Origin of the sequence: Glaciihabitans sp. dw_435 (assembly GCF_018449675.1) — a bacterium.
In the GTDB taxonomy this organism is placed as follows: domain Bacteria; phylum Actinomycetota; class Actinomycetes; order Actinomycetales; family Microbacteriaceae; genus Glaciihabitans.
The window spans coordinates 226823-332292 of sequence record NZ_JAAVUZ010000004.1 but is presented as its reverse complement, the minus strand read 5'-3'; the positions used below and the strand labels follow the sequence as shown (position 1 = coordinate 332292).

Annotated in this window: 103 protein-coding genes, 2 tRNA genes and 1 pseudogene (1 of these 106 cut by a window edge); 31 read left to right on the top strand and 75 right to left on the bottom strand. The window is 65.7% G+C overall.

Going from position 1 to position 105470, the window contains the following annotated elements; genetic code table 11:
* The 3 genes from HB677_RS08485 to HB677_RS08475 all read right to left on the bottom strand — a co-directional run.
* Positions 1-745, bottom strand: a 745-nt coding sequence (locus tag HB677_RS08485; RefSeq protein WP_213815234.1) for a hypothetical protein, incomplete at its 3' end; no start/stop codon positions are given.
* Entirely contained in the window at positions 742-1206 is a 465-nt protein-coding gene (locus HB677_RS08480) for an ImmA/IrrE family metallo-endopeptidase (protein ID WP_213815233.1), read from the bottom strand. The genes HB677_RS08485 and HB677_RS08480, both read right to left, overlap by 4 nt.
* A 65-nt stretch (positions 1207-1271) precedes the next feature.
* Entirely contained in the window at positions 1272-1694 is a 423-nt protein-coding gene (locus tag HB677_RS08475; RefSeq protein ID WP_213815232.1) for a hypothetical protein, read from the bottom strand.
* 162 nt (positions 1695-1856) lie between these two features.
* On the opposite strand from HB677_RS08475, the pseudogene HB677_RS18410 reads away from it, so the two are divergent.
* The 4 genes and pseudogenes from HB677_RS18410 to HB677_RS08460 form a co-directional block, all read left to right on the top strand.
* Positions 1857-2270: pseudogene (locus tag HB677_RS18410) on the top strand (ArdC family protein); the annotation flags it as partial.
* Between the two features lie 136 nt (positions 2271-2406).
* Positions 2407-2610 carry a hypothetical protein gene (locus tag HB677_RS08470; protein ID WP_213815231.1) on the top strand — a complete coding sequence of 68 codons (204 nt, stop codon included), beginning with the start codon at positions 2407-2409 and terminating at the stop codon, positions 2608-2610.
* A 76-nt stretch (positions 2611-2686) separates the two neighbouring features.
* On the top strand, positions 2687-3145 hold the full coding sequence (locus HB677_RS08465; RefSeq protein ID WP_213815230.1) for a single-stranded DNA-binding protein: 459 nt from the start codon (positions 2687-2689) through the stop codon (positions 3143-3145).
* A gap of 8 nt (positions 3146-3153) precedes the next feature.
* Positions 3154-3741, top strand: coding sequence for a hypothetical protein (locus HB677_RS08460; RefSeq protein WP_213815229.1), 588 nt, complete (start codon positions 3154-3156; stop codon positions 3739-3741).
* A 366-nt stretch (positions 3742-4107) separates the two neighbouring features.
* Here HB677_RS08460 and HB677_RS08455 read toward each other — a convergent pair whose 3' ends face one another.
* A complete protein-coding gene (locus HB677_RS08455; RefSeq protein ID WP_213815228.1) occupies positions 4108-4611 on the bottom strand; it encodes a toll/interleukin-1 receptor domain-containing protein in 504 nt (167 codons plus the stop codon).
* A 411-nt stretch (positions 4612-5022) separates the two neighbouring features.
* Between HB677_RS08455 and HB677_RS08450 the strand changes: the two genes are divergently transcribed.
* Both HB677_RS08450 and HB677_RS08445 read left to right on the top strand, forming a co-directional pair.
* The gene (locus HB677_RS08450; protein WP_213815227.1) at positions 5023-6417 is read left to right on the top strand and encodes a hypothetical protein; all 1395 of its coding nucleotides are present in this window, start codon (positions 5023-5025) and stop codon (positions 6415-6417) included.
* Positions 6418-6488: 71 nt separating this feature from the next.
* A complete protein-coding gene (locus HB677_RS08445) occupies positions 6489-7103 on the top strand; it encodes a GIY-YIG nuclease family protein (protein ID WP_213815226.1) in 615 nt (204 codons plus the stop codon).
* Positions 7104-7119: 16 nt separating this feature from the next.
* Here HB677_RS08445 and HB677_RS18825 read toward each other — a convergent pair whose 3' ends face one another.
* The 5 genes from HB677_RS18825 to HB677_RS08420 form a co-directional block, all read right to left on the bottom strand.
* Positions 7120-8286, bottom strand: coding sequence for a site-specific integrase (locus HB677_RS18825; protein ID WP_213815225.1), 1167 nt, complete (start codon positions 8284-8286; stop codon positions 7120-7122).
* Between the two features lie 23 nt (positions 8287-8309).
* The gene (locus tag HB677_RS08435) at positions 8310-8546 is read right to left on the bottom strand and encodes an AlpA family transcriptional regulator (RefSeq protein ID WP_213815224.1); all 237 of its coding nucleotides are present in this window, start codon (positions 8544-8546) and stop codon (positions 8310-8312) included.
* Between the two features lie 170 nt (positions 8547-8716).
* Positions 8717-8790 (bottom strand) — tRNA-Ile (locus HB677_RS08430).
* A gap of 152 nt (positions 8791-8942) precedes the next feature.
* Positions 8943-10238 (bottom strand): glycosyltransferase, encoded by a 1296-nt coding sequence (locus HB677_RS08425; protein ID WP_255546371.1) that lies wholly within the window; start codon positions 10236-10238, stop codon positions 8943-8945.
* Positions 10239-10317: 79 nt separating this feature from the next.
* Complete coding sequence (locus HB677_RS08420) at positions 10318-11262, bottom strand: multidrug DMT transporter permease (RefSeq protein WP_307852529.1); 945 nt, start codon at positions 11260-11262, stop codon at positions 10318-10320.
* A 40-nt stretch (positions 11263-11302) separates the two neighbouring features.
* Here HB677_RS08420 and def point away from each other — a divergent pair, with 40 nt between their 5' ends.
* Positions 11303-11869: a peptide deformylase gene (gene def, locus HB677_RS08415; RefSeq protein ID WP_213815223.1), complete on the top strand. Its 567-nt coding sequence runs from the start codon at positions 11303-11305 to the stop codon at positions 11867-11869.
* 60 nt (positions 11870-11929) lie between these two features.
* Here def and HB677_RS08410 read toward each other — a convergent pair whose 3' ends face one another.
* The 7 genes from HB677_RS08410 to HB677_RS08380 all read right to left on the bottom strand — a co-directional run bounded on the left by HB677_RS08410 (position 11930) and on the right by HB677_RS08380 (position 16663).
* The gene (locus tag HB677_RS08410; RefSeq protein WP_213815222.1) at positions 11930-12235 is read right to left on the bottom strand and encodes an AzlD domain-containing protein; all 306 of its coding nucleotides are present in this window, start codon (positions 12233-12235) and stop codon (positions 11930-11932) included.
* Entirely contained in the window at positions 12232-12972 is a 741-nt protein-coding gene (locus HB677_RS08405) for an AzlC family ABC transporter permease (RefSeq protein WP_213815221.1), read from the bottom strand. The genes HB677_RS08410 and HB677_RS08405 overlap by 4 nt, the downstream gene beginning before the upstream one ends.
* Positions 12969-13880: a sensor histidine kinase gene (locus HB677_RS08400; protein ID WP_213815220.1), complete on the bottom strand. Its 912-nt coding sequence runs from the start codon at positions 13878-13880 to the stop codon at positions 12969-12971. The genes HB677_RS08405 and HB677_RS08400 overlap by 4 nt, the downstream gene beginning before the upstream one ends.
* A gap of 62 nt (positions 13881-13942) precedes the next feature.
* Positions 13943-14257: a hypothetical protein gene (locus tag HB677_RS08395; RefSeq protein ID WP_307852528.1), complete on the bottom strand. Its 315-nt coding sequence runs from the start codon at positions 14255-14257 to the stop codon at positions 13943-13945.
* Positions 14258-14499: 242 nt separating this feature from the next.
* Positions 14500-15165: a response regulator transcription factor gene (locus tag HB677_RS08390; protein ID WP_213815218.1), complete on the bottom strand. Its 666-nt coding sequence runs from the start codon at positions 15163-15165 to the stop codon at positions 14500-14502.
* Positions 15162-16415, bottom strand: coding sequence for a sensor histidine kinase (locus HB677_RS08385; RefSeq protein ID WP_213815217.1), 1254 nt, complete (start codon positions 16413-16415; stop codon positions 15162-15164). Before HB677_RS08385 ends, HB677_RS08390 begins: the two co-directional genes overlap by 4 nt.
* A gap of 175 nt (positions 16416-16590) precedes the next feature.
* Positions 16591-16663: transfer RNA gene (locus tag HB677_RS08380), tRNA-Asn, on the bottom strand.
* A 70-nt stretch (positions 16664-16733) separates the two neighbouring features.
* Between HB677_RS08380 and HB677_RS08375 the strand changes: the two genes are divergently transcribed.
* Positions 16734-17039, top strand: coding sequence for a GNAT family N-acetyltransferase (locus HB677_RS08375; RefSeq protein ID WP_213815216.1), 306 nt, complete (start codon positions 16734-16736; stop codon positions 17037-17039).
* 27 nt (positions 17040-17066) lie between these two features.
* Here the strand turns inward: HB677_RS08375 and HB677_RS08370 are convergent, their stop codons facing one another.
* The 8 genes from HB677_RS08370 to dusB form a co-directional block, all read right to left on the bottom strand.
* Positions 17067-17900, bottom strand: a complete 834-nt coding sequence (locus HB677_RS08370; protein ID WP_218624556.1) for an ABC transporter ATP-binding protein — start codon at positions 17898-17900, stop codon at positions 17067-17069.
* Positions 17901-17903: 3 nt separating this feature from the next.
* Entirely contained in the window at positions 17904-19568 is a 1665-nt protein-coding gene (locus tag HB677_RS08365) for an ABC transporter ATP-binding protein (RefSeq protein WP_213815215.1), read from the bottom strand.
* Positions 19565-20596 (bottom strand): ABC transporter permease, encoded by a 1032-nt coding sequence (locus tag HB677_RS08360; RefSeq protein WP_307852527.1) that lies wholly within the window; start codon positions 20594-20596, stop codon positions 19565-19567. Before HB677_RS08360 ends, HB677_RS08365 begins: the two co-directional genes overlap by 4 nt.
* Before the next feature lie 2 nt (positions 20597-20598).
* Entirely contained in the window at positions 20599-21693 is a 1095-nt protein-coding gene (locus HB677_RS08355) for an ABC transporter permease (RefSeq protein WP_213815214.1), read from the bottom strand.
* Positions 21694-21817: 124 nt separating this feature from the next.
* Entirely contained in the window at positions 21818-23470 is a 1653-nt protein-coding gene (locus HB677_RS08350) for an ABC transporter substrate-binding protein (protein WP_213815213.1), read from the bottom strand.
* A 192-nt stretch (positions 23471-23662) separates the two neighbouring features.
* Positions 23663-25840 (bottom strand): DNA primase, encoded by a 2178-nt coding sequence (dnaG, locus tag HB677_RS08345; RefSeq protein WP_213815212.1) that lies wholly within the window; start codon positions 25838-25840, stop codon positions 23663-23665.
* A 98-nt stretch (positions 25841-25938) separates the two neighbouring features.
* The gene (locus tag HB677_RS08340) at positions 25939-27189 is read right to left on the bottom strand and encodes a deoxyguanosinetriphosphate triphosphohydrolase (RefSeq protein WP_307852525.1); all 1251 of its coding nucleotides are present in this window, start codon (positions 27187-27189) and stop codon (positions 25939-25941) included.
* Positions 27190-27196: 7 nt separating this feature from the next.
* Positions 27197-28384 (bottom strand): tRNA dihydrouridine synthase DusB, encoded by a 1188-nt coding sequence (dusB, locus tag HB677_RS08335; RefSeq protein ID WP_213815211.1) that lies wholly within the window; start codon positions 28382-28384, stop codon positions 27197-27199.
* Positions 28385-28418: 34 nt separating this feature from the next.
* Between dusB and HB677_RS08330 the strand changes: the two genes are divergently transcribed.
* Positions 28419-28706, top strand: a complete 288-nt coding sequence (locus HB677_RS08330) for a hypothetical protein (protein ID WP_213815210.1) — start codon at positions 28419-28421, stop codon at positions 28704-28706.
* Positions 28707-29147: 441 nt separating this feature from the next.
* Positions 29148-29609, top strand: coding sequence for an aminoacyl-tRNA deacylase (locus tag HB677_RS08325; RefSeq protein ID WP_255546369.1), 462 nt, complete (start codon positions 29148-29150; stop codon positions 29607-29609).
* 98 nt (positions 29610-29707) lie between these two features.
* Here HB677_RS08325 and HB677_RS08320 read toward each other — a convergent pair whose 3' ends face one another.
* The 7 genes from HB677_RS08320 to recO all read right to left on the bottom strand — a co-directional run bounded on the left by HB677_RS08320 (position 29708) and on the right by recO (position 35671).
* On the bottom strand, positions 29708-29881 hold the full coding sequence (locus tag HB677_RS08320) for a hypothetical protein (RefSeq protein WP_213815208.1): 174 nt from the start codon (positions 29879-29881) through the stop codon (positions 29708-29710).
* Complete coding sequence (locus HB677_RS08315) at positions 29878-30534, bottom strand: DsbA family protein (RefSeq protein ID WP_213815207.1); 657 nt, start codon at positions 30532-30534, stop codon at positions 29878-29880. The genes HB677_RS08320 and HB677_RS08315 overlap by 4 nt, the downstream gene beginning before the upstream one ends.
* 111 nt (positions 30535-30645) lie before the next feature.
* Complete coding sequence (locus HB677_RS08310; RefSeq protein ID WP_213815206.1) at positions 30646-32031, bottom strand: glycine--tRNA ligase; 1386 nt, start codon at positions 32029-32031, stop codon at positions 30646-30648.
* Between the two features lie 85 nt (positions 32032-32116).
* Positions 32117-33151: a Gfo/Idh/MocA family oxidoreductase gene (locus tag HB677_RS08305; protein WP_213815205.1), complete on the bottom strand. Its 1035-nt coding sequence runs from the start codon at positions 33149-33151 to the stop codon at positions 32117-32119.
* Positions 33152-33179: 28 nt separating this feature from the next.
* Positions 33180-34034 carry a hypothetical protein gene (locus HB677_RS08300; RefSeq protein ID WP_213815204.1) on the bottom strand — a complete coding sequence of 285 codons (855 nt, stop codon included), beginning with the start codon at positions 34032-34034 and terminating at the stop codon, positions 33180-33182.
* Positions 34035-34061: 27 nt separating this feature from the next.
* A complete protein-coding gene (locus tag HB677_RS08295; RefSeq protein WP_213815203.1) occupies positions 34062-34865 on the bottom strand; it encodes an isoprenyl transferase in 804 nt (267 codons plus the stop codon).
* Positions 34862-35671 (bottom strand): DNA repair protein RecO, encoded by an 810-nt coding sequence (gene recO, locus HB677_RS08290; RefSeq protein ID WP_213815202.1) that lies wholly within the window; start codon positions 35669-35671, stop codon positions 34862-34864. The genes HB677_RS08295 and recO overlap by 4 nt, the downstream gene beginning before the upstream one ends.
* Positions 35672-35793: 122 nt before the next feature.
* Here recO and HB677_RS08285 point away from each other — a divergent pair, with 122 nt between their 5' ends.
* Complete coding sequence (locus HB677_RS08285; RefSeq protein ID WP_213815201.1) at positions 35794-36558, top strand: trimeric intracellular cation channel family protein; 765 nt, start codon at positions 35794-35796, stop codon at positions 36556-36558.
* Between the two features lie 152 nt (positions 36559-36710).
* Here HB677_RS08285 and HB677_RS08280 read toward each other — a convergent pair whose 3' ends face one another.
* Together HB677_RS08280 and leuA are read right to left on the bottom strand one after the other, a co-directional pair.
* Positions 36711-37925 carry an IS30 family transposase gene (locus HB677_RS08280; RefSeq protein WP_213815200.1) on the bottom strand — a complete coding sequence of 405 codons (1215 nt, stop codon included), beginning with the start codon at positions 37923-37925 and terminating at the stop codon, positions 36711-36713.
* A 133-nt stretch (positions 37926-38058) separates the two neighbouring features.
* On the bottom strand, positions 38059-39825 hold the full coding sequence (gene leuA / locus HB677_RS08275) for a 2-isopropylmalate synthase (RefSeq protein WP_213815199.1): 1767 nt from the start codon (positions 39823-39825) through the stop codon (positions 38059-38061).
* Between the two features lie 263 nt (positions 39826-40088).
* Between leuA and HB677_RS08270 the strand changes: the two genes are divergently transcribed.
* Both HB677_RS08270 and HB677_RS08265 read left to right on the top strand, forming a co-directional pair.
* Positions 40089-41099: an ATP-binding cassette domain-containing protein gene (locus tag HB677_RS08270; protein ID WP_213815198.1), complete on the top strand. Its 1011-nt coding sequence runs from the start codon at positions 40089-40091 to the stop codon at positions 41097-41099.
* The gene (locus tag HB677_RS08265) at positions 41099-41869 is read left to right on the top strand and encodes an ABC transporter permease (protein WP_213815197.1); all 771 of its coding nucleotides are present in this window, start codon (positions 41099-41101) and stop codon (positions 41867-41869) included. The genes HB677_RS08270 and HB677_RS08265 overlap by 1 nt, the downstream gene beginning before the upstream one ends.
* A gap of 3 nt (positions 41870-41872) precedes the next feature.
* Here HB677_RS08265 and HB677_RS08260 read toward each other — a convergent pair whose 3' ends face one another.
* The 13 genes from HB677_RS08260 to hrcA all read right to left on the bottom strand — a co-directional run bounded on the left by HB677_RS08260 (position 41873) and on the right by hrcA (position 56255).
* Entirely contained in the window at positions 41873-44851 is a 2979-nt protein-coding gene (locus tag HB677_RS08260; protein WP_213815196.1) for an AAA family ATPase, read from the bottom strand.
* A 119-nt stretch (positions 44852-44970) separates the two neighbouring features.
* On the bottom strand, positions 44971-46389 hold the full coding sequence (locus HB677_RS08255) for an ABC transporter permease (protein ID WP_213815195.1): 1419 nt from the start codon (positions 46387-46389) through the stop codon (positions 44971-44973).
* Positions 46386-47147: an ABC transporter ATP-binding protein gene (locus HB677_RS08250; protein ID WP_213815194.1), complete on the bottom strand. Its 762-nt coding sequence runs from the start codon at positions 47145-47147 to the stop codon at positions 46386-46388. Before HB677_RS08250 ends, HB677_RS08255 begins: the two co-directional genes overlap by 4 nt.
* Before the next feature lie 82 nt (positions 47148-47229).
* The gene (locus HB677_RS08245; protein ID WP_307852524.1) at positions 47230-47904 is read right to left on the bottom strand and encodes a response regulator transcription factor; all 675 of its coding nucleotides are present in this window, start codon (positions 47902-47904) and stop codon (positions 47230-47232) included.
* A complete protein-coding gene (locus HB677_RS08240; RefSeq protein WP_213815192.1) occupies positions 47901-49097 on the bottom strand; it encodes a sensor histidine kinase in 1197 nt (398 codons plus the stop codon). Before HB677_RS08240 ends, HB677_RS08245 begins: the two co-directional genes overlap by 4 nt.
* A 78-nt stretch (positions 49098-49175) precedes the next feature.
* On the bottom strand, positions 49176-50084 hold the full coding sequence (gene era, locus HB677_RS08235) for a GTPase Era (RefSeq protein WP_213815191.1): 909 nt from the start codon (positions 50082-50084) through the stop codon (positions 49176-49178).
* A gap of 44 nt (positions 50085-50128) precedes the next feature.
* Positions 50129-51466: a hemolysin family protein gene (locus HB677_RS08230; protein ID WP_213815190.1), complete on the bottom strand. Its 1338-nt coding sequence runs from the start codon at positions 51464-51466 to the stop codon at positions 50129-50131.
* A 4-nt stretch (positions 51467-51470) separates the two neighbouring features.
* A complete protein-coding gene (gene ybeY / locus HB677_RS08225; protein WP_213815189.1) occupies positions 51471-51932 on the bottom strand; it encodes an rRNA maturation RNase YbeY in 462 nt (153 codons plus the stop codon).
* Positions 51933-52907, bottom strand: a complete 975-nt coding sequence (locus HB677_RS08220) for a PhoH family protein (RefSeq protein ID WP_213815262.1) — start codon at positions 52905-52907, stop codon at positions 51933-51935.
* Between the two features lie 67 nt (positions 52908-52974).
* Positions 52975-53328: a histidine triad nucleotide-binding protein gene (locus HB677_RS08215; protein ID WP_213815188.1), complete on the bottom strand. Its 354-nt coding sequence runs from the start codon at positions 53326-53328 to the stop codon at positions 52975-52977.
* A gap of 25 nt (positions 53329-53353) precedes the next feature.
* Positions 53354-54082 carry a 16S rRNA (uracil(1498)-N(3))-methyltransferase gene (locus HB677_RS08210; protein WP_213815187.1) on the bottom strand — a complete coding sequence of 243 codons (729 nt, stop codon included), beginning with the start codon at positions 54080-54082 and terminating at the stop codon, positions 53354-53356.
* Between the two features lie 46 nt (positions 54083-54128).
* Entirely contained in the window at positions 54129-55232 is a 1104-nt protein-coding gene (gene dnaJ / locus HB677_RS08205) for a molecular chaperone DnaJ (protein WP_213815186.1), read from the bottom strand.
* Entirely contained in the window at positions 55233-56255 is a 1023-nt protein-coding gene (gene hrcA, locus HB677_RS08200) for a heat-inducible transcriptional repressor HrcA (RefSeq protein ID WP_213815185.1), read from the bottom strand.
* Positions 56256-56468: 213 nt separating this feature from the next.
* Here hrcA and HB677_RS08195 point away from each other — a divergent pair, with 213 nt between their 5' ends.
* Positions 56469-56870, top strand: a complete 402-nt coding sequence (locus HB677_RS08195) for a DUF4870 domain-containing protein (protein ID WP_213815184.1) — start codon at positions 56469-56471, stop codon at positions 56868-56870.
* Between the two features lie 68 nt (positions 56871-56938).
* The gene (locus HB677_RS08190; protein ID WP_213815183.1) at positions 56939-57313 is read left to right on the top strand and encodes a DUF4870 domain-containing protein; all 375 of its coding nucleotides are present in this window, start codon (positions 56939-56941) and stop codon (positions 57311-57313) included.
* Positions 57314-57324: 11 nt separating this feature from the next.
* On the opposite strand, the gene hemW is transcribed toward HB677_RS08190, so the two are convergent.
* From hemW to HB677_RS08155, 7 genes are all read right to left on the bottom strand, one after another.
* A complete protein-coding gene (hemW, locus tag HB677_RS08185; RefSeq protein ID WP_213815182.1) occupies positions 57325-58602 on the bottom strand; it encodes a radical SAM family heme chaperone HemW in 1278 nt (425 codons plus the stop codon).
* A gap of 12 nt (positions 58603-58614) precedes the next feature.
* Positions 58615-59274, bottom strand: a complete 660-nt coding sequence (locus tag HB677_RS08180) for a DUF1990 domain-containing protein (protein ID WP_307852523.1) — start codon at positions 59272-59274, stop codon at positions 58615-58617.
* Entirely contained in the window at positions 59274-61127 is a 1854-nt protein-coding gene (gene lepA, locus HB677_RS08175) for a translation elongation factor 4 (protein WP_213815181.1), read from the bottom strand. Before lepA ends, HB677_RS08180 begins: the two co-directional genes overlap by 1 nt.
* Before the next feature lie 80 nt (positions 61128-61207).
* A complete protein-coding gene (locus HB677_RS08170) occupies positions 61208-61570 on the bottom strand; it encodes a DUF4190 domain-containing protein (protein WP_213815180.1) in 363 nt (120 codons plus the stop codon).
* A gap of 51 nt (positions 61571-61621) precedes the next feature.
* A complete protein-coding gene (locus tag HB677_RS08165; protein WP_213815179.1) occupies positions 61622-62596 on the bottom strand; it encodes a TIGR01777 family oxidoreductase in 975 nt (324 codons plus the stop codon).
* Entirely contained in the window at positions 62593-63744 is a 1152-nt protein-coding gene (locus HB677_RS08160; protein WP_213815178.1) for a pyridoxal phosphate-dependent aminotransferase, read from the bottom strand. The genes HB677_RS08165 and HB677_RS08160 overlap by 4 nt, the downstream gene beginning before the upstream one ends.
* 5 nt (positions 63745-63749) lie before the next feature.
* On the bottom strand, positions 63750-64073 hold the full coding sequence (locus tag HB677_RS08155; protein ID WP_213815177.1) for a helix-turn-helix domain-containing protein: 324 nt from the start codon (positions 64071-64073) through the stop codon (positions 63750-63752).
* A gap of 404 nt (positions 64074-64477) precedes the next feature.
* On the opposite strand from HB677_RS08155, the gene rpsT reads away from it, so the two are divergent.
* A complete protein-coding gene (gene rpsT, locus HB677_RS08150; protein WP_213815176.1) occupies positions 64478-64738 on the top strand; it encodes a 30S ribosomal protein S20 in 261 nt (86 codons plus the stop codon).
* A gap of 94 nt (positions 64739-64832) precedes the next feature.
* On the opposite strand, the gene holA is transcribed toward rpsT, so the two are convergent.
* From holA to leuS, 4 genes are all read right to left on the bottom strand, one after another.
* Positions 64833-65849, bottom strand: a complete 1017-nt coding sequence (gene holA / locus HB677_RS08145; RefSeq protein WP_213815175.1) for a DNA polymerase III subunit delta — start codon at positions 65847-65849, stop codon at positions 64833-64835.
* 27 nt (positions 65850-65876) lie between these two features.
* Positions 65877-68216, bottom strand: coding sequence for a ComEC/Rec2 family competence protein (locus HB677_RS08140; protein ID WP_213815174.1), 2340 nt, complete (start codon positions 68214-68216; stop codon positions 65877-65879).
* Entirely contained in the window at positions 68213-68869 is a 657-nt protein-coding gene (locus tag HB677_RS08135; RefSeq protein ID WP_307852522.1) for a ComEA family DNA-binding protein, read from the bottom strand. Before HB677_RS08135 ends, HB677_RS08140 begins: the two co-directional genes overlap by 4 nt.
* A 64-nt stretch (positions 68870-68933) precedes the next feature.
* Positions 68934-71516 (bottom strand): leucine--tRNA ligase, encoded by a 2583-nt coding sequence (gene leuS, locus HB677_RS08130; RefSeq protein WP_213815173.1) that lies wholly within the window; start codon positions 71514-71516, stop codon positions 68934-68936.
* A 157-nt stretch (positions 71517-71673) separates the two neighbouring features.
* Here leuS and HB677_RS08125 point away from each other — a divergent pair, with 157 nt between their 5' ends.
* Positions 71674-72117, top strand: a complete 444-nt coding sequence (locus HB677_RS08125) for an SRPBCC domain-containing protein (protein WP_213815172.1) — start codon at positions 71674-71676, stop codon at positions 72115-72117.
* A gap of 16 nt (positions 72118-72133) precedes the next feature.
* Here HB677_RS08125 and HB677_RS08120 read toward each other — a convergent pair whose 3' ends face one another.
* Complete coding sequence (locus tag HB677_RS08120) at positions 72134-73465, bottom strand: anthranilate synthase component I family protein (protein ID WP_213815171.1); 1332 nt, start codon at positions 73463-73465, stop codon at positions 72134-72136.
* An 11-nt stretch (positions 73466-73476) separates the two neighbouring features.
* Here HB677_RS08120 and HB677_RS08115 point away from each other — a divergent pair, with 11 nt between their 5' ends.
* On the top strand, positions 73477-74259 hold the full coding sequence (locus HB677_RS08115; RefSeq protein WP_213815170.1) for an aminotransferase class IV: 783 nt from the start codon (positions 73477-73479) through the stop codon (positions 74257-74259).
* Between the two features lie 64 nt (positions 74260-74323).
* Here the strand turns inward: HB677_RS08115 and HB677_RS08110 are convergent, their stop codons facing one another.
* The 5 genes from HB677_RS08110 to HB677_RS08090 all read right to left on the bottom strand — a co-directional run bounded on the left by HB677_RS08110 (position 74324) and on the right by HB677_RS08090 (position 78501).
* Positions 74324-75256: an ABC transporter substrate-binding protein gene (locus tag HB677_RS08110; protein ID WP_213815169.1), complete on the bottom strand. Its 933-nt coding sequence runs from the start codon at positions 75254-75256 to the stop codon at positions 74324-74326.
* Positions 75257-75281: 25 nt separating this feature from the next.
* Complete coding sequence (locus tag HB677_RS08105) at positions 75282-75998, bottom strand: ABC transporter permease (RefSeq protein ID WP_213815168.1); 717 nt, start codon at positions 75996-75998, stop codon at positions 75282-75284.
* Positions 75995-76684, bottom strand: a complete 690-nt coding sequence (locus HB677_RS08100) for an ABC transporter permease (RefSeq protein WP_213815167.1) — start codon at positions 76682-76684, stop codon at positions 75995-75997. The genes HB677_RS08105 and HB677_RS08100 overlap by 4 nt, the downstream gene beginning before the upstream one ends.
* 31 nt (positions 76685-76715) lie before the next feature.
* A complete protein-coding gene (locus HB677_RS08095) occupies positions 76716-77621 on the bottom strand; it encodes an ABC transporter ATP-binding protein (RefSeq protein ID WP_213815166.1) in 906 nt (301 codons plus the stop codon).
* A gap of 223 nt (positions 77622-77844) precedes the next feature.
* Positions 77845-78501: a TetR/AcrR family transcriptional regulator gene (locus tag HB677_RS08090; RefSeq protein ID WP_213815165.1), complete on the bottom strand. Its 657-nt coding sequence runs from the start codon at positions 78499-78501 to the stop codon at positions 77845-77847.
* Between the two features lie 74 nt (positions 78502-78575).
* Here HB677_RS08090 and HB677_RS08085 point away from each other — a divergent pair, with 74 nt between their 5' ends.
* From HB677_RS08085 to HB677_RS08070, 4 genes are read left to right on the top strand one after another with little or no spacing between them, the layout of a single operon-like run.
* Entirely contained in the window at positions 78576-79328 is a 753-nt protein-coding gene (locus tag HB677_RS08085) for an SOS response-associated peptidase (RefSeq protein WP_307852521.1), read from the top strand.
* Positions 79329-79375: 47 nt separating this feature from the next.
* Positions 79376-80440 carry an App1 family protein gene (locus tag HB677_RS08080; RefSeq protein ID WP_213815163.1) on the top strand — a complete coding sequence of 355 codons (1065 nt, stop codon included), beginning with the start codon at positions 79376-79378 and terminating at the stop codon, positions 80438-80440.
* Positions 80437-81207, top strand: coding sequence for a class I SAM-dependent methyltransferase (locus HB677_RS08075; RefSeq protein ID WP_213815162.1), 771 nt, complete (start codon positions 80437-80439; stop codon positions 81205-81207). Before HB677_RS08080 ends, HB677_RS08075 begins: the two co-directional genes overlap by 4 nt.
* A 37-nt stretch (positions 81208-81244) precedes the next feature.
* The gene (locus HB677_RS08070; RefSeq protein ID WP_213815161.1) at positions 81245-83059 is read left to right on the top strand and encodes a glycoside hydrolase family 15 protein; all 1815 of its coding nucleotides are present in this window, start codon (positions 81245-81247) and stop codon (positions 83057-83059) included.
* A gap of 62 nt (positions 83060-83121) precedes the next feature.
* Here HB677_RS08070 and HB677_RS08065 read toward each other — a convergent pair whose 3' ends face one another.
* Positions 83122-83985 carry an aldo/keto reductase gene (locus HB677_RS08065; RefSeq protein ID WP_213815160.1) on the bottom strand — a complete coding sequence of 288 codons (864 nt, stop codon included), beginning with the start codon at positions 83983-83985 and terminating at the stop codon, positions 83122-83124.
* Positions 83986-84186: 201 nt separating this feature from the next.
* Between HB677_RS08065 and HB677_RS08060 the strand changes: the two genes are divergently transcribed.
* From HB677_RS08060 to HB677_RS08050, 3 genes are all read left to right on the top strand, one after another.
* Positions 84187-84438, top strand: coding sequence for a hypothetical protein (locus tag HB677_RS08060; protein ID WP_213815159.1), 252 nt, complete (start codon positions 84187-84189; stop codon positions 84436-84438).
* Positions 84439-84506: 68 nt separating this feature from the next.
* On the top strand, positions 84507-85553 hold the full coding sequence (locus HB677_RS08055) for an aromatic acid exporter family protein (RefSeq protein ID WP_213815158.1): 1047 nt from the start codon (positions 84507-84509) through the stop codon (positions 85551-85553).
* A gap of 63 nt (positions 85554-85616) precedes the next feature.
* Positions 85617-86549, top strand: a complete 933-nt coding sequence (locus tag HB677_RS08050; RefSeq protein WP_213815157.1) for an alpha/beta fold hydrolase — start codon at positions 85617-85619, stop codon at positions 86547-86549.
* A gap of 15 nt (positions 86550-86564) precedes the next feature.
* Here the strand turns inward: HB677_RS08050 and HB677_RS08045 are convergent, their stop codons facing one another.
* Positions 86565-87050, bottom strand: a complete 486-nt coding sequence (locus HB677_RS08045) for a hypothetical protein (RefSeq protein ID WP_213815156.1) — start codon at positions 87048-87050, stop codon at positions 86565-86567.
* A gap of 79 nt (positions 87051-87129) precedes the next feature.
* Between HB677_RS08045 and HB677_RS08040 the strand changes: the two genes are divergently transcribed.
* Positions 87130-87963, top strand: coding sequence for a UbiA family prenyltransferase (locus HB677_RS08040; RefSeq protein ID WP_213815155.1), 834 nt, complete (start codon positions 87130-87132; stop codon positions 87961-87963).
* A gap of 15 nt (positions 87964-87978) precedes the next feature.
* Here HB677_RS08040 and HB677_RS08035 read toward each other — a convergent pair whose 3' ends face one another.
* From HB677_RS08035 to HB677_RS08025, 3 genes are read right to left on the bottom strand one after another with little or no spacing between them, the layout of a single operon-like run.
* The gene (locus HB677_RS08035; protein ID WP_213815154.1) at positions 87979-88338 is read right to left on the bottom strand and encodes a DUF952 domain-containing protein; all 360 of its coding nucleotides are present in this window, start codon (positions 88336-88338) and stop codon (positions 87979-87981) included.
* Positions 88335-89759 carry an MFS transporter gene (locus HB677_RS08030; RefSeq protein WP_213815153.1) on the bottom strand — a complete coding sequence of 475 codons (1425 nt, stop codon included), beginning with the start codon at positions 89757-89759 and terminating at the stop codon, positions 88335-88337. Before HB677_RS08030 ends, HB677_RS08035 begins: the two co-directional genes overlap by 4 nt.
* 46 nt (positions 89760-89805) lie before the next feature.
* Positions 89806-90588 carry a triacylglycerol lipase gene (locus tag HB677_RS08025; RefSeq protein WP_255546363.1) on the bottom strand — a complete coding sequence of 261 codons (783 nt, stop codon included), beginning with the start codon at positions 90586-90588 and terminating at the stop codon, positions 89806-89808.
* A 43-nt stretch (positions 90589-90631) separates the two neighbouring features.
* Between HB677_RS08025 and HB677_RS08020 the strand changes: the two genes are divergently transcribed.
* Together HB677_RS08020 and HB677_RS08015 are read left to right on the top strand one after the other, a co-directional pair.
* A complete protein-coding gene (locus tag HB677_RS08020) occupies positions 90632-91009 on the top strand; it encodes a hypothetical protein (RefSeq protein WP_213815152.1) in 378 nt (125 codons plus the stop codon).
* Positions 91009-92259: a D-arabinono-1,4-lactone oxidase gene (locus tag HB677_RS08015; RefSeq protein ID WP_213815151.1), complete on the top strand. Its 1251-nt coding sequence runs from the start codon at positions 91009-91011 to the stop codon at positions 92257-92259. The genes HB677_RS08020 and HB677_RS08015 overlap by 1 nt, the downstream gene beginning before the upstream one ends.
* A gap of 12 nt (positions 92260-92271) precedes the next feature.
* Here HB677_RS08015 and HB677_RS08010 read toward each other — a convergent pair whose 3' ends face one another.
* The 3 genes from HB677_RS08010 to HB677_RS08000 form a co-directional block, all read right to left on the bottom strand.
* Positions 92272-93108, bottom strand: a complete 837-nt coding sequence (locus HB677_RS08010; protein ID WP_213815150.1) for a DUF72 domain-containing protein — start codon at positions 93106-93108, stop codon at positions 92272-92274.
* A 62-nt stretch (positions 93109-93170) separates the two neighbouring features.
* On the bottom strand, positions 93171-95723 hold the full coding sequence (locus HB677_RS08005; RefSeq protein WP_213815149.1) for an RNA helicase: 2553 nt from the start codon (positions 95721-95723) through the stop codon (positions 93171-93173).
* Positions 95724-95783: 60 nt separating this feature from the next.
* Entirely contained in the window at positions 95784-96695 is a 912-nt protein-coding gene (locus tag HB677_RS08000; protein WP_213815148.1) for a nucleoside hydrolase, read from the bottom strand.
* A 96-nt stretch (positions 96696-96791) separates the two neighbouring features.
* Here HB677_RS08000 and HB677_RS07995 point away from each other — a divergent pair, with 96 nt between their 5' ends.
* The 3 genes from HB677_RS07995 to HB677_RS07985 all read left to right on the top strand — a co-directional run bounded on the left by HB677_RS07995 (position 96792) and on the right by HB677_RS07985 (position 99023).
* Complete coding sequence (locus tag HB677_RS07995; RefSeq protein WP_213815258.1) at positions 96792-98270, top strand: SDR family NAD(P)-dependent oxidoreductase; 1479 nt, start codon at positions 96792-96794, stop codon at positions 98268-98270.
* 98 nt (positions 98271-98368) lie between these two features.
* On the top strand, positions 98369-98668 hold the full coding sequence (locus HB677_RS07990; RefSeq protein WP_307852520.1) for a hypothetical protein: 300 nt from the start codon (positions 98369-98371) through the stop codon (positions 98666-98668).
* A gap of 151 nt (positions 98669-98819) precedes the next feature.
* On the top strand, positions 98820-99023 hold the full coding sequence (locus HB677_RS07985) for a cold-shock protein (RefSeq protein WP_106209096.1): 204 nt from the start codon (positions 98820-98822) through the stop codon (positions 99021-99023).
* Between the two features lie 220 nt (positions 99024-99243).
* Here HB677_RS07985 and HB677_RS07980 read toward each other — a convergent pair whose 3' ends face one another.
* From HB677_RS07980 to HB677_RS07965, 4 genes are all read right to left on the bottom strand, one after another.
* Positions 99244-100188 carry a phosphate ABC transporter ATP-binding protein gene (locus tag HB677_RS07980; RefSeq protein WP_213815147.1) on the bottom strand — a complete coding sequence of 315 codons (945 nt, stop codon included), beginning with the start codon at positions 100186-100188 and terminating at the stop codon, positions 99244-99246.
* 30 nt (positions 100189-100218) lie between these two features.
* Entirely contained in the window at positions 100219-101193 is a 975-nt protein-coding gene (locus HB677_RS07975; protein ID WP_213815146.1) for a sortase, read from the bottom strand.
* A 136-nt stretch (positions 101194-101329) separates the two neighbouring features.
* Entirely contained in the window at positions 101330-103435 is a 2106-nt protein-coding gene (locus HB677_RS07970) for an Ig-like domain repeat protein (RefSeq protein WP_213815145.1), read from the bottom strand.
* Between the two features lie 171 nt (positions 103436-103606).
* Positions 103607-105470, bottom strand: partial view of a hypothetical protein gene (locus HB677_RS07965; protein WP_213815144.1) — the 3' portion only. It continues 656 nt past the right edge of the window; only the last 1864 of its 2520 coding nucleotides appear in the window; the start codon falls outside the window, past its right edge; the stop codon is at positions 103607-103609.

Genomic DNA, 105470 nt, shown 5'->3' with positions numbered 1-105470 from the left:
CCTCGACCGAAAGCATGCGTGCCGTCCGTTCGCGTGAGTGCGCGCGCACGGTACGTGTCGCGGGACCGCTGGCGAACCCGAGACAAAGGAACAAGAACGTCATCAGATACAGCGGCGAATAGGCCAGATCGATCGCGGTCATCAGTGCCAGGTTTCCGCTGAGATGGGCCAGATCCATGGCAATGACCACGATGCTCAGAAAGATGCCGCAAACGCTCCCCGCGACAAGCACACCCGGAGAGAGCGCTTGCAATCCCGCGCTGATTTGGACTTGTCGCGCACCGAGCACCGCCATCGCCGCAAGCACAATCCCGTAGTAGGCGAACTGGATCGCCGAATATGCCGCTGCAGCCGACTGTGTGCCGAGATCGAGCATAAATGTTGTCGTAGTTACACCACGCTCAATGAGTGCAAAAGCCGTAATCGCCAAGCCGAGCGCAACCAAGAGCGCAACTGGGCTGAGCGCAAATCGGATGGGTAGCGGCTGATTCTCGGAAGCTCTTGCGACGCCGCGACCGAGGAAGAAAACTCCGGTCATTAGAGTCAAGTCCGCTAACAAAGTGACTAGATTGACCCCGCCGGCTAGCGCATCGAGCGTCCGGTACACCACGTCGATGTTGAGAGTCGTCGCAAGTGCGATGGTCAGCGCCGCATAGGTGATGTTTCGCTCGGCGCGTCCACGACGCAAGACCAGTAAGCATGCGGCTAGCAGCCACATGAACACAGAAACGACGATTGCGATCATCCGAATATTTCCAAGTAACGGGAGCTTTGCATCGTAGCTCCCCGAATCGCCGCAGCGAGGCGATCAGCAAGTGACTCCGCCAGAATCTCCTCGGCGGTATCGAGGTCTTGGCGCTTTAGCAGCCGGGCGCGTGTCTCGGACGAAATGTCAGGGAGAAGGATGTCGGGACCATCGCCGTTGTCCTCGACGTTGTGACCGAGGATCATGTGCGCTAGTTCATGAAGAACGAATTGTTGGCGATGAAGTGCCGAATCACTGTGCGCGTGAAGCACGAGATCCTCGGCGTCAGTCATGATCCAGACGGCACACAAACCGTCCTCAATCCCCAGGTCGCTGAGTTCTACGATTCTCAGCCGCCGGCGACGTTGGCGCTGGAGGGCATCGACCAGCTCATCGAAAGTGAAGGCCGCCCCGAGCACAAGCTCGTCGAGCGACGGGTCCAGGTCAATCTCGATGGTCATGCGAATTCACATCCTCTCCGATGTGCGCGGGCTCGTCCCGTCGAGGCGCGCTCGCACTCTGATAGCTACGTTGGCGCGATCTCCTCGTCTAGGAATTTGCTGATAGCGCGAAGCGCGTCAGGCGAGATGTCCCCGAGTGTCCGCGCCGCGTAGGACTTGACACGCGCGGATCGCATTGCTCGGACGAGGTCGAGTTGTGCGCTCACTTTCGCGGGTGTACCAACGCCGGCATCACCGGCGAGGAAGGCGGGGTCGACGTCGAAGAACGCCGCTAGCCCTTCAAAGAGAGCGGGATCCTGGACGTAGCGATGCCCATTCACCATGTAGGTCCAACGTGACCTCGATAGGTTGGCGCCGCGCTCCTCGAGGAACGCAGCGATCTGGCCAAAGGTTGGCTCAGTCCCCGTCTCAGCGATTGAGACATCGAGCAGTAGCCGAAGGCGCTTGGCGAGGTCCTCTGCTTTTGCTTTGTTGTCGAGTTCAGTCATCTCGGCCACCTTTCACCCTCGGGCGAGGCAAAGCTGTTCGATCTACGTGTGCCCGTGCAGTGGGCATTGACAGGCACCAATCTACGCTTTGATCATGCCCAAAACAAGGATTGCGCGTGCTCAAAACTGGTGATAGAACGAAGTCTCACTCGGTCGTTGAGCATGCTCAACTCGTACAAGTTGCGGCCAGAGTTGGAGGTACGGGTCGGCGCACCTCTGGGTCAGCCACGCACTCACGCGCGGCAGCCAAAGAGGAAGGTAATTGTTGTGCCAGGGAATCCGCCCTCGCGAGACACTCGGGATCTGCAGCTCGCCCAACTTCACGAACGCCTGACCGCCGCAGTCGAGACCTTGGTCACCGGGAACGAGTGGCGTCGAGCGCTCGAGTTCGCTGCCAGGTTCCGAGCTCGCTCTTTCAACAACACGCTCCTGATCTGGAGCCAGCATGCGGCGGCCTTCGAACGCGGGTCTGTGCTCACACCTCTGCCCAGCTTCGTGGCGGGTTTCGGGCAGTGGCTGACACTTGGTCGACATGTATCGCCGGGCCAGAAGGGCTACATGATCTTCGCTCCAGTCACGGCACGTTTCGCCTCTTCAGCTCCAGCTGACCAGGCTTCTTGGCGCAGACTGAGTCGAAACGAGAGGCCGCGTGACCACAGTCGGCGACCGCGGCTCCCGTTCATCGCAACGCTCCGTACGCAGAGTCGCCATCATGCCCCCCGACAAAATCCGCACCCTGCCGTTTGGAACGGGCTTGATTCTCCTGCGCGCCGCGCCACCCGTCGTGGCAAGACTTCGGATGTGGACTGCGCGATCCGATGCTGAGGAACTTCGAGCGAATCGCGCCGAAATCGAAATGCTCATGCAGAAGCCAGCCCAGGCCGGACCAGCGGAGGACGCTGCCAGCGAGGACTGAGGGCGAGTGTGGATCGGCGCACCTCATAGCGAGCGCGGATCGCACCGACCCGCCCGACTAGAGGAGGTTGAGTCCCATGACGCTTCACACCCAGCTATCTCTTTCCGGCTTCATCGCTTCGGAGCCGCAGCACTCGGTAACCGAGAACGGAGACAGTCGTTTCTATGTCCGGATCGGCCAGCAGCACTTCCGACGCGAGGATGACGGCGGTTTCACGGAGCTTGACCCAAGTTTCCATGACATGGTCGCGTATCGTGCTACTGCCGATCGAGCACTCGACCGTTTTGCCAAGGGCGACAGTTTCGTGGCCGAAGGCTACGTCCGCTCCTTTCAAGTCGAACGAGATGGCGAAGCCGTCGAGCGGGAAGAGTTCGTCGCCAAGAAGATCGGCCACGACCTCGCCCGTACCAACTACGAGGTCGACCGAACCCGGCGTGCGCCCGGTGCCACGGAGCGAGATGCGCCGGTGGTCGGCAACATGGTCTTGCAGGACGCGGGGCCCATTCGCGGGAACACAACCTCGCTCGCCCTTTGAAGTCGGCTATGCCCGAACAGCTTTTCGACTTGGACCCCGATGACAGCGGGGAACGCTTAGCCGACGACGACTTCGACGAACTCGAAGGGCCGCTCCTAGCGGAGCCGCCACATCCCATCAACTGGAACCTACTCACTGCCGAGGAAGCCGAAACCGAGTGGATCGAACTCAACCGCTGGGTCAACTGGCTCCGACGAACCTACGGCCTCCCAGCATCAGTTGTTCCCCCGTTCTGGCATCGACACCCCGAACTCGTCTGGGAACTCTCGGCGCTCCACCTGCACTGGCTGTGCGCCTACGACCCAGACCAACACGGTTCGGCACCCTTCGGCTGGCACCGCGACTTCGCCGACGCCCGCCAGCGCCTCCGCGATTGGATCGCGAGCTCAGGTACACGACTGGATCGCGACCGACCGACGCGCCAGACAGCTTGGCCCGGCGAGCCTAGCGCTGACTCGGTCGAAGACATTGTGATCAACGATCGCGACAACGACTTCGTGGACTTCGTCATCGAAGACACCGCGAGACGGCGTCAGGCCGAGGCTGATTTCTATGCCCGAGAAGAAACAAATAAGGCGAGCACGGAACCGGTCTGATACCTTTTTCTCGACGGCGGTCCAACGAAGAACCGCGAGATCTGGCCATTGCAGTGCAGGCCCAACCCACATTGGAAAGGGATGCACTGTTATGTCTGCTTGTACCAAAAAACCTTACGCAAGTCCGAGCGAGGCGCTCAAAGCGCTCTCGATTTTGCGCCGTCGTGGATATCCACATCTCGCCGGCATCCACTGGTGTTCATACTGTCGGTGCTGGCACACGACGTCGAAGAAGCAGAGTGGTCGCCGTATTGCTCGAATTCGTCAACACAGTCGGGCGAGCCGTTCAGTGTGAGAGCTGCCGCATGCCTGAACCGGCCTGAAGTGCCTATCGACGGTGAGGCATCGTGGACGCGCTTCTAGGCACTACTTCGTGACCGATCTCATGCTTAGTTCGTCCGCCTCCTCCTCGGTGACGATGCCGACGAGCTCGGCGATCTTCACGACAATGTCTTCCATCGATTCTTCCGCCGTGCTGAATCCACCTCGCGACGCGAGTGTTGGGGTGACCTGGTCAAGCTCCTCGAACGTCACGCCATGCATGACCGGCACCAAGAGGCTTCGACGCAGCAACGCGCTCAGCTCATTGCTCGCAATGCTTCGATCGGTACGCAGCTTGTCGAGCATGGCGGGAGTGACCAACACGATCCCCATGCGTGAACTCACCAACCCGCGGTCGATGGCAACTCGCATATCCGTACCCGGACGAAGACTCACTTCGCTAAACCACACCGACACGTCTTTTCCGATGAGCAGCTCGTAGACGTCATTCGCAGCCGCTTGGCGATCGGGCCAGGCATGACATAGGAATACATCGTTCGCCTGTGTACGAACGACCGTTGCCGCACGTACAGACTGAAGGTCGCGCACCTGCTGTTGCGTGTACGAGACAGTCGATCCGCTGGGCTGCCAAGCCGGACGGGCGGTACCGCCTCCCACGCCGCCGGTACTGCCCGACAAGCTCCCGCTCCTCCGCACAGGCGCGGCCGGTGTGGGGTATGACGGGTATGACCGAGGCTGCGAGTAGGAACGCCCATATCCGGACGAGCATGCAGGGCAGTTCGCGCGACCACTTGCAGTGCGGTGGCCTTCTCTTGGAGCTGTGCATTGAGCCATGTGCTGATCGTAGTGAAGACCTACGACACCGCGTCAACAAAGCCCGCCGCTGCCCAGAAGGTGATCGTTGACTAGACGAATTTTGCACAACGCACCAACGAGCGTTTCAGTCGCGCGTTCTCCGACTGGCGGATACCCTGAACAAACCTTCTGAGAGGACGAAACTTGGCGAGCGAGCAGATCGAACCTGTGGAAGTACATGCGATCACCGAGCGGCGATTCAACGCCCACGTGGTCTGGGCGCGGGGCGCAGGACTGCTTCCCCTGGTCAAGGAAGTGGAGTGGTTGGAGATCAAGCCGGGTCGAGTACTTGGGACTGTGTTTCTTGACCTCACCGATCAAGACCTCAACGGCGCAGTGTTAGCCCCCGATCTCGCGGGCAGATATCGAGGTGTAGACACGATAGGCAGTCACACCAACATCCCTGATGTGATCAACGACACTGCTGCGAGCATGGTTCGCGTTCATCGCGACTATGACCAATCGCGGACACAAGGCGATGAGAGGCCTTCAGAGGACTTCTTCGCGAAAGCGGCTAAGGAGAGCAAACTCCACCCCCGGTTTATGTATCTCCGGGATAGCCCGAGCGCTGTGGCCGCACGACGCCTCATTGAGATCGCTATGCGCTGGTTCGAGAATCAAGACGGCTCTTTCGTAGAGCAGTTTCAGACGACTGCCTTTGATGCTCGGATCTGGGAGCTATACCTCTGGGCCATGCTTCGGGAGGCAAATCTCAGAGTCGAGCAGCCAAAGCCCGCCCCGGACTTCCTGGCTCGTGGCCTCGAAGGCGACTTCTATGTGGAAGCCACGACAGCAAATCCGCCGCCGTCTGACAAGGTGGTTCCGGTTCCCGAAACCGGCGAGGCGACCTTCGACTACATCCACAACTACCTGCCCACCCGTTTCTCTGGGCCTCTGTGCGCCAAGCTAGACAAGCGCTATTGGGAACGCAAAGGCGTAGAGGACATTCCCTTCGTCATCGCCATCCAAGACTTTCATCGGGAACTCTCAATGACCTGGAGCCAGTCAGCGTTGTTCGAGTATTTGTACGGCGTGAGGATCGAAGAAGTCGAAATTGATGGCTCAATGCAGGACGTCGAGGTGCCGGTGACGAACATCAAGTGGGGCGACAAGGAGCTGCCGTCGGGATTCTTCAAGCTGGCGGACTCGGAGCACATCAGCGCGGTTGCGTTCAACGCGGCCGGGACCCTCACCAAGTTCAATCGCATGGGCATCGCAGCGGGTATGGGAGAGCCAACTGTCAGAGCGCAGCATGCTGGTCGACGATTCTCCAACTCGACCGACGGTGTGGAGGAAGCGTTTTCGCATTTGGTAACGGAGGACTACGAGGAAGGCTGGATCGACGGTCTCACCGTATTTCACAATCCATCCGCGCTTCGCCCACTCCCATTTGAGGCGCTGCCAGGGGCAGCGCATGTCTTCGAGGAAGGGGGTCTGCGCCGTCAGTTCACTCCGGCTGGACATCTTGTCACTAGCACTACGACGCTCATCTCAAGTTCCGGTCCTGAACCGGACGCGCGGACTGCAGGCCTTAGCTGAGAACTCCAGACAGAGATTCGCGAAAACCAATCAAGAGCCGTCAAGTCTCTCGAGCATGGGACCATGTCGACGTGACGATCATCGAGGAACACGCGATACAAGCTCGCATCACCTTGTCTGCCGTCGGCTGGGTCATTTCCGATGCCGCGACCATGGTGGGCTCGGTTCCGGGACTGTATTCGATTCACGCAGCACAAGATGGCTGGGCCGAGCTGGGTCTCGACTATCGAGCCGGCATTCCGCTGTATGTGGGCAAGTCCGAGTCAAACCTTGCCCACCGGGAGCTGGGTCAGCATTTCGCGATCAATCCAGCTGTGCCTTCTCGGACCGGCGGTTCGACCGTCCGCCGATCTTTCGCTGCGTTGTTACGCGAGCCTCTCGGACTTCGCGGTGTACCGCGCAACAAAGACAATCCAGAGCGCTTTGCGAACTTCGGACTGGAGCCAGACGGGGACCACCTTCTAACTCAATGGATGCATGAGCACCTCACTTTGGCCGTATGGCCCATGCCCAACAACGTGGACATCAAGCAGCTGGGAGCGGTCGAGATTGATGTGATCAAGTATTGGGTCCCGCCATTGAACATCAAGGACAACCCTGGACGCCTCCGACACCTTCGCGTGGCTCGAGCACAACTAGCCGCTGACGCTCGCGCCTGGGCGTCTAGAGGCCATCCCGTCCTATAGAGCACATGCCATCTGCTCATTGTGTTTCTGGTGGTGCAAGTTGTTGCATGATTGCCGCTGGCTCCGCTTTCACAGTGCGATCCGGCTCGGCATAGTGGTCTCTCGTCGTCGACGTTGAGGTGTGCCCGAGCACGTCGGCCGCAGCCTGCAGACCAAGTTCATTGGCGAGAAGAGTTGCCCCGGTTCGGCGGAAAGCGTGCGGCGTGATCTCCAGGCCCTCGAGTCCCGCGTTCTTGAGGATCGCGCGGAACGTGCGTCGAACGTTGTGCGGCGCTCTCAACGTCCCCTTGTAGGTGAAGAAGAGCGGATGCTCGTCGTCCTCCCCAGCAATCGACTCAAGGCGGCGGCGGATCACCTCAGCCGCAAACTGGGGCACTCCCACGACGCGGTTCGACTCGTGAGTCTTGGGATGCGACTGCCGAACCACACCCGCTCCCGTCTTCACCAGGACAGTCCCATTGATATAGACGAGCGGAGGCTCGGCATCCATGTCCACGTCGCATTTCCTCAGTGCCAGGGTCTCACCGATGCGGGTAGCGGTGCCGAGCATGACTTCGATGATGTCGCGGATCTGGCCGTCGGGCTGCGGGCCCATTCGGCCCTCTTCAGTCCGCCAACTCTGGGCGGCAGCACGGATGGCAGCGATCTGCTCGGTCGTGAGTGCCTTCGGGGTGTGCGGGGGCTTCTTCATCCGAGAAAGGTCCTTGACCGGGTTTCGAGGGATGATTCCCCGCCGCACGGCGAATCCCAGAATCATTCCTAGGATCGTTCGCGAGTGCTTCGCGCGAGGGTAGGAGATGGCACGCTGCTCCTTAAGAAACGGCTCGATGCGCCCGACTGTCACCTCGCGGATCGTGAAATTACTGAAGACCGGCAAAACCAGCGTGCGCAGTTCGCGCTGGTAGATCTCTTTCGTGCTGTCCGCGCGATCGACGTCCATGAGCAAATCCTCGACCCAGGCGGCGGCCAGTGCCTCGAACGAGGAGTCTGCGTTCAATGAGTCGCCAGCGCCGCCGACGTGCCGACCGACGAGTTCGACTTTGAGGGCAGCCGCAGCCTCGTTGGCGCTGGTTCCTGTGGCGCTGACCTGCCGGGTTTCCCCATCCCAATCACGGAAGCGCGTGTACGCGCGGTATCGCCCCGGACCGACCTTCGCCGTCTTGATCGTGCCGAAGGTACTCACTGGCAATCGCGGTCGACCCGCCATCAGAGCTGGCCTTCAGCGAGGGCAAGGCTGGGTTGCGGCTCGTGCAGGTCATCGAGCCAATGACGCACATCGGAGATCCGATAGCGGATCTCGCGTCCCACTCGAAAACCGGACGGGCCGCGTCCGTCGTTCCGCAGATCGTAGATGGCCTGCACGTGCACGCCGAGGTATTCAGCGAGCTCGCTTGTTGTCAGCACGGGCTCCAAACCGAGCCCAAGGTAGCGTTCAGTATCCATACCCCGTAGGTGTCCGAGGTCATCCCAGACGAACCTAGATGAATCGAACACCCCGCGAAACGGCGCGCTTAAGCATCCGAAATCTGGCAATACTTGCTGTATAAACGTTAAACGCATCAGGTCTTGTCCTTTTCTTGGAACAAGAAATCCTGATCAGACCGTCTATTTCGTAGGGCGGACGGGACTTGAACCCGTGACCGACGGATTATGAGTCCGCTGCTCTAACCAGCTGAGCTACCACCCCGCACCGCATTACGACAATTACCTGCCGTGTGCGGTCACTGCCGCTCGAAAGCAGCAGCGCTATTACGATACAGGCTCACCCGCTACGCGGTGATACACGGCTCCCGTCGGTTTCCCGAGGCAGTGCCGTCGCCGCCGAGCGCTCCTCTGACGCTATTCAGTCGGGCGGAGCTTTGCGGTCAACTTGGCCCGCCAGGCGGACTTGGGCTCGGCGGCCGCGCGGGGGTCGGCGGCTTCCTCAACGATGGTGTCGGTGACGAGCTCTCCGCGGTACAACGCTTCGAAGGTGGTGAGCGTCCGCTGGATGTCATGCGCTTCGACGATCTTGAGGCTCTCGCGCTTGAAGCGCTGCAGCTCCTCTTCCGGCATCGTCAGAACGTCGTTCAGACGGTCGCGGAACTGATCGATGTTGCCCGGCTCAAAGAGGAAGCCGTTTTCGCCATCGTGCACAAGGTGCGGAAGCGCCATGGCGTTGGCCGCGACGATGGGCAGGCCTGAGGCCATCGCCTCCATGGTCGCGATGCTCTGGAGCTCGGCGATGGAGGGCATCGCGAACACGGTCGCGCGGGTCAGTGCATTGCGGAGGTACTCCTCGGTCACGTAGCCCGTGAAGACGACCCGATCGCTGACGCCCAGCGACGCCGCGAGCGAGGTGAGCTGGTGGACGATCTCTCCCCCGCCGACGATCTCGAGCTTGGCGTTCAGCGACGCGTCAAGCTTGGCAAAAGCACGAATCAGCTTGTCGAGCTGCTTCTCCCCCGTCACTCGTCCCACGAAGACGATGAGGTTTTCCTTGCGCGGCGTGAAGTCAGGCGTGTAGTTGTCCGCGTCGATGCCACACGAGATCGCGAGAACTCCCCGGAGCTTGGTGTTTGCCTCGAGGAAGTCCGCGGCCTTGCGCGTGGGCGTTGTGATCGCTTCGGCACGCCCGAAGGATCGCGCCGCCGCATTCCAGGCGGCCTGGACTGCGGCCCGCTGGAAGCGCTTCGGGATGCGCGTGTGCTCGAGCATGTTCTCGGGCATGAAGTGATTGGTGCCGATCACGCGAATGCCGCGCTTGACCGCCTGGTTCGAGAGTCCGCGTCCCACGATGATGTGCGACTGGAAGTGCACGACGTCAGGCTTGACCTCGTCGAGGATCCGGGCGCTGTTCTGTTCGATGCGGAACGGCATGGCGAACCGCAGCCACGGGTGCGGGTACCAGCGCGCACTGAACAGGCGGTGCACGACGAACTGCTGTCCCTCGTGCGTCTCGAGGAACGTGCCGAACTTCCGGTACGAACCGGCCGGCGCAACCATGTGCACCTCGTGTCCGCGGGCGGTGAGTCCAGCCGCGAGACGGGCTGTGAACATCGCCGCGCCGTTAATCTCGGGCGCGAAGGTGTCGGCTCCGATAACAATGCGCAACGGCTTCACTGCGGAAGTCGCATCCTGCGGGGCGTCAGTCAAGATGAGGAATCCCTAAATGTTGTCGAGCTGCGGGACGAACCCGCAGTTTGGGCAATGCGGAGAGTACAACCAACGTACCCTAGCGGTTCGTTTGGGGGTGGTGTTTGGCAAGTTGAAACACCCCGTACACGGCAAGTGCGCCGGCAACGAGGAAGGCGGGTATGGCCCAGATGGGAGCGTTGGCGGCCTCCCCCAGGACGATGACCCCGATCGAGACACCGACAACGGGGTCGATGACGGTCAGCCCGGCGACGACCAGGTCCGGCGGACCGGACGAATAGGCGGTCTGCACGAAGTAGGAACCGAGGAGGGATGTCACGATGAGCGCGATCACGCACAACACCGTCAGCCATTCCACCGTGTTCAGCTGAAAACCGGTGAGGGCCAGCGTGTGGACCCGGTCAATGACAACCTTCGCGAGGGTTGCGACGAAACCAAAGAGAACACCGGCGCCGACGATATAGAAAATCGCGCCGAACCGGGCCCGGAGGGTCGCGAAGACAATACTGAAGGCGACCAGCACGACGGCGAGAATGATCAGCACCGTGACCAGTTCGCGTTCCGCGATCGGTTTGGATGTCGCGGTGAACGCCGCGACCGTCACGAACAGTCCAACTCCACCCACGCAGAAGATGATCGCGCGGATCGATTCCCGGTCCAGCTTCACCTTGCTCACCCGCGAGTTCACGACGGCGGTGATCACGAGCGCCACGGCGCCCAGGGGCTGCACGACGATCAGTGGCGCAAGCCAGAGGCTCGTGAGTTGCAGAACGATGGCGAGACCCAGCATCAGGGTACCGATGACCCATGAGGGTCTGGTCAGCAGCGCGCCCAGCTGACGCATGCTGAGACCCTTTTGCGCGCCGGATGCCGCGAACTGGGCGTCCACCTTGCCGACACCCCGGTGCTGAAACTGCGCACCGAGCGCGAGAAAGACCGATCCGACCAACGCGACCGGGATGCCGAGCGCTTGCGACGGCGTCAGCGAGATCGGGCTAACGGGGACAGCGAGGTCAAGGAGCACGCATCGAATCTACCCGCCACACGACCGATAACCTGTGTGAATGGCCGTTCTCCCCATTCTCATTACAGGCGATCCCGTGTTGCACGGCTCCGCGTCATCCGTCACCGTCTTCGACGACTCCCTGCGCGAACTTGTCGCCGACATGGTCGAAACGATGCATGCGGCTCCCGGCGTGGGTCTCGCCGCTCCGCAGGTCGGGTTCCCGCTGCGTCTCTTCGTCTTTCATTGGGTGGATGACTCGGATACCGAGTTCAGTGGAGTGGCCGTCAATCCCGAGCTGTGGGTCAGCCCTCCCCCGGTCGGCGAGCTCGACGAGGACGAGGAGTCCGAGGGGTGCCTGTCCGTTCCGGGCGAGCGGTACCCGCTGCACCGGTCGGAACTCGCGATTCTGCGGGCGGTCGATCTGGACCAGAACCCCTTCGAGATCAGGGCGGAAGGATGGCTCGCGCGAATCTTCCAGCACGAGTACGACCACCTCGACGGCGTCCTCTACGTCGATCGTCTCGAGCACGTTCATGCGAAGACCGCGGCGAAGGTCATCCGCAAGGCCGGCTGGGGAACACCGGGGCTGAGCTGGACCCCGGGCGTCGACGACCTCGAGGGCTAACCGCGGTCGCTGAGCGCTGACCGCATCACGGTCGAACCGCTGTCGCCCTGACGCCCTTTGTCAGGTCCACAGCCGGATGAGGGCCGCCGTCGCCGCCGAGGCAACGATCACGATGACAAACGGGACGCGCAGCGCGAAGAGTCCCGCGGCGAGGATCAGTGCCGGCACCCGGGCATCGAGCACAATCGCGGTTCCGCTGACCACCGTCTGCACGGCGATCAGCGCTGACAGCAGCGCGACGGTGAGCAGGGAGCTGATGCGGGCCGGTTTTGGGCGCTCCGCAAAGGCGGGAGGCACGAGATATCCCGCGAGCTTCAACGCCAGAATCACGATCGACGAGACGAGTACGATCTGCCAGAGGGTCATGACGCGTCCTCCCCGGTCGGGCGCGAACGCCGCCCCGTTCCGAACCAGTTGGTGAAGCCCACCACGACCGCGACGAGTGCCGCGGCAAGCACCGGCAGTCCGACCGGCAACGCGGGCGAGAGCACCGTTGCCACGATGGCAGCACCAATTGCGACAACGACGGGCTGCAGGGCACGCAGGCGCGGCCAGAGCAACCCGAGGAAGGCTGCCCCGGCTGCGGCGTCCAACCCGTACTGACGAACGTCGCCGAGGAGGTCTCCCACGAAGGCGCCGACGAGGGTGGTGAGGTTCCAGCCGATGTAGATGGCGATACCCGTCCACCAGAAGCCTGTGCGTTGGGCGTCACGGGTCGGCTGGGCCGTGGCGACCGCGGTGCTCTCATCGATCGTGATGTGCGCGGCCAACGCCCGACGCAGTGGAGATCCGCCGATGACCGGTGCCATGCGGATGCCGTACAGGGTGTTGCGCACACCGAGCAACGCGGCACTGGTGATGGCGGCTGCTCCCGCGGACGTGCCGCCACTGGCAATCACGCCGATCAGAGCAAACTGCGACCCGCCGGAAAACATCAACAGGCTGAGCACGCAGGTCTGCCAGATATCCAGGCCCGCCGCGACCGACAGTGCTCCGAACGAAACACCGTAGGCGGACACAGCAAAGGCGACGGACAGGCTTGCCCGCACTGCAGCGGTGCGGGGGCTCGGGACATCCCGTGCCGTGTTCTTGCGCTCTCTCACGCGTCCAGGTTGACGCCGTGGACGCCGTTGTGGAAGCGGAGCGCGGGGAACGCGGCGGCGACGGAGAAACCGACACCGGGCACCGAGTAGGCGGTGAAGACGCCACCGAAGAGTGCCGCACGCTCGCGCATCTCGGTGATGCCGGCGCCGCTGACCTCTTCGGTGAGGGCGCTGAGGTTCTCGTCCACGTCGTAGACACGTTCGCGGGAGATCTGGTTGGGGTTCAGTCCGGCGCGGCGCTGCCGTGCGCGTTCGCCGTCGTCATCGATGAGCAGGCGAAGGCCTTCCTCGGTCCACGCGAACGAGATCTTGACCTCCGTGCCCTCCCCGCCGTGTTTGAGGGAGTTGGAGAGGGACTCCTGAAGGATGCGGAAGACGGCGAGTTCGGCGCCGGGCACCAGATCGAAGCGTTCGCCGGTCTCCTCGTAGGTGAGAACAAGGCCCGCCTCGCGCATCATCTTGAACAGCTCGCGGGCAGACTTGAGACGGGGCTGCGGAGCGCCGTCGGCTTCGCCCTCGCGCACGACCGTCATCACCCGACGGAGATCGGCGAGGGTGCTGCGGGCACCGTCTGCGATACCGGCAACGGATCGGAGGGCGGCGGTGGGGTCCTGCTCGCCGGCATACCGGGCGCCCTCCGCCTGGCTGATGATCACAGACACGGAGTGGATGGCGACCTCGTGCAGTTCGCGAATGATGCGAAGCCTGGCCGTTTGCTCGGCGAGGGCGAGCTCGAGGTCGACACGATCACGTTCGGCGTCTTCGCGGTCGAACGCCTGCTCGCGGCGAAGATGGCGCGATCGCAGCCACAGTACGAGCAGCACGATCGTCAGCACGAGAAGCACTACGGAAGCGGCGGACAGCATCGGAAGAAGTACATCCGAGTTGTCGTCGAGCCACGTGATCATGCGTCCGGTCTCCCTCTGGGCCCAATTTGGCCCAGAGGCAGACTAGCGCGGTACCCGGTTGTCTACTTGGCTCCGGGGGCGTATCCGTTGTTGGCGCGAAGGACCTCGAGGCGTGCCCGGTACTCCTTCTCGTCGATGTCGCCCTGGGCGAACCGCTCGGCGAGCGTCGATTCCGCGCTGCGGGACGGGCTGCCCCACGGACCGTGGCCCTCGAAGCCCGCCATGCGAGCCCGGCGGAAACGGCGACCGAAGATGGCGAAGATTACGACGAACAGGGCGATCCAGAACAGCGGGATAAGGAAGAACAGGAAACCGAATCCGGCTCCCCAGGGTCCGCCGACGTGGGCGATGGTGGTGAGGGCTACTGCTGAAAACACGGTGGAATCCATTCTGTGAGGGGGAAAACCTGATGCCTCAAGCCTCACGAGATTCGATCGCCGGCGAATCTTCCGTGCGGAGTCGATCGCGTACTCCCCGGGGCGCACGCCGCAGCGGGTGGGTACTCTCGGCGGACGCCTTGAGCCACGTGTGGCTGCGCCAGGTGCTCACAGCGGGCCCGGGCGCCCGCGGTGATGCCTGGCCCCTGCGGCTGGGGAACGGCGGATGCCGGCGCTGAGGCTTAGTCGTGCCGACCGGCCCGGACGAGGCCGGTCTCGTAGGCGACGACAACGAGCTGAACGCGGTCGCGTGCGGCCAGCTTGGACATGATCCGGCTGACGTGCGTCTTGGCCGTCAGCGGGCTCATGAACAGGGTGCTGCCGATTTCGTCGTTGGTCAGGCCCTGGCCGACCAGTCCGAGGACCTCGTGTTCGCGTTCGGTGAGCACCCGCAGCTGCGAGGCATCCGGTGTGTCCCGCAACTGACCGGCAACGCGCTCGAGAAGCCGGCGAGTGACACTCGGGCTGAGCAACGCCTCTCCCCCGGCAACGACCCGTACGGCGCGGATGAGTTCGACCGGTTCCGTGTCCTTGACCAGGAAGCCGCTCGCGCCCGCGCGGATGGCCTGCCCGACGTACTCGTCCAGCTCGAACGTCGTGACGATCACGATGTGCGTCGATGCGAGGCGCGGGTCCGCTGCGATTTGCTCGGTTGCCCAGAGTCCGTCGCCGTCGGGCATGCGGATGTCCATCAGAACGACGTCGGGCGCCTGTGCCTTGACGAGGGCAACGGCCTCCGCGCCGGTCGCCGCTTCACCGACGATGTCGATGTCGGGCTCATTTTCAAGCAGGCTGCGAAAACCCGCCCGAATGAGCTGCTGGTCGTCGGCGATGGCTACACGAATCACGGGCGGGTCTCCTTGGCGGGTTTCGGAATGCGCGCGAGGACGCGGAAGCCTCCGGTGTCGAGCGGTCCGGCATCGAGGGTCCCGCCCAGCAGCTCGGCGCGCTCGTGCATACCGAGAAGCCCGCGGCCGCCCGAATCGGGGCTGGGTTGCGCCGGAACACCGACACCATCGTCAGTCACCTCGACGGTGAAGGCGTCTGCGGATTCGCCCAGGGTGACGGTCGCGTTTCTGGCTTTTGCATGGCGCGCGACGTTGGTAAGGGATTCCTGCACGATGCGATAGACGGCCAGCTGTGTTGCCTGCGGAACGTCGGCGGGTGCGCCGGTCACGGTGACCGTGATTCCCTGGGATGTCACGGACGCCGCGAGCCCGGGCAGACGACTGAGGTCGGGCTCGGGCACCAGCGGAGCATCCGCGGACACGCCGCCCTCCGCTCTTAGCACCCCGAGAACCGACCGGACCTCATCCAGGGCGGACTTGCTCGTTGACTTGATGCTCGTGAGGGCCTCGCGGGCCTTGTCCGGGTGGTTGTCCATGAGGTGCAGGCCGACGCCGGCCTGCACGTTGATCTGGCTGAGGGAATGCGCGAGCACATCGTGCAACTCCCGGGCAATGCGTACACGCTCGGCCTGCACCTCGCTCTGACGGCGTTGGGCGAGTACCCGGCGAATCTCGTCACCACGGTCCTTGCGGGTGCGAATGGCTTCGGCCAGGCCAAAGACGATGATGATCCCGACCGTCGTGCTGGCAATGCGGAAGGGCTGCCAGGACACCCCAAGCACACCGGCGAGCGTCAGGCTGGCCAGCCACGCGGTGGACACAGCCACCCACGCCCACACCCGGGCGCCGCGAACCACGGCGCTGACGAGGGCGAAGGCCAGGGCGATGTACGGCGGTCCATCTTCCTGGGATCCGACGAACAGGTCGATCGCCGCCACCAGCGAGACGAAGGCGATCACCGGTCCGGGGAACCGTCGGGCCGCAAGCAGCGCAAGGGGGCCGGCCACGGCCAACAGGAGTTCGAGGGCGATCTGCACGGGCGTCAGCGTCGATGGCGTCAGCGACCTGTTGTGGAACACGAAGAACACCGACGGCACCTGCACGAACAGCGAGATAATCACCGGGACGAACAGGCGGAGGTTCTTCGCCACCCGGGTGTCGCGGGGCCGAACTGACCACTCGCCATTCCAGGGCTCGTGCCAGGCGTCCTGGCGACCGGGGTCGAAGCGCGATGGACCCGGGAATGGCATGCCTCGATCGTACGCGGCGACTGCAGCACGGGACATCCGCCCCCGGGTGCCCGGGCACTACTCCCCGGGGAGTACGACGACACAACGATGTCGCACGGAGGCGCCGGCGCGGGGCGTTCGACGAACCGAATCCGGAAACGAAAAAACCCTCACCCGTGGAGGGGTGAGGGTTTCGCTCCTCGACTTGGACTCGAACCAAGAACCTACGCATTAACAGTGCGTTGCTCTGCCAATTGAGCTATCGAGGATTGCTGAAACAGCGTAGTTACTCTACCAAAGGATCGTCATCTACCAAATCGAGAGGCTACGGTGAGGCATATGAGCGAGTATTTCATCCGCTTGGCGACACCCGCGGACGTCGATCGCCTGTGGCCGCTCTTCGACGAAAGCGAGAACGAACGACTCTTTCATGCTGATGAGAAGGCACTTCTCCTCGCCGAGGAACGACGCGAGGAGCTGGTGAAACTTTTGCTCAATCCGACACGCCCGGTGTTAGTTGCCTATTCCGGCATACGAGCCGTTGGCTACCTTTCGGAAGCGGATGACACGCCCTATGTCTCGCCCAGCTGGCGAAGTCTCGGGGTCGACGAAGAGCTGCTCGACCACCGGGATCTACACCGCTGACGGCCCGGACTGCCCATGCTCGAGCCCTCAGGCGGTGAGTTCGTCGGCCCGCTTGATGTCCTCGAGCGCGCGCGTAAGGCCCTCGACGTATTCATGGGTGGGTGCATCGAGAACCTCGTCCACGTTTCCCAGCCCCACAAAGACACCTCGGTGCATCACTGCGACGCGATTGCTGAAGTGGCGCACCTCACTCATGGTGTGACTGACGATGAGGGCCGAGAACTGGCGATCATGGTGCAGGTCACGAATCGTGTCGAGAATCGCGCCGCGCACCGTGACATCGATGCCCGACGTCGGATCATCGGCGATAAGCAGCGTCGGTTCGAGGATGAGGGCGCGCGCTATCGCGACCCGCTGACGCTGGCCACGGCTGAGCTCGTGCGGGTAGCTGTTCATTACACTCATGGGCAGCCGCACCGCATCCAGGAGCGTCGCGACGGCGGCACCAGCCTCCAGCTGATCGAAACGACGGTCCCGCAGATAAATCGGCTCGGCCACGTTCTCGCCGATGGTCAGACGCGGTTGCAGCTTCGCACCGGCATCCTGCGGCACATACCCGATCTTGAGGGTCAACTTATCCCGGCGGCGTTCCGAAATTCCCCGGACCTTCTGGCCGAGAACCGTCAGTGCCCCGCCGGAGATCTGCGGTGAGCCGGGCTTGTGCGTTCCGGCCACCCCGGCGACTGCTGCCGCGAGGGTGCTCTTGCCGGAACCCGTCTCACCGATGAGTCCGAGGATCTCACCCTCGCGGATGTCGAACGTGACGCCCTTGACCGCCTCAAACTGCGATTCTCCCCGGTGCGCGTCGTATCGAACGGACAGGTCATCCACTGACACCGCCAGTGGAAATGTCTCGGTCATCGTCTAACTTTCGCCTCGCAGGCCGCGCAGCACTTCGCGGCGCGACGCCTGTTCGATCGGGTCGGGAACCGGCAGTGATGCCAGCAACCGCTGGGTGTATGGATCCTGGGGGTTACCGAGCACTTCCGCACCGGTTCCCTCCTCCACCAGTTTGCCCCGATAGAGCACCGCAATGCGATCGGCGAGCAGGTCTACCACCGCGAGGTCGTGACTGATAAAGAGGGCAGCAAAGCCCAGGTCCTTCTGCAGTTCTGAGAACAGCTCCAGCACCTTCGCCTGCACGGACACGTCGAGAGCACTCGTCGGTTCATCCGCGATCAGCAGCGTCGGATCCAGCGCGAGCGACCGAGCAAGGCTGGCCCGCTGTCGCTGGCCACCGCTCAGTTCGTGGGGGTACCGGTCGCCGAATGCCTTGGGGAGCTGCACGGCTTCGAGGAGCTCATCCACGCGCTTGCGAGCGGATGCCGCGTCGCGAGCCTTCCCGTGCACGATCAGCGGTTCCGCCACACACGCCGCGATCGTCAGCAGTGGGTTGAAGCTCGAGGCGGGGTCCTGGAACACGAATCCGATGTCCCGGCGTAGCGGCTTGAAGGACTTCTCCTTCACGCCCAGCATCTCCTGACCGATCACCTTCAGCGATCCGCCGGACACGCGGGTCAGCCCACCAATGGCGCGCCCGATCGTCGTCTTGCCCGATCCGCTCTCGCCCACGAGACCGAGAACCTCGCCCGCGTGAATGCGGAAACTCACGCCGTCGACGGCGCGGAAACCGCTGCGGCCGAACCTGCCCGGGTATTCGATGATCAGGTTGTCGGCCACAACGACTGGGGCTTCCTCGATCACGGGGCGGGCGGCAGCACGCTCCTGGGTGCGGGCAAGTCCCGATCCGAGCTTCGGTACCGACGCCAGCAGTCGCTTCGTGTAGTCGTCCTGCGGCGAGGAGAACAACGTGAGTGCGTCCGCCTCCTCGACGACCTTCCCGTTGAACATCACGGCGACGCGGTCGGCGAGATCGGCGACCACGCCCATGTTGTGCGTGATGAGCACGATGGCCGCACCGAATTCGTCACGGCAGCGGCGAAGCAGGTCGAGGATTTCGGCCTGAACCGTCACGTCGAGTGCCGTGGTGGGCTCGTCAGCGACGATCACGCCCGGTTCGAGCACGAGTGCCATCGCGATGATGACGCGCTGCTTCTGTCCACCGGAGAACTGGTGCGGGTAGTGATCGACGCGCTCTTCCGGCTGCGGGATTCCGACCTTGCCGAGAATCTCGATGGCCTTGGCCTTCGCCTGCTTGCGCGTGTACTTTCCGTGCGCGCGCAGTCCCTCGGCGATCTGCCATCCGACGGTGTAGACGGGGTTCAGTGCCGTGGACGGCTCCTGGAACACCATCGCGACGTCGGTACCGCGAATCTCCCGCAGGCGGGCTCCGCTGAGCTGCACGACGTCGTTCGCACCCAGCATCACGGCGCCGGACACAGTCGCCGTCTCGGGCAACAGGCCAAGAATTGACTTGGCCGTCACGGTCTTTCCGCTGCCGGACTCACCGACGATGGCGAGAACCTGCCCGGCTTCGACAGTGAGGCTCACCCCATCGACGGCGTTGACGGGATCGGCATCGGTTGCGAACGTGACCCGCAGATCGCGAATGTCTACTACGGCGCTCATGGTCGAGCCTCCAGCTGATCGATGTTGCCGACTTCGTCGAGCGTTCCGCCGGGAATGACGGTGACGTCCCCCGCGGGCGGGAGCGACCCGATTGCCCGACGACGTGTGCGCAGGCGCGGGTCCGCCAGGTCGTTAAGGCTCTCCCCCACGAGGGTGATGCCGAGAACCACCAGCACGATGGCGAGACCCGGGAACAGTGCCGTCCACCAAATTCCGCTGGTGACGTCGGAGATTGCCTTGTGCAGGTCGTAGCCCCACTCGGCGGCCGCGGTCGGTTCAATACCGAAGCCGAGGAAGCCGAGGCCCGCGAGCGTCAGGATTGCCTCCGACGCGTTGAGCGTGAAGATCAGTGGCAGCGTGCGCGTGGCGTTACGCAGCACGTGACGGAACATGATGCGCGAGCGGTTGGATCCGATGACCTTCGCCGATTCGACGTAGGCCTCGGCCTTGATGCGCAGCGTTTCCGCGCGGATCACCCGGAAGTACTGCGGGATGAAGACGACGGTGATCGACACCGCAGCGGAGGTGACTCCGGCCCAGAGCCCCGACTGTCCACCGGAGATCACGATCGAGATCACGATCGCCAGCAGCAAGCTCGGGAACGCGTACACGGCGTCGGCGACGACAACGAGGATGCGGTCGAGCCAGCCGCCGAGATACCCGGAGACGAGTCCGAGGAACACACCGATGAAGATCGACAGGATGATCGCAACGACGATCACCAGGAACGCTGTCTGCGTACCCCAGATCACGCGCGAGAGCACGTCGTACCCACCGACGGTCGTCCCGAGCAGGTGGGCGCTCGACGGTGCCTGCTGGGTCGGGAAGTCGCCGTCGTCACCCTTCAGCTGCGAGAAGCCGTAGGGGGCAAGCAGCGGGGCGAAGATCGCCGTGAGCAGGAAGATCGCGACGAGCACGAGGCCCGCGACGAGCATTCCACGCTGCAGGCCGACACTCTGTCGCAGCTGGTGGACGACGGGGATGCGCTGCCAGATGCTGCGCTTGGGAGCGAGAGAAGTGGATGCCACGATCAGTACCTCACTCGCGGGTCGATGGCTGCGGCAATGATGTCCACGATGAAGTTCGTGATTGCGACGATGACGGCGAGCAGGGCAACGATGCCCTGCACGGCGACAAAGTCCCGGGCCGAGAGGTACTGCGCGAGCATGAATCCGAGCCCCTTCCATTCGAATGTGGTTTCGGTCAGCACCGCGCCGCTGAGGAGCAGGGCGATCTGCAGGCCGATGACCGTGATGATCGGGATCAGTGCGGGCTTATAGGCGTGCTTCGTCACCAGTCGGAACTCTCCGACACCGCGCGAACGGGCCGCGTCCACGTAGTCGGTCGACAGTGTGCCGATGACGTTGGTGCGGACGAGACGGAGGAACACTCCTGCGGTGAGGAGACCGAGAGCAACACCCGGGAGCACCGCGTGGGCGAGCACGTCACCGATGATCTGTGGATCCCCGATGCGGAACGCGTCGATGAGGTAGATACCCGTGGGATTCGGAAGCAGTTGCATCTGCAACTCGGTGTTGGTTGTCCCCCTGCCGGCAATCGGCAGTACATCGAGCCAGACGCCGAAGATGAGCTGCAGGATGAGGCCCGCGAAGAACACCGGGGTCGCATAGAACAAGATCGCGAGAACACGGAGAACAGCGTCGGGCCAACGATCGCGCAGGTAGGCGGCCAGCATGCCGAGCGGGATGCCCACGATGAACGCCACGATGAGGGCGTAGAACGCCAGCTCGAGCGTCGCTCCGCCGTAGGTGAGGAGAACCTCGGTGATGGGACGGTTGTCGCTGATGGTGTTGCCGAAGTTCCCGGTGAAGATCTGACCGAGGTATTCGAAGTACTGCACCAGCACGGGGCGGTCGTAGCCTGCCGCGTGGATGCGCTCCTGGAGTTGCGCTGCGTTGAGCTTCCCGCCGAGCGCCGCACTGATCGGGTCACCGATCGTTCGCATGAGGAGGAAGACAAGGGTGACGAGTATGAACACCGTCGGGATGATCAGGAGGAAGCGGATAACGATGTAGCGACCGAGGCCACCACCGCGCTTCTTCTCTGTCTTGGTCTGTGTGGGTGGGGCCACGGGTGTGCCCACCTCTGTTGAGGTCGTTGTCATCGTGCCCGATCGATTGTGGAGCTGAAGTTCCTACGAAGAAAGCTGGTGAACACCGGGGGCGACCCGCACAGTGTGCGGGTCGCCCCCGGCAAAGCGATTAGACGATCCTAACCGGCTTGGTGTTCTAGCCCACCTTGCTCAGTGCCGCGTAGCGGAACTTGAACGACGCGTCGAGGGTGTCCTTGACTCCCTCTACGCCCTTCACTGCGACGGCGACCTGGTCGCCCTGCAGCATCGGGATCGTCGGCAGCTGTGCTGCGACCTTTGCCTGGATCTCCTCGATGATCTTGGCGCGAGCCTTGGCGTCGCTGGTGACACCCTGCTCCAGGATCAGCTTGTCGACGGCGGGGTCGTCGTAGTGGTTGATGATGAACGCTTCGGTGTCCGTCGGGTTGTAGAAGAACGGCGTCAGGTAGTTGTCCGCGTCGGAGTAGTCAGGGAACCATCCGAGCTGGAAGACCGAGTAGACGCCGGCCTTGCGGTCCTTGGAGTACTGCACGTACTCGGTGGACTGCAGGTTGACGGTGAAGAGACCGGTTGCTTCGAGCTGGCTCTTGATGGCCGCGTACTCGTCGCTGGAGGACTCGCCGTAGTGATCGGTGTTGTACTGCAGGTCGAGCTTCACCGGGGTGGTGATTCCTGCGGCCTCGAGGGTTGCCTTCGCCGCGTCAGCGTCTGGGCCACCCTTCTTGTCGCCGTACAGGCTCTTGAGCACGGTGGTCGCGCCCGTCAGTCCGTCCGGAACGTAGGAGTACAGCGGGGAGTAGGTGCCCTTGTAGACGTTCTTCGACAGTGCGTCACGGTCGATCAGGTCAGCGGCGGCCTGGCGAACGGCGAGAGCCTTCGCGGGGTCGGCGTCGGCCGTCTTGGTTCCGAACGGCTGCGTCTCGAAGTTGAAGACGAAGTAGCGGATTTCTCCACCGGGACCGTGGTACACGGTCACCTTCTTGTCCGACTCGAGGCTCGAGATGTCGGTGGGCGACAGGCTGCGGAACGCGACATCAATGTTGCCCTGCTGGATGTCCAGCTTGAGGTTGCTCTGCGACGTGTAGTACTTCACGTTGACAACGTCGGTCTTCGCCTTGCCAAGAACACCCTGGTAGTCGGGGTTGGCCTTGTAGCCGATGAGCGTGTTGAACGTGTAGCTGGTGATCGTGTACTGGCCGGCAAATGCGTTGCCCTTGACGATCTCGTCATCGGTGGCGAGCTTGTCCGCGGGGAACACGTCCTCGTCAACGATGGGGCCGGCGGGGCTGGACAGGATCTGCTTGAAGACCTGGTCGTTTGCGGTCTTGAGCGTGAAGACGACGGTCGTGTCATCCGGAGCCGCAACGCTGGCGAGGTTGTAGAGCAGCGACGAGGGGCCGTTGCCATCCGCGATCTTCAGGTCGCGGTCGAAGGTGAACTTCACGTCGGAGGAGGTGAGCGCGTTTCCGTTGGCGAACTTCAGGCCGGGCTTCAGCTTGACAGTGAACTCGGTCGGCGACGTGAAGTCTCCAGACTCCGCGATGTCGGGCTCGACGTCCGAGCTGCCGTACGGGGTGTTGTACAGGAACGGAAAGACCTGGTTCTGCACGGCGAAGGAGCCGTTGTCGTACGAGCCGGCCGGGTCAAGCGTGGTGACCTTGTCGGTTGTTCCGATGGTGAGCGTCTTGGCAACCGTGCCATCGCTCGAGCTGGAGCCGCCGGCGGCGCAACCAGCAAGCACCAGCGCGAACGCTGCGGTGCCTGCGACCACGGCGAGAGTTCGCCTGGTCTTTGTGTATGCGGACGTCATTGAGGGATACCTCTTCCTGGTAGGAATGCAGGGAACTACGTGGATCCGCGCCGAATGAGCCGGGCAGACCGACGATTGCTGTGAATCAGGTGTAACACACGCCGCGGCGCCAGTTACAACTGAGAGGCCCTCGGGGTACAAAGATTTACGGGAACGAAATGTTCGAGGATGTGTCACACCCGACGGATCCGTCTACTCGCTGCGCAGAACCCGACGTTCGATTTCGACATTCATCAGGTCGCGCTGGATGCGACTGTATCTCTCGGGGTCCGCGGCCGAGTCGGTGCGCTGGAGGGAGCCGAGCAGGTCTGCTTTCGCCCGCAATAGGTCGCGCTCGACGAGGTTGGTCGTGACGCCCTTGCAGTACGCGGCCAGCTTCTCCCCGCGCTCGGGGATGGGTGCGATCGCCAGCTGCTGCACGATGGTGGCGAACGGGGCCGGCACCTCGCTGACAACCATGGGAAGCCACCCGGGCGTGTCCATGGTGTCGAGGCTGGTGGCGATGGCGTCCCGAACGACCGCCAGGGTCGCGTTGGTGAAACTCACCCGAGCCGCGCGTGCCAGCATTTCGCGCCCGATATCGGTCGGGTACTGCAGCATCGCCATGATGGCGTCCCGTTCGAGACGGGTGGCCGGGTCCATGGGGAGGTCCATAATGGATGGCCCGGGCTCGGGCGATCCGGCGTAGTAGTCGTCCTGTCCGCCGCGGTCGTCGTACCCGGCGGTGGGCTCACCGCCCGCACGGGCACCCCCGGGGTGCTGCAGTGGTGCCGATCCCCCGGGACGCTGCGCGCCCTGCTGCGTCTGTGCCGATCCGGCCTGGCCGGGGCGCTGTGCGCCGTCCTGCGAGGGCACCGACGGTGCGTTGCCGGCGGCGATGGTGCCCGCCTGCGGCTGACCCGAGGGGAACCCCTGCCGGTAGCTGCCCGCCGACGAGGAGCCCGCCGCTGGCGTACGGCCCGCTTCCTGCTGGCGCGCAGCGCCGCGGTCGGTCGTGCGGTCGCCGGGGCGGTGGTCGCCGGACGCGCGGGTGGTGGCAGCGCGGGCGGATGACACGGCGCGCGTCACCTCGCTCGGGTCCATGCCGAGCCATCCGGCGAGGTTGCGGGTGTACCCGGAGTTCATCGCCTGATCGCGAATTCCCGCGACGACGGGAGCCGCAGCGCGCAGGGCGGCGACGCGACCCTCGACGGTCTCGAGATTGTGGTCGGCGAGCGTGCGACGGATCATGAACTCGAACATCGGCTTGCGGGTACGCACGAGCCGGCGAACAGCGTCATCGCCACGCTGGAGCCGGAGGTCGCAGGGGTCGAGCCCGTCGGGGGCGACGGCGACAAACGTCTGGGCGGCGAAGCGCTGTTCTTCGCTGAACGCGCGGCTCGCGGCCTTCTGACCGGCCTCGTCGGGGTCGAAGGTGAAGATGACCTCGCCGGTGCCGGTGGTGTCCGCGTTGTCGAAGTCACCCAGCACGCGGCGGACGATCTTGACGTGGTCGCCACCGAAGGCGGTGCCACAGGTCGCGACAGCGGTGGTGACGCCGGCGAGGTGGCACGCCATCACGTCGGTGTAGCCCTCGACGATCACGATCTGCTTGCCGCGCGCGACATCGCGCTTGGCAAGGTCGAGTCCGTAGAGCACCTGGCTCTTGTGGTACACCGGCGTCTCCGGTGTATTGAGGTACTTCGGCCCCTTGTCGTCGTCGAGGAGTTTGCGTGCACCGAAGCCGAGAGTCTGGCCCGTGACATCCCGAATCGGCCACACGAGCCGCCCCCGGAAGCGGTCGTACACCGAGCCGCGATCGTTCTGGCTGAGGAGCCCGGCGGTGACGAGTTCAAGCTCCGTGTAGCCGAGCGACTTGAGGTGTTTGCCCAGAGCGTCGAAGGACTTCGGGGCGAAGCCGACACCAAAGCGTTCCGCGGCGGCCTGGTCGAATCCGCGCTGACCGAGGAACATGCGGGCCGGCTCGGCGTCGGGGGTCGCCAGCTGGGCGATGAAGAAGTCTTCCGCCGACTTGTTGGCGGCGAGGATGCGGGCACGGTTGCCGTGATCGGTGGCCTGCCCGCCGTCTTCGTAGTGCACCTCGTACCCGATGCGGGCAGCCATGCGCTCGACCGCCTCGGCGAACGTGACGTGGTCCATCTTCTGCAGGAACGTGAAGACGTCACCGCCCTCACCGCAGCCGAAGCAGTGGTAGTACCCGACCTGGGGGCGGACGTGGAAGCTGGGGCTACGTTCCTCGTGGAACGGGCACAGTCCCTTCATGGAACCGACCCCGGCGCTCTTGAGGGTCACGTAGTCTCCGACGATGTCGGCCAGGTTTACGCGCGCCCGAACCTCATCGATATCGCTTCGTCGGATCAGGCCTGCCACAGTGTGATTCTACGGTTGCCGGCGGGGTCCCCGCTGGCTGTGTACCGGCCGCACGGAGTGTTGCCGCTGTGGAGGGGAAGACGCGCCGGGACCCCGCGTCAGCGAACGAGCCGCGTGTGCCACGCCATCGCCGACTGGTCGGTGAGCGAGGCAACCTGGTCGACAACGACACGCTTGCGCCCCGCGTCATCCCCCGCCGCATTCCAGTCGACAGCGAAACCCGCGTCCAGGTGGTTCGGACCGGTGACGAGGAGAACGTCCGCCAGTTCGGTGAGGATGTCCCGCTGCCGGGCGTATATCGGACGGCGCGCGTTCGTGGACATCACGTTAGCGGCCACGATGCCCTTGAGGACGGCGATCTCCGCCTGCGTCTGCCGGGGCACGATGACGTCCGCGTTGAAGCGGATGAGGGTTGACTGGGCGTGCGCGGCACGGGTGGCGTGCACGGCGGAATGCGCGAACCGGCCGATGAGCTGGCTCGTGAGGTTCTTCAGTCGCGCGAGGTCGACGCGGGACCCGGTCCACGCCGTGAGCCAGTAGTCGAGGCTGTCGAGCCGGTCGAAGGCGGCGATCAGCTCGTCGTGGGTGATCTCTCCGCCGATCCAGACGAACATCGAGTTGACGAGTTCTTCGTGGTCGGCGCGGGCGCTGAGCGCGGGCACGTCGAGGTACCCGCCGACGATGGCGTCCTCGAAGTCGTGCACCGAGTAGGCGATGTCGTCGCTGAGGTCCATGATCTGGGCCTCGACGCACCGCTTGCGGTCGGGAGCGCCCTGCCGCAGCCACGCGAACGCGGCGGTGTCGTCGTCATAGAAGCCGAACTTCATGCGACCGCTGGGGTCGGGGATGCCCTGCGCAGCCGGCCACGGGTACTTGGTGCTCGCGTCGAGGCTCGCGCGAGTGAGGTTGAGGCCGTAGCTGAAGCCGTCGTTGCCGAAGACCTTCGGCTCGAGGCGGGTGAGCAGGCGCAGCGTCTGCGCGTTGCCCTCGAACCCACCGATGTCGTCCGACCACTCGGAGAGGGCCTTCTCGCCGTTGTGGCCGAAGGGCGGGTGTCCGATGTCGTGCGCGAGACAGGCGGTGTCGACGACGTCGGGGTCAAGGCGCAGGCTCTCGGCGAGCTCGCGTCCGACCTGGGCCACCTCGAGCGAGTGTGTCAGGCGGTTGCGGGCGAAGTCCAGTCCCTGCGTCGGGCTGAGCACCTGGGTCTTGGCCGCGAGCCTCCGCAGCGCGCTGGAATGCAGCAGGCGTGCGCGGTCGCGGGCGAAGTCGCTGCGGCGGCTCGAGTGCAGTTCGGGGAACCAGCGCTCGGCGTCAGCTTCCGTATACGGGGCGGGAATGCTGCCCACGTGCGCGTTATCCGCCACTGGTGCTCAGTTCGGCTTCGGCCAGTTCCACGCGGTGGTCCTCCTGCAGGTCACGGCTGTCGAGCCATCCATAGGGCAACGACGGGTTCTTGGGAGTGCCGGCGCGTCCCCGCTGCCCCTCGGCGTCGGCGCCGGGGTACGGCGCGTCCCAGTCGAGGGTCGCGAGCAGGTCATCGAGCTGGTCGAGGGTCTGCACCATCGCGAGGGCTGCACGAAGCTCGCCGCCGACGGCGTATCCCTTGAAGTACCAGGCGACATGCTTGCGGATGTCCCGGCAGGCGCGATCCTCGTCGTCGAAGAACTCCACCAGCAGCTCCGCGTGACGCTTGAACGCCTGCGCGACCTGGCCAAGGTTCGGCTGGGCCTTGATCTTCTCGCCCTTGAACGCGGCGGCGAGGTCACCGAACAGCCACGGACGACCGAGGCAGCCGCGGCCGACAACGACCCCGTCGCATCCGGTCTCCCGCACCATGCGCAGCGCGTCCTCAGCGCTCCAGATGTCACCGTTGCCGAGCACCGGAACGCTGGTAATGGTGTTCTTGAGGGTCTCGATGGCGGACCAGTCGGCGGTGCCCGAGTAGAACTCCGCCGCAGTGCGGGCGTGCAGCGCGATGCTCGCGACCCCGGCGCCCTCGGCGATGCGGCCGGCCTCGAGGTACGTCAGGTGGTCGGAGTCGATGCCCTTGCGCATCTTGATGGTGAGCGGGATGTCCCCCGCCGCCGCGACTGCTCCCTCGACGATGTCCCGGAAGAGGTCAAGCTTCCAGGGGAGAGCCGCTCCTCCGCCCTTGCGGGTGACCTTCGGCACGGGGCATCCGAAATTCAGGTCGATGTGATCGGCACGATCCTCGGCGACCAGCATCGTGACGGCGTCAGAGACCGTCTTGGGATCGACGCCGTAGAGCTGGATGCTGCGGGTGGTCTCGGACTCGTGGTGACGGATGAGCCGCATGCTCTCGGGCGTGCGTTCGACCAGCGCACGGCTGGTGATCATCTCGGAGACGTACAGACCCGCGCCATACTCGCGGCACAGCCGACGGAACGCGGTGTTGGTGATACCCGCCATGGGGGCAAGCACCACGGGAACATCGAGCTCCAGGTTGCCGATGCGCAGAGGCGTGGACCCGGTGATGGGGGCATGGATACCCGTAGACACGGGCGCTGTGATGGTGGACATTTGTTCAATTGTCCCAGATGCGAGGAGCGAGGACATGACAGAGATCAAGTCCATCCCCGGACTGACGGTAACGCTGGCGCGGAACGCCCAGTCCGACGTGATCATTCACGGGTTTCACATCGGTGCCCGGGTGATCGCCGGTCGCGAGGATCACGAATATCACGTGACCATTCGGGCCGCCCATGTGGCCGACTTCGCGGCGGCCCTCGGGGGCGACACCGCCGAGGACGCGTGGGAAAAACACCATATCGAGATGGTCTATCAGGGCGAGACGGCGTGGCTGCGTGCCCACGGGATTCCGTTTGAGCTCTCGGTGATCTGACGAAACCGTACAAACGTCTGCCGAGACCGCGGCGCCCGATACGCACGCGGTCCCGACAGAACTCTGGGGGGATCTAACGTGCGCGGGTGTACCGCGGGATCAGGGGGCAGGCGGATGAGGCAACGCTCGGGGCGCAGTGGCGCATCGGATCGGGTTCCTTGCACTCGACATCGGGTGGGCGTGCCGAACCGTCCGCCGGGGCCGCTAGGACAACCCCGCCGGTCGGGAGATCAGGTGGTGCGCCGAATTCGGGTACGGCGCGACACAATCACTCTCTCGGCAGTGTCCCCCAAAATAGGGACATGACGGGGCGGTGTCAACGGGGATGCGGGGTGAGTTTTCGGGCGTTACAGTGCGCCGCAACCGATCGTGAGCCCGATCGTGCTTCGCGGCGGTCCGAGGATTTCCCGTATCGTTCAACCACCACGAATGGGAGATGTGATGACGGGACGCGAACGAGTCGAAGCCGATGCCGCGGAGCGGGGTATCGACATCGAGATCATCGAGCGGCCCGCCGCCGATTCGCTGGAGGGCGCCGCGGAACTGCTGGGCGTCTCCCCTGCGGAGATCGTGAAGACTCTGGTCGTCAAGCGGCACGACGGCACGTTCCTGTTCGCCCTCATTCCGGGTGACCGTCAGATCTCCTGGGGCAAGCTCCGTGGAATCGTCGGCGTCAACAAGTTGCGCCTGCCCGAGGCATCCGTCGCATTCGACGTCACCGGGTACGAACGCGGAACCATCACGCCGTTTGGCAGCACCACCGCCTGGCCGGTGTTCGCCGATGAGCGGATCCGCGGGCTTCGGGTGGGCATGGGAGCCGGAGAACCCGGCTTCAGTGCGTTCGTGGATGCCGACGCCATGATCGCCGGGTTCGACGCCACCGTCGCAGACATCAGCGACTAAGGGCGACCCGGCGCAGCAATCACCCGCGCGAGATCAGTTGCTGACTGCCCCCGGGTAGCTCTCACCAGCGGGCGACGGCGCCCCGGGGCATCCGTTCGTTAAATGTCGCCGGAGTCCAGGCGGTCGATGACGGCCGCGCGATCGGTTCGCACGGGAACGTCGCAGAAGTCTCCGACGCAGGCCGCGCCCGCGTCGCCCAGAAGTTGCAGCGGTGCGAGGACGGGCGGGACGACGGGCATTGTCGCCGTCTGCGGTCCGGTGAGGCCGCTCATGCGGTGACCTCTTCGCGTTCGCTGCGCACCTGCTGCAGCACGTTGGTGAAGGTCTGGGCATCCTGCGCACCGGAGACGCCGTACTTGCCGTCGATGACGAAGAACGGGACTCCCTGAATTCCGTATTCCTGCGCCTGGGCGACATCGGCCTTCACGTCGGAGAGGAACTCGTTCGACTCGAGGGCGGCGACGACCTCAGCACGGTCGAGACCGATTTCCGCGGCGAGGTCTGCGAGATCCTCGATGCGTCCGACGTGGGCACCGTCGACGAAGTACGCCTTCAGCAGGCGCTCCTTCATGTCGAGCTGGCGTCCCTTGGACTTCGCAAAGTGCAGGAGTTCGTGCGCCTTGACGGTGTTGGTCTGGTGGATGTCGTCGTAGTGGTAGTCGAGCCCGACGTCGGCGGCAATGCCGATGACACGGTCAAGCATCGGTCCAACCTGCTCGAGCGGGATGCCCTTGCGCTGGCTGAGGTAGTCGGCGGGGGTGCCATCGAAATCGACCGGGGTGTCGGGCGCCAGTTCGAAGGAGTGGTACTCGACCTCGACCTGTCCGTCGAAGAGGGCGGCGCCCGCCTCGAACTTGCGCTTTCCGATGTAGCACCAGGGGCACTGAACGTCGGACCAGATGTCTACTTTGATAGCTTCACTCACGTATGGTGCAACCCCGAGGGGTGAGGGCTGTATTCCCGATCGCGACAGAATGCGAACGGCGCCGCCTCCCGGGATGCGGGAGGCGACGCCGTAAGCGTGGTGAAACGGACGTTACGCGCCGATCAGCTGCTCGGCGAGGTAGCCGTGCAGGCGGTCGAGCGAGACGCGCTCCTGCGCCATGGTGTCGCGCTCGCGGATCGTGACCGCGTTGTCCTCAAGGGAATCGAAGTCGACGGTGACGCAGAACGGCGTGCCGATCTCGTCCTGACGACGGTACCGACGGCCGATGGCACCGGCATCGTCGAAGTCGATGTTCCAGTACTTACGGAGGTCGGCCGCGACGGACTTCGCGAGCGGCGTGAGCTGCTCGTTGCGCGACAGCGGCAGCACCGCAACCTTGATCGGCGAGAGGCGGCGGTCGAGTCGCAGGACAGTGCGCTTGTCGACACCACCCTTGGTGTTGGGAGCCTCGTCCTCCGAGTACGCGTCAATGAGGAAGGCCATCAGGGCGCGGGTGAGTCCGAACGCGGGCTCGATCACGTACGGGAACCAGCGCTCGTTCTTCGTCTGGTCAAAGTACGAAAGGTCGGTACCGGATGCCTCGGAGTGCGTCTTCAGGTCGAAGTCGGTGCGGTTCGCGATACCCATGAGCTCGCCCCACTCGCTTCCCGCGAAACGGAAACGGTACTCGACGTCGACGGTGCGCGTGGAGTAGTGCGACAGCTTCTCGACGGGGTGCTCGTACAGGCGGATGTTGTCGGGGTTGATGCCGAGGCCCAGGTACCAGTCGCGCGACGCATCGATCCAGTACTGGTGCCATTCCTTGTCCGTGCCCGGCTCGACGAAGAACTCCATCTCCATCTGCTCGAACTCGCGGGTGCGGAAGATGAAGTTTCCGGGGGTGATCTCGTTGCGGAAGCTCTTGCCGATCTGCGCGATACCGAAGGGAGGCTTCATCCGCGACGATCCGAGAACGTTAGCGAAGTTGACGAAGATTCCCTGCGCGGTCTCGGGGCGGAGGTAGGCCATGCCCTCCTCGTTGTCCACGGGACCGAGGAAGGTCTTGAGCAGTCCGGAGAAGTTCTGCGGTTCCGTCCAGGAGCCGGGCTGGCCGGTCTCGGGGTCGCGAATATCGGCGAGGCCGTTCACCGGCGGGTGGCCGTGCTTCTCCTCGTACTGCTCGAGGAGGTGATCGGCGCGGTAGCGCTTGTGGGTGTGGAGCGACTCCACCAGCGGGTCGGAGAACACCTCGACGTGGCCGGATGCTTCCCACACCTTGCGAGGCAGGATGACGGATGAGTCGATGCCGACGATGTCGTCGCGACCCTGCACCATGAACTGCCACCACTGGCGCTTGATGTTTTCTTTCAGCGCGGTACCGAGGGGACCGTAGTCCCAGGCGGAACGGGAGCCACCGTAGATCTCACCCGCCTGAAAAACAAACCCGCGCCTCTTGGCGAGGGCGATGACGGCGTCGAGAGGATTTGGCGTTGCCACGTGTTACTCCTGTATTTCCACACCGAGCTGGATACCCGGTCGTTTGCGAGTCCCCAGCCTACCGGCGGGAAAGGTGAGGTCAGGGTCAGTGCTTCCACTGCGCGTGCGCCTGCTCGAGGATGCGCATGGTCGCCAGCGCCGTGTAGGGATCGACCGGCACCGGTGCGCCCTCGAGGATTGCGGCGGCGACACCCGCGTAGAAGGCCGGGTAATCACCGCGTTCGGTCTCGACCGGGGTCGGCGGGAACTCGGGGCTCTGGCCTCCCACACGACCCCACTCGCTTTCCGGCGTGACCCCATACGCGGCGTCACCGGGACGCAGGCCCTCCTTGAGCGCGGGCTCCTGCCCGTCGAGGCCGTACACCGTGTAGGCGCTCTCCGTTCCCAGAACGCGGAAGCGCGGGCCCGACTGTGCGGCAAGGCGGCTCACCGTGAGGTGCGACACCACACCACTCTCGTGGGCGAGCGAGAAGAACGCGTCGTCGTCGCTCGCGCCGCCATCCCGAAGGATGCGCAGCTCTGCGCGCTCGAGGGTGGCGGGTCCGAACAGGTGCAGCGCCTGGTCGATCAGGTGGCTGCCGAGGTCGTAGGTGATGCCGGCGCCCTGCGCGGGTGTGGTGGTGTCCTGCCAGCGGGGACGAAGCCCTCCCGAGAAGCGCTCGAACGTCGACTCGAAACGGTGGACGCGACCGAGCTGGCCCGAAGCAACGAGCTTGCTCGCGGTGAGAAAGTCGCCGTCCCACCGGCGGTTTTGGAACACGATGAGTGGGCGGCCGACGCGCTCGGCGGTGGCGATCAGGGTTTCGGCGTCGGCAACGGACGCGGCGAACGGCTTGTCGATGACGACGGCCGCGCCGGACTCCAGGGCCGCGATGCCCTGCTCGAGGTGGGCGTGGGGCGGGGACGCCAGCACAACGAGGTCGAGATCCCGCGAGAGCAGCTCCTCGGGTGTGCTCACCACCGGATACAGCGCCCCGGCCTGCGCCTGACGCTCGGGGTTGCCCGTCGCGACGACATCAATGCTGAAGGCGGGATTAGCGGCGAGGAACGGTTCGTGGAAGATGCGTCCGGAGAGGCCAAAGCCGATGATGCCGGTGCGGATTACTGCGGTGGAAGCCATGGCCCAAGCCTAGGGTCATCCACTCGTCCTACCAGGCAGTCACGCTCCAGCGGAAGTCCTGCCACTGCACCGTCAGCGGCTTGAGGCCGTCCTTTGCCGCGTCCGTCTTGTAGAACACGAGCGTCTGGGTGCGGGAGTCGGCGGTCAGTTTGGTGGCGGCAACGGTCAGGGCCGTCTTGTAGCCCTTCTCTGCCTTCTTGACCGCGGCGGCGTCTTCGGCGGTTGCCGAGTCCCCCATCACCTGCTGAATCTGGGAGATGTTGCCGCTCTTCAGCGCCGAGCGCAGCAGAGCGATGTACCCGTCGAGCGATTCGCTGTCGGCCGCCGGGTCGTTCGCGACCAGTTCGTTCGGCAGGTTCTCGGGGCTTGCGGCGATTGCCACACCCGAGAAACTCTGGTCAAACGCGAAGCCGAGGGGTCCCGTGTATCCGATGGTGATCTGGTCGAAGGAGGCAATCTTGCCCGCCTCCGGCACCACGCTGAAACCGAAGTAGCGAAGCTCCCCGCCCTTGAGCGTGTACGGCAGCTTCACCGGAGTCGTTGCCCACGCCGGAAGCGCAGCCGCGGCGGTCGCGTCGGCGGCTGCAGTTCCGTCGGTCACCGGCAGTGCGGTCTTTGCCGGGCTCAAAAAGACCTGGGGAACGGAAGCGGTGGATGACGCGTTGACCTTGATGCTCGTGATGTCGACCGGCCACGGGGAGTTGTTACGCACCCACCCCGCCTGCGCGGTGAACGGAAGCGTCTTGGTTGCGGAGCCGGTGACGGTCGAACCGCCGCCCATGGCTACACCGGTCTTCGTACCGAGCGCGAGCACGGTGACGACGCCCCCGGCCACGATGAGCAGAAAGACGATGAAGGTAATGAGGCCGGTTGTTCTTCTCATGGTCTGGTTCCCTTGTGTCCGTGCGAATCAGGTGGTCGGAGTGTCGATGGCGCCACCGAAGCGGCGATTTCTCGAAGCGTATATCGAGACGGCGTCCCACAGCTGCGTGCGCGTGAAGTCGGGCCACAGCGTGTCGAGAAAGACCATCTCCGCGTAAGCGCTCTGCCAGAGCATGAAGTTGCTCGTGCGCTGCTCACCCGAACTGCGGACGAACAGGTCGACATCGGGAAGTTCCGGCGCGTACAGCGCTTTCTGGATGGTCTTCTCGCTGATTCCGGACGGCTTGAGGCGGCCGGCGGCAACCTCGGCGGCGATCGAGCGGACGGCGTCGGTGATCTCGGTTCGCCCTCCGTAGTTCACGCACATGGTGAGGGTGAGCACGGAGTTGGACGCCGTGAGCTGCTCGGCGTACTGCAGTTCGTTGATGACCGACGCCCACAGGCGGGGCTTACGTCCGGCCCATCGCACGCGCACACCCCAGTCGTTGAGCTGGTCGCGCCTGCGGTGCAGCACATCCCGGTTGAATCCCATGAGGAAACGCACCTCATCGGGCGAGCGACGCCAGTTCTCGGTGGAAAACGCGTAGACGCTGAGGTGCTTGACGCCCAGCTGGATTGCCCCGGCAACGACATCGAGGAGGGATGCCTCGCCCGCCTTGTGCCCCTCGATGCGGGTGAGCCCCTTGCCGTTGGCCCAGCGGCCGTTACCGTCCATCACGATCGCGACGTGATTGGGGACTGCACGGCGATCGATCGCCGGAGGATAGATCCCCGTCCAGTCGATCGGCTTGAAGTCGACCGCATCGCGGTGGGTCTTGGAAACGGGGGTCATGAGGCTCCGGCCACGGTTGAGGATGCGGCGTGCTGGGCCGCGACGCGCGCGGCGGCGCGCTCGGTCGACCCGTCGTGAGCCGGTGAACGATCCACGTGCTGCAGGGAACGCAGCCCACGTTCGAGATGGAACTGCGTGTAGGCGGCAACGACACCGCTCGCCTGATTGCGGGCGCGTTCGTCGGCGGCTTCGGCATAGTCCCAGTCCCCGGCGAGAAGCGACGAGAGCAGGTCGAGGGTCGCGAGATCGAGTCGCGGGGCCCCGGGAGGCGCGACGGAGTCGGCGACGACGCCACCCATCTGAACGACGAAAACCGTGTGCGGACCGGGTGCACCGGTGACGGCGCAGTCCACGAAGCTGGGCGCCCACCCGGCGATGGACAAAGCGCGCAGCAGGTACGAATCGAGGGTGAGCCCTGGAGCATGCTCGTGGCGCGACAGGGAGCGGAGTGCACCGACGAGCAGGAGGTACTGCTGCAGGCTCCCGTCGTCGTCGGTCACCTTGTCTGCGGTCTCCACCATCGCGGTCGCCGCCGTGTAGCTGGCGTAATCACTGGCGATCTCGGCCCCGTACGACCCCAGGGATTCCGCCTGCGTGATGATGTCGAGGGTGCGGCCCTCGAACAGCTGAACATCGGCAACCATGAAGGGCTCAAGACGGGATCCGAACTTCGATGCCGTACGCCGGACACCCTTGGCGACCGCACGGATCTTGCCGTGATTGCGCGAGAGCATCGTCACGATGCGATCGGCTTCGCCCAACTTGTGGGTTCGCAGTACGACTGCTTCGTCACGATAGAGGGGCACCCGTCCAGTATCCCCCGACCGGGATGAATCGGTGTGACCGGCGTGCGCACTATCCCCGATTCTGGGGCGCAGTTCGTGCCGGCGGACCAGCACCACCTCCCCCGCCGTGGTAGAAACGGACAATGATCACAGCGGCCTTCATGATCCCGCCGTGGGCGGATGTGCTCGCCGTCGGAATCGGTGCCCTGCAGGGCGCGTTGTTCGCAGGGCAGTTCCGCAGTCGACGGCTCGATCTGCTCGGGGTGGCGATTGTCGGGATCGCGACAGGGTTCGGTGGCGGTCTGCTCCGTGACATCCTGCTGTCCCAGGTCCCTGCAGCCCTCAACAGCAATTGGTACCTGCCCGTTGCCGTCGTCGCCGCTTTGCTCGGGATGCTCCTTGAGCGTGTGTTCTCCAAGCTGAACGCGGTCATCACCACGCTGGACGCCCTCACCATCGGGCTGTTCGGGGCGATCGGAACGACCAAGGCGCTGTCGCTCGGAATGCCCGCGGTGCCGGCCGTGTTCGTGGGCGTGCTGTCCGCGGTGGGCGGGTCGATTCTGCGGGACCTGCTGCTGAACAGCCCCATCGCGATGATGTACGTCGGATCGCTCTACGCGGTCGCGGCCATTCTCGGCACGTCGGCGGTGGCGATTCTCATCACGCTTGGCGTCCCGGTCTTTGTGGCGGCAATCATCGGCGTGGCCGTCACGTTCGGGGTGCGGGTGCTTGCGGTGCTGTTCAACTGGAGCCTGCCGGAGCAGCGGCGGCTGGAGCGTATCCCCCGCATCCCGCGACTTCCGCACATCGGCACCGGCTGGGCCCGGCGGTCACCTCGCTCTCCCCGCGCACCGGGGTCCACGGCGTCTCCTGCCAATCCCACATCTCCCGGCAAGCCGCGGCGTTAGGGAGTTCATGCGGGGTGCGGGACCGCGTGGCATCCGCCCGGCTGGGCTGTGGCCGCAGCAAGACCCGCGTCGCGCGTGCATGGCCGGAGGGAGAAACGAGCACGCGGCGGGAGCTATGACTCCCGCCGCGTGATTTTTACTCCCGGGTGAATTCAAGTCGTCGTTGCAACACCTGGTTGTTCGTGAAGGTTTGACAGTAACTCGTCCATGGCTTGGGCTGGTGTTTTCCAAGCCAGAGTTTTGCGGGGTCGTCCGTTGAGTTCGCGGGCCACGAATTCCAGGTGTTCTTTGCTGTGGACGGAAAGATCGGTGCCTTTGGGGAAATATTGGCGCAGTAATCCGTTGGTGTTTTCGTTGGAACCACGCTGCCATGGCGAATGCGGGTCACAGAAATAGATGTCCGCGTCCGTGGCAACGGTCACATTCTGGTGTCCGGCCATCTCGATTCCCTGATCCCACGTCAACGTCTTCATCAACTCGCTGGGCAATGTTTGGATTGTCTCGATCAGCGCTGCAGCCATTACATCGGCGTCTCTGCTGGTGGGCAAATGGACGAGCATCACATACCGGGTCGCGCGCTCCACTAGGGTTCCGATCTGGCTCCCGTTGTATTCACCGATGATCAAATCCCCTTCCCAATGCCCGGGAACAGCACGGTCATCGACGTCCGCAGGTCGTTCGGAAATCATCAGCATGTTCGCGATTCGGTTCTTGCCCCGCCCGTCGGCAGCCGCCCGTTTGTGGGGTTTGCGCAGCGTGCGTCCGGTGCGGAGTTTGGCTTCAACTTCCCGTTTCAGCGACCCACGGGCCTGAATAAACAGGGATCGGTAGATCGTTTCGTGACTCACCCGCATCCTTTCATCGTCCGGATGATCAACCTTCAGCGTGCTACTTATTTGTTCCGGCGACCATCGTTGATGCAACCGAGTCTGCACGTATTCGTGCAGCAGTGGCTGCTGAGATAGCTTCGACGGTTGCGGACGAGGCAATCGTTTCTCCGTCCATAACTGCGCCGAACGAGCGTCATAGGGTGCAAACCGCACGATGCCGTTCTGCACCTTCTTGACCTCACGGTTGCGGCGCACTTCCCGACTAATCGTCGACGGAGACCGACCCAGCATCGCTGCGATCGACCGGATCGACTTTCCCTCCCGCTGGGCGACCATGATCGTGGCTCGTTCGGTCGCATCCAGAAATCGGCCGGACGGTGACAGTAAAAGATGACGAGGAATCACCCCGCCAGCCTGCCGCACCCACACCCGTCCCACAGTCGGTTTCCCGCCCGCCACAGTCATCGCTGCCTCGACCGACGCGCCCTCGTGAAACGCTCTCCAAAACATCGTCTTCGCAGCTCGTGGCAACGACATAAACACCACCCTCGTCAGAGGTGTTGCAACGACGACCTGAACTCAAGCCGCCGAGACCTGCGATTACTCCCGCCGCATCGGATGCGGAGGCGTGCGCTGGCGGCGACGTGAGTGCGCCGGACGGGCGCAGCCGTTAGACGGCGAGCAGTTCGCGATCGCCGGCTTCCGTGCGCACCGCACGGTTGACGGCGGAGACGACGGCCTTGAGTGAGGCGGTCGAAATGTCCGCATCGATGCCGACGCCCCAGAGCGTCTTGCCGTTGACACGCAGCTCGACGTAGGACGCGGCCAGCGCGTCACCTCCGGCACTCAACGCGTGCTCGACGTAGTCGAAGAGTTCGACCTCGATGCCCTGCTCGGCCATGATGCCGAGGAACGCGGCGATCGGACCGTTACCGGTCGCACTCGCCGCCTGAACCTCGTCTCCGATTCGCAGCTGGATGTCGAGCGACACGTCACCAGTCAGATCGCTGGCAGTGCGCATGCGGGTGAGCTCGAAGCGTCCCCACTTGTCCTCGGGGCGCGACGCGGGCGCCGGCAGGTACTCATCCTGGAAGATGCTCCAGATCTGGTCGCTCGTGACTTCGCCGCCCTCGGCGTCCGTCTTTGCCTGCACGACTCCGCTGAACTCGATCTGCAGTCGACGCGGCAGGTCGATGGCATGGTCCGTCTTCAGCAGGTAGGCGACGCCACCCTTGCCCGACTGCGAGTTGACCCGGACGACTGCCTCGTAGCCGCGACCGACATCCTTCGGGTCGATCGGCAGGTAGGGAACCGCCCACACCAGGTCGTTGACCGTGACGCCCTTGTCCTTCGCCTCGACGGCCATGGCCTCAAAGCCCTTCTTGATGGCGTCCTGGTGCGAGCCGCTGAACGCGGTGTAGACCAGGTCGCCCGCCCACGGGCTGCGCTCGTGCACCTTGAGCTGGTTGCAGTACTCGGCGGTGCGGCGGATCTCGTCGAGGTCACTAAAGTCGATCTCCGGGTCGACGCCCTGCGTGAACATGTTGAGGCCGAGCGCAACGAGATCCACGTTGCCGGTGCGTTCGCCGTTGCCGAACAGGCATCCCTCGATGCGGTCGGCGCCGGCCAGGTAGCCGAGTTCGGCCGCCGCGATGCCGGTGCCGCGGTCGTTGTGCGGGTGCAGGCTGAGCAGCACGTTCTCGCGGTGTGCCAGGCGCCGGGACATCCACTCGATTGAATCGGCGTAGACATTGGGGGTCGCCATCTCGACAGTTGCCGGCAGGTTGATGATGACCTTGCGCTCGGGGGTCGGTTCGAAGACCTCGATGACGGCGTTGCTGATCTCCAGGGCGAAGTCGAGCTCGGTGCCCGTGTAGCTCTCCGGCGAGTACTCGTAGTAGATCTCAGTGCCGGGGACCATCGACTCGGCCGCCTTGCACAGACGCGCGCCCTCGAGGGCGATGTCGATGATGCCCTGGCGGTCCTGCCGGAATACGACCTCGCGCTGCAGGATGCTGGTGGAGTTGTAGAGGTGCACGATCGCACGCTTGGCGCCGATGATCGACTCGTAGGTGCGGTTGATCAGGTGCTCGCGCGCCTGCGTCAGCACCTGGATGGTGACGTCGTCGGGGATCAGGTCGTCCTCAATGAGGCTGCGAACGAAGTCGAAGTCCGTCTGGCTCGCGCTGGGGAAGCCGACCTCGATCTGCTTGTAGCCCATGCGCACCAGCAGGTCGAACATGATGCGCTTGCGCTCGGGACTCATCGGGTCGATGAGCGCCTGGTTGCCATCGCGCAGGTCGACCGCACACCAGATGGGCGCCTTCGTGATCTGCTTCGTGGGCCAGGTGCGGTCGGGCAGATCGACGGCAAAGGTCTCGGCGTACGGACGGTACTTGTGCGTCGGCATCGGCGACGGCTGTTGTGTGTTCTTCATGGTCTCGTTTTCTCTTCGCTTGAGTGGTCAGCCAACGACAAACTCCGCGACGAGTGAGGCCTGAAGTTAGGACTCGTCGCGGCAGCTAAGGAGAAGCAGACCGAACAACACCATTCGAGGGTAGCACTGCAGGACTGTGCAGTCTTCTCCGAAATCGTCGAGGGACGAGCGGATGCCCCGGGCCGCGGCTCCCCGGCAGGCCGCTGTCATCCCGTGACAGCCCGTGACAGCGGCGTGACACCGCACCCCGGGCACCATCGGTGATGACCCAAGGAGGAATCAGGACTGCTGCAATCGAAGCACGCGGCCTCACCAAGCATTTCGGAAAGACCGTCGCCCTCGACGGCATCGATCTCACCGTCGAGCCCGGGCGCGTGCTCGGCGTGCTCGGCCCCAACGGCGCCGGCAAGACCACCGCCGTGCGCATTCTCGCGACGCTGCTCACACCCGACGCCGGATCGGCGAAGATCGCCGGATTCGACGTCGTCGACTCGCCCTCGGAGGTGCGCCGCCGCATCGGGCTGACGGGACAGTACGCGAGCGTTGACGAGGACCTCACGGGCATCGAGAACCTCGTGATGATCGGACGCCTGCTCGAGCTCTCGCGCATCGACGCCAAGACGCGGGCCACGGAGTTGCTCGAGGAGTTTGACCTCACGTCCGCCGGGCGGCGCCTCGCAAAGACCTACTCGGGCGGCATGCGCCGCCGGCTCGACCTCGCCGCCTCCCTCATCGGGCGACCGAGCGTTGTCTACCTGGACGAGCCCACCACCGGACTCGACCCTGCCAAGCGGGACGACGTCTGGGAGATGGTGCGCTCGCTCACCCGCTCCGGAACGACGGTGCTGCTGACCACCCAGTACCTCGAGGAGGCCGACGCCCTCGCCAACGAGATCACCGTCATCGACCACGGGCGCGTGATCGCCCACGACACCCCGCAGGGGCTCAAGCGGCAGGTGGGTGGGCAAACCCTCGAGGTGCGTCCCACCGATGTGCGTGACCTGGAGCGGGTGACAGCGCTGCTGGCGTCCGTCGGCACCCGCGCCCCGGAGCATCCGTCCGTCGACCTGGTCTCCGTGCCGGTGGCAAACGCGGACGCCTTCACCGCGACCGTCACCCGCCTCGCTGCCGAAAACATCGCCGTCACCGAGATGTCGCTGCGGCTGCCCAGCCTCGATGAGGTCTTCTACTCCCTGACCGGGCACGTCGAGGCGGGCTCCGCCAGCGACGAATCCCCGATCGACACCCCCGCAACGGAAGGAGCGGCAGCCTGATGGTCCGCGACTCACTCATCCTCGCCCAACGCACCGTCACCAAGATGGTGCGCAACCCGGAACAGTTCATCGACGTAACGGTGCAGCCGATCATCATGACGGTGATCTTCGTGTTCATCTTCGGCGGCGCGATCGCCGGCAACAGTCACGACTACCTGCAGCTGACGCTCCCCGGCATCATCGTGCAGACGATCATGTTCACCTCGCTCACCATCGGCGTGAACCTCAATACCGACCTCAAGAACGGCGTGTTCGACCGGTTCCGTTCGCTGCCGATCTCCCGCTCCGCTCCCCTGCTGGGCGCGGTCAGCGGTGACATCGTGCGTCACACGATCGCGATCGCCGTGACCTTGGCGTTCGGTTCGCTCATCGGGTTCCGCTTCCTGACCTCCCCGCTCGAGGTGGTCGGCGCCGTGCTGCTGATGATCGTGTTCGCCGTCAGCCTGTGCTGGATCTCGGTCTTCATCGGCATGCTGGCGCGTAGCTCCGGGGCAGTGCAGGGACTGTCGTTCCTCATCGTGTTCCCGCTCACGTTCGGGTCCTCGACCTTCGTGCCCGCGTCGACGCTGCCCACCTGGTTGCAGGGCTGGGTCGCGATCAACCCGGTGACGCACGTGATCGAGGCGATGCGCGGCTTGCTGGTCGGACCGTCCATCATGAGTCCCGGAACGACCGTCGGTGGTGAGGTCGCGTGGGTTCTCGGATGGTGCGTGGTTCTGGTCGCCGTGTTCTTCCCGCTGGCCACCTGGGCCTACCGCAAGAAGATCTAGCGTCTATTCGACGAGGTGGCGCAGCGCTTCGATGGCGATCGGGCGGGATGGGGTGGATGCCCCGTTCCGCCCGATTCCGGCGTCCGCCGCTTTCTCGATTCGCACCACGGCGGGTGCCGTGGCATCGTACGCACCGACGATCGCGGTCGACAGGTCCAGCGCGCGCAGCGCCTCGGGGACATCACCCCGTGCCAGTGCGAGCCACCCGAGATTCAGGGCGAGCTCGCCGATGATCGGGTGGTCCATGGTGATGAGGGCGAAGCGGGCGGCCGAGCGGAGTGCTTCCGTCGCGGCATCCAGTTCCCCCTGCATGATGCAGACTTCTGCCCGCGCCATCTCGGCCCAGGCGAGGATCTGCGAGGGCATCCCCGGCCACTCGTGGGCAATCTCGTCGATCGAGACGAGGCACTCCTGCGCGGCGGGGATGTCACCGAAGGCGAGGTAGACCGAGACGGCGGACACACGGGCCTGCAGAAGGGTGCGGGCGTTACCGCTTGCCCGAGCCCCATCGAGCAGCTGCTCGGCACGCTTCTTCGCCAGGTCGAACTTTCCCTGCCGCAGAAGGATCCGAATGGCGAGCCCCGCCTGCTGGGCGACATCCCAGTTAGAGGTGAGCGACTGGGTGGTCGAGATTGACGCCTCGACGAGCGCGTACGCCTCGTCGAGGGATCCCTGCAGCGTCAGCCACTCGGCCCGCAATTGCTGCGCGAGCGTGAGTGCCCAGAGATCCCCAATCTCGGCGAACTGCGCGACCGCCTGCGCCGAGTTCTCGCCGAGTTCGTCAATATCGCCGCGGTTTTGGGCGACCGCTGCCCGAACGACGTGCAGGAGCGCGGTGGGCCAGGGACCGAGTCCCAGGTCCTCGCCGCGGGGCAATTGGACATTGATCATCCACTCACCGGCGGTGCCAGCGCCCCGGAACGACTCCAGCAGCACGGGAACCAACTGGATAAGGTCATTGCCGCTTCCGGCAGCCGCCGCCTTCAGGCTGGAGATGTCTTCCAGCGCGGAGGCGATGATGGAGTCGAGAGCCAACCTCTCGCTCGGGGGATCGCCCGCGGTGGACCCCATGTTCGATGCGCTCACCGCCTGAATGATGGGCACAAGCAGCCGCACGAGCCTGGCGTCTTCTGCCTCCGCGTCATCGGCCCCGACCGCTCCGGCACCATCTGCACCATCGGTGTTCGCGACCTGCCCTGCCGACATTGCCGCAAGGCTCGGGAACCAGAACGTTGCGTCGTCCTCGCGGTCGCGGATCGCCCAGTACCAGGCCGACGACATGGCAAGTTGCAACGCGCGATTCGCTTGTCCTGTTTGGGCCGCGTATCGCAGGGCCGCGCCGATGTTGTCGTCCTCGGCGTCGAACCAGACGATCGCCTCGCGAATGCGCGGCCCCCGCAACAGCGGATCGGTCTCCCGCGCGCGCATCGTGATGTACGCCACCTGCGCGTCGCGCGCCTGCGCCAGCAGGCCATCTTCTGCGAGGCGCTCCACCCCGTATTCGCGAATGGTCTCGAGCGCGCGGTAGCGTCCCCGCACCCGCTGCAGCAACGACCGGTCCACGAGGGAGTCGAGGGCGGATGCCTCGGAGAGCCCCATCGCGCTCGCCGCCCGCGTCGCGTCCCGCACGCCGATGCCACCCGGGAACACCGCAATGCTCGTGAGTGCGCGTCGCTCGTCCGCCGACAGGAGGCTCCAGCTCCAGTCGATCATCGCGCGCAGCGTCTGGTGCCGTGGCAGGGCGGTGCGGAATCCGCCGGACAGAAGCGTAAAGCGGCTGTCGAGACCCTCGAGCACCTCCGCTGGCGTCATGGTGCGCAGTTTCGCAGCCGCCAATTCGATGGCAAGCGGAAGTCCATCGAGCCGGACGCAGATGCGGGCGGCCGTGATGAGCTCGCCGTGGGACGGCTCCTCCCCGGTCGCGGCGAGGGCGCGTTGACGGAAGAGTTCCACCGCTGCGTACGCTGTCAGCGCCGCGTCATCCAAACCAGCGAGGTCGTCGTCGGCCGGCGTAGGAAGTGCTCCGACCCCGACGAACGCTTCGCCCGCGACGCCGAGGGGCTCGCGGCTGGTGGCGAGGATGCGCAGATGTGGGAGGTACGTCAGCAGGTCGTGCGCAAGCGCTGCGGCCTCCGCGATGACGTGCTCGCAGTTGTCGAGCACGAGCAGCACGTCCCGGCCGTGGATCGTCTCGAGCACCCGTTCCCGGGCGCCCGTCGGCTCGGCACTCGCGTCGATGCTGCGCAGTTCGCGTCCCGTCGCGGCGGCGACTGCCGCGTACAGCTCCTCCGGACCGACCGGGGCAAGCTCGACGAGGTATGAGCCGGGCCGGGCCGACGCCGTCTCCACCGCGAGCCGGGTCTTACCCGCGCCGCCCGTGCCGATGATGGTGACGAGCCTGCTGAGCGAGAGCTGCTCCGCGATCTTCTCGAGCTCACGTTCACGGCCTACCAGCGAGGTCAGCGGTGTCGGAATGGGCGGGGCCTGCGCCGGCGCGGGTCCACCGGGAGTTACCCCACCCAGCTCGAGTGCCCGTGCCCGGTCCCGCGCGAGATCGCGTTCGAACCAGTCAAAGTTGGTCGATGGGACCCAGGGCTCCCCCGCCCACAACCCGAGCGCTTCGCTGGCGATGCGGGACGCGTCATCCGGTGTCTGCGCGTTCGACGCCGCGGCGACAAGGTCGCCGAATACCAGAGCATCGACGTCGGTGCGGGCCAGCGTCAGGCGGTACCCACCGACGGTGGATTCGATCGCGCCGGAGGGAAGCTGCGACCGCAGCCGGGACACGATCGACTGCAGTGCTGCGCGGGCGTTGTCCGGAGCGTCGAGCGACCAGATGTCCTCGGCGATCGCCCGGTAGCTGACCGCAGACCCCGCGTCGACGGCGAGCCTGAACAGCACGGCGAGCTGCATCGCGCCCGTTACCGAAATGGACCGGCCATCGTGCTCGATGCGCAGTCCGCCCAGCAGTCCGATATGCACGGTCCAACTCTATGACCGGGGCGGGCACGGCCGGGACACGGCGAGCCGCACCGGACCGCCATGGCGGGGAGCGCCGGGCCACGCACGCGCTGCCCCGTGTGGCCCGACGCGGCCGGCGCTCAGTCCACCGCGAGGGCGATGACCGGTGTCACCCGGGTCGCACGACGCGACGGAGCGATGGATGCCACGAGCGTGAGTACCCCGGCGGCGACGATGATCACCCCGAGCAGCGGTAGCGGTATCGCGGGCCAGATGATCCCCGGACTGCCGGTGATACCCCCGAGCAGCGACTGTGCTCCCGCCCAGCCGTAGACGGTGCCGAGCACGAGTCCGACGAGCACCGCCGCCGTGGTGAGCTGCGCACTTTCGGCGAGGATCATCGACCGCATCTGGCGCCCGGTGAACCCCAGCGCCCGCAAGAGACCCAGCTCCCTGCGGCGCTGCAGCACGCTGAGCGACAGGTTGTTGACCATGCCGACGGCCGCGATGAGCGCACTGAAACCGATGAGCACCGAAAAGACCACCACGGTGATCTGGAGCGACTCGTCGATCCCGCCGTAGTAGGTGGGGTTGGCGGCCTGCGCACGCAACAACATCTGCTGGTAGCTCTCCACCGCGACCGCGAACATCGTGACGAGGGTGACGCCGATGACAAGTCCGATCGTGGTGCGCGAGCTGCGTTCCGGGTACCGCACCGCATTCTCGGCGGCGAGCCGGGCCGGCGCGCTGCGGCCGAACGCCCTGCCCACCAGCCGCAGCGCCGGCGGCATCACGAGCTGGGCACCGAGCACGATTCCGGTGAAGGAGAAGAGGCCACCGACGATCCCGATGAGCACGCCGAGCGGCGACACCAGTCCCACGACCACTCCGGCGATCAGCAGCGCCGTTCCGATGGCGAACAGGGTGATCGCGATCCCGTTGCGGGCACGACGGGATCCCACCTCCTCGAGCGAGTGCTCCTGGGCCGCCCCCGTCGCCTGCATGGGCGAGACCACCAGCACCCGCCGGGACCCCACCCACGACGCCAACCAGGTGGTGAGCACCACAGCGACGATCGGAAGCACAAGATCAGGGTGCACGTACCCGTACGGCAGGTCGGGGATCGTACCCGCCGCCGTGCCAACGCCCACGAGCGCGACAGTAGCCGCGGTGCCCACGACGGTTCCCACCAGGGCCCCGATCACGCCGACGGCGAGGCCCTCCCGCGCGACCGCGCGCCGCTGGGTGACCGCGCTCGATCCGATGAGACGCAGCAGCGCGATCGTCCGGGTGCGCCCGGCAATGATCGTCGCGAAGGTGTTGGACGTGACGATGGATGACACGTAGACGGCGATCACGATGAACACCGCAGACACGATCCGCAGCAGGGCCGCCACGGTGCGGCTGTCGCCGGTCACATCGTCCGCCTCGATGATCTGCGTGAGCATCCCCGTGGCCTGCAGCAGGCACACCCCGAACGCCGCGCTGATCGTCGCCACGAGGATGCTGGGCGTGTGCTCGCGGGCGTTGAAGGCTCCGAACCGTGATCGGCGGCTCATGATGCCCGCTCCATGCCGAGCATGAAGCTGCTGATTTCCTCGGCTGTCGACCGGGAGCGCTCCTCGACCACGCGACCGTCCGCGAGAAACAGGATCCGGTCGGCGAAGCTCGCCGCAATGGGATCGTGGGTGACCATCGCGATGCTCTGACCGTACTGGGCGCTGGCGGCCGCAAGCAGTGACAGCACCTCGCGGCCGGTGCGGGAGTCGAGGTTTCCGGTCGGCTCGTCGGCGAACACCAGGTCGGGGCGGGAACCGAGGGCCCGCGCGATCGCGACGCGCTGCTGTTGGCCACCCGAGAGCTCGTGCGGCCGGTGCCGCAGCCGCGGGGCAAGGCCGAGCGTGTCGATCAACTGGTCCACCCACTGGCGTTCCTGTGTCGTGGGACGGCGCCCGTCCAGCTCGAACGGCAGCAGGATGTTGCCCTCGACGTCGAGGGTCGGCACCAGGTTGAACGATTGAAATACGAATCCCACCCGGCGTCGTCGCAGCAGGGTCAGCTCGGTGTCGCTCATCCCCGTGATGTCCGTATCGCCGAGCCAGACCCGGCCAGAGGTCGGCGAGTCGAGCCCCGCCATGATGTGCATCAGCGTGGACTTACCCGATCCGCTCGGTCCCATAATCGCCGTGAACTGTCCGCGCTTCAGCCCGATCGAGACGTCCGAGAGCGCGGAGACGATGGTGCTGCCCGCACCGTACGACTTGGTGAGGCCGGCGACGCGGGCAACGACGCCGGGATCTTGTGTGATTGTTTCCATGTCATCAAGGCTTTCGGATGACCCGGGGTGCGCGAATCAAGCGAGAGAGGTCATCCCCTCCCCCTGCAGGATGATTCGCGGGTCAGTCGACAAGGCGGTTTTCGAACGCGAATACCACCAGTTGCACGCGATCGCGCAGCGACAGCTTCCCGAGGATGCGGCTGATGTGCGTCTTCACCGTCGCCTCGCTGAGGAACTCCGCCGAGGCGATCTCGGCGTTGCTGAGCCCGCGGGCGGCCAACAGGAAGATGTCGTTCTCCCGCGCGGTGAGGGTGCCGAAGGAATCGGGGGCGGCCGGCGCCTGCGCCTGCGAGTCGAAGTGCTGGAACAACTCGCGCGTGGCCGCGGCGGCGATCACCGCGGTTCCGGCGTGCACGGTGCGGATGGCGGCGAGCAGAAATTCCGGGTCCGTGTCCTTGAGGAGGAAGCCGCTCGCTCCCCCACGAATGGCCCGGGTCGCCGCCTCGTCGAGGTCGAAGGTCGTAAGCACGATCACGCGCGGAGGGCGATCGCCGCGGGCGTCTGCGGCGGCGAGGATCGACCTCGTCGACTCGATGCCGTCCATCACCGGCATCCGGATGTCCATCAGGATGACGTCCGGCCGTGCTTCCGCCGCCATCGTGATCCCGTCGACGCCATTACCCGCCTCGCCGACGAACTCCAGGTCCGGCTGGGAGGAGACGAGCATGCGGATGCCCGCACGGAACAGCGCCTGGTCGTCAACGAGCCCGACGCGGATGGTCCCAGTCTCGGTCACGAGCGCACCGCCGCCGCCGTCGGCACCGACGCCATGACCACGAACCGGTTGTCGCGGGGCAACGCGGTGAGCCATCCCCCGGCGAGGGTCGCGCGCTCGCGCATGCCGGCGAGGCCGTGCCCAAGTCGCAGTTCGCCGGTGTGCGGGGATGCGGTGAGTGCGCTGTCGATGGTGACCTCCAGGTCGGTTGCCGTCCAGTTGAACAGCACGGTTACTTCTTTGAGCACGTTGCCGTGCCTCAGGACATTGGTGAGTGCTTCCTGCACGATGCGGTAGATCGCCAGCTGCTGGCCGGTTCCCAGCTGCAGCGGCGGACCGACTGTCTCGTCACGGATGAGGAGACCGGATGCGCGCAGCTGGTCGAGCAGGCGGTCGAGCTCGGCGAGTCCCGGTTGCGGGCCCTCGGCCTGGCTGTGCCGCAGCTGCCCGAGCAACAGTCGCACGTCGGCAAGGGCGTCCCGTGCTGTCGACGAAATGGCCGTGAGTGCGCCATCCACCGCCGCCGGATCGCTCGCCCGGGCATAGCGGGCACCGTCGGCCTGCGCGATCACGACGGCGAGCGAGTGCGCGACAACGTCGTGCATGTCGCGGGCGATCCGGTTGCGCTCCTGCTCGACGATGACACCCTGCTCGGCGATCTCCGCCTGCCGGCTCGCCTCGATCTCGGCCTCCTTGTTTTCCCGCGCCACGACGCGGGTGCGGACGAGGAGGCCCACCGTCCAGGGCAGCCCGAGCAGAACGAGCATCGCGATGAAGAGGAAGAAGAACTGCACGATCCGCTGCGCGTCCAGCGACAGGTCGCCGGAACCGAAGTTGAGACCAAAGATATCGCCGTTGCCGGACAGCACGAGGTACATGCTGCCCAGCAGCGAACCCACCCCGACCGAGACCAGACCTGCCCACTTGACGACGCGACCGCCGTACGCCGCGGACGTGTAGAGCACCGCGAGGATGGCGAAGTCCGTGAAGGTGGGGGTGAGGTTCACCACGTACATCTGGCCGAGGGCTGCAACCCACGACACACTGAGCGACCATGCCGGTGCGATCCTGCGCAGCAGCAGCGCAATGGTCAGGGCGGCAGCAAGAAGGTACTCGGCCCCGCGCCCGCCGCTCAGCGCAAAGGACGACGCCAGGAACAGCCCCGCGATGACGATGTCCACCGCGAGCTGGTAGGGGCGGAGAAAACGGAACATACGGTACACGCTAGGCGGAATCAGGCGCCGCGCATCGCGAGAACGACGGAAATCATCCTCGCGATGTAGGGACCGCGACTAGAAGCCGAGGCGCCCCAGCTGCTTGGGGTCGCGCTGCCAGTCCTTTGCCACCTTCACGCGGATCGACAGGAACACCTGCTTGCCCACGAGCTTCTCGATCTGCACACGCGCGCGGGCGCCGACGTCCTGCAGGCGCTCGCCCTTGTGGCCGATGATGATGCCCTTCTGGCTGTCGCGTTCGACGAAGAGGTTGGCGTAGATCTCGACGAGGTCCTTGTCGTCGCGCTCGATCATGTCATCGATGGTGACGGCGATCGAGTGCGGGAGTTCGTCTTCGACGCCCTCGAGCACCGCCTCGCGGATGAGCTCGCTGACGCGGGCCTCGATGCTCTCGTCGGTGATCGCGTCGGACGGGTAGAGCGCCTGCGACGTCGGCATGAGCTTGATCAGCTGGGTGGTGAGGGTGTCGAGCTGAATGCGACTTGTCGACGAGATCGGAACGATGGCTTCCCAGTCGCGCAGTTCACTGACGGCCAGGAGCTGCTGGGCGACGGCGGGGCGACTGGCCGCGTCGATCTTGGTGACGATCGCAACCTTCTTTGCCCGCGGAAAGCTGTCCAGCTGCTCGTTGATGTACTTGTCGCCAGGCCCGATCTTCTCGTTGGCGGGAATGCAGAACCCAACGATGTCGACGTCGGCGAGGGTGTCCTGCACGATGCTGTTCAGACGCTCACCGAGCAGGGTGCGCGGCCGGTGCATACCGGGGGTGTCCACCACGATCAGCTGGCCGTTGCCCTGGTGCACGATGCCGCGGATGGCCCGGCGGGTCGTTTGAGGCTTGGATGACGTGATCGCCACCTTCTCGCCGACGAGCGCGTTGGTCAGGGTCGACTTGCCGACGTTGGGGCGGCCGACGAAGCTGACGAAGCCGGCCCGGAAGTCGGAGTCGGGCGTGAGGTGGGACATGTGCGTGTTCCTTTGTGTGGAGCGCTGATCGGAAGTACGGGAGGTTAGGCGGAGGGTTCGCGCGATGCGGCGGCGGTCTCGCCCGTGTGGGGTGCGTCGTTGGCGCCAAACGCCGCCTGCGCGTCGAGGAGTTCCTGGTCTGCCTCGACCAGGATGGTGCTGACGCGCTTGCGGCGGCCCTCGGTGCGTTCGGCCGTGAGAATCAGCCCGGACGCCGTGGCGACGGAGCCGGTGATGGGCAGCCTGCCGAGCGACTTCGTGAGCAGTCCACCGACGGAGTCCACCTCGTCATCGTCGAGCTCGATGCCGAACAGGTCCCCGAGCTCGTCCACCGACATGCGGGCACTCACGCGGAAACGGCCGGGCTCGATCTCCTCGAACTCCGCGACCTCGCGGTCGTACTCGTCCGAGATCTCCCCCACAAGTTCCTCGATGAGGTCCTCAAGGGTGACGAGGCCCGCGATTCCGCCGTACTCGTCGACCACCATGGCGAGGTGATTGGATTCGAGCTGCATCTGGCGCAGCGTGTCATCCGCTTTCTTGGATTCCGGCACAAACAGGGCGGGCCTCGACAACTCGACGACGCTGGGCGCGTGCGAGTCGAGGGTCTGCTCGTATGTGACGCGGGCGACGTCGCGGAGGTAGAGCACGCCGAGGATCTCGTCGATGTCGGTACCGACGACGGGCACGCGTGACACGCCGCGACTGAGGAAGAGCCCCATGGCGTGGTCGAGGGTGTCGTCGTCGTCGATCGTGATCATGTCGGTGCGGGGCACCATCACCTCGCGCACGACGGTGTCGTTGAACTCGAAGATCGAGTGGATGAGTTCGCGGTCGTCTTCCTCGAGCACGTCGAGCTCCGTGGCCTCGTCGACCATGCTGAGCAGCTGCTCCTCGCTCGAGAACGTTGCGTTCTTCGGGCGGCCGGGCGTGACGCGGTTGCCGATCGCGACCAGAGCGTTGGCAATCGGACCGAGAAAGACACGGATGGAGTGGATGACCGCTGCCGAGAACCTCAGCACGGACCGCGCGTGAGCACGACCGACGCTCCGCGGGCTGGAACCCACGAGCACGAACGAGACCGCGGTCATCAGCAGGGCACTGGCCAGCAGGGCCCACCACCACTCGGTGAGCGAGTACGCGAACACGAGCGACACGAGCACGGCCGCCGTTGTCTCGGACACGACACGCATGAAGTTGATGGCATTGACGTGCGCTCCGCCGTCTTCGGCGATGGCCAGGAGCGACCGGCGTGACCGGCTGTGGGAGGCAAGGTCGATGATGTCGGTGCGGCTGAGCACCTGCAGTGCGGCATCGGCCGCCGCGAGGAGCCCGCCGAAGACGACGAGCACAACCGCAACGACGATGAAGGTGGCGATCATCGGATCAACGTCGTCGCTCTGCCATGGCGAATCCAACCAGGAGGTCGCGCTGCAGGCCGAACATTTCCTTCTCGTCTTCGGGTTCGGCGTGGTCGAAACCCAGCAGGTGCAGCAGGCCGTGGGTCGTCAGCAACAGCATTTCCTCGAGGGGGCTGTGCCCGGCGGCCTCCGCCTGCACGACGGCAACCTGCGGGCAGACGACGATGTCGCCGAGCAACCCTGGCTCGGTCGGCATGTCCTCGGAGCCGGGGCGCAGTTCGTCCATCGGAAAACTCAGGACGTCGGTGGGGCCTGGCTCGTCCATCCACTGCACGTGGAGCTGCTCCATGGCGGCTTCGTCGACGAACAGGATCGCCAGTTCGGCGTCCGGGTGCACGTGCAACTGGTCGAGGTTGTACGCGATCAGCCGCTGGATCTTGGGCTCGTCGACGTCGATGCCTGACTCGTTGTTGATCTCGATCGACATTTAGCGACCCCACCTCTTGTCTGGTCGTGCCGGTCGGTTCTTGTCTTCTTCGAACTTTGCTGCCTGGCGCTCTGCGTCGTACTTCGTGTAGGCGTCGACGATCTGACCGACGAGCGTGTGTCGCACCACATCGGCGCTGGTCAGACGGGAGAAGTGGATGTCTTCGATCTCCTCGAGCACGCGGGTGACGAGCTGCAGTCCGCTCGCGCCGACGGGCAGGTCGACCTGCGTGATGTCGCCGGTGATGACCATCTTGGAGCCGTGTCCCAGGCGGGTCAGGAACATCTTCATCTGCTCTGGCGTGGTGTTCTGCGCCTCGTCGAGCACGATGAAGGCGTTGTTGAGCGTGCGGCCGCGCATGTACGCGAGGGGGGCGACCTCGACGGTGCCCGAGGCGAGCAGCTTCGGCACGATCTCCGGGTCCATCATCTCGTTGAGCGCGTCGTACAGGGGGCGCAGGTACGGGTCGATCTTGTCGGTCAGGGTGCCGGGCAGGAATCCGAGGCGCTCGCCCGCCTCGACGGCGGGGCGCGTCAGGATGATCCGCTCGACCTCCTTGCGCTGCAGGGCCTGTACCGCCTTCGCCATGGCGAGGTAGGTCTTTCCCGTTCCCGCCGGTCCGATGCCAAACACGATCGTGTTGGTGTCGACGGCGTCGACATACTCCTTCTGTCCGAGGGTCTTCGGACGGATGCTCTTACCGCGGCTCGTGAGAATCGCCTGGCTCAGCAGCTCGGCCGGGCTCCCGGCGTTTGCGTCGAGAATGCGGGCCGAGGACGTCACGTCCGCAGACCCGAGGTCGGCACCATTGCGCACCATCTGTATGAGTTCCTCCACCAGCCGCCGCGCGGCCTCTACCTGCGCGGCCTCGCCGTTCAGGGTGATTTCGTTGCCCCGAACGAGCACCTGCACGTCGGGATACTGCCGCTCAATGGTTTTGAGCAGGCGGTCCTGGGGACCCAGGAGCCGCACCATCGCCACGCCGTCCACCCTTAAGTCGACCCGGACAGTGCCGGCGTCGGAGTTGTGGGGGAAACTGTCGCTACTGGGCAAGGGAGCCTTCCTCGAGTGCCCCACCCAGCACGTGGGCGTGGACGTGGAACACGGTTTGACCGGCGCTTTCACCGGAGTTGAAAATCAGACGGAACTCGCCACCGGCGTATTCGGCGGCGAGGGCATTGGCCGTCGCGACGACCTCGGCGAGCAGTGCCGGGTCGCCCGCAGCCAGCTCGGAGACATTCGCGTACTCCTGCGTCTTCGGAACGACGAGCAGGTGCACGGGAGCCTTCGGCGCGATGTCGCGAAACGCGATGACCGAGTCGTTTTCGAAGACGATATCGGCCGGAATTTCGCGCGCGACGATGCGGGTGAAGATCGACGGTTCGGCGGAAGTCATAGTGCCCAGCTTAATGGGTGGCCCCCTACCAACGCCCGAGTTTCGCGCTCAGCACAGCGATGGCTGCCGGTCCGGCGGTCGAGGTCCGCAGCACCGTGCGCCCGAGACGGACAATGGATGCCCCGGCGGTCCGCAGCGCGTGAAGTTCCTGGTCCGCGATCCCACCCTCGGGACCGACCACGAGCACCACGTCGCGGGTGTCGGTCTCGATCTCGGTCAGTGCCTGCTCCCCGGTCGGGTCGAGCACAAGCACCTGTGCGGACGCGGCAAGGGCAACGAGCTGCTTGGTGGAGACGAGGTCGGCGACCTCGGGCATCCAGGCACGAACGGACTGCTTGGTCGCCTCACGCACGATGGCAACCCAGCGGTCGTGTCCCTTGACGACCTTTGCGCCCTCCCACCGGGAAATGCTGCGGGACGCCGACCACGGGATGACTCCGTCCACGCCGAGCTCAGTTGCTGCCTGCACCGCAAGCTCGTCGCGGTCGCCCTTCGCCAGGGCCTGCGCCAGCCAGATGGCGGGGGCCGCGGCCGGTTCGAGCTGCACCGACTCGACGTCGATGGTCAGCTGCGTGGCATCCGCTGTCCGCACCGTTCCGGAGACGACGAGACCGGCGCCATTGCCCATGGTGAGGGCGTCGCCCGGCTTGACCCGGCTGACCGTGACGGCATGACGCGCTTCCGCGCCAACGAGTTCCGCGGTGCCACCGATCTCGGCGGACAGGAGAAACTCGTTGAGGTAGAAGTGCGCCATGCGCTCACTTTCGTCGTGCGGTGCTGGGGTAGACGGGCCGGGGTCGCTAGACGTTGAGGAAGCGGTCCCGCAGCTTGGCGAAGAGGCCCTGCTGGAAGTGCGCGAGGTGCGGGGCAACCGACTTCTGCGACTTCGCGAGCTCCTTGATGAGGTTCTGCTCCTTGTGGTTCAGCTTGGTGGGGGTGACCACCTGGATGCCGATCTTCAGGTCGCCCCGGCCGCTGCCACGCAGGTGCGTGATACCGCGGTCGCGGACGGTCAGGACTTCAGCGCTCTGGGTGCCCGCCTTGATATCGAGAGTCACTTCGCCATCGAGGGTCTTCAGGGTCGTCGTCGTTCCGAGGATCGCGTCGGTCATCTGCACCTCGAGCGTGGCGAGCAGGTCGTCACCGTTGCGGCTGAAGGTCTCGTGGTGGCGCACCTTGACCTCGAGGTACAGGTCGCCCTGCGGTCCTCCGGCGGGTCCAACCTCGCCCTGCGACGGCATCTGCAGACGCAGGCCCGTCTCGACACCGGCGGGGATGTCCACCGAGATGGTGCGGGTCGCGCGCACGCGGCCCTGGCCCTGGCAGGTGGGGCACGGGTTCGGGATGACGGTGCCGTATCCACGGCAGGTACCGCAGGGGCTTGAGGTCATGACGTTGCCGAGCAGGCTCCGGACTGCGCGCTGGATGGAGCCGCTTCCGTGGCAGATGTCGCAGGTGACGGGGGACGTCCCCGGCGCACAGCAGCTGCCGTTGCAGGTCTCGCAGAGAACCGCGGTGTTGACCTCGATATCGCGCTTCGTGCCGAAGACGATCTCATCCAGGTCCATCTCGACGCGGATGAGAGCGTCCTGTCCGCGTTCGCGGCGGGACTTCGGCCCGCGGGTCTGCCCGCCACCGAAGAACGTCTCGAAGATGTCGCCGAATCCACCGAAGCCCTGGCCGCCCCCGCCGAAACTCGGCTGTGGGCCGAGGTCGTACTGCTGGCGCTGCTGGGGGTCACTGAGAACGTCGTAGGCGTGCGTGACCAGCTTGAACTGGTCGGATGCCTCCGGGTCCGGGTTGACGTCGGGGTGAAGCTCCCGGGCAAGACGGCGGTACGCCTTCTTGATCTCTTCGGGAGTGGCGTTGTTGTCTACGCCGAGTACTTCGTAATGGTCTGCCACTTATTCCTCACCGAGCAGCCGCGTCAGGTAGCGAGCGACTGCTCGTACCGCGGCAATGTTGTTCGAATAGTCCATGCGTGTTGGGCCCAACACGCCAAGTCGTGCAATGCTTCCCCCGGATGACGCGTACCCGCTGGTCAGAACCGAGGTCTCCCCCAGCCCGAACACCGCGTTTTCGCGCCCGATGCTCACCGACACTCCGTTTTGGTCGACGGCCATTTCGCTGAAGAGCTTGAGGAGAGTCACCTGCTCCTCGATCGCCTCCATCACCGGGAAAATGCTTCCGGAGAAGTCATCTTCCGTACGAACGAGGTTCGCAGCTCCGGCCATCACGAGCTTGTCCTGGCGGTTTGCCGCGACCTGCTCGATAAGGCTCGTGGTGATCAGGCCGACGATGGCCCGCCGGTCCTGGGGAAACTGGTCCGGCATTGCCGCCAGCGCATCGGCCGCTTCGGCGAGACCGAGCCCGCCGATCGACGCGTTCAGGCGGGTGCGCAGCTCGGCGAGGAACACCTCGTCGAGGGGAAACGACACGTCGAGCATCCGCTGTTCCACGCGTCCGCTGTCCGTGATGAACACGGTCATCAACCGGGTCAGCGTGAGGGGGACGATCTCGATGTGACGGACGCGGGAGCGGGCGAGCGACGGATACTGCACGAGCGCCACCTGCCGGGTGAGCTGGGAGAGCAGACGGACGGTGCGCGCGAGCACGTCGTCGAGGTCGACGGATTGCCCGAGGAACGCTTCGATCGCCTGCCGTTGCGCGCCGGTGAGCGGACGAACATCGGCGAGGTGATCGACGAAGACGCGGTAGCCCTTGTCCGTCGGCACACGTCCAGACGATGTGTGGGGCGCCGTAATGAGGTCCTCTTCTTCGAGGAGCGCCATGTCGTTGCGGATCGTCGCCGCAGACACGCCGAAGGAGTGGCGTTCCACGATGGACTTGGAGCCGACCGGCTCCCGGGACGCCACATAATCCTGCACAATGACGCGAAGTACTTCGAGGCTGCGCTCCGAAACCATTCGATGCACCCCTTTCCTTCTGTGACTGGCACTCGTCGATCGTGACTGCCAATTCTACCCGAGGGTGAGGCAAATCGTCGTTGCACGCCACCAGCGGGAGGCACTACCTTGTGCTTGTACTGCGTATCCCTCACATGGGGGACCCACGCGCGGGCTATCCGGCCCGCCTCGTTCTCCGGGACCAAGCCGCGTTTTCTTGAAAGGCGACAGATCATGACCGAATCAAACCCGCACCCCGCCTCCGCACCGGGCGCTCCGCTCTCCCCCGCGGAGGACCGCCAGTGGGCGTCGTTTGCGCACTTTGGCAACATCATCCCGCTGATCCCCGCGCTCGTTATCTACCTCGTCTTCAAGGACCGTGGCACGCTCACGCGCCAGGAGTCGAAGGAAGCACTGAACTGGACGATCAACGTCGTCGGCATCATCATCGCCGGCAACATCGTGGCGACGATCCTGGGGTTCATTCCGATCATCGGCATCATCGTTGGTTTGCTCATCGGCCTGATCATCTGGGTCGTGTACGTGCTCAACCTCGTGTTTGCCATCATGGGCGGCGTGAAGGTCAACGGCGGTGGCTCGTACCGCTACCCGTTCAACATCCGCTGGATCAAGTAGCGCGAAGCGCTCCCCCAGTTCCACGAAGGTCGGGCGGTTCGCCCGGCCTTCTTGGTTTAATGGAAACCATGTCCGAGTCAACGCCTCCGCACGATCCCTCCGCCCCGCTCGGCCCACCGCTGGCAATGCGCGACCAGAAGATGTGGGCGACGCTCGTGCACATCGGTGGAATCTTCCTGGCGTTCCTGCCGTCCCTCGTCGGCTACCTGACGCTCAAGGACAGGGGGCGGTTCGTGCGGGATCACACCATCTCCGCGCTGAACTTCCAGCTGACCTTCCTCATCGTTTCCGCCATCGGATGGATCACGTCCCTCATCGCGGTCGGCGTCGTTATCCTCGCCGTGGCGGGAGTGCTCATCATCATCTTCAGCATCTTCGCTGCGCTGGCCGCCAACCGCGGCGAGCAGTACACCTACCCGCTGAGCTACCGCTTCATCAAATAGGGGGCGGGGAACTAATCCTCGAGCAGACGCCGCACGACGGCGTCGGCCAACAGCCTGCCGCGCAGGGTCAATTCGATCGTCCCGTGCATTGCCGCGCGCGCGTCCACCAGCTCGTCGGCGATGAGGCCGGCGACCGCGGTGCGTCCCTGCGGCGTCAGATCGCTGATCGCCAGTCCCTGGCGGATGCGGGTACTGAGCAAAACTCGCTCGACGCGCCGGGTCTCATCGTCAAGCGTTTCCCGACCGGCCGCCGGGGACAGCCCGGCACCGATGCGGTCGGCATACGCCGCCGGGTGCTTGACGTTCCACCACCGCACGCCGCCGACGTGACTGTGTGCGCCGGGACCGATGCCCCACCAGTCGTGGCCCTGCCAGTACGCGAGATTGTGCCGCGAGCGGTAGTCCGAGTCGCTCTCGGCGGGTCGGCCGACGCCGGGAATGCCGTCGGCCCCACGGTCGCCGCGCGCCCAGTTGCTGACCTCGTACCAGGAGTACCCGGCCCCGGTCAGCAGGCCGTCAACCAGCTCGTACATGTCGGCCTGGAGGTCGTCGTCGGGCATCGCCAGCTCGCCGCGGCGGATCTGCCGGGCCAGCTTGGTGCCGTCCTCGACAATGAGCGCGTAGGCGGAGATGTGGTCGGGCGATTGCGCGAGAGCGTGCTCGACGGACGCCCGCCAGTCCTCGATGCTCTCCCCCGGGGTTCCGTAGATGAGGTCGAGGCTGACCTGCAGCCCCGCCTGCCGAGCCCACTCCACAACGAGGGGCACCCGCGCTGGGTCGTGCGTGCGCTCGAGAGTGGCGAGCACGTGTGGCACCGCCGACTGCATGCCGAAGGACACCCGGGTGAACCCGGCGGCACGCAGCGCGAGCAGGTAGTCCAGATCGACGGAGTCGGGGTTCGCCTCCGTCGTGACCTCCGCGCCGGGCACGAGCCCCCACGTGTCAACAACCGACGACAGCATGGCCGTCAGGTCGGTCACCGGAAGCATCGTGGGAGTTCCCCCACCGAAGAACACGGTGGACACCGGGCGGGCGGGCAACCCCGACGCGGCGATCACGTGGGCGGCCTGGTGCACCTCATCGATCGCCTGGCCGGCGTAGTCCGACCTCTTTGCTCCGCGCAGTTCCTCGGCGGTGTACGTGTTGAAGTCGCAGTATCCGCAGCGCACGCGACAGAAGGGCACGTGAAGATAGACACCGAAATTGCGGGATGACGCGTCCGCCGTTACGGAGGCGGGCAAGAGTCCGTCCGCGGGAGCCGGGTCGGCGAGGGGTAAGGCGCTGGGCATGGGTGACGCGTTCTATTCTGCGATTGGGCCGGCGAGCGAACGCTCGTACCGGCGGGTGAAGATCGCCTGCATGACCCGGAGCCCCGGGTACGCGATCCACCAGAACCAGCGGGAGGGGCGCGAAAACGCGCGGATCGTGAGCCAGACCGAACCATCGTCGGTGCGTTCGACGATCCAGGCTTCTTCGCCGCTCTCGGGGTGACCGACGAGTGTGCCGTACCCGAATCCCTTGCGCTGCGGCTCGTCGACCACGTAGACGACGCGCACGGGCGCGCTGAACTTGAGGGGACCCACGGGGATGACGACATTGGCCGAGTCCCCCGGCTTGATGAACGCGGTGCCATCGGGGGCGTACACGGCGTGGCCACCGGCGTCCGTGGTGGCGGGCTCGACCGGCACTCCGTTGTCATCGAAGACCACGGGTGTGTAGGTCATGTCGGTGACGGCGGCGGGGGCATCGCTCGGGTGCACGATCATCCCGCTCATCCTCTGCACTCCCCAGGTGAGGGTCTGGGTCCAGGCGTACTCCCACCGGGCGTCGCCGAAGCCGAGACGCACACGGCGGGTGATCGCGCGGAAGCCGACCGGCGGGTGCTGCATGAGGTCATCGGCCTGCGTGGCGCCGACAGCTCCGTAGCTGACCGGACGCTCCCACAGGGCGCGTGACTTCACTACTTCTTGTCCTTCTTCGTTTCCGTGTCTCCCGTGAGCGCAGCAACGAACGCTTCCTGAGGGACTTCGACGCGTCCGACCATCTTCATGCGCTTCTTGCCCTCTTTTTGCTTCTCGAGGAGCTTGCGCTTGCGGGTGATGTCGCCGCCGTAGCACTTGGCGAGGACGTCCTTGCGCATGGCGCTGATCGACTCGCGGGCGATAATGCGGGCGCCGATGGCGGCCTGGATCGGTACCTCGAACTGCTGGCGCGGGATGAGCTTCTTGAGGCGCTCGGTCATCAGCACACCGTAGGCATACGCCTTGTCGCGATGCACGATGGCACTGAACGCGTCAACGGCCTCGCCCTGCAGGAGGATGTCGACCTTCACGAGGTCGGCATCCTGCGATCCGGTGGGTTCGTAGTCGAGGCTCGCGTACCCGGCGGTCTTGCTCTTGAGCTGGTCGAAGAAGTCGAAGACAATCTCGCCGAGCGGCATCGTGTAGTGCAGTTCGACGCGGTCCTCGCCGACGTACTCCATGCCGTTCATGGTGCCGCGGCGACCCTGGCAGAGTTCCATGACGGTTCCGACGTAGTCCTTGGGCAGCAGGATCGATGCCTTCACGACGGGCTCGCTGACGGAAGCAATCTTGCCGCCCGGGAACTCGCTCGGGTTGGTCACGGTGACGGTCTTTTTGTCGTCCGTCGTGACCTCGTAGATCACCGAGGGCGCGGTGGCGATGAGGTCGATGCCGAACTCGCGCTCCAGGCGCTCCGTGATGATCTCCAGGTGCAGCAGCCCGAGGAAGCCACAGCGGAATCCGAAGCCGAGAGCGACGGATGTCTCGGGCTCGTACACCAGTGCGGCGTCCGACAACTTGAGCTTGTCGAGCGCCTCACGCAGCAGCGGGTAGTCGGACCCGTCGATCGGGTACAGCCCCGAGAACACCATGGGCATCGGTTCGGAGTAACCCTTGAGCGCGACGGTCGCGGGCTTGGCGTGGTTGGTCACCGTGTCGCCGACCTTGGACAGGCGCACGTCCTTGACGCCCGTGATGAGGTAGCCGACCTCGCCGACGCCCAGCCCCTTTGTCGGGGTGGGCTCCGGAGCGCTCACGCCGATCTCGAGCACTTCGTGAGCACTCTTGGTGCTCATCATCATGATCTTCTCGCGCGGGGTCAGCTGACCATCGATCATGCGAACGTAGGTGATGACGCCGCGGTAGGCGTCATAGACGGAGTCAAAGATCATCGCGCGGGCCGGGGCATCCGCATCGCCCTTGGGAGCCGGGATGAGGCGCGTTGCCTGGTCGAGCAGCTCAGCGACGCCGACGCCGGTCTTGCCGGACACGAGGAGGATGTCCTCGGGCTTGCACCCGATGAGACCGACGATCTCCTTGATGTACTTCTCGGGATCGGCGGCGGGAAGGTCGATCTTGTTGAGCACCGGAATGATCGTGAGGTCATTCTCGAGTGCGAGGTAGAGGTTGGCGAGCGTCTGCGCCTCGATGCCCTGGGCGGCGTCCACCAGCAGGATGGCACCCTCGCAGGCGGCCAGCGAGCGGGACACCTCGTAGGTGAAGTCGACGTGCCCGGGGGTATCGATCATGTTGAGGGCGTAGGTCTGCCCATCGAGTTCCCACGGCATGCGTACTGCCTGGCTCTTGATGGTGATGCCGCGCTCACGCTCGATATCCATGCGGTCGAGGTACTGGGCACGCATATCGCGGTCGCTGACAACACCAGTGATCTGCAACATGCGGTCGGCCAGGGTCGACTTTCCGTGGTCGATGTGGGCGATGATGCAGAAGTTGCGGATGAACGCTGGGTCGGTCGAGGCAGGCTCGAGGGCCTTGAGTGCGCGCGGAGACATTTGTGTCATTCTTCCACGCCGGAGCCCCCGACCGCGCACCGTGTCACGCGGGACGCGCGGTCAGGGCGCGTTTCGGCCCGTTACAGCCAGTGGAAAATCGCGAAAGGAACCGCGATCAGCGCGCCGAGAATGAGAACGGCGACCCATCCGAACAGCGCGATGATGCCGAGCGCGATGCCCCAGTTGGCGTAGGCGCGACTGTACGGCTCACGCTGGCGGGCGAGGAAACCGAGCACGATCGCCGCGACCGGGATGAGCACCGTCTGCCCGAAGACGATCGAGGCGATGCCCCCGATGAGGCTGAGAATTCCGAGGGTACGGGCCGGTGAGAGTGCGGGCGCCGGGCGCGGTTGCAGGGCTGGCTGGGCGAAGGCGGGATCCGCGGGCGGGAGTGGTGCGTGCGGCGCTCCCGCTGCCGGGCCGCCGTTATCGGTTGTGGTCATGGTTTGAGGCTACGAGTCTGTCTGGTCAACCACTATCGGGGTATCCCCCGATTAATCCCTGATCTGTTCGCGCTTCAGGATGTTGCGCAACGCCGCTTCGAGCTCCGGGTACTGAAAGACGAAGCCCTCCCGCTGCAGCCGGGTAGGCAATACCCACCGGCTCTTGAGGAGCAATTCGGACTCCGACCGGATGGCAAAGGATCCGAGCTCGATCATCCAGCGGAACAGGGGCAGGCCGAAGCCGACACCGAGCACACGGCGCAGCGTCGCCATGAGGTCACGGTTGCGCACCGGCTGGGGTGACGACACGTTGACGGTGCCTTCGAACGTGGCATCCGCCTCAATAAAGCGGATGGCGCGGTAGACGTCTTCGATGTGGATCCAGCTGAACCACTGGCGACCGCCGCCCGACTTGCCGCCGCGTTGCGGGCCCCCGAACCCGAGCCGGGTGAGCGCAACGAGGGGTTTCAGGGCGGATCCATCGCCGAGGACGATCGCGAGCCGCAGGGCAACCTGGCGGACGCCCTTGCGGTGGTGGGCAAAGAACTCACGCTCCCAGGCAGTCGCCACGTTGACGGAGAATCCCTGGCCGAGTTCGCCGGTGTCGTCCGTCATCGGTCGGTCGTCGGCATGCCGGTAGATCGTGGCGGTGCTGGCGTTCAGCCAGAGTCGCGGCGGACGCGCGACGGACTCGACTGCGCGGCCAAGCTCGCCGGTGGTCAGCACGCGGGAACCGAGAATCGCCGTCTTCACCTTCTCGCTGTAGCGCGCGTTCACGCTCTTGCCGGCGAGGTTCAGCAGCAGGTCTGCCCCGTCGATGGCCGCCTCGATCGCGACGGTGTCGCCCCACGAGGCATCCGCTCCGCTGCGTCCGATCGTGACGACCGAGTAGCCATCCGCGCGGAACTTGGCGACGAAGTAGGTGCCCATGAAGCCGCCGGCTCCGGCGATGACGACGCGACGGGCCTTCGACTCCTTGGGGGTCTTCGGTGGCTTGGGCGCCTTTGCGTCCTTCGGCGGGGTCATGCGGTCACCGCGGGCGCGGGCAGCTTGCCGAGGCCGGTCATCAGGATCTCGTGGCTGACGGCGAGGCTGACGCGGATCCAGCCCTCGCCGGATGCCCCGAAGGCTGTCCCGGGGGCGACGGCGACCCGCTGGTAGACGAGGAAGGTTTCCGCCCAGGCGGCGACGTCCCCGCGGCTTGCGGTGCTGACGTCGATCCAGAGGTAGAACGCGCCGGTGGGACGCAGGTAGCGGATGCCCCGCTCGTCGAGCAATCTCGTCGCCGCGGCGATGTTCTCGCGGTAGTGCTCGCGCGCCTCGACGACCTGCGTGTGATCACCGGTGATCGCCGCGATGGCCGCGTACTGGGCGGGGGTGTCGACGCAGCTGATCGTCGTCTCCTGCACGTTGCGCATGATGTCGGTGAGGCCGGGCGGCGTGACAAGGTAGCCCACGCGGATTCCGGTCATCGCGTAGGTCTTCGACAGGGAGAACGCGGTGAAGACGCGGTCTTCCCTGTCGAGGCTGGCGATGCTGATGTGCGGTTCGTCCCAGGTGAAGTACTCGTAGACCTCGTCGCTGATGATCCACAGGTCGTGGCGCGACGCGAAGTCGAGAAGCTCGCGCAGCACCGGTTCGGGCAGCACCGTGCCGAGGGGGTTGGACGGCGAGTTGATGATCAGCACCCGGGTGCGCTCGGTGATGAGGCTTTCGAGTTCTTCGAGGTCCGGCATGAAATCGCGGTCGACGCGGAGGCTGTAGGGCACGGGCGTCGCGTTGAGCAACCGGGCGGTCATCGTGAAGGTCGTATATCCCGGGTCGGGCACGAGAACCTCGTCGCCCGCCGCGAGCAGCAGGTGCATGGCCTGGTTCAGGCCCTGGGTGGCTCCCACGGTGACCCACACCTGTTCGACCTTGACCCGCATCGAGTTTTCACGGGCGAGCTTTTCGACAATCGCATCACGGAACGGCCGGATACCGCCGTTGTCGGTGTAGTCGGTCAGGTCGTCGTCCCAGGCCTGCTTCGCCGCCGCTGCGATGTGCGGGGCAACTGCGACATCCGGCTCGCCGATGACCAGGGAGGTGATCCCCTCGAGCTGCTGTGACAGCTGAAAAATTCGGCGAATACCCGACGCCGGCACGAGTGGGATGTGCGGAGCGAGGAACGGCATGGCCCCTACGCTACTGGTTCGGCACCGTCCTGCTGCGACCGACGTTCGCTGAGAATTCGCTCGGCAGCGGAGGGAGCGCGGGTTTCCTCGGGCACCATACTGGCGGTGATTCCGCTGACCAACACGGCGGGGTCAATGTCGAGACCGCCCGCGAGCTTGATGATGTTGTGCAGGCTCAGGTTTCGGGTTCCGCGTTCGACCTGACCGACGAACGTCCAGTGCACGCCCGACAGTTCGGCGAGCGTCTCCTGGCTGATGCCCAGGCGCTGACGGTGCTCACGTACGCGACCGCCGAAGGTGCTGGCGGCATCGGACTTCGGTTCACGCATGCGTCATGACTACCCATCCCAAGTCGGGCGGACCAGAGATTTGGCGACGCGTGACGATGTATACAAAGACTATGGGTATTATTCACCTGATCGGCGCCGCACATGAGTGGCCGATTTGCCCTCAAATGCGGGAATTGGCTGCAGCCGGCGTGAATATCGGGCATGATGGGAGAAGAAACACGGGTGCACCACGCGACGACTTCATGCCGGCCGCTCAGCACTACTCGCGGAGAACGCTTCCGAAAGTGCTGTCGATTGCCCAATCGAACCACGTATCTTTGCCTGTTGGCATACGCGTACCACGTTTGCATTGCGAACGGAACGCGGACCGTGGTCGCGGATCGGTATCTGATCGGATCCTGGCGGCCCCTCCAACTACTCACGCAAACGAAAAGGTAATTCACGTGGCAAACATCAAGTCGCAGATCAAGCGCATCGGCACCAACAAGAAGGCCCAGGACCGCAACAAGGCGATCAAGAGCCAGCTCAAGACGGCAATCCGCGCCACGCGCGAGGCCATCGTCGCCGGCGACAAGGAGAAGGCCGCCACCGCGCTGGTCTTCGCGTCCAAGAAGCTGGACAAGGCCGCCAGCAAGGGCGTCATCCACAAGAACCAGGCTGCGAACAAGAAGTCCGCAATCGCCAAGGCTGTTTCGGCTCTCTAAGCCACAGGGCTCCCTCCGGAGCCTGCACGACAAAGCGCTCATCACCGGTCGGTGGTGGGCGCTTTGTCGTGGAAGGACGCGCCCGGCTGAGCTGTTAGCGTTCGCCCCGGTTGCTGATAACACCGATCATTCGCTCGAGGGAGTAGACGGGGTCTCGGCCGCCGCCCTTGACCTGGGCGTCGGTCTCGGCGAGCAGGTTGATCGCGTTGCCGAGTCCCTCATCGGTCCAGCCCTGCAGGTCACGACGGGCCCTGTCGACCTGCCAGGGCGCCAGACCGAACTGCTGGGCCAACTGGCCCGACCCACCACGGGCGCCGGAAATCTTGCCCATCGTGCGCAGCTTTGCCGCGAAAGCGGCGACCATGGGTACCGGGTCGGCTCCGGACGCCAGTGCGTGCCGCAGCAGCACGAGCGCCTCACCCCGCCGCCCGGCAATGGCCGCATCGGCCACCTTAAACGAGTTGGTCTCGACGCGCCCGGAGTAGTACTTCTCCACCGTGACCTCGGTGATCTCCTCGCTGGCGTCTGCCAGCAGCTGCTGGCACGCCGCAGCGAGCTCGGCCAGGTCGTCGGCGAACGCCGACACGAGCGCGCGCAGTGCGCTGGCCGTTACCCGTCGCTTCTGCGAGGAGAATTCGGCGGCGGCGAAGTCGAGCTTGTCGCTGTCTTTCTTCAGCTCGGCACAGACGACCTCGATGCCACCGCCGAGGCCGCCCCGCACGGCATCCAGGAGTTTCTTGCCCCGGACTCCCCCACCGTGGCGCAGCACCAGGTACGTGTCGTCAGCGGGATTCTCGAGATAACTGAGCGTCTCGCTGAGGAAGGCGTCCGTGCTCTTCTCGACGTTCGTTACCCGGATCATGCGCGGCTCCGCGAAGAGCGACGGGCTGGCCAGCGTGATCAACTGGCCGGGAGCGTAGCCATCGGCCTCAATGTCGCTGACCTCGAGGCTGGGGTCTTCCGCGCGAAGCGTGTCACGCAACAAGCGCAGGGCGCGGTCAGCGAGGAAGGCTTCTGGTCCGGAGATGAGAACGACACTCGCGGGCCGGATGGCGTTCCAGCTGAGCTGAGCGATCGCGGGCGCGGATTTTGCGGCCGGTTTGGCAGGCACGTGTGTGTCCCCTTTCCGCTGGCAAGCCTAGCCGCCGGGTGCGACACCCGACCGCTGCGTCCACACCCGCACCGAGCCGTCGGCACCTCCGGGCGCGACGAGAACGAGCCCGTCGAGGTCCGTTCGCTCCACGCCTGTCTTCACCGACGCCAGTATCTCCAGGAGCCGGGAGGTGGGATGACCGTATCCGTTGTCCACCCCGACACCGATGAGTCCGACCGTGGCGGCGACGCGGGCGTAAAACCGGTCGCTCTGATCACTGCTTCCGTGGTGGGCGACCTCGATGACATCGACCGTCAGCGGTCCGGGATTGGCCGCGAGCATGCGGTTCTGGGCGTCTTCGCCGAGGTCTCCGGGAAACAGGGAGCTGAGGCATCCGCCCGCGCACTCTCCCGCCGGCTCGAACATGATCGTGACGCTGGCGGCGTTGCCCGGCTCGATGTCCCCCAGCGTCGCGGGAGGCCAGAGCAGGCGCCACCGCAGGTCGCCGAGCATGCCCTCCGGACCGCGCGACACCTGCTCGACGATGGCGCCCGATGCCGACAGTGCGTTCACGATGTCCTGGTCCGCGGCCCCGGCGACGGGACCCACGAAGGCGTGCGTGACCTTGCTGTACACCGCGGAAACTCCCCCGACGTGGTCGAGGTCGAAGTGGCTGAGCACCAGGAGGTCGATGTGATCGATGCCGAGGGTGCGCAGGCAGGCCGTCAGCGGGGCGGGATCGGGTCCCGTGTCCATGAGGGCGACCTGCCCCGCGCTGCGGACGACCATCGCATCACCCTGACCGATGTCGCAGGCGGCGATCTGCCAGTCGTCCAGCCATCCCGACCGTTGGGCGATGTGGCTGCCGACCGCGGCCGCCGCCACCACGACGCCCACCACGACGAACAGAGCCACCCCCGCCTGCCTCAGCCAGCGGCGTACGGGAGCAAGGACCAACACGAGCCCGAACGCGGTGGCGATCGCCAGCAGGAGCGCTCCCGGTACGCCGACCGGCCACGGGATACGCGCAACGGGAAGGCCCGAGAAGAAATCCGCGACAGCGGCGATCCACGCCGAGGGGAGCCAGGCGAGCCTGGCCACGAGCACCCCGATGACGGGAACGACGGGAACAAGCAGGCACGCGATCAACCCGGCGACCGTCGCGATGGGAGCCGCCGGCGCCGCGAGAACGTTCGCAACGATTCCATACACGGGCAGCGAGGGAGCGAGCAGGATCAGCACGGGCTGGCAGGCAAGCTGGGCAGCCAGGGGTACCGCGATGACCGCCGCCAGCCAGCGTGGCAGCCAGCCTGACAGCACCCGCGTCAGAGGAGCAGCCAGCACGAGCAATCCCGCGGTCGCCAGCACCGAGAGGGCGAATCCGTAGTTGCGGGCCAGCCAGGGGTCGGTGACCAGCATCACCAGCACGGCAAGCGCCACAACGGGCAGCCCTCGCACGGGACGCCCGCTGGCCATCGCCACGAGCACAAGCGTTGCCATGACCGCCGCCCGCATCACGCTGGGCTCGGGACTCACCAGCACCACGAACAGCACGAGGACACAGACGGATGCCACGATCCGGGCCTTCCTCCCGAGGCCTGCCATCGCCCCCGCCGCGAGGATCACCCCGATCACCACGGCGCAGTTGGCGCCGGACACCGCCGTGAGATGACTGAGCGAGCTCGTCTTCATGTCGGCATCGAGGGAATCACTCACCGCGGTGGTGTCTCCGATCGCCAGGCCGGGCAGCAGCCGCCCACCATCTCCCGGCAGTTCGCCGGCAGCGGCCGAGAACGCGTCACGCAACCCGTTTGCCCAGTCGAGATACCAGGGAGGCGGCGCCCGTACCGACGGCGGTCCGTCCGCGAACAGGAGGAACGCCGTGCCGTCTTCCGGAGCCGTCGGCTTCGCCTTCACTGTCACCGCGATGGTGGTCCCTATTCCCACGCGGTGCGCCGGAGAGGCGTCGAACACCCGCACGGGTACGCGCACCGCCGTCGCCCCCACTGCCGTCAGGGTCGCGGCAAAGTTCTCGTCTCCCGGGACCACCGTCTGCGTGGTCACCACGGCTGCATCGATTCGCGTGCCGTGGGACGCCGCGCTCACCAACCACGGCGGTCGCCGTGCATCGGCGCGGGACGCCGCCGATGTCGTCACCAGGGCCACCGCAGCCAGTACGGCTGCGGCCGTGGCGAGAACGCCAACAAGGCCCCGGCCGCGTCGCGGACGACGAACTGCCACGATTCCACCAATCACCAGGAGTGCCGACACGACCCAGCTCGCCGCCGCTACCGGCCAGAGGACGCCGGGGACCGGCAGCACCAGCACAAGCCCGATCCACGCGGCTGCCGCGGGAACGGCGAGCCGCAGATCAACGCCCGTCACGTCGTCACCTCGTCCCGAAAGCCGTCCAGCGTCTTCTGTCCGATTCCGGTGACGTTGAGCAGGTCGTCAACGGAAGCGAACGGCCCGTTGGCCTGACGCCAGTCGACGATCCGACCCGCGAGGGCTGGCCCGACACCCGTGAGGGACTCGAGCGCCGAGGCATCCGCCGTATTGATATTGATCTTGGCGCCCGCGACCGCGCCGCCTCCGCCAGCGGACGGCGGTGCCGCCGGTGTCGCGCCCACCCGCGGCACGATGATCTGTTCGCCGTCGGTAATGAACCGGGCAAGGTTGAGCTGGGTCTGATCGGCGCGCGAAGTCAGTCCGCCCGCAGCAGCGACCGCGTCGATGGCCCGGTCGCCCTGATGGAGCTCGTACAGTCCGGGGCGCGCGACCTCGCCAAGGATGTGAACGAACACCGTGGTTGCCGACGAGGTGGCGATCGCCCCGGGCTTGGCGGAGGCGCTGGCGGACGCTGCGACCTGCGGCGCGGCGCGCGTCACCGTCGCCGAATGCGTGGTGGGCGAGGTTGCGGTGACGAGTACGCCGATGCCGGCGGCAGCGAGGACCACAACAACCGCGGCGCCGAGCTTCAGGCGCAGGCGTGCCCGGCCACGGTTCTGGTCGTCGGAACGCTCTCGGTGCGGTGCCACGCGGGCAGACTATGTCCGCACGCGTGGCTCCCGACCGGGAACGGATGATTCTGTGGAGGAGCTTCTACTTGGTCGCGATGTTGACGACTCGAGGGGCCCGGACGATCACGTTGACGATCTCGCGGTCACCCACGGCGCGGACGACCCCGGCGGACGCGCGGGCGAGCTTCTCGAGCTCGTCGGACCCGATCTTCGGCGAGACGGTGACACGGTCGCGCACCTTGCCATCGACCTGGATGATCGCCGTCACCGAGTCCTCGACCAGCAGGGTGGGGTCGGCCTTGCGCCAGCCGGCAAGCGCGACCGTTGGCTCGTAGCCCAGCTTCTGCCACATCTCCTCGGCCGTGTACGGCGCGAACAGGCTCAACGCGATGGCGATGACCTCTGTTGCCTCGCGCACGGCAGCGTCGCCGCCGCCGGCGCCCGTGTCGATTGCCTTGCGCGTCGCGTTGACCAGCTCCATGATCTTGGCGACGAGCACGTTGAACTTGAAGGCTTCGATCAGACCCGGTCCCTCGGCGAGGAAGCGGTGGGTGAGGCGACGCAGCGCCTGGTCTCCCGTTCTCCACTCGATGTCGGGCGAGCTCGTGACATCACCGGCGAGACGCCAGGCGCGCTTCAGGAACTTGGCGGAGGCGGCGGGCGCGACATCCGCCCAGTCAATGTCGTCCTCGGGAGGTCCGGCGAACGCCATCGTGAGACGGACGGCGTCGACACCGTGCAGGTCGAGCTGCTCGCTCAGGCTGACGATGTTGCCCTTGCTCTTGCTCATGGCGGAGCCCTCCATGAGGACCATGCCCTGATTGAGCAGCGCCGTGAACGGCTCGGTAAAGCCGACATATCCGAGGTCGAAGAGCACCTTCGTGATGAAGCGCGCGTAGAGCAGGTGGAGGATCGCGTGGGTAACGCCTCCGACGTACTGGTCAACCGGAGCCCACTTGTCGGCGAGACGCGGGTCGAACGCCTGCGTCTCGTCGTTGGGGTTCAGGAAGCGCAGGAAGTACCACGAGCTGTCGACGAAGGTGTCCATCGTGTCGGGATCACGCAGCGCGGGACTGCCGTCGCGGGGGTCGGGCACATTGACCCACTCCTCGGCGGCGCCCAGCGGCGACTGACCCTTCGGCTGCAGGTCGAGGCCCTCGGTCGGCGGCAACAGGATCGGCAGCTGGTCCTCGGACACCGGCAGCAATGCACCGTCGGAGCCGTGGATGATCGGGATTGGCGTGCCCCAGTACCGCTGGCGGGAGATCAGCCAGTCGCGCAAGCGATAGGTCTTGGCAGCGCGGCCGTTACCGGCGGCGGACAGCTGCTCGATGATCTTCTTGATCGCGTGGGTCTTGCTCAGACCGTCGATCGGTCCGGAGTTGATCATGCGACCGTCGCCGGTGAGGGCGGTACCGGTCGAGCGCGGGTCGAGAGGCGGGAGGTCATCCGGCAGGATCGCCTCGCCGTTCTCGTCGAGTTCGAGCACGGGGATCGACGTGGTGATCGGCGCGTTGGTGTCGACAACGACGCGAATCGGCAGGTCGAACTTGATGGCGAAGTCGAGGTCACGCTGATCGTGGGCAGGAACCGCCATCACGGCGCCGTGTCCGTAGTCGGCCAGAACGTAGTCGGCCACCCAGATCGGCATGCGCTCGCCCGTGACCGGGTTGATCGCGAAACGGTCGAGGGAGACACCGGTCTTCGGCCGGCTGGCGTCCTGACGCTCGATCTCGGTGGACTTTTGCACCTGCTCGAGGTAGTCCTGGAACGCCATGCGGGCCGTCGCCGTCGATCCGGCAACCAGCTCCGCGGCCAGGTCGGAGTCCGGAGCAACAACCATGAAGGTTGCGCCGTACAGGGTGTCCGGGCGGGTCGTGAAGACCGTCACCTTCTCGGCGCGACCCTCGATCTCGAAGTCAACATCGGCACCGACGGACCGGCCGATCCAGTTGCGCTGCATGGCGATGACCTTCGAGGGCCACGCGCCTTCCAGCTGGTTCAGGTCGTCCAACAGGCGGTCTGCGTAATCTGTGATCTTGAAGTACCACTGGGTCTTCTTCTTCTTGACCACGATCGCACCGGAGCGCTCCGACGTGCCGTCCGGCAGCACCTGCTCGTTAGCGAGCACCGTCTGGTCCACCGGGTCCCAGTTGACCCAGCTGTCCTTGCGGTAGGCAAGACCCTTCTTGAAGAGCTCGAGGAACAGCCACTGGTTCCACTTGTAGTACTCGGGGTCGCTCGTGTGCAGCTCGCGGTCCCAGTCGAAGGATGCCGCGTACCGGCGCATGCTCGCCTTCTGCTGGTCGATGTTGGCGTAGGTCCACACGCGCGGGTCGATTCCGCGCTTGATGGCGGCGTTCTCCGCGGGAAGTCCGAACGAGTCCCAGCCGATGGGGTGCATGACGTTGAAGCCCTGCAGGCGCCAGTAGCGCGCGATGACGTCACCGAGGGCGTACGCCTCCGCGTGACCCATGTGCAGGTCACCCGAGGGGTACGGGAACATGTCGAGCACGTACTTGCGGGGGCGCTTGTCCTCGGGGTTGCCGCTGGCGAAGGGCTTGAGCTCATCCCAGACGCCCTGCCACTTCCGCTCGATGGCAGGAATGTCGTACTCGGATGCCTCGTCGGCTGCGCTGCGATCGTGCTCGTGCTCGTGTGCCACGGATTTCTCAATTCATTGCGGGGAGAGGTGGGGCCGGCCGAATCAGTGGCCAAATGCCCCGGATAACTGTACTAAACCCAGCAGTGTCGCGCCGCGCTTGCGGGTTCGGCGCCCGGCGGGCCACCATGGGGCACGCGCCGACACCAAGGAGATACGCGTGGATGACCCGGAGATCACTCACACCGTTCACATCCAGGCACCACGCTCCCACGTCTGGGACGCACTCACCCAGCCGGAGCTTGTCGCCCAGTGGTTCGGTGACGACGCCCAGTTCGCGCTGACGCCGGGCGCCGTCGGCTCCCTCACGTTCGAGGGCTACGGCACCTTCCGGATCGTGATCGAAGAAATTGATGCACCGGCGGTGTTCGGGTTCCGTTGGGCGCGCACCGCCGACACGGACCCGACGGACGGACACGCGACGCGGGTGCGATTCACCCTCGACGACGAGGACGGCGGCACCCGGGTAACGGTCGTGGAAGACGGGTGGGCATCGCTCGACGACAGTTACGACGTGACCGCAGCCATGAAGGACAACCTCGATGGCTGGGTGCAGGAGCTCGACGAACTTCGTGCCGACCTGGAGAAACAGGACTCGCAGTAACGGGCACGCGTGCCGGTCAGTCGTCGGCGCCGAGAACTCCGAGCAGCGCGGCCGCCTTTAGGTACACCTCGTCGAGTTCTTCCGCGGGGTCGCTCAGGGCGGTAATGCCTCCGCCCGAGCCGACGGTGGCGCCGTCCGCGTCGATCACGATACTGCGGATCACCATGGCCAGATCGATGCGGCCGTCGAGCCCGAAGTATCCGAAAGCTCCCGAGTAGATGCCCCGGGGACGCTGCTCGATCCGGTCGAGAATCTCGGTCGCGGCGCGCTTGGGCGCGCCGGTCATCGACCCCGCGGGAAAGCACGCGGCGACGGCGTCGACACCGTGCAAATCGGCGCGGAGCTGCCCCCGCACGGTGCTCACCAACTGATGCACCTGCGCGTAGCTTTCGACCGCGAGCAGGCTCGTTACATCGACGGACCCAATCTCGCTGACCTGTGCGATGTCATTGCGCATCAGGTCAACGATCATCAGGTTCTCCGCGCGTTCCTTCTCGCTGTGCAGCAGTTCGTCACGGAGAAGCGCATCTTCGTCCGGGGTGGCGCCGCGACGTCTCGTCCCCTTGATGGGGCGCGACTGGATGACACCGTCCGGCGACACCGACAGGAACTGCTCCGGAGAGGCACTGAGCAGCGCGACTCCCCCAATGCGCAGAAGACCACCGTGGTGGCTGGGGCTCGCCGTCCGCAGCGCACGGTACGTCGACACCACATCGGGCGCACCCTGCACGCGGAACTCGCTCGTCAGACACAGCAGGTACGCATCCCCCGCGGCGATCGCTGCCTGGGCCTCCCCGATCATCGCCAGGTATTTGTCGTCGCTGTAGCGCCAGTATGCCGACCCGAGCAGCCGCGGTTTCCGCGGTCGCGCCGGCGGCCTCGCTCCGCGAAGTGCCTCGGTCGTCTCATCGCGCCACGCGGTGAGCTCGTCGTCCCACTCCGAGCCGAGTGCCAGCAGGGTGATGGTGGATGTCCCGTGGTCGAACTCAATCGCCCGGTCCAGATACAGGAACGCCGCATCCGGGTATCGCGACCGGCGTGTGCGCTCCGCCCCCATCGTTTCGAACCGGAGTTCATAGCTCAACCAGCCGAGCCAGCCGAGGGCGAACCCATCGCGCCCCGCGTCGACCTCGACCGCGCCCAGTTCTGCGCGCAAGAAATCCAGTACGGATCCATCGATGTCATCCGACGAGACCGTGCGCGCGGCGCGCCCGAGGTAGCTCTTGCCCGCCGCTGCCGAGTTGCTGTCCAGCCACACCACGTCGGTACTGTCACCGAACAGGGCCACAAACGCGGCATCGGGATCGACCACAACGTCGATCGGATGCCAGAGGATTCGGGGGCGCATACCCTAAGCCTATGAGTGTCAACAGCATCTACCGGTGGCAGGGCGGCGCACTCGCCGCGCTGGATTACTGCGACCCGCACGAAACTTCCCTGACCGTGGCCGATTCGTGGCGGGTGAGTGATGGGCTCACTCTCGCCCTCGGCCTCCACCGCGACCGGTTCATGTCGGCAATCCCGGCACCGGTGCGCGGCGAGCTCGACGCCGACGCCTTCTGGGACAACGCCATCGCCCTGATCCCGCGCGACGGGGACTGGTTCCCGCGGGTCGAGCTCGAGGAGGGCAGGGGCGCGCCGTCCCTGGTATTCCGGCTCCGGAGCGCCCCGGACACCACGCGCTCCGTCGTTGTTGCCACACACCAGGGGGATGACCCGCGCCACACTCCCCTCGTCAAGGGACCGGATCTCGCACGCCTGTTGCAGGCGCGTGTTGCCGTCCAGGCCGCCGGTGCCGACGAGGCGATACTGCTGACGGAAGAGGGCTACATCGTGGAGGGCGCGTACAGCGGGCTCCTCTGGTGGAGGGGAAACATCCTGTGCGGTCCGCTGTCAACCTTTGACCGCGTCGACAGCGTGACGGTCAGAAGCGTCCTGGCACTCGCCACGGCGCTGGGCATCGAGACCTACGAAGAAGCTGTCACCCCCACGGAGATCGACGGCGTCGAGCTGTGGTCGCTGAACGCTCTGCACGGCATCCGCATCGTCACGCGATGGGTTGACGGGCCCGCGCTGGCCGAACTCCCCTCACGCCTCGGAACCTGGCGTGCCCGTCTCCAGGCACTGCGCGCGGAAATCTGACCTGCGGACGCAACGACAAAGGGCGGGCACCAGCACGGTGCCCGCCCCTCAACCGCGTCGGGTGTTACTTGACGAGGCCCTTGTCGGCGAGCCACGCCTTGGCGATGACGGCAGCCGACTTCTGGTCGTTGACGCTCTCCGAGTTGAGGCTCACGAGGTCGTCAGCAGTCAGGGCCGCGTCGACATCGTTGAGGATGCCCTCGGCCTTGGTGTCGACGTTCTTCGACACGACGGGAACAACGTTGTCGGGGAAGAACAGGGCGTCGGGGTCCTGGAGGGCCACGAGCTTGTTCGTCTTGATGTTCGGGTCGGCCGTGTAGATGTTGGCGAGCTGAATGGTGTTATCCACCAGCGCCTTCACCGTCAGCGGTCCGCCGCTGTCCTGAACCGCCTTGAAGCCGGCGATCTTGATGCCGTACTTGCTCTCGAGGGTCTTCGGTCCGTACGGACGCGTCTGCAGCTCGGAGTTACCTCCGACCGTGATCGGCTCGGTGACATTCTTCAGCGACGCGAGGTCGGTGAGGCTGTACTTGTCGGCGAACGCCTGCGTGACTGTCCAGGAGTTCTGGTCGGATGCACCGGCCGCGTCGAGAACACGCAGGTTGTCGGGAAGCGCGGCGGCGAGAGCCGTGTGCACCTCATCCGGCGTTCCGCTGACAGCAGTCTTGTCGAGGGCCTGGAGAAGGCTTCCCGAGTACTCGGGGAACACGTCAATCTTGCCCGCCTCGATCTCGGGCAGGTACACCTCGCGCTGACCGATCTTGAAGGATCGCGTCACGGTGTAGCCGCCGTTTTCGAGGGCCTCCGAGTAGATTTCGGCGATGATTTCGTTGGAGTAGTAATCCTGCGAACCGACGATCAGGGTTCCGCCTGCGGCGTCGGTCGAATTGCCTCCGGTGGAGAGCGGGTCGCTCGAAGCACACCCTGAAAGGGCTATTGCTGCCCCAACCACGACTGCGCCAAACGCGACGAGCCGGCCTCTTCCTGCTGTGAACATTCTTGATTCCTTACTATGAGGGGCGTTAGCCCACTACCGCGCGAGATCGGGATGACTTCGTGCGGACGGTTGTGGGGGCGCGTGATTTCACGCCGGCGGGGACGACCAGTCGTTCGAGAACGCTGAAGATCGCCTCGGACAGCAGGGCGAGGGCGACAACAATGATCGATCCCGCGAGCATCTGCGGGTAATCGTTGGTCTGCAGTCCCAGAAAAATGAAGTGGCCGAGCCCGCCACCGCCGACATAGTCGGCGAGAGTTGCCGTGGCGATGACCTGCAGCGAGGCCGAGCGGAGCCCGCCCATCAGCAGCGGCAGCCCGAGCGGGATCTCTACCTTGCCGGCGATCTGCCACTCGGTCATGCCGACGGCGCGGGCCGCATCAATGGTGCGGCGATCAACGGCCTCGAACCCCGCGTACGCACCGGCGAGAATCGAGGGAATGGCGAGCACAACGAAGGCGATGATGGGCGCCTCGAGTCCAATACCGAGCGTCAGGGCCAGGATGATGGTGAGTCCGAGGGTCGGCAGGGCACGCACTCCGCCGGACACCGCGACGGCGAGAGTGCGCCCGCGACCCGTGTGCCCGATGAAGTAGCCGAGCGGGACGGCGATGACCGCCGCGATCAGCAGCGAGATCAGGCTGATCCTCAGGTGTTCCAGAATGCGGGTGTCAATTCCATCGACGCCGCCGTAGTGCGCGGGATCAAAGACCCAGGCGAGCCCCTCGAAGAAGATGTTCACGCGGTCACCTCCCGTTCGGCGAGGCGGCCGCGCGAGTCATCCCGAGTCTTGCGTGGCGCTCGCGTCCACGGCATGAGCAGGCGTCCGAGCTGGACGATCACGAGATCGAAAATCAGGGCGAGCACGATGGTCACCACAATGCCGGTGTAGATCTCCGCGGTGATGCTGCGCTGGAACCCGTCGGTGAACAAGCTGCCGAGACTCGAGATGCCCAGCACCGCGCCGACCGTCGTGAGGCTGATCGTGCTGACGGAAACGACGCGAACGCCGGCCAGCAACACGGGACCAGCCAACGGCAGTTCCACGCGCCAGAAGCGCGTCCAGGTGGAGTAACCCATCGCCGTGGCGGACTGGATGACGTCACCGTCGACGGACGCGAGACCGTCGGCCGTGCTGCGCACCATGAGGGCGATGCCATACAGGGTGAGCGCGATCGTCATGTTGATTGGGTCGCGGAGCCCGGTGCCGATGACCACGGGGATGACGATGAACAGGGGAAGCGACGGGATTGCGTACAGCAGGCTCGAGAGGGTGAGCAGCACGCCCCGGCTCCAGGCGAAACGGTTGGCGAGCCACCCGATGGGAATCGACAGGATGAAGCTCAGGAGGATCGGCGGAAGCGCGATCGCGAGGTGATCGAGGCTGAGCTGCCCGATCAACTCAAGGTTGTTGGATATCCACTTCATCGCGGTACCCGTCCCTTCTCCCGCCGGGGCATCAGGCGTCGCCGGCCTGGTCGGTCTTGTTCGAGATGCTGCGCGACTTGGGACTGGGGTTTCCCACGGCGAGGCGCCCACCGGGCGCGGAAATCACACCGGCGGCGTACCCACCGGCGTCCACGAGAAGCAGGTCGTCGCCGCTGGCGGCGATGTTGGCGTCAACCGTGAGGCGGCGCTTACCCCGGTCTGCACCGATGAAGCTGGCGACGAAGTCGTTGACGGGGTTCGCAAGGATCTCCTCCGGGGTTCCCTGCTGGGCAATCTTGGCGCCCTTCTGGAGGATGACCACCTGGTCTCCCAGGAGGAACGCTTCGTCAATGTCGTGGGTCACGAAGACGACAGTCTTGTCGAGATCGCGCTGCAGGCGGATGGTCTCCTGCTGAAGGTCGGACCGCACGATGGGGTCGACCGCGCCGAAGGGCTCGTCCATGAGAAGGATGTTGGGATTGACCGCGAGCCCACGGGCGACGCCGACGCGCTGCTGCTGTCCACCGGACAGCTGGCTCGGGTAGCGGTTCGCCAGCGAGCGGTCGAGACCTACCCGGTCGAGAAGATCGAGGGCGTCAGCGTGTGCCTGCTTGCGGGGCACTCCGTTGAGCAGTGGAACCGTCGCCACGTTGTCGATCACCTTGCGGTGCGGCAACAGGCCGGAGTTCTGCATCACATAGCCGATGCCACGACGCAGATGCACCGGCTCGACCGCGGAGATGTTCTCTCCATCGATCTCGATGGATCCGCTCGAGGGATCCACCATGCGGTTGATCATGCGCAGCAGTGTCGTCTTGCCACAGCCGGATGACCCGACAAAGACCGTCGTCTTGCGGGAGGGAATCGTGATGCTGAAGTCGTCGACCGCGCGGGTCCCGTCGGGGAACTGCTTTGACACGGAGCGGAATTCAATCATCGTGCGGCTCATTCCTCGTGGCTTCCACGGATCGACACTTGCCCGTTAGCTTTCAGTTAAACACTATTCGGCACCACCGACGAAACCGGATTGCTAATTGTTACCGCAATCTGACGATGTCTCCGGTGCCTAGCATTCAACGTCTCACCGGCGGGGAAATTCCCGCGCCGACGAAGTCTCCCGGGGGAGATCTGTTGCAGTCCTGCGCACGGCTCGGCGGCCCCTAGAGCGTCGTTGCTCCGAAGTGCTCGCTGAGAACGGAGCGCACGATGGTGCGAGCCTGCTCGAGGAAGCGGGGGTCACCCTCCGGGTCCCGGGCGAATGCCCGCGCGACGAGCGCGTCGCTGATCTCGATAGCCGTCTCAAACGCGAAACGGCTTTCGTCGGTGTCCTCGAGATCGAAACGCTCGACGAGCGCGCGCATCATTTCATCAGCCACGCGGGAGTTGAACGTCTCGGGATCGAGCGGCGGTCGCAGGTCGAGCACATCGCCGACGCGCAGAGAACGGAACCCCGGCTCCACGCGGAAGGCCTCGACGAAGATGTCAAAGCTGGCGCTCAGTGCCTCGAGCCACGTCTGGTGACGCTCGTCGAAGAAGTCGGCGCGAATGCGCCCGAGCACGCGATCGAGGTTGCGCCCCGCGAGGGCCTGAAGAACCGCGATGCGATCAGGAAAATAGCGGTACACCGTGCCAATTGAGGCACCGGCGTGTTCGGCCACCATCGCTGTGGTGAGCCTCTCGTAGCCGAGATCGTCGACAACGGACGCGGCGGCGTCCAGCAACGTCTCCAGTCGCGCCGCGCTCCGAGCCTGTACGGGCTCATTGCGAAGCTGCGCTGGTCTCCCGACCGGAACTTCGGTGAGATCTGTAAGCGGCACTGCGCCTCCTTGTTTTCTTGAGACGAGATACTACCGCGCCCCCGTTGCGGGGGCGGCAGTTTCGTTGTATCCGCATGTCGCAGGTTTTTGACAAACTAACGAGCATGTGTGGACGTTTTGTTGTGGACAAGAGATCCGACGATTTGGTCAGCCTGTTTGAGGTGGATGTCACGGGCGAGAACCTTCCCGGACCCTCCTGGAACATCGCGCCGACCCAGAAGATCGCGGTCATCATCGACGCGAAGCCGAAGGGCGATGGAGCCGATATCCCCGTGCGTCGGCTCGAGTCCGCACGATGGGGTCTCGTGCCCGGCTGGGCCTCCGATCCCAGTGCTGGCGCGCCATTGTTCAATGCCAGAAGCGAATCCGTCGCCGAAACGAAGTCATTTCAGGCAGCCGTCGCCGGGCGCCGCGCCGCGATTCCCGCCACCGGGTACTACGAGTGGATCACCCGGGATAACGTGAAAACCCCGCTCTACGTTTCGCTGCCCGACGACGAGGTGATGCTCTTCGCCGGGCTCTACGAGTGGTGGAAAAATCCGGCGGCACCCGAGGGCTCTCCCGACCGGTGGCTGCTCTCGGCAACGATTTTGACGCACCCATCGACGGGTCCGCTCGCCGAAATTCACGACAGAATGCCAGTTTTCCTCGACCCTGAGTTCGCCGCGGAGTGGCTCGACCCGTTCGAGGCCGGAGACGAGCTGCTCGTGGAACAGATCTCCGAGGCGGCCGCGGACGTTGCCGACCGGGTCGGATTCCACCCCGTCGGAACCGACGTGGGCAACGTTGCAAACAACTCCCCCGCGCTGACCGCGCCACTGGGCTGAGGTGCACGTCAGGTCGGTGGCGGTCACGGACGTGCCAGACTTACCCCATGGGCCGCTCACTTCGCAGGACTAAGGCTGCGGCCGAGCCGATCCTTCACCGGGCGGCGCGCATCGAGGATGCGCTTCACGACTTCAGGGAAAAGCGGGCCCGCAAGCGGGGGCTGACGGCGACCGTCATTCCGTACACCGGTTACGGCGGCAAAGGCTGGGCGCGGGTGTTGTGCCGGGTGCTGCTGACAAAGCCTGGTCCCCCCGAGAGCTCCGAACAGGCGAGGTACCGCAACATTCGCGGCTGGCGCAGCTTCACGAGCGTTCCCGTCGACGATATTCCCGTTCTCGTCTCTGCCGGAGGGCGCGAGTTCACCGTCACTGCCGACCGTGGCGGCGTCGTTGACGTCCGCATCGAAGTGGACCTCCCCCAGGGCTGGAACACAATTCAGCTCAGCACCGAGGACTCACCTGTTGTCGAGGCATCCATCTATGTCGTCGATCCGACGGCCAGGTTCGGCGTGGTGTCGGACGTGGATGACACGGTCATGGTCACCGCTCTTCCCCGCCCCTTCCTCGCGGCATGGAACACGTTCGTGCTCGACGAGCACGCGCGTCGCCCCGTGCCGGGCATGTCCGTGCTCTACGAACGGCTCACCCGTGCCCACCCGGGCTCCCCCGTGCTCTACCTCTCCACCGGAGCATGGAACGTCGCCCCGACCCTGAGCCGGTTCCTGTCACGCAACCTCTACCCCGCTGGCCCCCTGCTGCTCACCGACTGGGGACCGACCCACGACCGCTGGTTCCGCAGCGGACGCGAGCACAAGCGCGACACGTTGCGCCGGCTGTCTGCGGAGTTCCCCGACATCCGCTGGCTCCTGATCGGCGACGACGGCCAGCACGACGAAGAGCTGTACAGCGAGTTCCTCAGTGACCACCCGGGCAATGTCGCGGCCGTCTGCATCCGGCAGCTGTCCAACAGCGAGGCTGTATTCGCCGGCGGTCGCAGCATGGCGGATGCGCACAACGCGAACGGGATGGCCTGGATGTACGCACCCGACGGCGCCGGACTGTCCGAGCACCTCACGAACGCGGGCATCCTCCCCAAGGAGCTCCTGCCGTGAGTCGGTTCAGCGACGGTTCTGCCGGTGACGCCAACTACGCGGTGATCGGGGAGGGCTACGCGAAGATCCGCCAGCCCGACCCCCGGATTGCCGCCGCGATCCTCGACGCGCTCGGGGATGCCCGCACGGTGCTGAACGTGGGCGCCGGCGCCGGGTCGTATGAACCCACCGATCGCGAGGTTACGGCGGTCGAGCCATCCGCTTCCATGCGCGCGCAGCGGCCCCCGCACCTGACCCGAGCCATTGACGGAACGTCGGACCACCTCCCCTTCGCGGACAACGCCTTCGACGCGGCCATGGCCAGCGTGACGGTGCACCAGTGGCCGGAGCTCGAGAAAGGACTCGGCGAAATGCGTCGGGTCACGAGCGGTCCGGTTGCGATCCTGACCATTGACCCCGCGCCGCCCGTGCACTGGTGGCTCATGGACTACGCGCCCGAATTCTTCGAGGTCGAGGGACGACGGATGCCCCGGCTGGAGCGCATCGCGGACGCCCTCGGCGGTGACACCGACATCCGCACCGTGCCCGTTCCCGTTGACAGCACCGACGGCTTCGCCCAGGCCTTCTTTGGGCGACCGGAACGCCTGCTCGAGCCCGAGGTGCGACGCGCAACCTCCGCGTGGAGCTTCATCGGCGGGGAGGCCGTCACCCGGTTCGAGAACCGCCTGCGGGAGGATCTCGCCTCCGGGGCCTGGGACCACGCCCACGGAAATCTGCGCACAACGCCGTCGTTTGACGTCGGCATGCGGCTTGTCGTCAGCCGCTGATCAGTTTCACAGCACATTCATCAGTGAGGATGGGCGTATGCCCCTGAACATCGAGGATTACGCCCTCATCGGAGACACGCACACCGGAGCGCTCGTGGGCCGCAACGGGTCGATCGACTGGTTGTGTCTCCCGCGCTTCGACTCGGCCTCCGTCTTCGGTGCGATCCTCGGTTCGGAGGACCACGGGCGATGGTTGCTCGCTCCCGCGGACTCGTCGGCCACCGCCACCCGCGACTACCTGCCCGACACGTTTGTGCTCTCCACTCGCTGGGTGACGCAGAGCGGCGTCGTCGAGGTGACCGACTTCATGCCGCACGGCGACCGCAGGGCGGACATCGTGCGCCGCGTTCGCGGCATCTCGGGTGTCGTCGAGATGCGCCAGGACCTGCGCATGCGGTTCGACTATGCGGCTGCCATCCCCTGGGTGCGCCAGGCACCCCACGAGGGAGGAAATGCGCTGATCGCCGTGGCCGGTCCGGATGCGCTCGTCATCCGCGGCCCGCGTCTGCACCCCAACGACCACTTCCACTCCGCCGAATTCGCGATCGCCGAGGGAGAGACTGTCGACATCGTGATGACCTGGTACCCGGCGCACCGCCAGCCGCCCGAGGCCAAGGACGTCGACGCGCAGCTGGAGCACACCATCGGCTGGTGGCGGGACTGGGCGTCGTCCTCCGTCGTTCCCGCGCGATACGCCTCCATCGTGCACCGCTCCCTCCTCGTGCTGCGCGCCCTCACTCACGAAGACACCGGTGGAATCGTGGCGGCGGCCACCACGAGCCTTCCCGAACAGATCGGCGGCGGCCGCAACTGGGACTACCGCTACGTCTGGCTCCGCGACGCGTCCCTCACCCTGGACGTGCTCATCGGACACGGGTTCGCGAGCGAGGCAAACTCCTGGCGCAACTGGCTGCTGCGCGCCATCGCGGGAGACCCCGCCGACGTGCAGATCATGTACGGCCTGTCCGGGGAGAGGCGCCTCACCGAGTGGGAGGTGCCGACCCTCCCCGGGTATCGCAACTCCAGCCCCGTCCGGGTCGGCAACGACGCGTACGTTCAGTACCAGGGCGACATCTTCGGCGAGGTGTTGCGCGCGCTCGAAAACGCCCGCGTCGCCGGCGTCAAGGAGACCGATTTCTCCTGGTCACTGCAGCGGGCGCTGCTGCAGTTTGTCGAGGACAACTGGCGTCGGCCCGACAACGGCATCTGGGAGATCCGCGGGCCCGAGCGCGAATTCACCCACTCCCGCGTCATGCTCTGGTCGGCCCTCGACTGCGGCATCCGCGCGGTGCGCGAACACGGACTGCGCGGACCCGTCTCTCGCTGGGTCAAGCTGCGCGATGAACTCGCAGAGGAGATCCACACCCGCGGATTCGATGAGACCATCGGCAGCTACACGCAGTACTACGGCAGCGGCACGGTGGACGCCTCATTGCTGCAGATGGTGCAGGTGGGCTTCATTGCAGCGGATGACCCGCGCATGCTCGGTACCGTCGCGCGCATCGAGTCCGAACTCATGCAGGACGGTCTTCTCGCCCGCTACCGCACCCAGTCCGGCGTTGATGGTCTCGCCGGCGGGGAACACCCGTTCCTCGCCTGCTCCTTCTGGCTCGTCGAGCAGTACGCCGCCTCGCACCGACTCGCCGACGCCACGGAACTCATGGACCGCCTCGTGAGCTACAGCAATGACGTGGGACTGCTCAGCGAAGAGTATGACGTGCAGGGCAAGCGCCTTGTCGGCAACTTCCCGCAGGCCCTGTCACACCTCGCCCTCGTACGGGCTGCCGACGCCATTGATGCGGCGGAGAAGCGCACAACCCAGCAGGCTGCACAAACCCGTCACGCCGGTTAACGGCCGCGGTCGGGCACCGGGTGGGTGCCCGACCGCGGTCGGCGTGCTGGCGCGAATCGCTGTTATTCGCCGATCGCCGACAGTTCGGCGAACTCATCGTCGGTCAGCTGGATGTCCGCCGCCGCGACGTTGTCGTTGAGGTGATCGACGCTCGCGGTGCCGGGGATCGGCAGAATCACCGGTGAGCGACGCAGCAGCCAGGCGAGGGCGAGCTGGGATGCGGATGACCCGTGGCGCGCTGCGACCTCGTCGAGCGGGCCGCCGGCCTTGGCGAGCTTGCCGGTGGCGAGCGGGAACCACGGAATGAAGGCGATGTTGTTCGCCTCGGCGTACTCGAGGAGAGGCTCCGCCGTGCGGGTGGCGAGGTTGAACATGTTCTGCACCGACACGATCGTCGCGAGCTTCTGGGCGGCCTTCAGCTCGTCGACCGTCACCTCGCTGAGACCGAGGTGGCGGATCTTGCCCTCGGACTGCATGGCCACGAGTTCCCCCAGCTGGTCTTCGAGGGCAACCTTCGGGTCGATCCGGTGCAGCTGCAGCAGGTCGATCTGCTCGACACCGAGGTGACGCAGGTTGAGCTCGACCTGCTGGCGCAGGTACTCGGGGCGTCCGACGGGGATCCACTTGTTGGGACCCTGGCGTGTGAAGCCCACCTTGGTGGCGATGACCAGATCGTCGGCGTACGGGTGCAACGCCTCGCGGATCAGGTGGTCGGCCACAAACGGGCCGTAGGAGTCGGCGGTGTCGATCAGGGTGATTCCCAGTTCGACGGTGCGACGGAGCACCCGAATGGCGTTCTCCGGGTCGCGCGAGGGACCCCACACGCCGGCTCCGGGGAGCTGCATGACTCCGTAGCCCAGGCGATGGACGGGGAGGTCGGATCCGATGGAGAAGCTTCCGGATGCCGCGGCTGATTGTTTTGTCATGGTCCAACGGTACGCCGAAATAATCGACCACATTAATACTTGCCAGATGACCCCTCAATGGGGCACGGTGCCGATTGACCCCAAACATGACGGCTGATAGTTTTTTGCTTGCTGGTTCGATGTCCTCTCTTTGGAGGACATTGCTCCCCACGACGTTGTACCCGACAGCGTCGGTTCCTACCCGAAAGGAACTGCCAGCGCATGCCCATTTCAGTATCTGCACGTTCCGTGGCCGGTAATACTCCGGCCCACCGCATTCGCACGCCCCTGTTGATCACGCTCGCTGCCTCGGCAGTCGTCGCTGTCTCCCTGGTGGTCGGTAGCGCGCTTACCCCGCCGCCAGCCGCCTCTGCGACGACGTCCGACCCCGACCCCATGTCGTACACCGAACATGAGCTCGACGGAACCCAGCTCCCTACCCTGGAGCTCGACGAGAGCGATCAACTGCCCTAACCCCGCGTTCCCGCAGCGGTGACCTGTCCGCCGAGGTCGCCGCAGCGGGAGCCGGATAGCCTTGGGTCGTGAAGATTCCGGCTACCCTCCGCCTCCAGACCAGGTCGTCCCTGCCGCAGGTACTGAAGACCTCGGTGGCCGCAATCGCCTCCTGGTTGCTTGCCGCGGTGCTCCTGGGCCAGCCACTGCCCATCTTCGCCGCCATCGCCGCCCTGCTCGTCGTGCAGCCGAGTCTCACCCAATCGCTCGCGCGTGGAATCGAGCGCAGCATCGGCGTCATCCTCGGCGTGCTGCTCGCCGAGACCATCGGGTACTTCTTCGGATCCGCCAGCTGGATCGTGCTCTCGGTGATCGTGATTTCGCTGCTTCTCGCGTGGTTGCTCCGGCTCGGACCGGCCTCGGCCAACCAGATCCCGATCAGCGCCATGCTCGTGCTCGTCGTGGGGTCACAGACGCCCGCGTACGCCTTTGACCGGATCCTCGAGACCATTCTCGGGGCCGCCGTCGCCCTGGCCGTCAACATTCTCATCGTGCCGCCGGTGACGGTGGCGCCGGCCCACGCCGCGGTTGCGCGACTGCTGCGGGAGAGCGCCGCGAGCCTCGACCTGCTGGCGACGACACTGCGGACCCCGCAGGACGCCGCAAGCCTCACGGCCCTCATGACCCAGGTGCGCACGCTGCCCGGGCTTCGCGATGTGGCAACGGCGGCCGTGGCATCCGGATCCGACAGCCTGACCATGAACCCGCGCAAGGGACGCAACCGTCAGGTGCTGGAACGCGACACCGAACTGTTGCGTCGCCTCAGCGTGCTGGTGAACCGCATCGTGGGCATGGCGCGGGCACTGCACGACCGGTACGACGACGACCTGCACGTCGAGCCGACGGTCGCCGACATAGCCAGGGAGCTCACCCGGGCGGCCCACGACCTGCGGCTCCTCGGTCACGGCGGCGAGGGTACGGATGACGCGTCCGTGCAGCAGATCGTCGAGCCGCCGGCGCTCACGGCTCCGCTCTCGATTGCCCGGCCGCACCCGCGGCACTGGGTACTGATCGGCTCACTCGTCGAAGACATGCGCCGGGTGCGCGAGGAAATCGTCGGCGCGATCGACGGCTGAGCGGCACGGGGACACGGCGCTCAGATTGCACGAGCACGGGCGTACCCACTAGGTTCAACCCCGATGACAACGAGGACGCGACTTCCGGGCTATGCGCCCCTCGGTCTCACGACGAACGCCGCGGAGCTCGGGCTGACCGAGACCACCGTGCGCAGCGAACTCGGCTCTGCCGTCGCCCGGTCGCGCCGGACAAGCCCGTCGCCCCGCGCGACGATCTTCCTGCACGGCGCCGCCGGTTCCTGGACCACCTGGACGCCGCTGCTCGAGACCGCCGGGTCGCTGGGCATCACCGTGCACAATCCGGTGCTGCTCGACCTGCCCGGCTGGGGTGACGGATCGCTCACCGCGAGCGGGGAACACGTCGCGATCGAGGCCGTCTGCTCGCTCGTCAAGGACTGCGCAGAGGAGCTGGGTTTCACGGAGTGGGACATCGTCGGTCACTCCATGGGTGGCTTCATCGCGCTCCACCTGGCATCGCTGTGGCCACAGAACGTGATGTCGGTCGGCGTTGTGTCCGCGACCGGAGGCTCCGTCATCTCCAGCGTCGAGCACCCCATCCGAAACTTCCGCGCCCTTCCCGGGTTCATCCTCCTCTGGCAGGGGATGCGCCTGCTCGCACCCCTGGGCAAGGCCGGCACGGCATTCGTGCGGGCGCTGCGGGCGGTCGGACTCCTGCGTTTCATGGTGACGCCGCTGTTCCGCCATCCGCTGTCCATCGACGCGTCCGTTGTCGATGCGCTTGCCACCGAACTGCGTCCCCGTCCCTTTACCCTCGCCGCAGAGATCGCGCGTGGCTACGACGCCGACGCGCGCTGGGCGATGATCGAGTGCCCGGTGCGCGCCGTGAAGGGCGACGATGACGTATTCTCGACCGCTGCGGATCTTGCGCAGCTGGGACGGGCGCTGCCGGACAGCGTGCGCACGATCATCGCCGACTGCGGACACTTTGCCGCGGTGGAGCGTCCCGACGAGGTGCTGGTCGCGCTCGGGTATTAGCTCACCAGAGAGCTATTACGCCTGACGACTGGGGGCCAGCCAGGTGAGCGAGGCGAAGTCTTCGGGGCTGAGACCGAACTCGGTCGCCCCGCGGGCGATCTTGGCGCGCAATTCTGGCTGACCCGAACCGTCCCGCACTATGACGTCGATTCCGGCGGGCGTGAACAGGGTGCGGGCGAACCGCAACACGACGATGCTGGCGTCGTCGCTGACGCCCACGACCGACCAGTGGCTCGCGGCGACGCGAAGGAGGCCACGGCCGCGCCAGACGAACGTGTCACCCTGCAGACGATCGACGCCGCGCACGTGACCGCGTTCGCCGGTCTTCTTGGTGAACGAGACATCGTCGCCCAGCACGAGCGGGTCCGGCGAGATCAGGGTGTAGGTGAACTGCGGGTCGGTGCGGTCGCCACCGAGCCACATGGGGAAGTTCGTGGCGGCGACTGTCCAGGTTCCCGGGAGAAGTGAAGCAAGTGTCTGGTCGTCCCCGGCGTCGCGCATCAGACCAACTTAGCCTCTCGAACGTCGCCGAACCTGTCAGATCCCACACCCCACCGACACCGCCCCATACGATTGCCCAATGCCCAACAAAGCGGTGGCGCTCGCGCTGTCAACTCACCCCGGTCCCGCACTGGCGGTGACGGCGATCACGGCGCTGCTCGGCGCCGGTCTCGGCTTCGATCCGGGTCGCCTGACCCTGCTCGGGCTGATGATGCTTGCCAACCAGGCATCGGTGGGCCTGTCGAACGACTGGATCGATGCGGAACGCGATCGTGCCGTCGGCCGCACCGACAAGCCGATCGCGCGCGGCTGGGTGAGCGCGCCCGCCGTACGGACGGCGGCGTTCGCCACGGCGGCCGCCAGCGTGCTGCTGAGCCTCCCGCTTGGCGCCGGGACGCTCGCCACCAACCTGCTCTTCATCGCGTCCGCATGGGCGTACAACGCGTGGCTTAAGCGGTCGGTGTTCTCGATCCTCCCGTACATCGTGAGCTTCGGCGTGCTTCCCCTCATCGTCACGCTCGCCGGGGTGCGGCCTGCCGCCGCGGCATGGTGGGCCCTCATCGCCGGCGCGCTGCTCGGCGTTGCCGCACACATCGCCAACGTGCTGCCGGACCTCGACGACGACAGACGCACCGGCGTGCAGGGGTTCGCCCATCGCCTCGGACGCCGTGTCGCCGGCGTGACGACCTACGCCTCCCTAACTGTCGCATCGGCGTTCGTCGTCTTCGGGCCCGGTGGCACCCCGGACATCGCGGGCTGGACCGGCCTCGGCCTCACCGTGGTGATCGCCGTCATCGGCATCTCCCTGGCGATCACGAGACCACCGAGTCGCCTGCTCTTCCAGCTCATCCTGGGGGCAGCAGTCATCAACGTCGCGCTCCTCGCGCTGAGCGGCAGCAAGCTGCTCGCCTGACGCCGCCGGCGATCGTCAGTCGGCGAGGAACGCGGTGATGTCCTCGATCTGGTCGAGGGTGACAGGGACGACCTCGCGCACGAACGCGGGGAGGATCGGCCCGTAGATGTGCGGATACTCCTGCCCGTTCTTCGCGCGCTCGTAGAGCACGTCGGTCCCGGCATCCCGAACCTGCGTGTCATCCATCACGAGCATGACGAGCGGGGTGGATGACCCGGTCCACACCCTGCGCGCGGTCGCCGCCACCTGGTGCCGGGTCGACGCGTGGATGAAGCCCTCCTGGGCGAGGGTGGCTTCGCGGCTGGAGACGCGGTACTCCCCCGCGGCGACGGCCTCGGCCCAGTCCGCCGCCCGGGCGATGTGCAGGATGATCACGACTGAGCGCCGGTGGAATCGGGTGTGGCGGTGCTGGCTCCGGCTGAGGCTCCGGCCTCGCTGGTGGCGCGCGGGGCGTGCTTCGGGTTCTGGATGCCGATGGCCGATACCACCCCTCCCACGATGAGGAGACCAGCGGTGGCGATGAGACCGCGGTGGAAGCCGTCGGTATCGAGGGTCTCCCCCACGATGAGTCCGGTGAGCGCCACGGCAATCAGACCGGCGACGCGGCTGACCGCGTTGTTGATGGCGGAGCCGATGCCCGACTGCGTTTCGGAGATCGAGCCGAGGATCGCGGCGGTGAGCGGAGCGACGGTCGCCGACAGTCCGACGGCGAAGAGCAGCACCCCGGGGAAGATCTGCGACCAGTAATTGACGTCCTTGTCGGCGGTGAGCATGAGCAGGTATCCGATGCCGGCGAGGATCGGACCGGCCGCCATGAAGAGGCGGGGTCCGTACTTGCCGGACAGCGTGCCGAAGTAGGAGGACGCGACGATGTTGATGATCGTCATGGGCAGCAGGGCGAGGGCGGCGAGCGTCGCGGGGAAACCGGCGACCTCCTGCAGGAAGAGCACCACCACAAAGCCACCGAGGGACAGCGCGCCGTAAATGAAGGTCGTGGCGACGTTGCCGACCCAGAAGTTGCGGACGGTGAACAGCCCGAGCGGCATGAGGGGCTGCCTGGCAACCCGCTGGCGCCAGATGAAGGCGGCGAACGCGACGAGCCCGAGGATCATCGGCAGCAGCACGGCGGGGCTCTGCCAGCCGAGGTTGCCCTGCTCGATGAGGGCGAACACGGGACCACCGAGACCCAGCACACAGAGCGCCGCACCGAGATAGTCGATGTGCACCCCGGCCACGCGGGTGTCCTTCTGCTTGAGGATCGCGAGCAGGTAGAGGGTGATCGCGATCGGGATCACGTTGATGGCGAAGACCCAGCGCCAGCTGAGGTAGTCGACGAAGAGACCGCCGAGCAGCGGTCCCGCGAGGAACGCGGTACTCGTCCAGGCCGTCCACTGGCCGATGGCCTTGGACTGTTCGGCACCACGGAACGCGGAAAGAATGATCGCGAGCGAGCTGGGCACGAGAAGCGCCCCGGCGATGCCCTGCAGGCCACGCGAGACGATGAGGAACTCCGGGAACGGCGAGATCGCGCAGAGGATCGAGGTGATCCCGAATCCAATGAGCCCGATGCGGAGGATGAGGATGCGTCCGAGCACGTCCGACAGCGACCCTGCCAACAGAATGAGCGACCCAAGAGTGATCAGGTAGGCGTCGACGACCCACTGCTGCACCGACAGCCCGCCACCCAGCTCCCGGACGATAGCCGGCAGCGCCACGTTGATGACGCTGCCATCGAGGAACGCCACGAACGAGGCGAGAACCGCGATGGCGAGGATGAGTCGCTGATGTTTGTGCACCAGCCAAGTAAACACCGCGGGCGCCAGCCACCGCTGGCCCGGTCACCTAATTGCGGGCGGCACTTTCGATGAGGTCGAGCACCTGGCGCATGCCCAGCAGCCGGAAGTGGCCGCCGACCGGAACCTCGATGTTTCTCGCGCCCGCAAGGCGACTGCCCTCGGGAATATGCGGGTCGAAGGTGGAGTAGATCGAGGTGATGCGGGAGTTTGCGGCGGCGTTCGCGGCGAGCTTGAGGATCGTCTCCTCGGTGGGGGCGAAATCGCGCAGCGGCCCGCGCGAAATGTAGCGGGCGTGCCGGGATCCGGCGAAGGGCGAGTTGACGGCGATCAGGCGCGAGATGCGGCCTTGCGGGGCATCCGCCCCTCGCGCCTCGTCGGCTTCTTCGACGACCATCATGTGCTTGCCGACGACGCCGCCCTTGCTGTGGGCGACGATGATCACCTCCCGCAGGTCGCGCTCGACGAGCAGAGCGTGGGCCCGTGCCGCGGTCGCCGGGATCGACACCAGGTTGTAGCCGAGGTCGGGAACGACATGCACGGGATGACCCGCGCGGTGTAGCATCTCGGCGGCCGGCCGCAGAAACTGCCACGTTTCGTAGACGCCCGGCAACACCAGAACCGGGGCGAGATGTCCGCTCTGCAGGGAGGACGCGTCCCATCCCCCGGCAAGGTGACGCAGCTGCCAGTAGCTGGCGTACGCCTGGTCGCGCCAGAACGACACGGAGCGGGCGAGAAGGACGCGGAGGTTGCCGGTCAAACTTCCGCCGGAGCGCCGGCCGCGATACCGTAATGCGTCACGCGATGCCGCGGGTCGGGTCATCCGGGACATCGCATCATTCTAGAACCGCGCCCGAGGGTGCAGAATTGTTGCCATGTCCAACATTTACCAGCCCGGTGTGTGCAACATCGGTCCCGCGGAGATTCGCTCCCGTCGCCTCACCGGCATCGTCGGTGCCGTTCTGACCGTCGTTCTGTTCGTCGTCTTCGTGGTGACGAGCGTGCCGACGCCGTGGAGACTGTTCATCCTGATTCCCGCGGGAATGGGGGCGGCCGGGTTCCTGCAGGCGGGGCTGCACTTCTGTGCCCGCTTCGGAATGGCCGGCCTGTTCAACTTCGGTGACGACACGAAGACGCACGAGCAGGTCTACGAGCAGGAGTACCGCCGCAAGGACCAGCGCAAGGCCATCATCATCCTCGTCGGGTCCGCGCTCATCGCCGTCGCGGCCTTCGTGATCACCGCGGTCGTCTGATGAGCGACATCGGAAGCAACTGGGCAAACAGCCACCACTACGGCGCCGCGTCGCTGCAGCGGCCCACCACCGTCGACGAGGTGCAGGCGATCGTGCGCCGGGGAACGAAGGTGCGGGCGCTGGGCTCACGGCATTCCTTTACCGACATCGCCGACACCACCGGTGACCTCGTCACCCTCGAGGGACTCGATCCCTCCATCGTTGTGGATACCGAGGCCGGCACGGTGACGGTGGCCGCGGGCATCCGCTACGGCGAACTCGCCGAACGGCTGCACGACGAGGGCTGGGCGCTGCACAACCTCGCCTCTCTCCCCCACATCTCGGTCGCCGGCGCCGTCGCCACCGCGACCCACGGTTCGGGCGACCGCAACGGCAACCTTGCCACCGCGGTCGCGGCCTTCGACTTCGTCGACGGCACGGGCGAGCTCGTGCACCTCGAACGCGGCGACGCCGACTTCGACGGCGCGGTCGTCGGCCTCGGCGCGCTCGGCATCGTCACGAGCGTCATGCTCGACGTGCAGCCGACCTACGAGGTGCGTCAGGACGTCTTCACCGACCTCACCTGGGACAACCTGCTGGCGAACTTCGACGGCGTCACCTCCAGCGCCTATAGCGTCAGCGTCTTCACCGACTGGCTGGGCGACACCATCGGCGGCACGTGGCTCAAGTCGCGGATGGATGCCTCGGCTCCGCCGCTCACTCTCTTCGGAGCACCGCGCCAGACGCGCGAGATGCACCCGCTGCCGCTGCAGGAGTCGACCAACACCACGACGCAGGGCGGAATCCCGGGACCCTGGAGCGACAGGCTCGCCCACTTCAAGCTCGGGTACACGCCGAGCAACGGCGATGAGCTGCAGAGCGAATACCTCGTGCCGCGGCGGAGCATCCTTCCCGCCCTGCGGCAGCTGCGCGCGATGGGTGACAGGATCGCGCCGCTCCTGCTCATCACCGAGCTGCGCACCATGAAGGCCGACACCCTCTGGATGAGCGGCGCCTATGACCGGGACACGGTCGGCATCCACTTCACCTGGAAGAAGCTGCCGGACGAGGTGCGCGCGCTGCTTCCCGCCATCGAGGCGATCCTGCTGCCCCTGGGCGCCCGGCCCCACTGGGGCAAGGTGTTCACTGCCACCGCGGAGCAGATCGAGCCGCTGTATCCCCGCCTGAACGACTTCCGCGCGCTCGTGCGGAAATACGACCCGAACGGGGTGTTCGGAAACGACTTCCTCGCGCGCACGCTCGGGCTGTAGGGCGCGGCTGCCTCAGCCGGCGAGACGCGTCATGAGTGACATGGCGTCGTAGGGGGCACGCACCTTCACGTCGTTGTCGAAGTAGACGAAGGCGTCGCGCCCCGGGGCATCCGCTCGCCCACCGTTCGTCATCCACCCCCGGATGTCGGCGGCCCAGCGATCGAGCGCCTCCGCTGTGTAGCCGCTCGTGTACAGTTCATCGGCGCCGTGCAGCCGCAGGTAGACGAAGTCGCTGGTGACGTGGCGCAGCAGCGGCCACTTGCCGGCGGTGTCCGCGACGACGGGGGCGACGTCGTGCGCACGCAGCAGCTCGGGAACCTCCGGCGACTCGAAGCTCGCGTGGCGCACCTCGAGGGCGTGCCGCAGGGGACGATCCTCCGTCGCGTGCAGCCACGCGCGGTCATCGAGGCGCTCGTCGTGCCGGCGGGCAAGGGCGAGGGCTTCGCCGGTGGAGCGTGGGAGCTGGGCGAAGAAGGTCTCCAGCTGCTCTGCATCGAATGGATGCCTCGGCGGGAGCTGCCACAGCGTCGGTCCGAGCTTCTCGCGCAGCGCCAGCACGCCCGAGGCGTAAAAGTTGGCGAGGGGCGTCGCCGCGTTACGCAGGTGCAACATGTGGGTGATGTATCGCGGACCCTTGACCGAGAACATGAAGGTCTCGGGGGTCTCGTCGTACCAGCGGAGAAAGCTGGACGGCAGCTGCAGGGAGTAAAACGAGCCGTTGATCTCGATGGACGACAGGTGCTCGGAGGCGTAAGCGAGCTCGCTGCGCTGCGGCAGCCCCTTCGGATAAAAGTCACCGCGCCACGGCGGATAACGCCAGCCCGAGATGCCCACGCGCGCGGTTGCCATGCTTCGACGCTAGCGCCGGTGCATACCCGCGGCGCCGGGGTTGCGCGCCGGTCTGCGGCGACCTAGGCGCGAGCGCCCGCAGCGGCGTGGTCGATCGGACCGACGGCCGTGACGCGCACGACGGCGACGCCCTGCTCGTTGGACTCGGCGAGGTCGACAATTGCGCTGATGCCCCAGTCGTGGTCCTTCTCCGGGTCGGCAAAGATCTGGCGGACCGTCCATTGCGTGGGTCCCTCATCGATCATCAGCATCGCCGAGCTACGCGCGTCGCCGTTGGTTCCGATGTCGTCGTGCAGTTCGAAGTAGGCGTCGAGCGCATCGGCCCACGCGTCGGCGTCGAATCCGGCCGCGGCATCCAGCTCCCCGAGCTCGTCGATCTTGTCCAGCGCCGCGAGCTGCACGCGTCGGAATAGCTCGTTGCGCACGAGCACCCGGAAAGCACGGGGGTTGGTGACGACGCCGGGCGGGGCGGGAGGCAGGATGGGCGTTCCGTCAGCCTCGGCGGCGTTCGGGTTGGTGAGCGCCTCCCACTCGTCCAGGAGACTCGAGTCCACTTGGCGCACGAGTTCGCCGAGCCACTCGATGATGTCGAGCAGGTCCTCCGTCTTCGCCTCGTCCGGGATGGTCTGCCGGGCCGCACGGTACGCGTCGGAGAGGTACCGCAGCACGAGTCCCTCGCTGCGGGCGAGCTTGTAGTAGCCGGTGTAGTCGGCGAAGGTCATTGCGCGCTCGTACAGGTCGCGCACCACCGACTTGGGGCGCAGCTCGAAGTCGGCGATCCACGCCTGCGTCGCGCTGTAGGTGACGAACGCCTCGTCGAGAAGTTCCTTGAGTGGTTGGGGGTGCACGATCTGTTCGAGCAGCTCCATGCGCTGGTCGTACTCGATGCCCTCGGACTTCATGGCCGCGACCGCCTCGCCCCGGGCCTGGAACTGCTGCTGCGAGATCACCGGACGCGGGTCATCCAGCGTCGCCTCGATGACGGAAATCATGTCGAGCGCGTAGTTTCCCGTTCCCGCGCTCTTGGCCGGGTCGGGATCGAGCAGGTCGAACACGGCGAGCGCGAACGGCGACAGGGGCTGGTTCAGGGCGAAGTTCGGCTGCAGGTCGAGGGTGAGGCTGATCGTGCCATCCGGAGCCTGCTGAACGATCTCTGCCGTGCGCAGGGTGCGGTAGATGCCCAGGGCGCGGCGGGCGAGCGCCAGCTGCCGGATCCAGGGCTCGTGATTGTCGAAGATGAGGGCGTGCACGTTGGCGAACACGTCGCCCCCGCGACCGATCACGTTGATGAGCATGGCCGAAGTCATCTGCATGCTGGAGGTCAGCGTCTCGGGCTCGGCGGAGATCAGCCGGGTGAAGCTGGGCTCACCCCACGAGACGAAGCCTTCCGGGGCCTTCTTGCGCACCACCTTCTTGAGCTTCTTCGGGTCGTCCCCGGCGCGGGCGAGCAGCCTCGCGTTCTCGGTCTCGTGATCGGGCGCCTGGCAGACCACCGTGCCGGCGGTATCGAAGCCCGCACGTCCCGCGCGACCGGCGATCTGGTGGAATTCGCGCGCGCTGAGCTGCCGCATCTTCGTTCCGTCGAACTTGGTGAGCGCCGTCAGCAGCACACTGCGGATCGGCACGTTGATGCCCACGCCGAGCGTGTCCGTTCCACAGATCACGCGAAGCAGCCCGCTCTGGGCGAGCTGCTCGACAAGGCGCCGGTACTTGGGCAGCATTCCGGCGTGATGAACACCAATACCCGAGCGGATGAGCCGCGACAGCGTCTTTCCGAAGTTGGTGGTGAACCGGAACCCCCCAATGAGCTCCGCGATGGCGTCGCGCTGCTCGCGGGTTGCCACCTTGACCGAGGTCAGCGCCTGCGCGCGCTCCAGCGCCGCCGCCTGCGAGAAGTGGACAACGTAGATCGGTGCCTGCTGCGTGGCGAGCAGGTCCTCGACGGTCTCGTGCACCGGGGTCGTCGCGTACGAGTAGTGCAGCGGTACAGGCCGGGTGACACCCGTGACGGTTGCGGTCTCGCGCCCCGTGCGGCGGCTCAGGTCATCGACGAGCCACGACACGTCGCCGAGGGTTGCCGACATCACGATGAACTGCACCCGCGGCAGAGTCAGCAGCGGCACCTGCCACGCCCACCCACGATCGGGGTCCGAGTAGAAGTGGAACTCGTCCATCACGACCTGGTCAACATCGCTGTCGTCCCCGTGCCGCAGGGCAAGGTTCGCCAGGATCTCCGCCGTGCAGCAGATGATCGGCGCATCCGGGTTGACCGAGGAGTCTCCGGTGACCATCCCCACGTTCTCCGGACCAAAGATGTCCACGAGGGCGAAGAACTTCTCCGACACGAGCGCCTTGATGGGCGCCGTGTAGTAGCTGCGCTTACCCTCCACCAGGGCCGCATAGTGCGCGGCAACGGCCACGAGGGACTTCCCGGTTCCCGTCGGCGTGCTGAGGATCAGGTTCGCCCCCGAGACGATTTCGATGATCGCCTCGTCCTGCGCCGGGTACAGCGTGAGACCCCGGCTCTCCGTCCACAACACGAAGCGTTCGTACACCTCGTCGGGCTCGAGCCGGGTGTCCGTTGCCGCGGGAATGAGGAGCGGCGCGATTGTCATGGCATAACCGTGTCATGGATGCGCCCGCCGCGCGATTCGTGGCGCGCGCTCCGGCTCGGGCTACAGGCGAATGCGGGCGTAACTCTCCAGCACGTAGTCCCAGAAGCCCTCGACGTCGAGCGCCACCGGAACGATCGCGTTGGGGACCGCCGCGTCGAAGTCCACCACGGTCATGCCCGACGTGAACGTGCCTGTCGTCTCCACCTCCACGTGGGCAAGACGTGACTGGAACAGGTCAGGTCGCGCCACGAAGGCGACGGCGACCACGTCGTGCACGGCCTGCCCCGTGGGGTCGTCCTTCCAGAACGTCGAGAGCGGCACGACCAGGTCGTTGCCGAGACGCCCGAGCAGTGCCATCCGCTCGACAATCTCGTGCGTGGCAATCGCCTGATTGGTGAGATCCAGCCCCACCATCACGGTCTGCCACCCCGCCGCGAACACGACGGCAGCCGCCTCGGGGTCGGCGAGGATGTTGAACTCGGCCGCCGGCGTCGCGTTGCCCCGCGTGAAGGAACCACCCATGATCGTGAACGAGGCGACAAGGTCGATGATCGCCGGGTCCTGGTGCAGCGCCAGGGCGATATTGGTCAGCGGCCCGGTGGCGACGAGGTGAATCTCGCCGGGGCTTGCGCGCAGGGTCTCCACGATGAGGTCGACGGCAGGGGTGACGGATGCCTCGAGCCGGGCAGCCGGCAGAACAACGTTACCCAGCCCCTCGTCGCCGTGCACCTCGGCGGCGCTGATCGCGGGGCGCACGAGCGGCGCCGCTGCCCCGGCCGCGACGGGAATGTGCTCGAGCCCGAGATACTCCCGCAGCTGCAGGGCATTCCGCGTGGTGTTGGCGAGGTCGACGTTGCCCCCGACGGTCGTGATGGCGATCAGTTCGAGTGCGTGGTCGCCGTGGGCGAGCAGGATGGCGAGCGCGTCGTCGAGCCCCGGGTCGCAGTCGAGAAGAATCTTCTTGGCGGTCATTGCTTAACCGTGGCATACCAGTGCCACCGCCGAGCCCCACGCTGCCGGGCTGGGCTAGAATCTCGTGTGACTTCCGGGACCAACACCACCGCCGACATGCCCTCTGACGACCCCGCCGGCATCGACCCGGAGCAGCTGGCCATCGCCCTGCGCGTTCTCGACGAGATGAACGCCCTCGACGAGGAACACCCCGACTTCATCGCCATCCGCCGCGCGACCGCCCGCATGTTCAAGTCAGTGAAGAAGAACCGCAGGCTCGAGAAGCGCGCCCTCATCGCCGAAGCAGACCTCACGGTGATCGCGGCCACCGCAACGGGCGCTGCCGACCGCATCGACGATGAGACCCGCGGCATTCCTCTGGCCACGTCGACCGAACTGCCCACCGCCGGCACCCTGCTCAAGTCGCGCGCCTGCTACATCTGCAAGGACCACTACACGCAGGTGGACGCGTTCTACCACCAGCTGTGCCCGAACTGTGCGGCCATGAGCCACGCCAAGCGCGACGCAACCACCAACCTCGAGGGCAAGCGCGCCCTGCTGACCGGTGGGCGCGCCAAGATCGGCATGTACATCGCGCTGCGATTGCTGCGGGATGGCGCGCACACGACGATCACGACACGATTCCCCCGTGACGCCGTGCGCAGGTTCGCGAGCCTCCCGGACTCCGCCGACTGGCTGCACCGCCTGCGCGTCGTGGGAATCGACCTGCGCGACCCCGCCCAGGTCATCGGTCTCGCGGACGCCGTTGCCGCGGCCGGCCCGCTCGACATCCTCATCAACAACGCGGCCCAGACCGTGCGGCGCTCCCCCGGGTCCTACGCACCGCTGGCGGAGGCCGAACTCGCACCACTGCCCGACGGCCCTCTGCCCGAACTGCTGACGTTCGGCCACACCAATGACGCGCACCCCCAGGCGCTCGCTGCGTCCGTCGCCTCGCACCCCCTGCTCTCCCTCGACGCCCTCGGCCCCACGGGATCGTCCACCGCCGAATCCCTCACCGCCGCCGCCATGGCCGCCGGGTCGTCGTCGCTCGCCCGCCTTGCCGCGGGTACCGCGATCGACGCGGGCGGACTCGTCCCCGACGAGCACGCCATCAACAGCTGGACCCAGCACGTGGACCAGGTCGATCCCCTCGAAATGCTCGAGGTGCAGCTTGCCAACATGACGGCGCCATTCCTTCTCATCAGCAGGCTGCGCCCCGCGATGGCCGCGTCCACCGCCCGGCGCAAGTACGTGGTCAACGTGTCGGCGATGGAGGGCGTGTTCTCCCGCCGGTACAAGGGCCCGGGTCATCCGCACACCAACATGGCCAAGGCGGCGCTCAACATGCTCACGCGCACGAGCGCGGGGGAAATGTTCGAGACCGACGGCATCCTCATGACGAGCGTCGACACCGGGTGGATCACCGACGAGCGTCCGCACCCGACCAAGGTGCGGCTTGCGGAGGAGGGCTTCCACGCCCCGCTCGACCTCGTGGACGGCGCCGCGCGCGTGTACGACCCGATCGTGCAGGGCGAGGCCGGTGTTGACCTGCAGGGCGTCTTCCTCAAGGACTACAAACCCTCCGCCTGGTAACGCTGAGCAGCCACCTGGTGTAGCCCAGTTTCGGGGGCGTCGCCGGCGGGCGTCTCGCCACCGGACGGCCCCGCTCGGCTACCGTGATGCTCAGCGCAGTGTCGCCCGACGCAGGACCCTCGACCCTCCATTTCACCCACCCGGGAGCAGACATGATCGGTGACGACGCACGGCTCCTGCTGGCCGGCGCCGACCTGGGTACCCGGGTGGTTGTCAGGTATCGACTGGGCACCGGGGCCACGGACGCGCTCGGCTACCTGCGCGAGAGGACCGATACCACCTGTCTCATCGAGACGAAGCGCGGTCACGACCGGATACGCCTCGACGAGGTCATTGCGGCACGGTTTGTGCCGGAACCACCGCCCCCGCGCCCCAGAGCCCGGCCTGTCTCTCAATAGCGTTTTGCGCAAAAAGAAACAAGCCTCGCAATTTGGTATTGCGTCACCTTTCCGGTGGGCTAGGCTGGTTGGCGAGTCACTGCGAGATTTTTCACAGTGATCGAGAGGCTCCGGTATTCGGGACCGACCGAATGCAACAGAAGGAGTCATCATGGCAACCGGAACAGTCAAGTGGTTTAACGCTGAAAAGGGTTTTGGATTCATTTCCCCCGAAGACGGCAGCCCCGACGTGTTCGCCCACTACTCGGCGATCGCTTCCAGCGGATACAAGTCCCTGGACGAGAACCAGAAGGTCGAATTCGACATCGCCCAGGGCCCCAAGGGTCCCCAGGCTGAGAACATTCGCCCCCTCTAAGCCTCACGCTTGTAGGAAGGCTCGTTAGCTCCGGCTAGCGAAGTTCTTTACCAAAAGCCCCCGATCTCTCACGAGGTCGGGGGCTTTTTTGTGCCCCGGGCCACGCGGCTGAGCTGCACGGCGGAGAACGCGGAGACGTAAACGACGAGGGGCGGATGACCCGGGGCGAGCCTTATCGGCCGCCCGGGTCATCCGCCCCTCGCTGTAGTACTGGTGCGGGTTATCCGAAGCGGCCGTTGACGTAGTCGAGGGTGCGCGGGTCCTGCGGGGACTCGAACATCGACTTGGTGGCACCGTGCTCGACGATGACGCCCGGCGTGCCGGCCTCGGCGAGGAAGAACGCGCACTGGTCGGACACCCGGGCAGCCTGCTGCATGTTGTGCGTCACGATGACGATGGTGACCTCGGTGCCGAGCTCCATGATCGTCTGCTCAATGCGCCGCGTGGAGCTGGGGTCGAGAGCGGAGCACGGCTCGTCCATGAGCAGCACCCGCGGCTGCACCGCGAGGGACCGCGCGATGCACAGACGCTGTTGCTGGCCGCCCGAGAGGCCACCACCGGGGGCGCGCAGGCGGTCCTTGACCTCGTTCCACAGCCCGGCCTTTGCCAGGCTGTACTCGACGAGGTCGGACTTCTCGCTCTTGCTCTTCTTGATGCCGGTGAGGGCGAGTCCGGCGATGACGTTGTCCTGAATGCTCATCGCGGGGAACGGGTTCGGCTTCTGGAACACCATGCCGATATCGCGGCGTGCCTCGGTGATGCGGCGGCTCGCGTCGTAGATGTCGCTGCCGTCGAGCAGTACCTCGCCCGCCAGCTGGGCGGAGGGCACCAGCTCGTGCATGCGGTTCAGGGTGCGCAGGAACGTGCTCTTACCGCAGCCCGACGGCCCGATGAGGGCGGTGACCTGGCCCGCGGGCATGGTCAGCGATACCCGGTCGAGCACCTTGTGGTCGCCGAACCACGCGGAGATGTCACGCGCCTCGAGGGTCGCGAGTCCTTCTCCCGTGGGCAGCTCCCCACGCGGACGGGTGGACACTCCCCCGCTGGCGATCGTCGGGATGCGCACCGTCTCGGCCTCGGCGGGCGCCGGCGTCGTGACGAGCAGTTGCGTGGGGCTGTCCCCCGAGACCGCCGTGCCGGCCTGCGCGGAGTTCGCGTCGTTCATAGGTGTCCTTGTCGAGTACGTGGTCGGAAATTACAGAAGATTGGGGAGGATGACGGATGCCTGTTGGGCGGTGAAGCAGCCGATGGCGAGCAGCACGGGCACCGCGACGACCCAGCTCTGCCACCGGCCCCAGTAGCGAATGCTGATCGCCATGAGGGCCAGCGTCACCAGGAGTCCGATGAGACCGAGAAGCAGCATCGGCCATCCCGCGGGATTGCCGGCCATGGTCAGCTCGTCGTCGTCGAGGGCGCCGTAGGTGAGGACGCGCCCGGGGCTCGCCTGGGCCGGGGTGGTCAGTGTCGCGTCGACGCGAACAATGCCGTTGGGGAGGAACGGGAGTCCCGATGCGCTAACCAGGGTGAGACGGCCGCCACCGGCAGCGAGGGCAGCGGGCAGCGGGTCACCGGTATGGCGCACTCCGGAGACGGTGTAAGTGGCGACGCCCTGGCCGGTGGTCGCCGTGATGACATCGCCCTTTTTCAGACTGCCAATGGCAGCAAAGGGGGCGCCGTACGTGGACTGGCGTCCGACGATGACGCTCGCGCCGGCCTGGCCGGGGAGTGGGGTGTCGCGGCGGTGGCCGGGCCCGGACTGGGTGACATCGGACGACGTTCCCTCGAGAACGACGGCGTGCAGCTTGATGGAGTCGATGTCGAGTACCGACACCTCGGTGCCCATGGGCAGGAGTCGGTTGTCAACGCCGGTCTGGCCGACGGGCGCGGTGGCGTTGGCCAGCTGGTACCGGTAGTCGTCGAACGAGAGCTGCTGGTCGCGAAGGTAGCTGACCTGCGAGATGCCGGCGAACTGGACGGCGAATCCGACGAGGAGGAGGCCGAGGGCTACCAGGATTGACCCGGTGAGGCGGAACTGTTCGGGAGCGTCCAGCTGGGGTACCGAGCGCGATGTGGGACGGTTGGCCGCTTCGATCGCGTAGGCGGCGTTCTCTTCGTCCCTGCGCTTCTTGCGAGCGGCCTCCTGGGCAACTCGGGTACGCGCGCGCGCCATCTTCGCGAGTGTGCGGGATGGCATTCGCCAGCTGGTCTGCCTCATGTGGTGCGGGGCCTCTCGGGCTTTACGAAACGGAAAACGCACGCCGTCCCGGATCAATGATCCGGGACGGCGCCGTTGTGTTACGGAGTTACTACTTCTTGATCTTGACGACGATGCCGGTCTTCGACGCGGCGTTCACCAGGGGTGAACCGTTGAAGACGACGGTCAACGTGTGGTTGCCCTTCTTGAGCTTCGGAAGCGTGAACGTTCCGGTGGAGCCCTTGAAGGCGGCCTTCGAGACGAGGACCTTTGAGCCCTGCTTGATGGTGATCGTTCCCGAGGTAACTACTCCGGGAGCTGCCACAACCACGGTGACCTTGGCCTTGGCCTTGGCGGATACGGACTTGATCGCACCAACCTTGATCACAGCGGTGGCCTTGGCAACCGGAACCGTCTTGACGGCGCTGGAGCTTCCGATGGTGGAAGAACCGGCAGCCGGCGTGTAGTACGCGGTCAGCTTGTACGCGACGGTCTTCGGCACGAAGGAGACGACAACCTTGCCCTTACCGGCGGGGATGACCATCTTCGCGACCAGGGTTCCACCCGAGCGCAGCTGAACGACACCGGCAGCGGCGGACGGGTTGACGACCGTGATGGCAATCGGAAGGACCTTACCGACGGTCGGCTTGGTGCCGATCGCGGAGATGGTGACTGCCGACTTCGTGGCGGTCGGTGCCGGAGGCGGCGTGACGACCGGGGTCGACGCGATGATCGTCTGCGCTGCCGAGGTGCTGGCAGCAACACCGGGCAGAGCCGGAATGAACGTCGCGGTGACGGGGAGCGAACCAGCCGTAGTCGGCGTGATCGTCGTGGCGGCCGTGGTGGCACCGTTTGCAACAGCAGCAATTCCGACGAGGACTCCGCCGCTCTTGAACTGGACCGTGCCGCCACCGTTGTTGGTGGAGACGACGTTCGCGGTCGCGGTAACGGGGGTGCCAACCGTGGTCGACGGCGAGCTCAAGGCGAACGTGGTCGAGCTTGCCGACGCAACGTACGCGCGGGTGAGGGTGTTTCCACACGCCGTCGCGATGTTGCCCGCTCCGGTGAGGAGACCGAATCCGTAGCGCTCGATGGCTGCGGTCTGGCTGCAGACGAGCGACCCGGTGCCGACGAACGTCTTGGCGACGTCGCTGGCCGGGTCGTCAACGAGGTTCGACGGAACAACGTTGTAGACGTTACGAACCATGGCGGAGTATGCCGGGTTCAGCGTGTACTTGCTGGTAGCCAGGGTGGCCGGCGCAACGGCATTGAGCGTTGCGATCGAGACGCCGTGACGGCGGTCGGTCGTGACGGCGTTTGCCTGGGCGATCCACTGCGAGACAGAGAACGGCACGATTGCGGTGGCGTCTCCGACGAGCGCGGTTCCATCGTGCTCTTCCACGGGAGCGGAAGCGGATCCGAAGGTGTCCTTGATGACGCCGCTGGACTTCAGTCCCGTGATGTCGGTCTCGGTGAGGTTCAGCTTGCCGATGAAGTAGCTGCGGGTTCCCGAGCCAGCCTTGGGCAGCAGCGCCTGGATCTTGTTGGCGGTCGTGCCGGTGGGGCCGGTCGACGTCTTGCCAACGGAGTTATACGTGGCGTCAGCGTTCAGGTACACGTACGCGACGTCGCCGCGGTAGATGTTGTAGAGCGAAGCAACCGTGGAACCGGCGGTGGTGGAGTCACCGAGGATCAGGTTGGGGATCTTCGACAGCGCGCTACCGGGGTTGACCGCGACGGACACTGCGTCCTTCGCGAACGGCACGTAGGTGAGCACACCAGATGAGGTGACGTCCGTGGTAGCGGGACCGCTGGAGCTGCGGGCGAAGTCGATGTAGCCGACGGAGTTTGCTGCCGTCGCTGCGTCGGAAACGCCGCTCGGGCGGGTGATGGTTGCGGTGGCGGTCTGTCCGATGGCGACACGGAGCACGTTGATTCCCGCACCCGAACCGCTGGCGCGGGGGGTCGTGACGGACGAACCGGCACGCGTGGTGACGGTGTCGGTTCCGATGGCGTCGTACGATGCCATCGCGCCGGCCGGCAGAAGGGCAGCGATGCCGTTCATGACGTCCTGCGTCGTGTCGGAGCCGAGTCCGACGAGCTTGCCAAACGGACTGGACGAGCCGGGGTCAGCCATTGCCGGAGCCGCGAAGCCGCCGACGATCAATGCCGCCGCGCACACGGAGACGGTGAACTTGCTGAAGGTGGTTACCTTCATGAGTGGGTTTCCTTCCTGATTGGAGACTCGCCCAAAGCGCTGTGATCGCCCCTGAGTCCGAGCTGAGAGAAAAGCTATGAGGGTTGGGCCAACCGGCGCCCAATGAATGGTGAACAGCAGGCGTACGGCGAGCGGCGCACCGGGGTCGATATTCCCCGGTGCGCATATGTCCTATTTCGGCTTCTGCAAGTCACTCAGACGGGCCAGTTTGCGGCCACGTCGGATGAACACCGGACCGGCGATCATGGTCGGGATTCCCAATCCGAGGGCAGCCAGGAGACCGAGGCGTCCGGTGGGGAGCGGCGTGTCCACCGTGCGGTGGACCACCGGTACGACGGTCGCCGTGGGTGTCGGAGTGGGACTCGCGACGGGCGGCGATGAGACGACGGGGGCGGGGTCGACCACCGGGGGAATGTCCGCAATGGGTGTCTGCGGCGGAGCCACCACCACGGGCTCCTTCGTCGGAGTGGGCGTCGGCGTCGGAGTCGGAGTTGGCGTGGACGGCAGTTCGCAGATGCCCTTGTGTTCGAAGGCTCGCTTCAGGTCGCTGACGACCGAGGCCGTCTGCGCCTTGAACGCCGGGCTGAGCGGCACATAGCCGCGGGGAAGCTGACCCTGTGCCTCGCCGCTGACCTGTCCGGCACCCACCGCATACTTGAGCAATTTGCCGTAGTCGGCGAGCGTGGCGGCATCCGGCACGCACATGTTGATGGCGGCGTACGTGAGAATTCCCAGCGGGTAGGACCCCGCCTTGATGGCGGTGGGGTCGTAGACCTTGACGCCCTTGACGGTGGAATCCACCATATTTGACAGTCCCGCCGTGATCGAGGTGGCCGTCGGTGCGATCGCTTCACCGGACGAGTTGACGATCCTGGCGGTCGAGAGCCCGTAGCGCGCCGCCGCGGATGCGTCCGTCAGAGCCAGCATGAAGTGACGACCCGGCAGCTGCGGGCCCGCGGATACGAACGCGGGCGGAAGTTTGGTTTCGTCCCAGGTCGTCTTAACCCCGGCGTCTGCTTTGAGCGCCCGGTACGCCGCTTCGTTGAAGTCGTTGGTGTACGGGCGCATGTCGAGCGTTCCAAATCCCGGCTCCGGCACGTTCGCCGAGTCCCGGTAAGTGCTCAGGTCGGCCTTGGGAAAACTGTCGACCGTGGTGTCGGTGTCGAGCGACAGCTCCTTGTACGTCGGGTTGATCTGCATGTCCCACGGGTCCGCCTTGCCACTGAGGAAGGAGGCCGCATCGGCGTCGGAGCGCAACCAGGCCCAGACGTGAGCCGCGGCGTCGCTGCTTCCGAGGGCGACGATCAATCCGTCGGGCTCGGCGAGGCTGGCAAAACCGGCGAACTCGGGGTTGAGCGCGACGAATTCGGGGTCGACCGTCAAGCCCATGGGGTTGCCAGCGACCACGCGATTCTTGGCCGCAAGGCCGGGCACATCAACGCGATAGGACTGGGTCAGCAACTTGGCCACCAGTCGCGCGTTGAGAGTGATGTCCTTCACGAGGGTGCCGTTTTTCCCCGCGTTGGGGGAATCGGCGTTGAGCGCGTAATCGATGTTGAAGGCCACGACGATCGCCGATTGTGTCACCGGCGCGTATTCGATGGTTGCCTTCGCCCGCGTCGTGTCATCGAGGGGTTCGGACACAAACCCGAGGGCGGCCGATCCCTCGATTCCGCTGACGATCTGTCGACGGGCTTCTCCGTCACCAATCTGCGAGTACCCGTACGTCGTTCCCGTGGTGCACAGCGCCGGCTGCCAGGACGTGATGGAGTCGCCCACGAGTTCCGACCCGACAACCCGGCGCTCGGCGTTACCGATCGGGCAGGACTGCGAAACGGGCTGGAAATCGAGCTTCACGGCGATGCGCTGGGCCCAGTTCGACTGCGAGAAGGGAGACCCGCTGATGCGACCGGAGAGCGCGTCACTCGCCTTCGAGCCGTCGGTGCTGATCTCGCCACGCGGAACGACGACCAGCCAGCAGGAGCGCGCGGTGCTGACGGAGTTTGCCGTGATCACGGCGCCGCAGCCGAGCTGC

What these genes read in the sequence shown, in the direction of transcription:
- HB677_RS08115 (WP_213815170.1), top strand. Translation starts at nt 73,477, where the DNA reads ATGAGTGTCAACAGCATCTACCGGTGGCAGGGCGGCGCACTCGCCGCG.
- HB677_RS08060 (WP_213815159.1), top strand. Translation starts at nt 84,187, where the DNA reads ATGCCCATTTCAGTATCTGCACGTTCCGTGGCCGGTAATACTCCGGCC.
- HB677_RS08305 (WP_213815205.1), bottom strand. Translation starts at nt 33,151, where the DNA reads ATGGCTTCCACCGCAGTAATCCGCACCGGCATCATCGGCTTTGGCCTC.
- ybeY (WP_213815189.1), bottom strand. Translation starts at nt 51,932, where the DNA reads ATGTCGATCGAGATCAACAACGAGTCAGGCATCGACGTCGACGAGCCC.
- HB677_RS08465 (WP_213815230.1), top strand. Translation starts at nt 2,687, where the DNA reads ATGACGCTTCACACCCAGCTATCTCTTTCCGGCTTCATCGCTTCGGAG.
- HB677_RS08160 (WP_213815178.1), bottom strand. Translation starts at nt 63,744, where the DNA reads ATGCCGTTCCTCGCTCCGCACATCCCACTCGTGCCGGCGTCGGGTATT.
- HB677_RS08320 (WP_213815208.1), bottom strand. Translation starts at nt 29,881, where the DNA reads ATGAGCGGCCTCACCGGACCGCAGACGGCGACAATGCCCGTCGTCCCG.
- HB677_RS08220 (WP_213815262.1), bottom strand. Translation starts at nt 52,907, where the DNA reads ATGGTGCGGCTCCTGGGTCCCCAGGACCGCCTGCTCAAAACCATTGAG.
- HB677_RS08475 (WP_213815232.1), bottom strand. Translation starts at nt 1,694, where the DNA reads ATGACTGAACTCGACAACAAAGCAAAAGCAGAGGACCTCGCCAAGCGC.
- HB677_RS08005 (WP_213815149.1), bottom strand. Translation starts at nt 95,723, where the DNA reads ATGACAATCGCGCCGCTCCTCATTCCCGCGGCAACGGACACCCGGCTC.
- HB677_RS08215 (WP_213815188.1), bottom strand. Translation starts at nt 53,328, where the DNA reads ATGACTTCCGCCGAACCGTCGATCTTCACCCGCATCGTCGCGCGCGAA.
- hrcA (WP_213815185.1), bottom strand. Translation starts at nt 56,255, where the DNA reads ATGGTTTCGGAGCGCAGCCTCGAAGTACTTCGCGTCATTGTGCAGGAT.
- HB677_RS07970 (WP_213815145.1), bottom strand. Translation starts at nt 103,435, where the DNA reads ATGAAGGTAACCACCTTCAGCAAGTTCACCGTCTCCGTGTGCGCGGCG.
- HB677_RS08085 (WP_307852521.1), top strand. Translation starts at nt 78,576, where the DNA reads ATGTCGCAGGTTTTTGACAAACTAACGAGCATGTGTGGACGTTTTGTT.
- HB677_RS08255 (WP_213815195.1), bottom strand. Translation starts at nt 46,389, where the DNA reads ATGAGCCGCCGATCACGGTTCGGAGCCTTCAACGCCCGCGAGCACACG.
- HB677_RS08210 (WP_213815187.1), bottom strand. Translation starts at nt 54,082, where the DNA reads ATGGCGCACTTCTACCTCAACGAGTTTCTCCTGTCCGCCGAGATCGGT.
- hemW (WP_213815182.1), bottom strand. Translation starts at nt 58,602, where the DNA reads ATGCCCAGCGCCTTACCCCTCGCCGACCCGGCTCCCGCGGACGGACTC.
- lepA (WP_213815181.1), bottom strand. Translation starts at nt 61,127, where the DNA reads ATGTCTCCGCGCGCACTCAAGGCCCTCGAGCCTGCCTCGACCGACCCA.
- HB677_RS08325 (WP_255546369.1), top strand. Translation starts at nt 29,148, where the DNA reads ATGACGGGACGCGAACGAGTCGAAGCCGATGCCGCGGAGCGGGGTATC.
- HB677_RS08270 (WP_213815198.1), top strand. Translation starts at nt 40,089, where the DNA reads ATGACCCAAGGAGGAATCAGGACTGCTGCAATCGAAGCACGCGGCCTC.
- HB677_RS08070 (WP_213815161.1), top strand. Translation starts at nt 81,245, where the DNA reads ATGCCCCTGAACATCGAGGATTACGCCCTCATCGGAGACACGCACACC.
- HB677_RS07995 (WP_213815258.1), top strand. Translation starts at nt 96,792, where the DNA reads ATGCCCTCTGACGACCCCGCCGGCATCGACCCGGAGCAGCTGGCCATC.
- HB677_RS08020 (WP_213815152.1), top strand. Translation starts at nt 90,632, where the DNA reads ATGTCCAACATTTACCAGCCCGGTGTGTGCAACATCGGTCCCGCGGAG.
- def (WP_213815223.1), top strand. Translation starts at nt 11,303, where the DNA reads ATGGCCGTTCTCCCCATTCTCATTACAGGCGATCCCGTGTTGCACGGC.
- HB677_RS08025 (WP_255546363.1), bottom strand. Translation starts at nt 90,588, where the DNA reads ATGTCCCGGATGACCCGACCCGCGGCATCGCGTGACGCATTACGGTAT.
- HB677_RS08280 (WP_213815200.1), bottom strand. Translation starts at nt 37,925, where the DNA reads ATGTCGTTGCCACGAGCTGCGAAGACGATGTTTTGGAGAGCGTTTCAC.
- HB677_RS08230 (WP_213815190.1), bottom strand. Translation starts at nt 51,466, where the DNA reads ATGATCGCCACCTTCATCGTCGTTGCGGTTGTGCTCGTCGTCTTCGGC.
- HB677_RS07985 (WP_106209096.1), top strand. Translation starts at nt 98,820, where the DNA reads ATGGCAACCGGAACAGTCAAGTGGTTTAACGCTGAAAAGGGTTTTGGA.
- HB677_RS08265 (WP_213815197.1), top strand. Translation starts at nt 41,099, where the DNA reads ATGGTCCGCGACTCACTCATCCTCGCCCAACGCACCGTCACCAAGATG.
- HB677_RS08120 (WP_213815171.1), bottom strand. Translation starts at nt 73,465, where the DNA reads ATGCGCCCCCGAATCCTCTGGCATCCGATCGACGTTGTGGTCGATCCC.
- HB677_RS08100 (WP_213815167.1), bottom strand. Translation starts at nt 76,684, where the DNA reads ATGAAGTGGATATCCAACAACCTTGAGTTGATCGGGCAGCTCAGCCTC.
- HB677_RS08330 (WP_213815210.1), top strand. Translation starts at nt 28,419, where the DNA reads ATGACAGAGATCAAGTCCATCCCCGGACTGACGGTAACGCTGGCGCGG.
- leuA (WP_213815199.1), bottom strand. Translation starts at nt 39,825, where the DNA reads ATGAAGAACACACAACAGCCGTCGCCGATGCCGACGCACAAGTACCGT.
- HB677_RS08375 (WP_213815216.1), top strand. Translation starts at nt 16,734, where the DNA reads ATGAGCGAGTATTTCATCCGCTTGGCGACACCCGCGGACGTCGATCGC.
- HB677_RS08095 (WP_213815166.1), bottom strand. Translation starts at nt 77,621, where the DNA reads ATGATTGAATTCCGCTCCGTGTCAAAGCAGTTCCCCGACGGGACCCGC.
- HB677_RS08170 (WP_213815180.1), bottom strand. Translation starts at nt 61,570, where the DNA reads ATGACCACAACCGATAACGGCGGCCCGGCAGCGGGAGCGCCGCACGCA.
- HB677_RS08365 (WP_213815215.1), bottom strand. Translation starts at nt 19,568, where the DNA reads ATGAGCGCCGTAGTAGACATTCGCGATCTGCGGGTCACGTTCGCAACC.
- HB677_RS08195 (WP_213815184.1), top strand. Translation starts at nt 56,469, where the DNA reads ATGACCGAATCAAACCCGCACCCCGCCTCCGCACCGGGCGCTCCGCTC.
- HB677_RS08295 (WP_213815203.1), bottom strand. Translation starts at nt 34,865, where the DNA reads ATGACCCCCGTTTCCAAGACCCACCGCGATGCGGTCGACTTCAAGCCG.
- HB677_RS08250 (WP_213815194.1), bottom strand. Translation starts at nt 47,147, where the DNA reads ATGGAAACAATCACACAAGATCCCGGCGTCGTTGCCCGCGTCGCCGGC.
- HB677_RS08350 (WP_213815213.1), bottom strand. Translation starts at nt 23,470, where the DNA reads ATGACGTCCGCATACACAAAGACCAGGCGAACTCTCGCCGTGGTCGCA.
- HB677_RS08240 (WP_213815192.1), bottom strand. Translation starts at nt 49,097, where the DNA reads ATGTTCCGTTTTCTCCGCCCCTACCAGCTCGCGGTGGACATCGTCATC.
- HB677_RS08435 (WP_213815224.1), bottom strand. Translation starts at nt 8,546, where the DNA reads ATGGATACTGAACGCTACCTTGGGCTCGGTTTGGAGCCCGTGCTGACA.
- HB677_RS08155 (WP_213815177.1), bottom strand. Translation starts at nt 64,073, where the DNA reads ATGCGTGAACCGAAGTCCGATGCCGCCAGCACCTTCGGCGGTCGCGTA.
- HB677_RS08460 (WP_213815229.1), top strand. Translation starts at nt 3,154, where the DNA reads ATGCCCGAACAGCTTTTCGACTTGGACCCCGATGACAGCGGGGAACGC.
- HB677_RS07980 (WP_213815147.1), bottom strand. Translation starts at nt 100,188, where the DNA reads ATGAACGACGCGAACTCCGCGCAGGCCGGCACGGCGGTCTCGGGGGAC.
- HB677_RS08385 (WP_213815217.1), bottom strand. Translation starts at nt 16,415, where the DNA reads ATGCCATTCCCGGGTCCATCGCGCTTCGACCCCGGTCGCCAGGACGCC.
- HB677_RS08480 (WP_213815233.1), bottom strand. Translation starts at nt 1,206, where the DNA reads ATGACCATCGAGATTGACCTGGACCCGTCGCTCGACGAGCTTGTGCTC.
- HB677_RS08015 (WP_213815151.1), top strand. Translation starts at nt 91,009, where the DNA reads ATGAGCGACATCGGAAGCAACTGGGCAAACAGCCACCACTACGGCGCC.
- HB677_RS08355 (WP_213815214.1), bottom strand. Translation starts at nt 21,693, where the DNA reads ATGACAACGACCTCAACAGAGGTGGGCACACCCGTGGCCCCACCCACA.
- dusB (WP_213815211.1), bottom strand. Translation starts at nt 28,384, where the DNA reads ATGTCCACCATCACAGCGCCCGTGTCTACGGGTATCCATGCCCCCATC.
- HB677_RS08470 (WP_213815231.1), top strand. Translation starts at nt 2,407, where the DNA reads ATGCCCCCCGACAAAATCCGCACCCTGCCGTTTGGAACGGGCTTGATT.
- HB677_RS08050 (WP_213815157.1), top strand. Translation starts at nt 85,617, where the DNA reads ATGACAACGAGGACGCGACTTCCGGGCTATGCGCCCCTCGGTCTCACG.
- HB677_RS08080 (WP_213815163.1), top strand. Translation starts at nt 79,376, where the DNA reads ATGGGCCGCTCACTTCGCAGGACTAAGGCTGCGGCCGAGCCGATCCTT.
- HB677_RS08010 (WP_213815150.1), bottom strand. Translation starts at nt 93,108, where the DNA reads ATGGCAACCGCGCGCGTGGGCATCTCGGGCTGGCGTTATCCGCCGTGG.
- HB677_RS08040 (WP_213815155.1), top strand. Translation starts at nt 87,130, where the DNA reads ATGCCCAACAAAGCGGTGGCGCTCGCGCTGTCAACTCACCCCGGTCCC.
- HB677_RS08285 (WP_213815201.1), top strand. Translation starts at nt 35,794, where the DNA reads ATGATCACAGCGGCCTTCATGATCCCGCCGTGGGCGGATGTGCTCGCC.
- HB677_RS08190 (WP_213815183.1), top strand. Translation starts at nt 56,939, where the DNA reads ATGTCCGAGTCAACGCCTCCGCACGATCCCTCCGCCCCGCTCGGCCCA.
- HB677_RS07975 (WP_213815146.1), bottom strand. Translation starts at nt 101,193, where the DNA reads ATGGCGCGCGCGCGTACCCGAGTTGCCCAGGAGGCCGCTCGCAAGAAG.
- HB677_RS08165 (WP_213815179.1), bottom strand. Translation starts at nt 62,596, where the DNA reads ATGACCCCGCCGAAGGACGCAAAGGCGCCCAAGCCACCGAAGACCCCC.
- HB677_RS08400 (WP_213815220.1), bottom strand. Translation starts at nt 13,880, where the DNA reads ATGATCACGTGGCTCGACGACAACTCGGATGTACTTCTTCCGATGCTG.
- HB677_RS08000 (WP_213815148.1), bottom strand. Translation starts at nt 96,695, where the DNA reads ATGACCGCCAAGAAGATTCTTCTCGACTGCGACCCGGGGCTCGACGAC.
- HB677_RS08045 (WP_213815156.1), bottom strand. Translation starts at nt 87,050, where the DNA reads ATGCGCGACGCCGGGGACGACCAGACACTTGCTTCACTTCTCCCGGGA.
- era (WP_213815191.1), bottom strand. Translation starts at nt 50,084, where the DNA reads ATGTCCCACCTCACGCCCGACTCCGACTTCCGGGCCGGCTTCGTCAGC.
- HB677_RS08065 (WP_213815160.1), bottom strand. Translation starts at nt 83,985, where the DNA reads ATGACAAAACAATCAGCCGCGGCATCCGGAAGCTTCTCCATCGGATCC.
- HB677_RS08410 (WP_213815222.1), bottom strand. Translation starts at nt 12,235, where the DNA reads ATGACCCTCTGGCAGATCGTACTCGTCTCGTCGATCGTGATTCTGGCG.
- HB677_RS08370 (WP_218624556.1), bottom strand. Translation starts at nt 17,900, where the DNA reads ATGACCGAGACATTTCCACTGGCGGTGTCAGTGGATGACCTGTCCGTT.
- HB677_RS08300 (WP_213815204.1), bottom strand. Translation starts at nt 34,034, where the DNA reads ATGAGAAGAACAACCGGCCTCATTACCTTCATCGTCTTTCTGCTCATC.
- HB677_RS08110 (WP_213815169.1), bottom strand. Translation starts at nt 75,256, where the DNA reads ATGTTCACAGCAGGAAGAGGCCGGCTCGTCGCGTTTGGCGCAGTCGTG.